This window comes from Klebsiella michiganensis (assembly GCA_000963575.1).
GTDB lineage: Bacteria > Pseudomonadota > Gammaproteobacteria > Enterobacterales > Enterobacteriaceae > Cedecea > Cedecea michiganensis_A.
Genome location: CP011077.1, coordinates 3,804,512 through 3,919,854, shown reverse-complemented (window position 1 = coordinate 3,919,854; position 115,343 = coordinate 3,804,512). Strand labels below are relative to the sequence as shown.

The window sequence follows — 115,343 nt, the reverse complement described above, 5'->3', positions numbered from 1 at the left end:
CGCGTACGGTAGGCCAAATCACGCGCTCCATGGTGCGCTGATGGACTTCGTCGGTCACAACCGGGGCGGGAGAGTAAGCGCCCATGCCGCCGGTGTTCGGGCCTGTATCGCCGTCGCCAACGCGCTTATGATCCTGGCTGGTGGCCATCGGTAGTACATGTTCGCCATCAACCATCACAATAAAGCTGGCTTCTTCGCCGTCGAGGAACTCTTCAATAACAATGCGGTGACCCGCATCGCCAAACGCGTTCCCGGCCAGCATGTCATTGACGGCAGCTTCAGCCTCTTCCAGCGTCATCGCAACAATGACGCCTTTGCCTGCGGCCAAGCCATCGGCCTTAATTACGATGGGCGCCCCTTTCTCGCGCAGGTAAGCCAGCGCAGGCTCAACGTCGGTGAAGTTCTGGTATTCCGCAGTTGGGATATTGTGGCGAGCCAGGAAGTCTTTGGTAAAAGCCTTCGAGCCTTCCAGCTGTGCGGCGCCTTCGGTTGGCCCGAAGATCTTCAGGCCAGCGGCGCGAAAAGCATCCACCACGCCAATCACCAGCGGTGCTTCCGGGCCAACGATGGTTAAGTCGATTTTTTCGTTCTGCGCAAAACTTAGCAAGGCTTGAATATCAGTCGCGCTGATAGCCACATTCTGCAGCGCAGGCTCCAGTGCGGTACCCGCATTGCCTGGTGCAACAAATACTGTCTGCACTAAAGGTGATTGGGCCGCTTTCCAGGCCAGCGCGTGCTCGCGCCCGCCGTTACCAATAACTAAAACTTTCATCTATAAACGCTCCGGTAATTAATGGCGGAAGTGGCGCATATCGGTGAAGATCATCGCGATCCCATGCTCGTCGGCGGCGGCAATGACTTCATCATCACGGATAGAACCGCCCGGCTGGATAACGCAGCTCACGCCAGCTTCGGCTGCGGCATCAATGCCATCACGGAACGGGAAGAAGGCATCAGAAGCCATGGCAGAGCCTTTCACTTCCAGTCCTTCGTCGCTGGCCTTGATCCCGGCAATTTTGGCGGAGTAGACGCGGCTCATCTGGCCAGCACCTATCCCGATGGTCATATTGTCGCGGGCATAAACGATGGCGTTGGATTTAACGAACTTCGCCACTTTCCAGCAGAATAGTGCGTCATGCAGTTCTTGCTCTGTCGGCTGGCGTTTAGTCACCACGCGCAGGTCGCCCGCGGTAACCATACCTAAATCGCGATCCTGAACCAGCAGGCCGCCGTTCACTCGTTTGAAATCAAGGCCCGGGGCACGTTTCTGCCACTGGCCGCAAACCAGGACGCGAACGTTCTGTTTGGCCGCGGTTACCTTCAGTGCTTCTTCGCTAGCGGAAGGGGCGATAATTACCTCGACGAACTGCCGGGAAATAATGGCCTGTGCAGTTTCTGCATCCAGCTCACGGTTGAACGCGATAATGCCGCCGAAGGCAGAGGTTGGATCGGTTTTATAAGCCAGGTTATAGGCTTCGAGCACGGTACCACTGACGGCCACGCCGCAAGGGTTGGCGTGCTTAACGATAACGCAGGCCGGTTCGTCGAACTCTTTCACGCACTCCAGTGCCGCATCGGTATCCGCAATATTGTTATAGGAGAGCGCTTTGCCCTGAACCTGGGTCGCGGTTGCCACGGACGCTTCTTTAATTTCTTCTTCTATATAGAAGGCTGCCTGCTGGTGGCTGTTTTCGCCATAGCGCATATCCTGCTTCTTAATGAAGTTCAGATTCAGCGTGCGTGGGAAGCGGCCGGCAGGATCCTTGCTTTCGCCATGGTAAGCCGGGACCAGACTACCGAAGTAGTTAGCGATCATGCTGTCGTATGCGGCGGTATGCTCGAACGCCTTGATCGCCAGATCGAAGCGGGTTTCCAGCGTCAGGGATCCTTCGTTAGCGTCCAGCTCGGCAACGATCGCCTGGTAGTCACTGCTTTTTACTACGATCGCGACATCTTTATGGTTCTTGGCTGCGGAGCGAACCATGGTTGGACCGCCGATATCGATGTTCTCAACCGCATCTTCTAAAGAGCAGCCTTCGCGGGCAACGGTCTGGGCAAACGGATAAAGGTTAACGACGACCATATCAATAGGAGAGATGGCGTGCTCCGCCATAATGGCATCGTCCTGACCGCGACGGCCCAGAATGCCGCCGTGAACTTTCGGGTGCAGCGTTTTGACGCGTCCGTCCATCATCTCTGGAAAACCGGTGTAGTCGGAGACTTCGGTTACCGGCAGGTTTGCTTCAGCCAGCAGGCGAGCGGTTCCGCCGGTGGACAGCAGCTCCACTCCACGCTGGGAGAGGGCCTGAGCGAATTCGACGATACCGGCTTTGTCAGAAACACTGAGCAGTGCGCGGCGTACAGGACGACGTTGTGACATGGTTTTATCCCTTGGCTTTGGTTCGCATATAGAAGAGCGTTAGCTGAATTTTAGTCTTCACCTTAGTTCTGGCGGGGCAGAAAAGGGAAATTAAGGAAAAGAAGAGACAAAAACTCAGCTAACGCCCCCATCGGGGGTGTCCATTTTATCGCGGTGCATTGTAGCGAAAACGTTTGCGTCACGCTCGCGAATTTTAAGTTCAAATCCGGATTGTGGATAAGTCTGTGTGCAAAAGGGTATAAGGCGGGGTTTTGCTGTGGAATGCAGCAGTCAGTCATTTTTCTGTCATTTTAGTGTTGCAGCGCCGGGAGAACTCCCTATAATGCGCCTCCATCGACACGGAACATGTGAACAACATCACAGAGTAACGGTGAAGATGAGAGTGAAAAATCCTGAAATTAAGGATTGACTCTGAAAGAGGAAAGCGTATTATACGCCACCTCGAGTTAGCAAGCGAAAGCGACTGACTCACTGCTCTTTAACAATTTATCAGACAATCTGTGTGGGCACTCGCAGGATTGATATCTCAGCATCTTAGGATGCAAACAAATATCAAGTCTTGAAGAGTGACTACTGATTTTATAAACAGTTTTAATTCTTTGAGCATCAAACACTTTTAAATTGAAGAGTTTGATCATGGCTCAGATTGAACGCTGGCGGCAGGCCTAACACATGCAAGTCGAGCGGTAGCACGGGGAGCTTGCTCCTGGGTGACGAGCGGCGGACGGGTGAGTAATGTCTGGGGATCTGCCTGATGGAGGGGGATAACTACTGGAAACGGTAGCTAATACCGCATAACGTCGCAAGACCAAAGAGGGGGACCTTCGGGCCTCTTGCCATCAGATGAACCCAGATGGGATTAGCTAGTAGGTGGGGTAATGGCTCACCTAGGCGACGATCCCTAGCTGGTCTGAGAGGATGACCAGCCACACTGGAACTGAGACACGGTCCAGACTCCTACGGGAGGCAGCAGTGGGGAATATTGCACAATGGGCGCAAGCCTGATGCAGCCATGCCGCGTGTATGAAGAAGGCCTTCGGGTTGTAAAGTACTTTCAGCGAGGAGGAAGGCATTAAGGTTAATAACCTTAGTGATTGACGTTACTCGCAGAAGAAGCACCGGCTAACTCCGTGCCAGCAGCCGCGGTAATACGGAGGGTGCAAGCGTTAATCGGAATTACTGGGCGTAAAGCGCACGCAGGCGGTTTGTTAAGTCGGATGTGAAATCCCCGGGCTCAACCTGGGAACTGCATTCGAAACTGGCAAGCTTGAGTCTTGTAGAGGGGGGTAGAATTCCAGGTGTAGCGGTGAAATGCGTAGAGATCTGGAGGAATACCGGTGGCGAAGGCGGCCCCCTGGACAAAGACTGACGCTCAGGTGCGAAAGCGTGGGGAGCAAACAGGATTAGATACCCTGGTAGTCCACGCCGTAAACGATGTCGACTTGGAGGTTGTGCCCTTGAGGCGTGGCTTCCGGAGCTAACGCGTTAAGTCGACCGCCTGGGGAGTACGGCCGCAAGGTTAAAACTCAAATGAATTGACGGGGGCCCGCACAAGCGGTGGAGCATGTGGTTTAATTCGATGCAACGCGAAGAACCTTACCTACTCTTGACATCCAGAGAACTTTCCAGAGATGGATTGGTGCCTTCGGGAACTCTGAGACAGGTGCTGCATGGCTGTCGTCAGCTCGTGTTGTGAAATGTTGGGTTAAGTCCCGCAACGAGCGCAACCCTTATCCTTTGTTGCCAGCGGTTCGGCCGGGAACTCAAAGGAGACTGCCAGTGATAAACTGGAGGAAGGTGGGGATGACGTCAAGTCATCATGGCCCTTACGAGTAGGGCTACACACGTGCTACAATGGCGCATACAAAGAGAAGCGACCTCGCGAGAGCAAGCGGACCTCATAAAGTGCGTCGTAGTCCGGATTGGAGTCTGCAACTCGACTCCATGAAGTCGGAATCGCTAGTAATCGTAGATCAGAATGCTACGGTGAATACGTTCCCGGGCCTTGTACACACCGCCCGTCACACCATGGGAGTGGGTTGCAAAAGAAGTAGGTAGCTTAACCTTCGGGAGGGCGCTTACCACTTTGTGATTCATGACTGGGGTGAAGTCGTAACAAGGTAACCGTAGGGGAACCTGCGGTTGGATCACCTCCTTACCTAATAGATACAACCCGCGTAGTGCTCACACAGATTGTCTGATAGATGTAGAGAAGCAAGGCGTCTTGCGATTGAGACTTCAGTGTCCCCTTCGTCTAGAGGCCCAGGACACCGCCCTTTCACGGCGGTAACAGGGGTTCGAATCCCCTAGGGGACGCCACTTGCTGGTATGTAAGTGAAAGTTGCGTGCCGTTATATCTCAAAACTGACTTGAAAGAGTCACGTTTGAGATATTTGCTCTTTAACAATCCGGAACAAGCTGAAAATTGAAACGACATGTCGTCTCGTTCTTCCGTAATAAAGAATGAGGTTAAGACATGTTCGAGTCTCTCAAATTTTCATAATCTGAAGCGAAACATCTTCGGGTTGTGAGGTTAAGCGACTAAGCGTACACGGTGGATGCCCTGGCAGTCAGAGGCGATGAAGGACGTGCTAATCTGCGATAAGCGTCGGTAAGGTGATATGAACCGTTATAGCCGGCGATTTCCGAATGGGGAAACCCAGTGTGATTCGTCACACTATCATTGCGTGAATACATAGCGTAATGAAGCGAACCGGGGGAACTGAAACATCTAAGTACCCCGAGGAAAAGAAATCAACCGAGATTCCCCCAGTAGCGGCGAGCGAACGGGGAGCAGCCCAGAACCTGAATCAGTTTGTGTGTTAGTGGAAGCGTCTGGAAAGTCGCAGGGTACAGGGTGATACTCCCGTACACTAAAATGCACATACTGTGAGTTCGAAGAGTAGGGCGGGACACGTGGTATCCTGTCTGAATATGGGGGGACCATCCTCCAAGGCTAAATACTCCTGACTGACCGATAGTGAACCAGTACCGTGAGGGAAAGGCGAAAAGAACCCCGGCGAGGGGAGTGAAAAAGAACCTGAAACCGTGTACGTACAAGCAGTGGGAGCCTCTTTATGGGGTGACTGCGTACCTTTTGTATAATGGGTCAGCGACTTATATTCTGTAGCAAGGTTAACCGTATAGGGGAGCCGCAGGGAAACCGAGTCTTAACTGGGCGTTAAGTTGCAGGGTATAGACCCGAAACCCGGTGATCTAGCCATGGGCAGGTTGAAGGTTGGGTAACACTAACTGGAGGACCGAACCGACTAATGTTGAAAAATTAGCGGATGACTTGTGGCTGGGGGTGAAAGGCCAATCAAACCGGGAGATAGCTGGTTCTCCCCGAAAGCTATTTAGGTAGCGCCTCGTGAACTCATCTTCGGGGGTAGAGCACTGTTTCGGCTAGGGGGCCATCCCGGCTTACCAACCCGATGCAAACTACGAATACCGAAGAATGTTATCACGGGAGACACACGGCGGGTGCTAACGTCCGTCGTGAAGAGGGAAACAACCCAGACCGCCAGCTAAGGTCCCAAAGTCATGGTTAAGTGGGAAACGATGTGGGAAGGCACAGACAGCCAGGATGTTGGCTTAGAAGCAGCCATCATTTAAAGAAAGCGTAATAGCTCACTGGTCGAGTCGGCCTGCGCGGAAGATGTAACGGGGCTAAACCATGCACCGAAGCTGCGGCAGCGACACTATGTGTTGTTGGGTAGGGGAGCGTTCTGTAAGCCGTTGAAGGTGAACTGTGAGGTTTGCTGGAGGTATCAGAAGTGCGAATGCTGACATAAGTAACGATAAAGCGGGTGAAAAGCCCGCTCGCCGGAAGACCAAGGGTTCCTGTCCAACGTTAATCGGGGCAGGGTGAGTCGACCCCTAAGGCGAGGCCGAAAGGCGTAGTCGATGGGAAACAGGTTAATATTCCTGTACTTGGTGTTACTGCGAAGGGGGGACGGAGAAGGCTATGTTAGCCGGGCGACGGTTGTCCCGGTTTAAGCATGTAGGCGGGAAGTTTAGGTAAATCCGGACTTCTGTTAACGCTGAGGTGTGACGACGAGGCACTACGGTGCTGAAGTAACAAATGCCCTGCTTCCAGGAAAAGCCTCTAAGCATCAGGTAACATTAAATCGTACCCCAAACCGACACAGGTGGTCAGGTAGAGAATACCAAGGCGCTTGAGAGAACTCGGGTGAAGGAACTAGGCAAAATGGTGCCGTAACTTCGGGAGAAGGCACGCTGTCGGTAAGTGAAACCCCTCGCGGGTGGAGCTGAAGGCAGTCGAAGATACCAGCTGGCTGCAACTGTTTATTAAAAACACAGCACTGTGCAAACACGAAAGTGGACGTATACGGTGTGACGCCTGCCCGGTGCCGGAAGGTTAATTGATGGGGTTATCCGCAAGGAGAAGCTCTTGATCGAAGCCCCGGTAAACGGCGGCCGTAACTATAACGGTCCTAAGGTAGCGAAATTCCTTGTCGGGTAAGTTCCGACCTGCACGAATGGCGTAATGATGGCCAGGCTGTCTCCACCCGAGACTCAGTGAAATTGAAATCGCTGTGAAGATGCAGTGTACCCGCGGCAAGACGGAAAGACCCCGTGAACCTTTACTATAGCTTGACACTGAACATTGAGCCTTGATGTGTAGGATAGGTGGGAGGCTTTGAAGCGTGGACGCCAGTCTGCGTGGAGCCAACCTTGAAATACCACCCTTTAATGTTTGATGTTCTAACGTAGACCCGTAATCCGGGTTGCGGACAGTGTCTGGTGGGTAGTTTGACTGGGGCGGTCTCCTCCTAAAGCGTAACGGAGGAGCACGAAGGTTAGCTAATCACGGTCGGACATCGTGAGGTTAGTGCAAAGGCATAAGCTAGCTTGACTGCGAGAGTGACGGCTCGAGCAGGTGCGAAAGCAGGTCTTAGTGATCCGGTGGTTCTGAATGGAAGGGCCATCGCTCAACGGATAAAAGGTACTCCGGGGATAACAGGCTGATACCGCCCAAGAGTTCATATCGACGGCGGTGTTTGGCACCTCGATGTCGGCTCATCACATCCTGGGGCTGAAGTAGGTCCCAAGGGTATGGCTGTTCGCCATTTAAAGTGGTACGCGAGCTGGGTTTAGAACGTCGTGAGACAGTTCGGTCCCTATCTGCCGTGGGCGCTGGAGAATTGAGGGGGGCTGCTCCTAGTACGAGAGGACCGGAGTGGACGCATCACTGGTGTTCGGGTTGTCATGCCAATGGCATTGCCCGGTAGCTAAATGCGGAAAAGATAAGCGCTGAAAGCATCTAAGCGCGAAACTTGCCCCGAGATGAGTTCTCCCTGACTCCTTGAGAGTCCTGAAGGAACGTTGAAGACTACGACGTTGATAGGCTGGGTGTGTAAGCGTAGCGATACGTTGAGCTAACCAGTACTAATGATCCGTGAGGCTTAACCTTACAACACCGAAGGTGTTTTTAGAGAGAGATTTTCAGCTTAGTTCAGGATTATATTGATGGTCACGAAGTGACGGTCAATAACAGAATTTGCCTGGCGGCCGTAGCGCGGTGGTCCCACCTGACCCCATGCCGAACTCAGAAGTGAAACGCCGTAGCGCCGATGGTAGTGTGGGGTCTCCCCATGCGAGAGTAGGGAACTGCCAGGCATCAAATTAGCAGTAATGGTCAGTAATACGAGGCAGTTCACTACTCTCAGAGAGTAGGACTGACGAACCGAAAGGTGAGTCTGAACGCTGCGAAGCAGCGGCCCGTAGGGTGAACGGAAGTTCATCAACTGCCAGGCATCAAATTAAGCAGTAAACCGGGGCAACAAACCGGTAGTTGTAGAAAAATTCGGTGGAGCGGTAGTTCAGTCGGTTAGAATACCTGCCTGTCACGCAGGGGGTCGCGGGTTCGAGTCCCGTCCGTTCCGCCACTTATTAAAATTAAGCCTGCTATCTAAGCAGGCTTAATAGTAACAAAATTTAGGGGCGTAGCTCAGTTGGTAGAGCACCGGTCTCCAAAACCGGGTGTCGCGAGTTCGAGTCTCTCCGCCCCTGCCATATATAATCCTTTGCTTAGGCAAAGGATTTTTTTTATCCAAAATTCCTCTCCTTTAAGTTCTTTGCTACCAAAAGCGCATTACTGCGCTGTTAATGGTGTTTTCAATAATTCTTTAATAATGCTGTGTTTGTCCGTGTTTTGTAGCCAAACGGCATACAACGGTCTGGACAGGGTTGTGCTTTCAGGGACAGGCCAGATCCCTGGCTGCTCTTTTGCCCATTCAATCGGCAGGAAGGTACAACCGTTCAGTTCAGGTATAAGCTTGCAGGCTACTTTTGCTGAACTGGTGGTCAACACCGGAATATCATCACTTCCAATAAGCTCGGCTTCATGTTGGTGAAAATCTGCGCCCCACTCGATGCGTAAATAGTTGAGTGAAGCTTTACGACTTTCTGCGGTAGGGCCATAAAGCCCCATGCTGAAGTAACCGAGCAACTGGCTGGAGAACTCATCCATTTTGGGCGCTTCAGTTGTGAGTAGTAAGTCCAACTGACGCTCATGAAGCTGTTTCACGAGTGACTGGCGTTGTGCAATTCGTGCTTCGAATTGCAGGCCGTTATGCTGTTGATAAAGCGCAATTAGCCATTCAGAAAGCATGCATTCCCAAAGTGAAGCGCTGGCGCCAAGCGTTAACTGATTGTGCTGGGAAGTGTGCGATACCTCTTTTTTCGCCGCTAACCACGTATTCATCAGGTTTTCTGCGTAGGGCAACAGGCGCTCTCCGGCAGTTGTCAGCCGTATGTTATTGCGGTGGCGGGTAAAAAGGTTTACGCCAAGCTGATTTTCGAGCTGTCGGATGCGGAAGCTGACCGCAGACTGCGTCAAATAAAGTGCTTCTGCAGCACGACCAAAATGCCGTGTTCTGCTAACTTCCAGGAAGGTTTTAAGTAATTCGGTGTCCACGCCTTACTCCAAAAAATAATTTGTCGTTATGATTTAAATGTTTTGTTTTACACTCTGTCAAGCGTAACTAATACTCCGCGCCATAAATAGCTCGGCCAAGAAAATCAGGAGCGTGTAGGATGGCGGAAAGCTTTACGACGACTAATCGGTTTTTCGACAATAAACATTATCCACGTGGGTTTGCTCGCCATGGTGATTTCACCATCAAAGAGGCACAGCTGTTAGAACGGCATGGTTTTGCGTTCAATGAGCTGGATCTCGGCAAGCGCGAACCAGGCACTGAAGAAGAAGTGCAGTTTGTTGCCGTATGCCGTGGTGTGCGCGAGCCTGCTACTGAAGCGGAACGCGTCTGGAGCAAGTACATGGCGCGTATCAAGCGTCCAAAACGTTTTCATACCCTGTCCGGTGGCAAACCGCAGATGGATACGGTTGAAGACTACAGCGATAGTGATGATTAAAAAATGGGGCGAAAGCCCCATTTTTTATTCTGCAAGCCGGTGTAAATGCAGGAGCAGCCGATCAATCGTTCGATAGCTGAGGGCTTCCTGGAGATGTGCCCGGGTAATACACTCGCAATGCTCGATATCCGCGATGGTACGGGAGACTTTCAGAAGGCGCTGCCATGCTCTGACAGACAGGCCCAGCTTGAGTAATGTTTCCTCCAGCCAAATTGCATCATTCGGCACAAGCGCACAGTGTTCACGGATCTCATGGTTACTGAGTCGGGCATTGAGCCTGCTTTGCCGGAAAAATTGCCGGTCACGTGTCTCAATTACCCTCGCTCTTATTACCTCGCTCTTTTCTTCGTGATGGCTGGTTTGGCTTAGCATTCCTGCAGGGAGAAGCGGGATATCCACGGAGAGATCGAAGCGGTCGAGAAAAGGGCCAGAGAGCCGGTTCATATAGCGTAAGGTCTGCTGGGGCGTGGCGCGATTGTGCTTGCCTTCATAGTGCCCTGTGGGGCTGGGGTTCATCGCCGCTATAAGCTGAAAATCTGCGGGGTAGGTAATTTTTGCCCGGGTGCGAGAGATATGAATCTCACCCGATTCAATGGGTTCCCTGAGAGAGTCCAGCACGCGGCGTTCAAACTCAGGTAATTCATCCAGAAATAACACGCCGTTGTGCGCCAGCGAAATTTCCCCTGGCTGTGGGATAGCTCCTCCACCCACGACGGACATTAGAGAAGCGCTATGATGGGGAGCCCTGAATGGACGCTGACGCCAGTGGCGATGAAGATGCGAGGATTGTACCAGGCTCAGAATGGCTGCGCTCTGTAGCGCTTCAGCATCGTTCAAAGGAGGAAGAAGCGTATTGAGCCGGCTCGCCAGCATGGTTTTTCCCGTTCCCGGAGGACCTATCAGCAAGAGGTTATGCCCGCCAGCTGCCGCAATTTCCAGCGCTCGTTTCCCCTGACTTTGCCCAATAATCTCGTTCATGTCTTCCACGTTATCGGCTTGCCACAGGGCAGGGCTAACCGGAGGGCGGAGATCGTGCTTTCCTTCCAGCCAGGCACATACCTCGGTCAGATGTGCGGCCACAAAGCATCCCGGTTTAGCTATCAGGCCAACCTCTTCCTCATTTTCTGCTGCAACCACGACTTCTCGCCCTGCTTTCAGAGCTTCCATCGCGGATGATATGGCCCCGGAAACCCCACGTAACTCCCCCGTCAGGGCAAGCTCCCCGATGAACTCGAGCTGGGCCAGCTTAGAGGGATTGAGCTGCTCAGAGGCAACCAGCAGCGCCAGAGCAATAGGTAAATCGTATCTTCCACCTTCTTTAGGCAGGTCTGCCGGGGCAAGGTTAATGGTGATTTTACGGGCCGGAAACGTGTAGCCGCTATTGATTAACGCACTTCTGACCCGATCCCGGGCTTCTCTCACGGTGGTTTCAGGCAAGCCGACAAGCGTCAGCCCAGGTAAACCTGCACTGATATGCACTTCAACCGTAACTTGAGGGGCGTGAACGCCGAGTGCTGCTCTGGTGTAGACAACCGACAGTGACATTTTTCCTCCGTGAAAAACTTCATTCTGCCGCGCCAATAAAAGATTAAATATTGTTCATTTGATGCGCTGGGAGGCCACTTCCTGATTTTTTCTCCCACTCTCTTTTTTACAGTTCTGGCTGCGAAGCCGATCGCAGAATAATAACTTTTTACTGGTATTACGTTGAAAATGGTCTCAGCAGACCAGTTTTATGAATTATTTTCACGTTCTTCTTATCCACTGAAATTAAATAGTTTTTATGCTAATTAATTTCCGCCTCGATCTTTTCGTCATAAAAAAATATTGTGCTTCACGTCAACTCTGTGATAACTCTGTAGGCATTACTTCGAACTAGACGTTAGAACATACAGAAAATGACAGCCCTTCTACGAGTGATTAGCCTGGTCGTGATTAGCGTGGTGGTGATTATTATCCCACCGTGCGGGGCTGCACTTGGAGAAAGAAAGGCTTAAAAATCAAGCCTGAATCGAAAAGAACCCCCGCACCGAAAGGTCCGGGGGTTTTTTGTTGACTGAAGAATGTGAAGCGAGGAACAGAGTATGTGTTGCAGAATAAAATGCTGTTTCTCCGGTAATGAGGCGGGGAACTAACTATGAATGGTGCACAGTGGGTAGTACATGCGTTGCGAGCGCAGGGTGTTGAAACAGTTTTCGGTTATCCAGGCGGCGCGATTATGCCGGTGTACGATGCGTTGTACGACGGTGGTGTGGAACATCTACTGTGTCGCCATGAACAAGGCGCGGCAATGGCGGCCATTGGTTATGCCCGTTCAACCGGTAAAACCGGTGTGTGTATCGCCACTTCTGGCCCCGGCGCGACAAACCTGTTAACAGGCCTTGCCGACGCACTTTTAGATTCTGTTCCCGTTGTTGCCATCACCGGCCAAGTGGCGGCGCCTTTGATAGGTACTGACGCTTTCCAGGAAGTTGATGTCCTCGGTCTGTCGTTGGCTTGTACCAAACACAGCTTCCTCGTTGAATCCCTTGATGAATTGCCGCGCGTACTTGCCGAGGCATTTGAGATTGCTAACGCTGGCCGCCCGGGCCCTGTTCTGGTCGATATTCCAAAAGATATCCAGTTGGCTATCGGTGAGCCTGAGGCCTGGTTATCCGCCGTTGAAGATGATGCAGACCTGCCGTTTGCTGAATTGCATCAAGCCCGGGAGATGCTCGCTCAGGCTAAAAAACCCATGCTTTACGTTGGCGGCGGAGTTGGGATGGCGCAGGCGGTTCCGGCGCTCCGTGAGTTTATTTCTGTCACGGGTATGCCTTCTACAGTGACTCTGAAAGGACTGGGTGCAGTCCCGGCCGACCATCCGTTTTACACCGGTATGCTGGGAATGCACGGCACCAAAGCGGCAAACCTCGCTGTTCAGGAATGCGATCTGCTGTTAGCCGTTGGCGCCCGGTTCGATGACCGCGTCACCGGGAAGCTGAATACCTTTGCACCGCACGCCAAAGTTATTCATATGGATATCGATCCTGCGGAGCTGAGTAAGCTTCGTCAGGCACACGTCGCATTGCAGGGGCCGCTGAACCAGTTATTACCTGCCTTGCAACAGCCGTTGCACATTGCTTCATGGCAGCAGCATATCGCGGCCCTGAACGAAGCACACCAGTGGCGCTACGATCATCCGGGCCAGGCTATCTATGCCCCGCTGCTGCTGAAGCAGCTTTCCGAGCGCAAATCAGCAGAAGCCGTTGTGACCACCGACGTAGGCCAGCATCAGATGTGGACCGCGCAGCACATGACCTTCACGCGTCCGGAGAACTTTATCACCTCCAGCGGGCTTGGCACGATGGGCTTTGGTTTACCAGCTGCCGTTGGCGCCCAGGTTGCCAGACCCGAAGATACGGTGATCTGCGTATCCGGCGATGGCTCTTTCATGATGAACGTTCAGGAGTTGGGTACCATCAAACGCAAGCAGTTGCCGGTTAAGATCCTGCTGCTCGATAACCAACGCCTGGGCATGGTGAGACAGTGGCAGCAGCTGTTTTTTGAAGAGCGTTACAGTGAAACCACTCTGACCGACAACCCTGATTTCCTCACGCTGGCCAGCGCCTTCGGCATTCCTGGGCAGCACATCACCCGTAAAGACCAGGTAGAAGCTGCGTTAGACGCCCTGCTGAACAGCGACGGCCCGTACATGCTTCACGTCTCTATCGATGAATTCGAAAACGTCTGGCCGTTGGTACCGCCCGGTGCCAGTAATTCGCAAATGCTGGAGAAATTATCATGATGCAACATCAGCTCGCAGTGCAGGCTCGCTTCCGTCCGGAAACGTTAGAACGTGTTTTACGCGTCGTGCGCCATCGTGGCTTCCAGATCTGCGCGATGAATATGGCCGCAGCGGGGAATACCGACAATATTAATATTGAATTGACCGTTGCGAGCCTGCGGCCAGTCGAATTACTGTTTACCCAATTAAGCAAGCTGGTTGACGTTGCCTGCGTTGAAATCCAGCAACCAACATCACAACAAATCCGCGCCTGAGCGCAAAAGGAAGAGAACAATGACGACCAAGAAAGCTGATTACATCTGGTTCAATGGCGAGATGACCCCGTGGGGAGAAGCGAAAGTTCACGTAATGTCCCACGCGCTGCACTATGGTACTTCGGTCTTCGAAGGCATCCGTTGCTACGACTCGCACAAAGGGCCAGTGGTGTTCCGTCATCGTGAACACATGCAGCGCTTGCGTGATTCAGCAAAAATCTATCGCTTCCCGGTATCGCAAAGCGTGGATGAACTGATGGAAGCTTGCCGTGCGGTTATCCGTAAAAATAACCTCACCAGCGCCTACATTCGTCCTCTGGTCTTTGTTGGCGACGTAGGTATGGGCGTTAACCCGCCGGAAGGGTACACCACTGACGTGATCATTGCGGCCTTCCCGTGGGGTGCTTACCTGGGCGCAGAAGCGCTGGATCAGGGGATTGATGCAATGGTCTCTTCCTGGAACCGCGCGGCACCAAACACCATTCCAACCGCAGCGAAAGCGGGTGGTAACTACCTTTCGTCTCTGTTGGTCGGTAGCGAAGCTCGCCGCCACGGTTATCAGGAAGGGATTGCCCTCGATGTGAACGGTTTCCTGTCCGAGGGCGCGGGTGAAAACCTGTTCGAAGTGAAAGATGGCGTAATCTACACCCCGCCGTTCACCTCTTCCGCACTGCCGGGCATCACCCGTGACGCGATTATCAAACTGGCAAAAGACCTCGGCATTGAAGTGCGTGAGCAGGTGTTGTCGCGAGAGTCTCTGTACCTGGCCGATGAAGTCTTCATGTCCGGCACCGCCGCAGAAATTACCCCGGTACGTAGCGTAGACCGCATTCAGGTGGGTGAAGGCCGTTGCGGCCCGATCACCAAACGTATTCAACAGGCATTCTTTGGCTTGTTCACCGGTGAGACTGAAGACAAATGGGGCTGGTTGGATCAGGTCAACCCATAAGTCTTAAACAAAAATATAATCAGGCAGGCGGCAACTGACCGCCTGCTACCCGACAGACTGGAGTAAATAAAGCATGCCTAAGTATCGTTCCGCCACTACAACCCACGGCCGCAATATGGCGGGTGCCCGCGCGCTGTGGCGCGCAACGGGGATGACCGACGCCGATTTCGGCAAACCGATTATTGCGGTTGTAAACTCCTTTACCCAATTCGTACCGGGCCACGTTCACCTGCGCGATCTGGGTAAACTGGTTGCCGAGCAAATCGAAGCCTCCGGCGGCGTAGCGAAAGAGTTCAACACCATTGCGGTGGATGACGGTATCGCCATGGGGCACGGCGGCATGCTCTATTCCCTGCCGTCCCGCGAGCTGATTGCAGACTCGGTTGAGTACATGGTGAACGCCCACTGCGCCGATGCCATGGTTTGTATCTCCAACTGCGACAAAATCACCCCAGGGATGTTGATGGCGTCTCTTCGCCTGAATATTCCAGTGATCTTCGTTTCCGGCGGCCCGATGGAAGCCGGGAAAACCAAACTTTCCGATCAGATCATCAAGCTCGATCTGGTGGATGCGATGATTCAGGGTGCGGATCCGAAAGTTTCTGATGAGCAAAGCGAGCAGGTTGAACGTTCTGCCTGCCCGACCTGCGGCTCCTGCTCAGGGATGTTCACGGCCAACTCCATGAATTGCCTGACAGAGGCGCTGGGCCTGTCTCAGCCGGGTAACGGGTCGCTGCTGGCAACGCACGCCGACCGTAAAGAGCTGTTCCTGAATGCCGGGAAACGGATTGTTGAACTGACCAAGCGCTATTACGAGCAGGATGACGCCACCGCGCTGCCGCGCAGCATTGCCAGCAAAGCGGCATTCGAAAATGCCATGACGCTGGATATCGCCATGGGCGGTTCCACCAACACCGTTCTGCACCTACTGGCCGCCGCTCAGGAAGCTGAAATCGATTTCACCATGACCGACATTGACCAGCTGTCCCGTAAGGTTCCTCAGCTGTGTAAAGTGGCACCAAGCACCCAGAAATACCATATGGAAGACGTGCACCGCGCGGGTGGTGTGCTCGGTATTCTCGGGGAGCTGGATCGCGCCGGGCTGCTGAACCGCGAAGTGAAAAACGTGCTTGGCCTTTCCCTGCCGCAGACGCTGGAACAATACGATGTGATGTTGACCAAAGACGAAGCGGTGAAAACCATGTTCCGCGCGGGTCCGGCGGGCATTCGTACTACCCAGGCCTTCTCACAGAACTGCCGTTGGGACACCCTGGATGACGATCGTGCCGCAGGTTGTATTCGCTCACTGGAAAATGCCTACAGCAAAGATGGTGGTCTGGCCGTTCTGTACGGCAACTTCGCGGAAAACGGCTGCATTGTTAAAACCGCCGGTGTGGATGAAGGCAGCCTGGTATTCCGCGGTCCAGCCAAGGTCTATGAAAGCCAGGACGATGCGGTAGAAGCTATCCTTGGTGGAAAAGTCGTTGCCGGTGACGTGGTTGTTATTCGCTACGAAGGGCCGAAAGGTGGACCCGGTATGCAAGAGATGCTCTACCCAACAACCTTCCTGAAATCTATGGGACTGGGCAAAGCCTGCGCGCTGGTCACCGATGGCCGTTTCTCCGGTGGGACTTCAGGTCTGTCGATTGGCCACGTTTCTCCGGAAGCAGCGAGCGGCGGCAATATTGCCCTGATTGAAGACGGCGACATGATTGCCATCGATATCCCTAACCGTAGTATTCAGCTGCAGCTTACCGATCAGGAAATGGCGGCACGTCGTGAAGCTCAGGAAGCTCGCGGCGACGCCGCCTGGACGCCACGCAATCGTGAACGCCAGGTTTCCTTCGCTCTACGCGCTTACGCCAGCCTCGCCACCAGTGCGGATAAAGGCGCTGTACGTGATAAAAGCAAGCTTGGAGGCTAAATATGGCTGAGTCACAACCGTTACCCGATGCCCCCGGCGGAGCAGAGTACCTGCGCGCGGTATTGCGCGCGCCGGTTTACGAAGTCGTCCAGGTAACGCCGCTGCAGAAAATGGAAAAGCTTTCTTCGCGCCTTGATAACGTCATTTTGGTTAAGCGTGAAGATCGTCAGCCCGTTCACAGCTTCAAGCTGCGCGGTGCTTATTCGATGATTGCGGGTTTGAACAGCGAGCAAAAAGCCAGTGGTGTGATTACCGCTTCTGCGGGAAATCACGCTCAGGGCGTGGCGCTTTCGTCCACCCGGCTTGGCATTAAATCGCTGATCGTTATGCCTGTGACAACCGCGGATATCAAAGTCGACGCTGTGCGGGCCTTTGGCGGTGAAGTTTTGCTCCACGGCGCGAATTTCGATGAGGCAAAAGCCAAAGCCATCGAACTTTCTCAGCAGCAGGGTTTCACCTATGTGCCTCCGTTTGACCACCCGGCAGTTATCGCCGGGCAGGGTACGGTAGCGCTGGAGCTACTGCAGCAGGATGCGCATATCGATCGCGTCTTTGTGCCGGTTGGCGGTGGTGGCCTGGCGGCAGGCGTAGCGGTTCTGATCAAGCAGCTTATGCCGCAAATCAAGGTGATTGCGGTTGAAGCAGAGGATTCTGCCTGTCTGAAAGCGGCGCTGGAAGCCGGGAAGCCGGTTGAGCTGCCGCGCGTGGGGCTGTTTGCCGAAGGCGTGGCGGTCAAGCGTATCGGCGACGAAACGTTCCGCGTGTGCCAGGAATATCTGGATGACATCATCACCGTGGACAGCGATGCTATCTGCGCGGCGATGAAGGATTTGTTCGAAGACGTGCGCGCCGTTGCGGAGCCATCCGGCGCCCTGGCGCTGGCGGGGATGAAAAAGTACGTTCAGCAGCACAACATCCGCGGCGAACGCCTGGCGCATGTGTTGTCTGGCGCAAACGTGAATTTCCACGGGCTACGTTATGTCTCTGAGCGCTGTGAACTGGGCGAGCAGCGGGAAGCGTTGCTGGCGGTCACTATTCCGGAGCAAAAAGGCAGCTTCCTGAAGTTTTGCCAGCTGCTGGGCGGTCGCTCGGTCACCGAGTTCAACTACCGCTACGCCAGTTCTGACGATGCCTGCATTTTTGTTGGGGTGCGCCTGACGCGCGGCCTGGAAGAGCGTAAAGAGATCATCGCTCAGCTCAGCGAGGGCGGCTACGGCGTGGTCGATCTCTCTGACGACGAAATGGCGAAACTGCACGTTCGCTACATGGTGGGCGGGCGGCCTTCGAAGCCGCTGCGCGAAAGGTTGTACAGCTTTGAGTTCCCGGAATCACCGGGTGCGCTGCTGAAGTTCTTGAGCACTCTGGGGACGCACTGGAATATTTCTCTGTTCCACTACCGTAGCCACGGTACCGACTACGGGCGCGTTCTGGCGGCGTTTGAGCTGGGTGAAAATGAGCCGGATTTCGAAACCCGGCTCAACGAACTGGGTTACGAATGCCACGACGAAACCCAAAACCCGGCGTTCCGTTTCTTCCTGGCGGGTTAGTGGCTGCCGGGTAGAAGCTTCCAGAACGCGCTGATAAGCGGCTCATTGAGCCGCTTTTTTTGTACGCAAACGCCCAGTTCAAACGGCGCTTTCTCATCGTTTCGCTCCAGAACCAGCACGCGGTTGCGTACCGGTTCAGGGCTATTTTCCAGCACGATTTCAGGGATCAGTGCAACGCCACATCCCAGCGCCACCATCGACACCATGGCTTCATGGCCGGCAACGGTAGCGTAAATCACCGGGTTACTGATTTTCTGACGGCGGAACCAGAGTTCTATCCGGCGGCGAACTGGCCCTTGCTCAGGAAGAATAAACGGAATTTTGGCCCAGTCAGGTTCCGGCTGGCTGACCTGCGCCCGAACCGGGCAAGGCAAAGCGGGGGCAATCAAAGCCACGGATAAATTTTCCAGCATCGAGAAAGCCACGCCAGGCGGAAGGGATTCTGGTTTCCCGGCAATGGCGAGATCGGCTTCGTTGGAATCTACTTTTTCTACCGCATCCGCAGCGTCACCTGTGGTCAGTTTAATTTCAACGGAAGGATGTTCAGCGCGGAAGCGGTCCAGAATGGGCGGCAGATGGCTGTATGCGGCGGTCACCGAGCAAAACAGATGGAGTTCTCCGCTTAGGGAAGGCCCTTGCTGGCCGAGCGTATGGCGCATCTGCTGATATTGCAGCAGCGTGTGCTGGGCAAACTGCCGTAATTGCTCGCCGGCTTCGGTCAGCGTCACGGTGCGGTTATCACGTAAAAACAGAGGCTGCCCAAGGTCGTCCTCCAGCCGCTGAATTTGGCGTGAAAGCGTAGAGGGGCTGACGTGCATAGCGCGCGCGCTACGCCCAAAATGGCGGCTTTCGGCCAGGTGCAGAAAGGTTTTCAGATCGCGTAAATCCATGGTCATCAAGCCTCGTTTTTGCATTGCAATAATCGCAACGCGACGTTGTTAATATATCAATTTAAGCAACGCATTTCCTGTCATATAGTGGGTTCATTCTAGGCAGCACGACACGGCTGCAGAGCCCTTACAATAAGCACAACACGACACATACGGAGTTCTACGATGGCTAATTATTTCAACACTTTGAACCTGCGTCAGCAGTTAGCGCAGTTGGGTAAATGTCGCTTCATGGGGCGCGATGAATTCGCCGATGAAGCAAGCTACCTCAAAGGTAAAAAAGTCGTCATCGTCGGCTGCGGTGCTCAGGGTCTTAACCAGGGCCTGAACATGCGCGACTCCGGTCTGGATGTTTCCTATGCCCTGCGTGCTGAAGCTATCGCCGAGAAGCGTGCATCCTGGCGTAAAGCGACCGAAAACGGCTTCAAAGTTGGCACTTACGAAGAGCTGATCCCGCAGGCGGATCTGGTTGTTAACCTGACGCCAGACAAACAGCACTCCTCCGTAGTTCAGGCCGTACAGCCGATGATGAAAGACGGCGCGGCGCTGGGCTACTCCCACGGTTTCAACGTGGTAGAAGTTGGCGAAACTATCCGTAAAGACATCACCGTGGTGATGGTAGCACCGAAGTGCCCGGGCACCGAAGTGCGTGAAGAATACAAACGTGGCTTTGGTGTGCCGACTCTTATCGCGGTTCACCCTGAAAACGATCCGAAAGGCGAAGGTATGGCAATTGCCAAAGCCTGGGCGGCTGCAACCGGTGGCCACCGCGCGGGCGTGCTGGAATCTTCCTTCGTTGCTGAAGTGAAATCTGACCTGATGGGCGAGCAGACTATCCTGTGCGGCATGCTGCAGGCCGGTTCTCTGTTGTGCTTCGACAAGCTGGTGGCGGAAGGAACTGATGCTGCATATGCAGAGAAACAGATTCAGTTCGGCTGGGAAACCATCACTGAAGCGCTGAAGCAGGGCGGGATCACGCTGATGATGGACCGTCTGTCCAACCCGGCAAAAATCCGTGCCAACGCGCTGTCCGAGCAGCTGAAAACCATCATGGCTCCGCTGTTCCAGAAACACATGGATGACATCATCTCCGGTGAGTTCTCTTCCGGCATGATGGCAGACTGGGCTAACGACGATAAGAAACTGCATACCTGGCGTGAAGAGACCGGCCAGACAGCTTTCGAAACTGCGCCGCAGTTTGAAGGCAAGATTTCCGAGCAGGAATACTTCGATAAAGGTGTGCTGATGATCGCCATGGTGAAAGCTGGCGTTGAGCTGGCCTTCGAAACTATGGTTGACGCTGGCATCATCGAAGAGTCTGCATACTATGAGTCCCTGCACGAGCTGCCGCTGATTGCTAACACCATTGCTCGTAAGCGCCTGTACGAAATGAACGTGGTTATTTCTGATACCGCTGAGTACGGTAACTATCTGTTCTCCTACGCGGCGGTTCCGCTGCTGAAAGAGTTCATGACCACGCTGCAGCCGGGCGATCTGGGTAAAGAGATCCCAGCCGCTGCGGTAGACAACGCTCAGCTTCGTGACGTAAATGAGGCCATTCGCAACCACGAAATCGAAAAAGTGGGCAAAAAACTGCGTGGCTACATGACCGATATGAAACGCATCGCTGTTGCTGGCTAATATGTTTTGAATTGAAAAAGGCGCTTCGGCGCCTTTTTTTGTGCCCGCGATCTTGCCGCCTTACTTTTTATGTAATATTGTAAGTTACATGAAAATAAATAACTCCTTCTCCGCAACATTGCACATCCTGCTTCATCTGGAGCAGATGGACAAGCCGCTTACATCGGAACAAATGGCCGCCTTTATCGACGGCAATCCGGCGTTTATTCGTAAAGTGCTCGCCGGTCTGCGCGAGAACAATATCGTCTGTTCGACTAAAGGCCATCACGGCGGCTGGAGGTTGTGTCGCCGGGCCAGCGAAGTGACGCTGCTGGATATTTATCTGGCACTGGGGTCTCCGGGGCTATTTGCGCTAGGCAATCGCAGTGAAAACCCGCAATGCCTGGTGGAGCAGGGAGTCAATCGCGTGATGTCCGAGACTTTTAGTGCGGCTGAAGAGCTGGTGCTGGCACGGTTTAAAAGCCTGACATTGCAAGACATCGGCAGCGAATTTATAAGCTATTTCAATGAAAAGGGGCACGAGGAATGATTTCAACCTTAACCACAGATCTGCCAGTCTGCCTGATGATTGCCCTGGCCGCCGCCAGTATTTCGATGACCATTACGCAAACTGAACTTTTTGCAGGGTTGCGCAGCTGGACGGCAAAAAAGCATGCGATGCTGGGCCATCTCTTTCAATGCTTCTACTGCCTTAGCCATTGGGTGGTGTTTGCCGGGATGCTGATTTATCGCCCCTATTTGCTGCACAGCGGGATGCCGGTGATTGACTGGATTATGACGGCGTTTATTACCCTTACGCTGACCACCTTCGTAAACGGCATTATTTTTAAGGTGTTCCAGATGGCGGTCGGCACGCATTTGCTGAAGCATGAAGCCCAACAGACGTTACAGTCGACTAAATAAAGAAAAGGCCGGTTATCCCGGCCTTTTGCTTAGTTACGGTACAGCACCTTGATGATGTGGTAGCCGAACTGAGTGTGCAGCGGGCCGTAAGGCTCCAGCAGTGGGCAAGAAAACACCACTTTATCGAACGCAGGAACCATCTGGCCCTGACGGAACTCACCTAAATGGCCGCCTTTTTTGCCGGACGGGCAGGTAGAGTGCTTCTTCGCCAGTTTCTCGAAGTCGCCGCCATTTTTAAGCTGCTCCAGAAGGTCCAGAGCCAGTTTTTCTTCCTTTACAAGGATATGCAGTGCTGCTGCGGTTTTTGCCATGATAGTGCCTTGAGTCATGTTGATTACGCTCGCTATACTACCACGCTGTTTTTGTCCCCTCCTGACTTTCATTGAGTGACCGTATGCGTTTAAACCCTGGCCAACAACAAGCCGTCGAATTTGTCACTGGACCTTGCCTGGTTTTGGCCGGGGCGGGCTCGGGTAAAACGCGCGTTATCACCAACAAAATTGCGCATCTGATCCGTGAGAGTGGCTATCAGGCGCGCCAGATAGCGGCGGTGACCTTTACTAATAAGGCCGCCCGTGAAATGAAAGAGCGCGTTTCACAAACGCTGGGGCGCAAAGAGGCTCGCGGGTTGATGATCTCTACTTTCCACACGCTGGGGCTGGAGATTATCAAGCGTGAATATGCGGCGTTAGGGATGAAGTCTAACTTCTCACTGTTTGACGATACCGATCAGACCGCGCTGCTAAAAGAGTTAACCGAAGGTCTGTTGGAAAACGACAAAGTGCTTCTCCAGCAGCTGATTTCAACCATCTCCAACTGGAAGAACGGGTTGTTGTCCCCGGCACAGGCTGCCGCGCAGGCGAAGGGCGAGCGGGATCGCATTTTTGCCCATTGCTACGGCCTCTACGATACTCACCTGAAGTCCTGCAACGTGCTGGATTTTGACGATCTCATCTTGCTGCCAACGTTGCTGCTGCAGCGCAATGCAGAAGTTCGCGAGCGCTGGCAAAACCGTATTCGCTATCTGCTGGTGGATGAATACCAGGATACCAACACCAGCCAGTATGAACTGGTGAAACTGCTGGTTGGCACGCGGGCGCGCTTTACCGTTGTCGGTGACGATGACCAGTCTATCTATTCCTGGCGCGGGGCGAACCCGCAAAACTTGGTTCTGTTGAGCAAAGATTTTCCGGCGCTGCAGGTGATCAAGCTTGAGCAGAACTATCGCTCATCCCGCCGTATTTTGAACGCGGCCAATATTCTGATCGCCAATAATCCGCACGTTTTTGAGAAGCGCCTTTTCTCCGAGCTTGAGCACGGTGCAGAATTGAAAGTCGTGACGGCGAATCATGAAGAGCATGAGGCCGAGCGCGTCACCGGTGAGTTGATTGCTCATCACTTTATCAATAAAACCAACTACAAAGATTACGCTATTCTGTATCGCGGCAATCACCAGTCGCGGGTATTCGAAAAGATGCTGATGCAAAACCGAATCCCGTATCGTATCTCCGGTGGTACTTCATTCTTCTCTCGCCCGGAAATTAAAGATCTGCTCGCCTATTTACGCGTGTTGACGAACCCGGATGATGACAGCGCGTTTCTGCGTATTGTGAATACACCCAAGCGTGAAATTGGCCCGGCAACGCTGCAAAAACTTGGTGAGTGGGCGATGCAGCGCAATAAAGGCCTGTTTACCGCCAGCTTTGATATGGGGCTAAGCCAGACGCTAAGCGGGCGCGGTCTTGATGCTCTGCAGCGTTTTACCCACTGGCTTCGGGACGTGGCTACGCTTGCCGAGCGCGAACCGGTGGCAGCGGTACGGGATCTGATTCACGGGATCGACTACGAAAGCTGGTTGTATGAAACCTCGCCCAGCCCGAAAGCCGCCGAAATGCGTATGAAAAACGTTAACCAGCTCTTTAGCTGGATGACGGAAATGCTTGAAGGTAGCGACCTGGACGAGCCGATGACGTTAACCCAGGTGGTGACGCGTTTTACCCTCCGCGACATGATGGAGCGTGGTGAAAACGAGGAAGAAGCCGATCAGGTCCAGTTGATGACCCTGCATGCTTCGAAGGGGCTGGAATTCCCCTATGTCTATCTTGTGGGCATGGAAGAAGGAATTCTGCCGCACCAAAGCAGCATCGACGAAGATAACGTGGATGAAGAGCGACGCCTGGCTTATGTGGGGATTACCCGGGCGCAAAAAGAACTGACCTTTACGCTTTGCCGGGAGCGTCGGCAGTATGGCGAGCTGGTACGGCCTGAACCAAGCCGGTTCCTGATGGAGTTGCCGCAGGACGATTTGAGTTGGGAAACTGAACGCAAAGTGGTTTCTGCGCAAGAACGGATGCAAAAAGGGCAGAGTAATGTGGCCAATATTCGTGAGATGTTGGCCAAAGCGCGTAAAAGCTAGGTTAATTGACGCTGAGCGGCCAGTGGACGTAGCTCTGCCAGAGTTTTTCCTGTTCCAGCAGTTCGGCACCGAGAGGGTGACAGGCAAGCCAGGTATCGGGCAATGCCAAATGCAAGGTTTCGCCGTCTGCCTGCAGCTTAATCTCGGGAAGAATATCGTCCCGGCGGCGATTTGCAAAAATAATCGCCAGGCGCAACAGGCGGCAAAGCCTTTCCGCCACGCGTGGCGGAACCGCATTTTGCTGGTGGAGCGAAGAGAGATCCACAGGGTTGGTCTGGTTGAGCAGCAGCGTTGCCAACAATTTTTTCTGCGCCGGCGTGTATCCCGGTAAATCCAGGTTTCTCACCAGATACGCCGCATGCTGAGGAGCATGTTTAAAATCGATACTTAAGCCAATTTCATGCAGCAGGGCGCTACTCGCCAGCATCTGTTGACTGAGTGGATCCAGCCCCCACGGCTCTGCTATTTGCGAAGCAAAATTCTGCGCAAGCTGTTCCACACGAGCCGCCTGGCTAGTGTCCACCATAAAGCGGCGCTGAACGTTGCGCAGCGTTCGCTGGCGAATTTCCTGGTCAACCGCAAGATGCAGCATCCCATAAACCAAACCTTCGCGCAGCGCGCCCCCGGCAAGCGTCATGCATTCAATGCCGAGCTGTTCGAAGATAGCGATGAGAATGGCCAGACCGCTGGGGAAAACCAGCGCCCGCTCCAGGGTGAGGCCTTCAATTTCCAGCTCTTCCAGCCGACCGCACTGAATAGCCCGCTGTTTTAGCTGCTGAAGTTTTGCCAGGGTAATGCGTTCATCCATCCCCTGCGCCATCATGATTTCCTGCAGCGCCTGCACGGTACCTGAAGCGCCGACACAAATCTTCCAGCCGTGGTTTTTAAGCTCGGCAATGACCGGGCTGAGCACTTCCGCCGCCGCCTCTTCCGCCGCCGCGAAGTTTTCCTGAGCAAGATTTCTGTCGCTAAAGAAACGCTCCAGCCACGTGACACAACCCATTGAGAGGCTGAATAACGAGGTCGTCTGCGCGCCGGTGCCCGTCACCAGTTCAGTACTGGCCCCACCGATATCGACCACCAGACGGCGATCGTCTCCGCCGGTGGTGTGGGCAACGCCCTGATAAATCAGACGGGCTTCTTCTTCACCGCGAATAACCTGTACCGGGCAGCCAAGGATTTGCTGTGCTTTTTGCAAAAAAACATCGGCATTAACGGCGAGACGCAGCGTGGCTGTTGCCACAACACGAATCTGATTCTGAGGGATATCCTGAAGACGTTCAGCAAATAAGCGCAGGCATTGCCAGCCGCGTTCCATGGCTTCCGGGGAGAGAACGCACTCGCTGTTGAGGCCAGCAGCGAGGCGAACTTTTCGCTTAATGCGGGTCAGGGTTTGTATACTTCCTGCCACCTCACGCACAACCAACATATGAAAACTGTTAGAACCCAGATCAATTGCTGCATAGAGTGAGGCGGTACTAAGCATAGATTTTTTTAACCTGCGCGACGACGATTACCACGAGGAGCACCACCGCGGCGTGGACCGTTGCCTGGGCGGCTGCGGGTCAGACGTTTTGGCGGTGGGAACTCATTTAACAGTGCTTCAGCGTTATATTTGCTCACCGGAATGGCGTGGCCAATATAGGTTTCGATCGCCGATAAGTTCAGGGCGTAGTCTTCACAAGCGAGGCTGATCGAATGACCGCTTGCCCCGGCACGACCGGTACGGCCAATACGGTGAACGTAATCTTCACAGTCATCAGGCAGATCGTAGTTAAAGACGTGCGTAACAGCTGGAATATGCAGGCCGCGAGCCGCCACGTCTGTTGCGACCAGAATGTCCAGATCGCCGCGAGTAAACTCTTCCAGAATGCGCAGGCGTTTTTTCTGTGCGACATCGCCGGTTAGCAGCCCAACGCGGTGACCGTCGGCGGCCAGATGGCCCCAAATATCTTCACAGCGATGTTTAGTGTTAGCAAAGATAATGGCACGATCCGGCCATTCTTCTTCGAGCAGCGTTTGCAGCAGACGCATTTTCTCTTCGTTAGAAGGATAGAAAAGCTCTTCTTTAATGCGGTGGCCGGTTCTCTGCTCTGGCTCAACTTCCACATATTCCGCATTGTTCATCTGCTCGAAAGCCAGCTCACGTACGCGGTAGGAGAGCGTGGCTGAGAACAGCATATTCAGGCGCTGGGTGACCGGCGGCATGCGGCGGAACAGCCAGCGAATGTCTTTGATAAAGCCAAGATCGTACATACGATCGGCTTCATCCAGGACCACAACCTGAATCGAGCCCAGGTTAATGTGATTTTGTTTGGCGTAATCAATCAGTCTGCCAGTCGTGCCGATCAAAATATCGACGCCGCTTTCCAGCACTTTCAGCTGTTTGTCATAGCCGTCGCCGCCATAGGCAAGGCCAAGCTTCAGGCCAGTCGCCTGCGCCAGCGGTTCCGCATCAGAGTGAATCTGTACCGCTAACTCGCGGGTTGGCGCCATAATCAAGGCGCGCGGCTGATTCACTTGACGGTTCTCTGGAACCGGGTGAGAAAGTAAATAGTGGAACGTGGACGTCAGAAACGCCATCGTTTTGCCTGTACCGGTTTGCGCCTGCCCTGCAACGTCACGATTCGCCAGAGTCAGCGGAAGTGCGAGTGCCTGGATTGGGGTGCAGTTATGAAACCCTTTATTTTCAAGGGCTTCTATCACCTTAGGGTGCAGGGCGAAGTCGGAAAACTTCTTTTCGGTCAAATGTGTTTTGCTCATAGTGTGGTAGAATATCAGTTTACTATTGCTTTACGAAAGCACATCCGTTGAAATAAACCGGGTGAAATAAAGTCACCCCAAGTTGGTTAATGCTACACCAACAAGGTAGACATAATCCTGTGGAGTTGAACATGAGCGATAAAATTATTCACCTGACTGACGGCAGTTTCGACACGGACGTGCTTCAAGCTGAAGGGTTGATTCTGGTTGATTTCTGGGCAGAGTGGTGTGGTCCATGTAAAATGATCGCCCCGATTCTCGACGAGATCGCTGATGAATATCAGGGCAAAATCACCGTAGCTAAGCTGAACATCGATCAGAACCCGGGTACGGCGCCGAAGTACGGCATCCGTGGTATCCCAACCCTGTTGCTGTTCAAAAATGGCGAAGTTGCTGCGACCAAAGTGGGTGCGCTGTCTAAAGGCCAGTTAAAAGAGTTCCTCGACGCTAATCTGGCATAATGGAATCTCAGCCGGTGCGTGCCGCGTTTGCATTTTTTTGCGAGCTGCTGGACGCCCGGCGTCACACATGCTAAGTTACCTATGACTTCGCTTTAAACTTGCCCTTAAGTTTGAATCTTTGTATTACCTTAATGCTTCCCGTTCGCTGTCAAATCAACTCTCTTTTACAGCAATCACAACGGACGCATAACCGAATTCGGGCTTATCACCCATTCCGTCTTGTCGTTTCAGTTCTGCGTATTTCCTATGACCAGGCAGCGATCAGACATGTGTGGTAGCCATTAAACAGGCACGGATGACCCTGCCATACCATTCACGAAACTAAGTTCGAGATTTACCCCGAGTTTAAGAACCCACCATTATGAATCTTACCGAATTAAAGAATACGCCGGTTTCTGAGCTGATTACTCTCGGCGAAAATATGGGGCTGGAAAACCAAGCCCGCATGCGCAAGCAGGACATCATTTTCTCCATCCTGAAGCAACACGCTAAGAGTGGCGAAGATATCTTTGGTGACGGTGTACTGGAGATACTGCAGGATGGATTTGGTTTCCTCCGCTCCGCAGACAGCTCCTACCTCGCCGGTCCCGACGACATCTACGTTTCTCCCAGCCAAATCCGCCGTTTCAACCTCCGCACAGGGGATACTATCTCCGGTAAGATTCGTCCGCCAAAAGAAGGCGAACGCTACTTTGCGCTGCTGAAGGTTAACGAAGTTAACTACGATAAGCCGGAAAACGCCCGTAGCAAGATCCTGTTCGAAAACTTAACGCCTCTGCATGCAAACTCTCGTCTGCGTATGGAGCGTGGCAACGGTTCTACCGAAGACTTAACCGCTCGCGTGCTGGATCTGGCATCGCCAATCGGTCGCGGCCAGCGTGGCCTGATCGTGGCACCGCCGAAAGCCGGTAAAACCATGCTGCTGCAGAACATTGCGCAGAGCATTGCTTATAACCATCCAGACTGTGTCCTGATGGTACTGCTGATCGACGAACGTCCGGAAGAAGTGACCGAGATGCAGCGTCTGGTTAAAGGTGAAGTTGTTGCTTCTACCTTTGATGAACCAGCCTCTCGTCACGTTCAGGTTGCCGAAATGGTTATCGAGAAGGCGAAGCGTCTGGTTGAACACAAGAAAGACGTTATCATTCTGTTGGACTCCATCACTCGTCTGGCGCGTGCCTACAACACCGTGGTTCCGGCATCGGGCAAAGTCCTGACCGGTGGTGTGGATGCAAACGCCCTGCATCGTCCAAAACGCTTCTTCGGTGCGGCACGTAACGTGGAAGAGGGCGGTAGCCTGACCATCATCGCCACCGCGCTTATCGATACCGGCTCTAAAATGGATGAAGTTATCTACGAAGAGTTTAAAGGCACCGGCAACATGGAACTGCATTTGTCCCGTAAGATTGCTGAGAAACGCGTCTTCCCGGCTATCGACTACAACCGTTCCGGTACGCGTAAAGAAGAGCTGCTCACCACGCAGGAAGAGCTGCAGAAAATGTGGATTCTGCGCAAAATCATTCATCCAATGGGTGAAATTGATGCCATGGAATTCCTCATCAATAAGCTGGCAATGACCAAAACCAACGATGACTTCTTCGACATGATGAAGCGCTCGTAAGCAACAAAAACTCGGGGAACGCCACGCTTAGTCGTGGCGTTTTTCTTTTCTGCTCTATACGATATGCATAGCAGCTAATTCCTATGGCTTGGCCTTATCTAACAATAGATAGTGTGTTTTTTATCGGATCAAGCATCAACCTGAACGTATAACGTGCAGTCATTTCAAGGAGAAACCGTGGCAAATACCGGTCTTGCAGAGAGCAACTATGATGCTAATGAATCTGATCCTTTATTTCGTCGAGAGTTTTCACTGTGAATCTATTCACCGCTGGAACTGATTTAATCCTGGTTTTTTTATTTACTACCACATTTCTTTTTTGTGCGCGTAAAGTTGCTCGCAAAGTAGGGCTGGTTGATAAGCCCAATTTCCGTAAGCGACATCAGGGATCAATCCCGCTTGTAGGCGGTATTTCAGTATATGCGGGTATATGTTTTACCTTCTTAATTAGTAATGATTATATTCCGCACCTTTGGCTTTACCTCTCCTGTGCCGGCGTGTTGGTTTTGGTTGGTGCGCTGGACGATCGCTTCGATATCAGCGTGAAGATAAGGGCTTTTGTGCAAGCTCTTATTGCCATTATCATGATGTCCTACGGCAAGCTTTGCCTTAGTAGCCTGGGTTTCATTTTCGGTTCATGGGAACTGGTGCTTGGACCTTTTGGCTATTTCCTGACGCTGTTTGCTGTTTGGGCGGCGATCAACGCGTTCAACATGGTAGATGGCATTGATGGCCTGCTGGGGGGACTCTCTTCGGTTTCTTTTGCAGCTATGGGCATAATCCTGCTTCTGGATGGTCAGCATAGTTTGGGGATGTGGTGCTTCGCCATGATCGTCGCCATTCTGCCCTATATCCTTTTGAATCTTGGCCTGTTAGGACGTCGCTATAAAGTTTTTATGGGAGACGCCGGCAGCACGCTCATCGGCTTTACCGTTATCTGGATCTTGCTGGAAACCACCCAGGGTAAAACACACCCGATCAGCCCGGTTACCGCGCTATGGATTATCGCGATCCCGCTGATGGACATGATTGCTATTATGTATCGTCGGTTGCGTAAAGGGATGAGCCCGTTCTCCGCAGACCGGCAGCATATTCATCATTTGATCATGCGCGCTGGGTTTACTTCAAGGCAGGCGTTTGTGCTGATCACCCTTGCTGCAGCGCTGCTTGCAGCCATTGGCGTTACTGCTGAATATTTACACTTTGTCCCAGAGTGGCTGATGTTGGCATTGTTCTTGCTAGCATTTGTACTATACGATTTTTGTATTAAACGAGCCTGGAAAGTGGCTCGTTTTATCAGGCGCCATAAACGTCGCATTCGCAGAAACAACAACGTAAACATTTAGTCTGACTTGAATTGGGGAAGCGATGAAAGAGCATGTGCCAGGTAATTACCCGGTAGTGGAGAATGAGCTGGATATTCGCGGCTTGTTTCGCACGCTGTGGCAGGGCAAATTCTGGATTATCGGAATTGCCTTAGTGTTTGCCCTTATTGCGCTGATTTACACCTTTTTAGCGAAACAAGAGTGGAGCGCAACGGCTATCACCGACCGCCCAACGGTCAATATGTTGGGGGGCTACTATTCTCAGCAGCAGTTCCTGCGCAACCTCGATGTGAAAGCCAATATGGCGACGGCAGATCAGCCTTCGGTAATGGATGAAGCGTACAAAGAGTTCATCGTACAGCTTTCAGCCTATGATACCCGCAGGGATTTCTGGTTACAGACGGATTATTACAAGCAGCGTCAGGTGGGGAACAGCAAAGCCGATGCCGCACTGCTGGATGAGATCGTCGATAATATTCAGTACTCGCCGGGCGACAGCGCCCGTAATATCAGCGATAGCGTAAAGCTGGTGGCTGAAACTGCCGCTGATGCCAATAACCTCTTGCGGCAATACGTTGCTTTTGCCAGCCAGCGTGCGGCCAGCCATCTGAATGAAGAGCTTACCGGTGCCTGGGCTGCGCGTACCATTCAGATGAAAGCGCAGGTAAAACGGCAGGAGGCTGTGGCGAAGTCTATCTACGATCGCAAAATGAAAAGCACTGAGCAGGCGCTGAAAATTGCTCAACAGCAAAATATTACCCGAAGCGAGACGAATGTCCCCGCAGAAGAACTTCCGGATTCAGAAATGTTCATGCTGGGTCGCCCTATGCTCCAGGCTCGCCTGGAAAGCCTCCAGGCCGTAGGGCCTGATTTTGATATCGATTACGATCAAAACCGGGCGATGTTAAACACGCTGAATGTTGGGCCGACCGTCGATGCTCGTTTCCAGACCTACCGCTATTTACGCACGCCAGAAGAGCCGGTTAAGCGTGACAGTCCTCGTCGTGCGTTCTTGCTGATTATGTGGGGTGCGGTTGGGGCGCTTATCGGTGCAGGTGTAGCGTTAGCTCGCCGCCCAAAGACAGCGTAAGCCCTTTACCCGGTGGAGGAGCGATGGAATGCCTCCACCTTATTCAACATAAGAGAATCACCGTGAAAGTATTAACCGTTTTTGGCACGCGCCCGGAGGCTATAAAAATGGCCCCGCTGGTGGATGCGTTGGCAAAAGACGCGTTTTTTGACGCGAAAGTATGTGTAACGGCACAGCATCGTGAGATGCTGGATCAGGTATTACACCTTTTTTCCATTACGCCAGACTATGACTTAAATATCATGAAACCGGGGCAGGGCTTGACGGAAATTACCTGCCGTATTCTGGAAGGGCTAAAGCCTATTTTGGAATCCTTTAAGCCGGATGTTGTTTTAGTTCATGGCGATACCACCACTACCGTTGCGGCGAGCCTTGCGGCTTTCTATCAGCGGATTCCTGTCGGTCACGTTGAGGCGGGGTTGCGCACGGGCGATCTTTACTCCCCATGGCCGGAGGAAGCAAACCGTACTTTAACCGGCCATCTTGCTTCCTGGCATTTTGCACCGACGGAAAACTCACGTCAGAACCTGCTAAAAGAAAACATCAGCGAAGAAAAAATCTTTGTGACCGGCAACAGCGTGATTGACGCATTGCTTTCCGTTCGCGATCGAGTCCTGGCTCAAGACACTGTGCGTCAGGACATTGAGGCGAAACACCCCTTCCTCGATGCCAGCAAAAAAATGATTCTGGTTACCGGCCACCGTCGGGAAAGTTTTGGTGATGGTTTTGAACGTATTTGCCGCGCGCTGGCAAGAATTGCCGCACAAAACAGCGATGTGCAGATAGTGTATCCGGTTCACCTGAATCCCAACGTCAGTGAGCCTGTAAGGCGTATTTTGGGGCATATCGAAAATGTGATTTTGATTGAGCCTCAAGAGTATCTGCCCTTTGTTTATCTCATGAACCACGCTTGGCTTATTTTGACCGATTCCGGTGGAATTCAGGAAGAGGCGCCTTCTCTTGGGAAACCCGTTTTGGTGATGCGCGAAACCACCGAGCGTCCTGAGGCGGTTGCCGCAGGTACTGTACGCTTAGTGGGGACCGATGAAGAGAGAATTGTTGCCGAAGTCACCCGACTGCTCCGCGATGAGCAGGAATATAATGCGATGAGCCGTGCCCATAACCCTTACGGCGATGGCGAGGCCTGTGGCCGCATTTTAAATGCCTTAAAACAAAATCAGGTGAAATTATGAGTTTTTCCACCATCTCCGTTATTGGTCTGGGCTACATTGGCTTACCGACCGCTGCCGCGTTTGCTTCCCGTCAACGTAAAGTCATCGGCGTGGATATAAATCAGCGAGCGGTGGACACCATTAATCGTGGTGAAATTCACATTGTTGAGCCTGATTTAGACAAGGTAGTGAAAGCTGCCGTCGACGCTGGATACCTGAGCGCCACCGTGCAGCCCGTTGAGGCTGATGCCTATCTTATTGCTGTGCCGACCCCTTTTAAGGGCGATCATGAGCCGGACATGGTTTATGTGAAATCGGCGGCAGAGTCCATTGCGCCCGTACTGAAGAAAGGGGCACTGGTCGTGCTGGAGTCGACTTCCCCTGTCGGCGCCACTGAGCAAATGGCTGAATGGCTGGCCGCCCTGCGTCCGGATTTGAGCTTCCCTCAACAAGCGGGAGAGCAGGCAGATATAAATATCGCTTATTGCCCGGAGCGCGTTTTGCCGGGGCAGGTGATGGTTGAACTGATCAAAAACGACCGCGTTGTTGGCGGCATGACGCCGGTATGTTCCGCCCGTGCAAGCGAGCTGTATAACATTTTCCTCGAAGGCGAATGTGTTATTACCAACTCCCGCACAGCCGAAATGTGCAAGCTGACGGAAAACAGCTTCCGCGATGTCAATATCGCCTTTGCCAACGAGCTCTCGCTAATCTGTGCGGATCAGGGGATCAACGTCTGGGAATTGATTCGTCTGGCCAATCGCCATCCTCGCGTGAATGTACTGCAGCCTGGGCCCGGCGTCGGCGGGCACTGTATTGCGGTAGATCCATGGTTTATCGTTTCGCAGAATCCTGAACAGGCCCGTCTGATCCGTACTGCTCGTGAAGTGAATGACGGCAAGCCTGTATGGGTGATTAATCAAGTCAAAGCCGCGATAGCCGACTGCCTGGCTGAAACAGGCCGTCGGGCCAGCGAACTGACAATTGCCTGCTTTGGTCTTGCCTTTAAGCCTAACATTGACGACTTGCGCGAAAGTCCGGCAATGGAAATTGCCGAGCTGCTGGCCGAATGGCACAGCGGTAAAACGTTAGTCGTCGAACCTAATATCCACACACTACCGGCGAAGCTTGCCGGCCACTGTGAATTAACCTCACTGGAAGTCGCTCTTGACCAGGCTGATGTGCTGGTGATGCTGGTTGACCATAAAGAATTTAAAGCCGTTCCAGCTGACAAAGTGCGCCAGCCGTGGATTATCGATACTAAAGGCGTTTGGCGGTAATCCGGTATGAATCCGATTCATGCAACCCTGGCGGGGCTGGAGTGGGAAAACCGCTTCTTTGACGTAAATAGCAGCGTGGTTCACTTCTCTGAGCAAGCCCCTGTCCTGCAGGAAGAGCAGCTAAGTGCATGGTCGCGCGTTCAGGCAAAGATCCCCGCGCATCGTACCGACTGGCTGGATGGTCTGCAGCAGCTTGGCTTTCAGCTTGTTGAAGGTGAGGTTGATTTAGCCCTTTGTATTGGCACGCAAAATGCAAATATTCCTGTCGGTATCGCACAGCCGGAGGATATTCCTGCACTTCGCCTGGCGGCTTCCCAGGTGTTCACGCAAAGCCGATTTCGTACACCCTGGTATCGGGCCGGCGACAGCGGCCGTTTCTATGCGCAATGGATCGAAAACGCCGTGCTTGGCACCTTTGATCATCAGTGCCTGTTGCTGCAAAAAAGTGAGAAGTACCAAGGTTTTGTGACATTACGGCAACTGAATGCCGAAGAGGCCAGAATTGGACTGCTTGCCGGACAGGGCTTAGGTGAAGAGCTGATGGCTGCTGCACAAGACTGGTGTCGTCAGCGCGGGTTGCAAACTCTGCGGGTGGCAACTCAGGTGAGCAATACCGCCGCGCTGCGTCGCTATATTAAAAGCGGTGCCACGATAGAAAGCACCGCCTTCTGGTTATACAGGTGAAAAAATGATCCCATTTAACGCTCCGCCGGTCGTAGGAACAGAACTCGAATACATGCAGGCTGCTATGGGCAGCGGCAAACTGTGCGGAGACGGGGGTTTTACCCGCCGCTGCCAGCAGTGGATGGAACAGCGTTTTGGCAGCAAGAAAGTTCTGCTCACGCCGTCATGTACTGCGTCGCTGGAAATGGCCGCTATCCTGCTGGATATCAAGCCTGGCGACGAAGTGATTATGCCGAGCTACACCTTCGTTTCAACGGCTAATGCCTTTGTTCTACGGGGCGCAACGATCGTGTTTGTAGACGTGCGGCCTGACACTATGAACATCGACGAAACCAAAATTGAAGCGGCGATTACCGAAAAAACTCGCGTTATTGTGCCGGTTCATTACGCCGGCGTGGCCTGTGAAATGGACACCATCATGGCCATCGCGAAAAAACATAACCTGTTTGTGGTGGAAGATGCCGCGCAAGGCGTGATGTCCACTTATAAAGGTCGTGCGCTGGGCGCGATTGGTCACATCGGGTGTTTCAGTTTCCATGAGACCAAAAATTATACTGCGGGCGGTGAAGGTGGCGCGACGCTGATTAACGACCCAGCCTTAATCGAACGGGCAGAGATTGTTCGCGAGAAAGGCACCAACCGCAGCCAGTTCTTCCGTGGACAGGTGGATAAATACACCTGGCGTGATATTGGCTCAAGCTATCTGATGGCAGATTTGCAGGCCGCGTATCTTTGGGCGCAGCTTGAGGCGGCAGAGAAGATTAATCAGCAGCGCCTAAAGCTGTGGCAAATCTATCACGATGCGCTTGCACCGCTGGCTAAAGCCGGACGCATAGAACTGCCTGTTGTCCCTGCAAACTGCGTGCAGAACGCCCATATGTTCTACATCAAGCTGCGCGATATTGAAGACCGCAGCGCGCTGATTTCCTACCTGAAAGAAGCGGAAATCATGGCGGTGTTCCACTACATTCCGCTGCATGCCTGCCCGGCCGGGGAAAAGTTTGGTCGATTCCATGGGAAAGACCGCTTCACCACTCGCGAAAGCGAGCGTTTGCTCCGTCTGCCGCTGTTCTACAACTTATCGCCGGTGAACCAACGCACCGTCATCAATACGCTGCAAAGTTACTTCGCCTGAGATGTCGTTAGCCAAAGCTTCAGTGTGGACCGCCGGGTCCACGCTGGTAAAAATTGGTGCCGGTTTGCTGGTGGTCAAAATGCTGGCCGTGGCCTTTGGCCCGTCCGGCGTGGGGCTTGCCGGAAACTTCCGCCAAATGGTTACCGTGCTGGGCGTGCTTGCCGGGGCGGGTATTTTTAACGGCGTCACCAAATACGTTGCCGAACATCATGACAACCCGGAGCAGCTAAAGCGGGTACTCGGCACCTCCTCGGCAATGGTGCTCGGGTTCTCTTCCCTGCTGGCGGTGATATTCGTTCTTGCCGCGCGGCCAATCAGCATCGGATTGTTTGGCCATGCAGATTACCAAAACTTGGTACGACTGGTGGCGTTGGTCCAGATGGGTATTGCCTGGGCAAACCTGTCGCTGGCCATTATGAAGGGATTTCGTGACGCCGCAGGTAACGCCCTGGCACTGATTGCGGGCAGCGTTATCGGCGTGCTGGCTTATTATGCTTGCTATCGTTTAGGCGGCTACCAGGGGGCGCTGTTAGGCCTGGCTTTGGTGCCGGCCCTGATCGTTATCCCTGCCGTCGTCTTGCTTGCGAGGCGTGAACATGTTCCGCTGAGCTACCTGAAGCCGAGCTGGGATAAACTGCTGGCCAGCCATCTCGGCAAGTTTACTATTATGGCGCTGATCACCTCAGTCACGCTCCCCGTGGCCTATGTGATGATGCGAAATTTGCTGGCGGCGCATTACGGCTGGGACGAAGTCGGTATCTGGCAAGGGGTAAGCAGTATTTCAGATGCCTATCTGCAGTTTATTACGGCATCTTTTAGCGTTTATCTGCTGCCTACGCTTGCGCGTCTGAAAGAAAAAAGCGCCATTACGCGTGAGATACTGCGCTCGCTAAAGTTTGTTCTGCCCGCCGTGGCGGCGGCAAGCCTGACAGTCTGGCTGCTGCGTGATTTCGCCATCTGGCTACTGTTTTCACCAAAATTCATCGCCATGCGTGATTTGTTTGCCTGGCAACTGGTGGGGGACGTGCTGAAGGTGGGGGCCTATGTGTTTGGCTATTTGGTTATCGCTAAGGCGTCACTGCGTTTTTATATTTTGACTGAAATCAGTCAGTTTGTTCTGTTAACCGGCTTTTCTCGCTGGTTGATACCCGTCCACGGTGCGCTGGGGGCGGCTCAGGCCTATATGGCTACCTATATTGTTTATTTTGCGCTCTGCTGTGGCGTTTTCCTTATTTATCGTAGACGAGCATGACAACACTGATTCACGTATTGGGATCTGATATCCCTCATCACAATCAGACGGTATTGCGTTTCTTTAACGACGTTTTAGCCGCCACGACTCCCCACGCCCGAGAATTTATCGTGGTATCCGGAGATCAATCCCTGTTGTCCGCTTTTCCGGCGCTGTCGATCACGCTTTGCTCTTCGAAGCAGGCTATTGCCGCAGAGGTTCTGGCTAAAGCTCGAGCGAACCGGCAGCAGCGTTTCTTTTTCCACGGGCAGTTTAACGGCAGCCTTTGGGTGGCTTTGTTAACCGGGGGCCTGAAGCCAGAGCAGATGAACTGGCATATCTGGGGGGCCGACCTGTATGAAGTTTCCCGCAGCATCAAATTCCGCCTGTTCTATCGGCTGCGCCGGTTTGCACAGGGGCGCGTAGGGCGCGTTTTCGCTACGCGTGGGGATTTAAGCTATTTCCATCAGCGTCATCCTCGGGTATCAGGTGAACTGTTGTATTTCCCAACCCGTATGGATCCGAGCCTTAATACGATGGCGGCCGAACGGCAAGATAGTGGGAAACTGACGCTGCTGGTGGGAAATTCCGGCGATCGTAGTAATCAGCATGTTGATGCGCTGACGGCCATTCACCAGCAGTTTGGCGACACGGTGCGTGTTGTCGTGCCAATGGGCTATCCGGCGAATAACGAAGCTTATATTGCAGAGGTGCAACGGGTCGGTAGTACCTTGTTTAGCCCGGAAAACCTCCAGGTATTGACGGAAAAAATTGAATTCAATGAATACCTGGCGCTGCTGCGCCGGTGCGATCTCGGCTATTTTATTTTTGAACGCCAACAAGGTATCGGCACGCTGTGCCTGCTGATTCAGGCGGGGATCCCCTGCGTGCTGAATCGTAAGAATCCGTTCTGGCAGGACATGGTCGAGCAGCATATTCCGGTGCTCTTTACCGGGGATGCGCTTGATGAAGCGACCGTGAGGGAAGCGCAGCGCCAGTTACGTTTACTGGATAAACAAAGCATCGCTTTCTTTAACCCTAACTATATTGATGGGTGGCATCATGCGCTGAGCATCGCGGCAGGAGAGCAAAAATGAGTCTGGCACAATTTGGCGGGTTATTTGTTGTCTGGTTCCTGTCGGTCGGGTTTATCGGATTGCTGACGTATCAGGAGTTTCGCCGCGTGCGGTTTAACTTCAATGTCTTCTTTTCTCTGCTTTATTTACTGACCTTCTTTTTCGGTTTTCCGTTCACTTGTACCCTGGTGTTCCGATTTGGGGTAACGGTAGTGCCCGCGGATGTGCTGTTGCAGGCGCAGCTCGCGGCGGCCTGTTTCTATGGCATTTATTATGTGACCTATAAAACCCGGCTCAGGGCGAAGGCCGGGCACACCGAGCGTCGCCCGCTGTTTACCATGAACCGCGTTGAGACGCATCTTACGTGGCTGATGCTGGTGCTGGTGGCTTTGGTCAGCGTCGGCATCTTCTTTGCCCATAACGGCTTCCTGCTGTTTAAACTGCACTCTTACAGCCAAATTTTCTCCAGTGAAGTGTCAGGCGTAGCGCTCAAGCGCTTCTTCTATTTCTTTATTCCCGCCATGCTGGTGGTGTACTTCCTGCGGCAGGACAGCCGGGCCTGGATCTTCTTCCTGGTCAGCACCGTCGCCTTCGGACTGCTGACTTACATGATTGTCGGCGGGACGCGCGCTAACATCATCATCGCCTTTGCCATCTTCTTGTTCATCGGCATTATTCGCGGCTGGATTTCGCTCTGGATGCTGGCGGCGGCGGGCGTACTGGGTATTGTCGGGATGTTCTGGCTGGCGCTTAAGCGCTACGGATTAAACGTCAGCGGGGACGAGGCGTTTTACACCTTCCTTTATCTGACTCGCGATACGTTCTCGCCGTGGGAAAACCTTGGTTTGCTGCTGCAAAACTACGACAAGATCGAATTCCAGGGGCTGGCTCCCATCATTCGTGATTTCTACGTATTCATACCCAGCTGGGTCTGGCCAGATCGCCCCGGCACGGTGCTGAACACCGCGAACTATTTCACCTGGCAGGTGCTGAATAACCATTCTGGTCTGGCAATTTCTCCGACGTTGATTGGTTCGCTGGTGGTGATGGGTGGGGTGTGGTTTATCCCTCTCGGCGCGGTTGTCGTCGGGCTGATCATCAAATGGTTTGACTGGCTGTATGAGCTGGCGAACAGGGAAAGCAACCGCTATAAAGCCGCAATCGTCTACGCGTTCTGCTTTGGTGCTATTTTCAATATGATCGTTCTGGCTCGTGAAGGGCTGGACTCTTTTGTCTCACGCGTGGTGTTCTTCCTCGTCATTTTTGGCGCCTGCCTGGTTGTGGCAAAATTACTTTACTGGCTATTTGAAAGCGCAGGGCTTATTCATCAGCGCCTGCGACGCGTGCCTGCTCCTGCCGCCGACACGCAGAATGCATGATAAGGATGTACATGAACAACTCTACTGAAGCCCCTTCCTATAACATCCGTGGTCTGAATCTACTGGGGTGGCGAGATATGCAGCATGCGCTGGATTATCTCTATGCGGGGGGCAATTTACGTCAGGGGACATTTGTGGCAATCAATGCCGAAAAAATCCTGACGGCAGAAGATGATGAGCAAATTCGTGGCCTTATCACCGCCGCAGAATACAAATATGCCGACGGGATAAGCGTTGTTCGCTCCATCCGTAAAAAATTTCCGGGAGCCGTAGTGAACCGCGTAGCCGGTGCCGATCTGTGGGAAGCTTTGATGCAGCGTGCAGGTCAGGAGGATATCCCGGTATTTTTGGTGGGGGGAAAGCCTGAAGTCCTGGCACAAACCGAGGCTAAGCTAAGGCAGCTGTGGCAGGTCAATATCGTTGGCAGCCAGGACGGTTATTTTACCGATGAGCAACGCCCGGCATTGTTTGAGCGCATTCGCGAAAGTGGCGCGGCGATTGTCACGGTGGCTATGGGATCTCCGCGCCAGGAAATCCTGATGCAGGCATGCCGGGAAGTGTATCCTCAGGCACTTTATATGGGCGTCGGTGGCACATATGACGTGTTTACCGGGCATGTAAAGCGGGCGCCAAAGGTCTGGCAAAATTTCGGTCTGGAATGGCTATATAGATTGCTGTCTCAGCCGACCCGAATCAAACGGCAACTCCGCCTGCTGCGTTATCTACGCTGGCATTGGACCAATAAGCTTTAAACCTTCCAACGCGCTCATCCGGGCGCGTTTTGCTTTCTCTGCGCGATTTTTAACCAGACTTATTCCAGTTTGTTACTCAGTTATTTGTAATTTTGTAAAAAATACGGAACCATTGCGCCCACTCGATGCAGTGCCGTAGTGATGTTGCGCCAGCAAATCTCTTGCCGACGCTGCATGGCCTGTTATTGAGTCTGGCAATAACCAAACACAATAACCGGTAAAAACCGGAGTAAAGCAAACACAATACAGAGGATTTATGGCAGAGAAAAAAGCAGAGCTGCAGCGCGGGCTGGAAGCTCGACACATCGAACTTATCGCCCTGGGAGGAACCATTGGTGTTGGCCTGTTTATGGGCGCCGCCAGTACCCTCAAATGGGCCGGGCCGTCGGTACTGCTGGCGTACATTGTTGCGGGCCTGTTCGTGTTCTTCATCATGCGTTCGATGGGAGAAATGCTGTTCCTTGAACCCGTTGCCGGTTCCTTCGCCGTCTATGCTCATCGCTATATGAGTCCCTTTTTTGGGTATCTGACGGCCTGGTCCTATTGGTTTATGTGGATGGCGGTCGGTATTTCCGAAATCACGGCGATTGGGGTCTACGTCCAATATTGGTTCCCGGATCTTCCTCAGTGGCTGCCCGCTATTTTTGCTGTCGGCCTTGTGGCGCTGGCAAACCTTGCGGCAGTTCGCCTGTACGGTGAAATAGAATTTTGGTTTGCGATGATTAAAGTCACGACCATCATCGTGATGATCGTCGTAGGCCTGGGCGTTATCTTTTTTGGTTTTGGCAATCATGGTCAGGCGATAGGCTTCAGCAACCTGACAGAGCACGGCGGCTTTTTTGCTGGCGGTTGGAAAGGCTTTTTGACCGCGTTGTGTATTGTTGTTGCGTCCTATCAGGGGGTGGAGCTCATCGGCATCACGGCCGGCGAGGCGAAGAATCCGCAGGTTACGCTGCGTAGCGCCGTGGGGAAAGTGCTGTGGCGTATTCTGATTTTTTATGTGGGCGCGATTTTCGTTATCGTCACTATTTTCCCGTGGAACCAAATCGGTACCACAGGTAGCCCGTTTGTACTGACATTTGCGAAAATCGGTATCACGGCGGCGGCAGGGATTATTAACTTTGTTGTTTTGACGGCGGCATTGTCTGGCTGTAACAGCGGTATGTACAGCTGCGGACGTATGCTATATGCCTTGGCGAAAAACCGTCAGCTCCCGGCTAAAATGGCGACGGTTTCACGTAGCGGTGTGCCTGTCGTAGGGGTGGCGATCTCAATCGGCATTCTGCTGCTCGGCTCTTGCCTGAATTATATCATTCCGAACCCGCAACGCGTTTTCGTCTATGTCTATAGCGCCAGTGTATTACCGGGTATGGTGCCGTGGTTTGTGATCCTGATTAGCCAGATTCGCTTCCGTAAGGCGCACCGTGAGGCCATTGCCAGCCATCCGTTCCGCTCTATTTTATTCCCATGGGCAAACTACCTGACTATGGCGTTCCTGGTGTGCGTCCTGGTGGGAATGGGGCTGAATGAAGATACGCGAATGTCGCTGACGGTTGGCGTTGTTTTCCTGGCCGCGGTGACGCTGGTTTATAAGGTGTTTGGCCTGAATAAGCATGCCGTTAGTGAAAAACTGAACGGATAAGCATCAGGATGCACAAAGCATAACCAAACGCGCAGTTTTGCGAGTATTTTATTGAAATAAGCACTAGACAGCTGAGCACGAAGCCCGTATTATCCGACCCCGCAACGGCGCTACGCGCCCGTAGCTCAGCTGGATAGAGCGCTGCCCTCCGGAGGCAGAGGTCTCAGGTTCGAATCCTGTCGGGCGCGCCATTTAAGCGGGCGCTTGAGCTGCGGTGGTATCATATACCGCGTCAAAGTTTTACAGTGGTGGCTATAGCTCAGTTGGTAGAGCCCTGGATTGTGATTCCAGTTGTCGTGGGTTCGAGTCCCATTAGCCACCCCATTAATTTAGATGTATGCGAAGGTGGCGGAATTGGTAGACGCGCTAGCTTCAGGTGTTAGTGTTCTTACGGACGTGAGGGTTCAAGTCCCTCTCTTCGCACCACACCTAAATTAATCAGCAGTAAAAGCAGTATTTCGGCGAGTAGCGCAGCTTGGTAGCGCAACTGGTTTGGGACCAGTGGGTCGGAGGTTCGAATCCTCTCTCGCCGACCAAATTTTAAAAGCCCTTCTGAAGAAGGGTTTTTGCTTTCAGCCCGGAGCCTTAATAAGCTTTTGATGTGTTGAAAGCGGCAGTAAAAGCAGTAATTCGGCGAGTAGCGCAGCTTGGTAGCGCAACTGGTTTGGGACCAGTGGGTCGGAGGTTCGAATCCTCTCTCGCCGACCACATTAGAAAAGGCCAGCTTTCGAGCTGGCCTTTTTGCATCTGAAGCACAAAGAGGATGAGAGCCTCCGAAGGAGGTTTGAGCCGAGCGCAGCGAGACAACGTTGCTTTGGCAACGGCCCGCAGGGGAATAATCCTCTCTCGTTAATGGCCGCGTCTCATACCCTGTCCCATTCCTCTTGATATCCCCGCCCGCCAGGGTTGTCGCTCAGATGAGACAATTGGGTGATTTTATGTCTCTAAATGGAGACATATAATTCATTGTTTTTATTTGGTTTAATTTTTTTTAGCATAAGTCGTCTCCTCCAGGAGACATTTTGTCTCTCCTGATGACCGCGTGAGGAGAAGCCAAAAGACAAACGCTCTTCTGCGCTAATACTATGAAATGACTAATGTTGGTAGCTAGATGCGTTTCTAAATGCAAACCTGGCATGTATTGTGCAATAATGGATTCGTAGATGCTCATTCCACTTCTTATGTTTGCTTCGGCTTCATAAACCCAGGAATGACGCAGAGCTGATTACGGTGCTTATCGTCCACCGACAGATGTCGCCCCGATGGGGTCTCATCCAACACCATGGACATAACGTTGAGTGAAGCACCACTTAGTTGTCAAACAGACCTGTTTAACACCTGCCTTTTGGCAGGTGTTTTTTTTGCGTGGGGGAAAGGGCGGCAGAACACCGCCCTGAAAATCAGGCGTTGGAAGGGGGCTGAAGGGTAAGCAACAAACCATCCCGGCGCATGAGGGCGGCTTCTTCAGGCTTATGCAGTTTGTCGAGAGAGTCTGCCAGCCAGGCATAATCGTAGGCATCCGGGCGCTGTTTGATGGCCTCACGGAATGCATCACATGCCTGCTGCCATTCGCCATGTTTCATCAGCAGCTGGCCAAGCGTACTCTGCAGTAAAGGGCGATCGCCCTGTGTTTTGATCTGCTGACGTAAGGCTTTTTCCAACTGTTCCGGGTTACCCGACTTCAGGCGTGGCATCAGCAGTACCAGACGATCGTCATACTGGCGCTTAAGCCCGTCGAGGATGGTCTCTTGGGCGGCATCGTGATCGTCACATTCAATGAGATGCTCCGCCATGGCCACCTGCAGCGTGGTTTGGTGACGTGTTTTACGGCTTTGGTTACGCCACCAGGCTTTCAGACCTTCGTTGCCCTGATCGGCCATGGCCTGATCCATGAGCCCGATCCACGCCTGCTGTTGCAGCGTATCGCGATGGGCCTCATCACCTATCTGCACTTTCTCCATGGCTGGCAGAATATCCAGCATTGAACTCCATGCGCCGGTTCGCTGATAAGCTTGCTCAGCCAGGCGAAGCACTTCCGGATGGCGCGGCGCAATTTCCAGAAGCTTATCAATGCCGTGACGTGCGGCATGGTTTTCATTACGAGCAAGCTGCAAGCGAACGCGAGTGATTTCTACCGGGAGCTGATCGTTATCTGCCAGCTCGGCTGCGCGTTCTAAATGTTGATTAGCGCGAATCTCATCCCCGCGTTGCTGGGCCGCTTCGGCAGCCAGCAGATAGTTGACCACCGGCTGCTCGGCGTGATCGGCATTCTTGCTCATCAGCTTCTCAACCTGCTGATAATCGCCTTCAGCCAGTTTCAACAACGCAGCTTTGGTTTGTTTGCGGGCACGGCTGCGCTTGCGGCCAAGGAACCATCCACGGGTGCGGGCACCGGTACGGAAAATACGGCGTAATACCCATTCGATGGCGAACAACACCACCATTGTCAGGATCAGAATAATGACTAATCCGGTCACGCTGGTTTCAATATTGTAGTTATCGGTCTGGATTAATACGTAGCCCTGATGGCCTGCCAGCATTGGCCCCAGCACGATACCTGCAATCAACAGCAGGAAGAGCAATAAGACTTTAATCATACTTATTCCCCCTGACTTACAGCGGGTGCTGGCTGTGCCGGCGCCGCTTCCGGCTGGGCATTATTGGCAGCAGGATTTGCAGGTTGGGCAAGTAAATTACGAACCCGGGTTTGCATCAGTTTTTCAAGCAGCGCCTGGCTTTGCAGGGTTTGCGGAATATCCATATGAATGCTTTGCTGGCTCAGCCCATCAAGCTCTTCAAGAAATGCTTTAGTGGCTGAATCATTGGTGTCGTAATAGGCGCGAACCCAGGTCGAAACGTTATCCAGGGCCTGCTTGTAGGTATCTTCCTGATGGCGCGGCACCGCCTGTGCGGCTACCAGCAAGCGGGAGCGAATGTTTTCGCGCAGATAGATGTCCTGATTCGGCGCCAGCAGCGGAACGGCGGTTTCATCCCGGCGGCGGATAGTAATAAAGCTATCCATAAAACTATGCCAGCTTTTCACCAGATTCTGGCGCCATTCAGTGATAGTGCCCGACAGCTCGCTGCTGTCAGAATCCATCGGGGAATCATCGCTGTCGTTGTCGGCCAGGCGCAAATTATCCAGACCGTTCGAAAGCTGATTTAGCTTGAGGATAATCCCGTCGTAGTCGACCTGCGTTACCGTAGACAGCGTAGAAATATCATCGGTCAGTGCGCGGCGCGCGGTGATCAGGCTCGGATCGTTCATATCTGCCAGGCTGGCGTCAGCGCTTTTTAATAACGCGGCTGCCGTCGTAACGTCCTGATCGCTCCACAGCTTGCGGCCAGCCAGCTTCACCAGGAAATCGGCCTGTGCCAGCAGCCAGGTTTTAGAATCGCTGCCGGAAATCGTCGCAACTTTCTGCTGCACTTCGTCCAGTTGATGTGCCAGAGCTGTCTGCTGTTTATTCGCGTCGCTAAGCGCAGTGGCCTGCTGTTTAAGCGTCGCTTCAAATGCGCTTTTTTGTTCTTCTTGCTGCTTTTGCAGTGAAATTAGCTGGTTTGCCAGCGCATCGCTGGTCGCCGTCTGGGTGGATACCTGGTGTTTACCATAGCTATAAAGTCCGCCACCTAATGCCAGGGCAATGGCAATGGCTATCGCTCCCAGCGCAATACCTGCAATGCCGGAACGATTTTTCTTCGTCACGGGCTCGGCTTGTAATGGCGTCTCAGCCGCGGGTGTGGTTTCCTCAACTATGGCGGAGGAAGTATTTTGTTCCGTCATTGTGGCGTCCTGTTATTGTTAGGTGTGTTGCAACGCACTCAGTAGCGCGTCATTGTCCGCATTCGCGGCGACCCGAATATTCTGCCAACCCAATTCCCTGGCGAGGCATGCCAGACGTTCACTGACAACCAGCAATTGACAGCGGAGTAACCAGTTCTCACGATACCAGTCAGGCGTTAGCGTATATAACTGCTGTAGCATTTCACCGCTGGTCACCACCAGCGTTGAGATCCCCCGGGTGTGCCAGCGGTGGGCCTCTTCTGTTCCATCGTAAATAATAGCGCTTCGCTGGTAGCACTCACAGAAACTGACCTCGGCACCTCGTGCCTCAAGCGTCTCTCCCAACAGTTCACGCCCGCCGTTACCGCGTAAAATTAACGCGCGCTTACCAGCAACATTCTGTAATTCCGGTAATTGTAGCAAGATTTCGCTGGTTTCCCGATCCTGTGGGTAACGAATAGGAATATGGCTGGCGGTATGAAAAGCCAGGGCGGTAGTTCTGCCGATGGCGAACCAGTGCAGACTGCCTGGCCAGGGGATACCGCTGCGGCGCATAAGTGGGGCGGCATAGTCAATGACGTGCTGTGAAAGCACAAAGACCAGATCGCCGGGCGAAAGCGCCGCAAGCTGAGCCGGAAGCTGCGAAAGCTGCCGACCGGGCGAGAACTCGATAAGCGGGAAGCTGTAAGCCACCTGCCCGAGTGTGCGCAGTCGGCTCACTAACTCTTCCCCGGCTGGGGAGGGGCGGGTGACAAGGATCGTCATGCGGGAGCGTCTCCATCATAAACGGCGGCGAGGATCTCACGCGCACCGTTATCCAGTAGTTCTTCAGCAAGAGAAACGCCCATGGTAACGGCATCTTCCGGCTTACCTCGACGTTCACCGCGTACCATGACGGAACCATCCGGAGCGCCGACTAATGCGCGTAGCCAAAGCTCGTTATCTTTCAGCTCCGCATAGCTGCCGATTGGCACCTGGCAGCCGCCTTCAAGGCGCATATTCATCGCACGTTCGGCGCTAACGCGAACGGCGGTTTCATGGTGATTCAGCGGTGCCAGCAGCGCTCTGGTACGTTCATCGTCCAGGCGGCATTCGATGCCGACGGCACCCTGTCCGACCGCGGGTAACGACACTTCCGGCGGTAAGGCGTAACGGATGCGGTCCTGCATCTCAAGGCGATTTAGCCCGGCGACGGCAAGAATAATGGCATCGTATTCGCCTTTATCGAGTTTACCGAGGCGGGTCCCAAGATTGCCGCGCAGGGAGCGAATCACCAGGTCTGGACGCAGTTCGGCTATCTGGCACTGACGGCGCAGGCTTGAGGTGCCTACAATACTGCCCGCTGGTAGCTCATCCAGCGTTTGATAATGGTTGGAAACAAAGGCGTCGCGGGGATCGTCGCGCTCGCAGATGGTGACCAGCCCGAGACCCTCAGGGAATGCCACCGGCACATCTTTCAGGGAATGGACGGCGATGTCCGCTCGCCCGTCCAGCATGGCCAGCTCCAGTTCTTTAACGAACAGCCCTTTCCCGCCTACTTTGGCAAGCGGCGTATCCAGCAAGACGTCGCCGCGCGTGACCATTGGCACCAGCTCAACGGTGAGCTGCGGGTGAAAAGTTTCAAGACGTTGCTTAACATAATGTGCTTGCCAGAGTGCAAGGGGACTTTGGCGAGTGGCAATTCTGAGTATATTGTCTAACATGCTTGTTACCGTAATTATCGTCCACCGACCATCCTACCACTGTTAGCGGAAGGCTGTCAGGTTCGGCGGTTTTTGCGGCAACAGAGGGACGTGATTCGTATTATGGAAGAAACAGCCTGTGCCACCAGGGCGTCTACCACTTTGGTAGCGCATCTTTCTTTACGGTCAACAGGCAAGGTGTTAAATTGATCACGTTTCCAGCAATTGCTGTCCCAATCGTTTATAATAATGGGGACAACAACCAGGAAACGGGTTTTTTCGTAATACTGAAACCATCAGGCGATATGTCTTGTACCTCTATATTGAGACACTTAAACAGAGACTGGATGCCATCAACCAACTGCGCGTAGATCGTGCGCTTGCTGCTATGGGGCCTGCCTTCCAACAGGTCTACAGTCTACTGCCAACGTTATTACATTATCATCACCCGCTGATGCCGGGTTACCTTGACGGTAACGTTCCCCGTGGCATTTGCCTCTACACGCCTGATGAAACCCAACGCCACTACCTGGATGAACTCGAACTGCAGCGCGGAATGCCGCCTCAGGAGACGCCAGCGGGCGAACTGCCGATCACCGGCCTCTATTCTATGGGCAGCACCTCCTCCGTGGGGCAGAGCTGCTCTTCTGACCTTGATATCTGGGTTTGCCACCAGTCCTGGCTCGATAACGACGAGCGCCAATTGCTGCAGCGCAAATGCAGCCTGCTGGAAAGCTGGGCGGCCTCTCTTGGCGTTGAGGTGAGTTTCTTCCTGATTGATGAAAACCGTTTCCGCCACAACGAAAGCGGTAGCCTGGGCGGCGAAGACTGCGGTTCTACTCAGCACATCCTGCTGCTGGACGAATTTTACCGCACGGCGGTACGTCTGGCCGGGAAACGCATCCTGTGGAACATGGTGCCGGGCGATGAAGAAGAGCATTACGACGATTACGTGATGACTCTTTACGCTCAGGGCGTGCTGACCCCAAACGAGTGGCTCGATCTTGGCGGTCTAAGCTCGCTGTCTGCTGAAGAGTACTTTGGTGCCAGTCTGTGGCAGCTGTATAAAAGCATCGACTCGCCGTATAAAGCCGTGCTGAAAACGCTGCTGCTGGAGGCGTATTCCTGGGAATACCCGAACACGCGCCTGCTGGCAAAAGACATTAAACAGCGCCTGCACGACGGTGAAATTGTCTCCTTTGGCCTCGATCCTTACTGCATGATGCTGGAACGCGTCACCGAGTACCTGACGCAGATCGAAGACCATGCACGTCTGGACCTGGTTCGTCGCTGTTTCTATCTGAAAGTGTGTGAAAAACTTTCGCGGGAGCGTGCCTGTGTTGGCTGGCGTCGTGAAGTCTTAAGCCAACTGGTGAAAAGCTGGGGCTGGGACGAAGCGCGTCTGGCGATGCTGGACAACCGCGCGAACTGGAAAATCGACCAGGTACGCGAAGCGCACAACGAGCTGCTCGACGCGATGATGCAAAGCTACCGCAACCTGATCCGCTTTGCGCGCCGCAACAACCTTAGCGTTTCCGCCAGTCCGCAGGATATCGGCGTATTAACGCGTAAATTGTACGCTGCGTTTGAGGCGCTGCCGGGTAAAGTTACGCTGGTAAACCCGCAAATTTCCCCGGATCTCTCCGAGCCGAACCTGACCTTCATCCATGTGCCGCTTGGCCGGGCTAACCGCTCTGGCTGGTATCTCTACAACCGCGCGCCGAACATGGACTCCATCGTCAGCCATCAACCGCTGGAATATAACCGTTATCTTAATAAGCTGGTGGCATGGGCCTACTTTAACGGCCTGCTCACCTCGCGTACCCGCCTGTTTATTAAGGGCAACGGTATTTGTGATTTACCTAAGTTGCAGGAGATGGTGGCGGATGTATCCCATCACTTCCCGCTGCGCCTCCCGGCTCCGACGCCGAAAGCGCTGTATAGCCCATGCGAGATTCGCCATCTGGCGATTATCGTCAATCTTGAATATGACCCGACGGCCGCCTTCCGCAATCAGGTTGTGCATTTTGATTTCCGCAAACTGGATGTGTTCAGCTTCGGCGAGCAGCAGCAGTGCCTGATTGGCAGCGTTGATCTACTGTACCGCAACTCCTGGAACGAAGTGCGTACCCTGCACTTTAACGGCGAGCAGGCGATGATTGAGGCATTAAAAACCATTCTCGGGAAAATGCACCAGGATGCCGCCCCGCCGGATAGCGTTGAAGTGTTCTGCTACAGCCAGCATCTGCGCGGTCTGATCCGTACTCGCGTGCAGCAGCTTGTGTCTGAATGCATCGAATTCCGTCTTTCGAGCACGCGCCAGGAACCGGGCCGCTTTAAAGCGCTGCGCGTCTCCGGGCAGACCTGGGGCCTGTTCTTCGAGCGTCTGAATGTCTCGGTACAAAAACTGGAAAACGCCGTTGAGTTTTATGGCGCTATCTCACACAACAAGCTGCATGGCTTGTCGGTACAGGTTGGCACTAACCAGGTTCAGTTGCCTGCGGTGGTGGATGGCTTTGCCAGTGAGGGGATTATTCAGTTCTTCTTTGAAGAGGCCAGTGAGGATCAGGGTTTCAACATCTATATCCTGGACGAAAGCAACCGAGCGGAAGTTTATCATCACTGTGAAGGCAGCAAAGAGGAGCTGGTGCGCGACGTCAGCCGCTTCTACTCCTCGTCACACGATCGCTTTACCTACGGCTCAAGCTTCATTAACTTCAACCTGCCGCAGTTCTATCAGATTGTGAAAACGGATGGGCGGATGCAGGTTATTCCGTTCCGCACTCAGTCAATCACAACAGCCGCGCCGGTTAATCAGGACGATAACTCAGCGCCGCTGCTGCAGCAGTACCAGCCGTAATCAGCGGAAGCTAACCGCTTCACCCGCCTGCTGTGTGCTGGCTTCTTCCAGTAACTGCCAAAATTCTGCGCCGCTACGGTCACAAATCCATTCTTCACCTTTCAGGTTGAAATGGTAACCGCCGCTTTTGGTAGCGAGCCACACCTGATGTAAAGGCTCCTGGCGATTGATGATGATTTTACTGCCATTTTCAAAGCTGATGGTCAGTACGCCACCGTTTATCTCACAATCAATATCGCTATCGCCGTCCCAGTCATCCAGGCGCTCTTCAATCGTGCGCCACAGGTTATCGGCTAAAAGGTGAAATTCGCTGTCGTTCATGTCTGCTTCCTGTTGAGATTTCAGGGCAGTATAAGAGCATCGCCGTGAATTAGGAACTACGCTTCAGGCATCATCAAGGTAGTGTACCAGCAGAGGAACAGCATCCGAGGCGTTTTCAATGGCGATGCCGAAAGCGACTTTTCCGTCCCGCACCCAGCGGGCGATTTGTTCCTCTTTGGCCGGCCAGCCTGGGCGTGCGACCGTGCAGCATTTTTCCGGGCCCAGCACGGCTACCGCAACGGCGAGCGCGGTGCCGATACCCGACTGAAATGCGCCAATCGTGTAATGAAGCTCGCCGCGCTTCACGTAGTTAGCTGCATCGATGTCGCTCACCAACTGCGTAGAAAATCTGCCGGGAGCGGCCCTCTCAATTAAATTCTGCATTGCTTCACGTTCAAGACCCGTAATGCCAATCCGTTTCATCTGCGTCACCTTATAAAAGACAACCCGCGTCAGAGAGGAATACTTATGGGGCGGAACCCGGAAATTTCTGAATGAATGCCCCCTAAATAGCGTAAACCAGGGATTATTTTCTTGCCCGGTTTGCGGTAAGGCGATTTTCAACGGCCTGGGTGACGAAGAGTATTGCTTTTCAGGGTTCACCTGCGATGATAGACGGCAGAATAGTGAATCACAGGCTACCCGATAATGAAGAAGATTTTCTGCCCTCTCGCTTTGGCACTGACGCTTGTTAGCCTCACCGGCTGCGGCCTGAAGGGGCCTCTTTATTTCCCACCGGCCGATAAAAAGGCGACGCCAACAACGCATAGCGCAACCCCTGAACAACCCGTCCAGACGGCGCCTGCCCGTAACAGTCGTGGCATTGATGATGCGCCGACTCAGGTTGTTTACTAGCTAAATCGTGCTTTGTAACCGCGCAAATGGAGCAGAAGATGCAGTTCTCTAAAATGCATGGCCTTGGTAATGACTTTATGGTCGTCGACGCGGTGACGCAGAATGTTTATTTCTCTCCGGAGCTGATCCGTCGGCTCGCGGATCGTCATCTCGGCGTAGGCTTCGATCAGCTGTTGATCGTCGAGCCGCCGTACGATCCCGATCTCGACTTCCATTACCGGATCTTTAACGCCGACGGCAGCGAAGTTTCCCAGTGTGGTAACGGCGCACGCTGTTTTGCCCGCTTTGTACGCCTGAAAGGGCTGACCAACAAGCGTGAGATCCGCGTCAGCACTGCCAATGGCAGAATGGTACTGAGCGTCACGGAAGATGAGATGGTGCGCGTCAATATGGGCGAACCCAACTTTGAACCTTCCCAGGTGCCGTTCCGGGCAAACAAAGCAGAAAAGACCTATATTATGCGTGCCGCCGAACAAACCATTATGTGCGGCGTGGTTTCCATGGGTAACCCGCATTGTGTCATCCAGGTTGATGACATCGAAACCGCGGCAGTGGAAACCCTTGGGCCGGTGATGGAAAGCCATGAACGCTTCCCTGAACGTGCCAATATCGGCTTTATGCAGGTTGTCAGCCGCGAACACATCCGGCTGCGTGTGTACGAACGCGGCGCGGGGGAAACCCAGGCCTGCGGCAGTGGCGCCTGTGGCGCAGTAGCGGTTGGTATTCAGCAAGGATTACTGGCGGAGCAGGTACGTGTTGAACTGCCTGGCGGCCGTCTTGATATCGCCTGGAAAGGGCCGGGATCACCGCTTTACATGACCGGCCCGGCGGCCCACGTCTATGATGGATTTATACATCTATGAAGAATGCCGAGGAACAGCAAGAAGCCCTTCTTGAGCTTAACGATGTCGCGGTTGCCGAGTATTTACAGCGCAATCCCGATTTCTTTATTCGCAATGCCCACCAGGTGGAGAGCATGCAGGTTCCTCATCCAGTGCGTGGCAGCGTTTCGCTGGTGGAGTGGCATATGGCCCGCAGCCGTAACCACATTAACCACCTTGAAGAGAACATGACGCTGCTGATGGAGCAGGCGAGCGCTAACGAAGGCCTGTTCTATCGGTTGTTGAAGCTTCAGGGGCGCCTGGCTTCGGCTTCCAGCCTGCAGGAAATGTTGAACCGGCTGCATCGCTGGGCGAGGGACATTGGCCTCGCCGGGGCGAATGTCCGGCTGTTTGCTGACCGCTGGCGCATTGGCGCGCCCTCGGACTTTACTCATCTTGCGCTGAACCGCCAGGCCTTCGAGCCGCTGCGTATTCAGCGTCTTGGCGAAAGCCAGCACTATCTTGGCCCGCTTAATGGCCCGGAGCTTTTATTGGTCTTGCCGCAGGCAAAAGCCATTGGTTCCGTTGCCCTGTCGCTGATGGGCAGCGATGGCGATCTCGGAGTCCTGCTGTTCAGCAGCCGCGACCCGCAACATTACCAACAGGGGCAGGGGACTCAGTTGTTGCACGAGCTGGCGCTGATGCTGCCTGACTTGCTGGAGCGCTGGGTTGAACGGGCATGACCACTTCCGCATTAACATCTTACGTTGATGGCTTTCTGCGATACCTGAAGGTTGAGCGCCAGCTCAGCCCGCTTACTCTCCTGAACTACCAGCGCCAGCTCACGGCGATTATCCACATTGCCGAAGAGATGAAGCTCAGCGGCTGGCAGCAATGCGATGCCGCGGCCGTGCGTTCATTGGCCGTGCGCAGCCGCAGGGCTGGCCTGCAGGCTTCCAGCCTGGCGCTAAGACTTTCGGCCTTGCGCAGCTTTTTCGACTGGATGGTCAGTCAGGGAGAGCTAAAAGCGAACCCGGCCAAAGGTATTACTACGCCAAAAGCGGGCCGCCACCTGCCCAAAAATATCGAAGTTGATGATGTAAACCACCTGCTGGATATCGATCTGAACGATCCGCTGGCGGTGCGCGATCGCGCGATGCTCGAAGTCATGTACGGCGCTGGCCTGCGTCTTTCCGAGCTGGTGAACATGAACTGTGGCCACATCGATCTTTCGACCGGAGAGGTCTGGGTGATGGGAAAAGGCAGCAAAGAGCGCCGCGTACCGGTTGGCCGGAGTGCGGTAACCTGGGTTGAGCACTGGCTGGATTTGCGCGAGCTTTTTGGCCCGGACGACGATGCGTTGTTCCTGGCGAAGACGGGAAAGCGAATCTCTGCCCGCAATGTGCAAAAGCGGTTTGGAGAATGGGGGATCAAACAAGGGCTAAGCAGCCATGTACATCCTCATAAACTGCGCCACTCTTTTGCCACGCACATGCTGGAGTCCAGCGGCGATTTACGCGCGGTTCAGGAATTGCTGGGGCACGCCAACCTCTCTACTACGCAAATCTATACCCACCTCGACTTTCAACATTTAGCCTCGGTGTATGATGCCGCGCATCCACGCGCCAAACGGGGGAAATCGTAATGCATTTTTACCGCCCGCTCGGGCAAATTGCTGCTCTGACGTTCGATCTCGACGATACGCTTTATGACAACCATCCGGTTATTCTGCGCACCACTCAGGAGTCTCTGGCTTTTGTGCAGAACTATCATCCGAAGCTCAACGCGTTTACCGCTCTGGATTTTCACCGCAGCCGTGAGGCGCTGCGGGTGAAAGAACCGGACATCTATCATGACGTCACCGAATGGCGTCGTCGCGCCGTGGAGCAGATAATGATGGATGCGGGCCTGAGCCCGGAAGAGGCCTTTACCGGTGCCAGTGCGGCCATGGAAAACTTCGCAAAATGGCGCAGCCGTATCGATATCCCGCAGGAAACGCACGACACGCTGGCAAAGCTTGCTGAAAAATGGCCGCTGGTGGCGATCACCAACGGTAACGCAGAGCCGCACCTGTTCGGGCTGGATAACTACTTCGAATTCATTCTGCGAGCCGGGCCGGACGGGCGCGCTAAACCCTTCAGCGATATGTATCATACCGCTGCGCAACGTTTAGGTGTGCCGCTGGAGCAAATCCTGCATGTAGGCGATGACCTGACCACTGACGTGGCCGGTGCAGTGCGCTGCGGGATGCAGGCCTGTTGGATTAACCTGCGTGAAGGCGACCTGATGCGGATAGATGACAGCCGTTTATTGCCGCATCTGGAGATTTCGCGGTTGGCATCCCTACTCGCGCTGATATAATCAACAGTAACTCTGTACAAATCACCAGTAGTTGGCCGGGCCAACTCTTTCTCTTTTTCGGCGGTGCCAATGGACGTTTCTTACCTGCTCGACAGCCTCAACGACAAACAGCGCGAAGCGGTTGCCGCCACGCGCAGCAATATGCTGGTGCTGGCCGGGGCGGGCAGTGGTAAGACTCGCGTGCTTGTGCATCGCATTGCGTGGTTGATGACGGTCGAAAACTGCTCTCCATACTCCATCATGGCGGTGACCTTTACCAATAAAGCGGCGGCGGAAATGCGCCACCGTATTGGTCAACTGATGGGCACCAGCCAGGGCGGCATGTGGGTTGGCACCTTCCACGGCCTGGCTCACCGCCTGTTGCGTGCGCACCATATGGACGCCAACCTGCCGCAGGACTTTCAAATTCTCGACAGCGAAGATCAGCTTCGCCTGCTGAAACGCCTGATTAAAGCGATGAACCTGGACGAGAAGCAGTGGCCGCCTCGCCAGGCGATGTGGTACATCAACGGCAAAAAAGACGAAGGCCTGCGCCCGCATCACGTTGAAAGCTACGGTAACCCGGTGGAGCAAACCTGGCAGAAGGTATACCAGGCCTATCAGGAGGCGTGCGATCGCGCCGGGCTGGTTGACTTCGCCGAGCTTCTGCTGCGCGCCCACGAACTGTGGCTGAACAAGCCGCATATCCTGAACCATTACCGCGAACGCTTCACCAACATCCTGGTGGACGAATTCCAGGACACCAACAGCATTCAGTATGCGTGGATCCGCCTGCTGGCCGGTGATACCGGCAAAGTGATGATCGTGGGCGATGATGACCAGTCGATCTACGGCTGGCGCGGGGCTCAGGTGGAAAATATTCAGCGCTTCCTGAACGACTTCCCGGGGGCGCAAACTATACGCCTGGAGCAAAACTACCGCTCGACGAACAACATTCTGAATGCGGCCAACGCCCTGATCGCCAATAACTCTGGCCGCCTCGGCAAAGAGCTGTGGACCGACGGCAGCGACGGCGAACCAATCTCGATTTACTGCGCCTTCAACGAGCTGGACGAAGCCCGTTTCGTGGTCAATCGTATTAAAACCTGGCAGGAAAACGGCGGCGCGCTGGAACAATGCGCCATTCTGTATCGCAGCAACGCCCAGTCGCGCGTGCTCGAAGAGGCGCTGCTGCAGGGCAGTATGCCGTACCGTATTTACGGCGGTATGCGCTTCTTCGAACGCCAGGAAATCAAAGATGCACTCTCCTATTTGCGCCTGATAGCCAACCGCAATGATGATGCGGCCTTTGAACGCGTGGTGAATACGCCAACCCGCGGGATAGGCGATCGCACGCTCGACGTTGTACGCCAGACCGCGCGCGACCAGCAGCTAACGCTGTGGCAATCTTGCCGCCTGCTGCTGCAGGAAAAAGCGCTGGCCGGTCGTGCGGCGTCGGCCCTTCAGCGCTTTATGGAGTTGATTGACGCCCTCGCCCATGAAACGGCGGATATGCCGCTGCACGTCCAGACCGATCGGGTGATTAAAGATTCCGGGCTGTTCATGATGTATGAGCAGGAAAAAGGCGAGAAAGGCCAGACCCGCATTGAAAACTTAGAAGAACTGGTGACGGCCACGCGGCAGTTCAGCTACAACGACGAAGACGAAGATTTGATGCCGCTGCAGGCGTTTCTCTCGCATGCGGCGCTGGAAGCAGGTGAAGGGCAGGCAGATACCTGGCAGGATGCGGTGCAGCTGATGACGCTGCACTCGGCAAAAGGCCTGGAGTTCCCGCAGGTGTTTATCGTGGGGATGGAAGAAGGCATGTTCCCAAGCCAGATGTCTCTCGACGAAGGCGGGCGCCTGGAAGAAGAGCGCCGTCTGGCATACGTGGGGGTGACCCGGGCGATGCAAAAGTTGACGCTGACCTATGCGGAAACGCGCCGCCTGTATGGCAAAGAAGCCTATCATCGCCCGTCACGCTTTATCGGTGAGCTGCCAGAAAACTGCGTGGAAGAGGTTCGCCTGCGCGCAAGTATTAGCCGGCCGGTCAGCCATCAGCGTATGGGCACACCTATCGCACAGAACGATTCTGGCTTCAGCCTGGGGCAGCGCGTACGTCATCCTAAGTTCGGCGAAGGAACCATCGTGAATCTGGAAGGCAGCGGGGAGCACAGCCGCCTGCAGGTGGCGTTTCAGGGGCAGGGAATAAAGTGGTTAGTCGCCGCTTATGCGCGTCTGGAAACAGTGTAAGTCACAGAAATTAATTACAATTTTTCACGGGTGGGCTACCCTTAATATGTCACTGGCATGAACTTGTTCAGCCGTGTCCCGTTGCGTGTTGACGCCATATTAGTGGTGGCGTAACATGCGCGCACGAATACGCTAAGAGGACACTCGCCTTGGACACACCCAGTAGATGCTGGCTCAATAACCTGTCATCCAGGTACAACTTCTAAGGCTATCCTCTGATGCTGATAGCCTTCGTGGTTGTCAGCGACCTCGTGTATTTTCATTCCGTCGCCCCTTGAGTCAGACTGTTTAATGGTCTGAAACCTCAGTTGTTTCTGTTTGTGTGCCAACCGAATTGTCCCTGATCTTTTTTTGCATTGGGAGTCCCGGTCATGCTGAGCGCATTTCAACTGGAAAATAATCGCCTTGCCCGCATTGAGCTGGACGAGACGGATACCCTTGCCAATTCGGTATGGGTCGATCTCGTTGAGCCCGAAGAGAGCGAGCGAGAGCGTGTGCAAACGGAACTTGGGCAAAGCCTGGCAACCCGACCAGAGCTGGAAGACATCGAAGCGTCCGCGCGTTTTTTTGAGGACGAAGACGGGCTTCACATCCACTCCTTTTTCTTCTTTGAAGATGCAGATGACCACGCCGGTAACAGCACGGTTGCATTTACCATTCGTGAAGGCCGTTTGTACACGCTGCGTGAACGTGAGCTGCCTGCGTTTCGTCTTTACCGCATGCGCGCCCGTAATCAGTCGATGGCGGACGGCAACGCATGGGAGCTGCTGCTGGACCTGTTTGAAACCAAAATCGAACAGCTGGCGGATGAAATCGAAAATATTTATAGCGACCTGGAGCAGCTAAGCCGCGTTATTATGGAAGGGCATCAGGGCGATGAATACGATGCTGCGCTTTCAACGTTGGCGGAGCTGGAGGATATCGGCTGGAAGGTTCGCCTGTGCCTGATGGATACCCAGCGAGCGCTGAACTTCCTGGTGCGTAAAGCCCGTTTACCTGGCAGCCAGCTGGAACAGGCCCGCGAAATCCTGCGAGACATCGAATCCCTGCTGCCGCACAACGAATCTTTGTTCCAGAAGGTGAACTTCCTGATGCAGGCGGCGATGGGCTTTATCAACATCGAACAGAACCGTATCATCAAGATCTTCTCGGTGGTCTCGGTTGTCTTCCTGCCGCCGACGCTGGTGGCATCCAGCTACGGGATGAACTTCGAGTTTATGCCTGAGCTGAAGTGGAGTTTTGGCTACCCCGGCGCGATTATCTTTATGATGCTCGCCGGCCTGGCGCCCTATCTCTACTTTAAGCGTAAAAACTGGTTGTAAGAAAAAGGAGCCTAAGGGCTCCTTTTTCACGTCTATTTCAGCGATGTTACTCGCGCGCGCCGCTGAGTATAAATCGCATCGGCGATAAACAGCCCCAGCGCCGCCCAGATAAAGCCAAAAGTAATCAACTTATCTTGGGTGACCACTTCGTCGTAAAACGTCACTGCCAGCAGGAACATCAGCGTTGGCCCCAGATACTGGAAGAAGCCCAGCGTTGAAAGGCGCAAGCGGGTAGCGGCCGCTGTGAAGCAAAGCAATGGCACCGTGGTGATCACCCCGGCGGCAATAAGCATCAGGTTCAGCGTCCAGGGGTTCATCCCCATATGGCTGGTGGCGCTGTCGGCGATGCCAAACAGATAAATACCCGCGATCGGCAGTAGCCACAGCGTTTCGAACAGCATCCCGGTTTGTGCATCTACGGCAATCTTTTTACGGATCAGGCCATAGAAAGCAAAGCTGAAGGCCAGGCCCAGGCCGATGATCGGCAGCGAGCCGAAAGTCCAGAGCTGAACCAGCACGCCACAGAAGGCCAGCAGCACAGCGAACCACTGCATCCGCCGGAAGCGTTCCCCCAAAAAGAGCATCCCCAGCAGCACGTTCACTAACGGGTTAATGAAGTAGCCCAGGCTGGCTTCCAGCATGTGATGATTATTCACCGCCCAGATATAAAGCAGCCAGTTACCGCCAATGAGCACGGCGCTTAACGCCAGCGCGAGGATCTTTTTACGGTTCTGGCAGGAGCGTTTCACCTGCGGCCATTGGCGGCAGACGGTGATCAGCGCCAGCATAAAGAAGAATGACCAGATAACGCGGTGGGTCAGGATCTCTGTCGCCGGTACGTAGTGAATCAGTTTGAAATATACCGGCGCGATACCCCAGATAAAGTAGGCCGTCAGGGCAAGTAAGATCCCCTGACGTGTCTGTTTCGGATCCATGAAGAAAACTCAGCAAAAAAATAGTGAGCAAATAATAACAGGGTTTACATCCTTACCCTACCATGTAGGTAGCCGTTGCGCTGGCAATGTGCAGCTGGTCCTGGTTATGAAGTTCTACGCGTGCCACCGCCACTTTATTACCGGCGCGTAGCAGGCTGCTGCTGGCCGTGAAGCGCTCTCCGCGGCCCGGACGCAGATAATCTACGCGCAAATCGATGGTGCCCATTTTTGACAGGCGCTGGCGAAGCTCGTCTTCGGTGATGGTGTCATGGCGCGTCAGCGTGCTGCCTACGCAGACCAGGCCTGCCGCCACGTCAAGCGCGGAGGCGATAACGCCGCCGTGCAAAATACTTTGCGCCCAGTTGCCCACCATCATCGGTTGATTATTAAAGCTCAGTTGGGCGAACGCTTTTTCGTAGCGCTCCAGCTCCAGGCCAAGCGCACGGTTGAAAGGCATGTGATACACGAAGATTTCGCCCACCAGCTTGAGGGCGGCTTCTGTGGTGAGTACAGGGGAAGACATCGTTCATTCCTCGAACAAAAAGTGAATAAGTTAACAAGGTGTTTAGTTTATGCTTCTCAATTGTTGCTTTCCACTTTCGGAACCGCAGGGGCGTGCTTTGGGGCATCCTGCTGTAAAATGTTTGGCGATAAATATTTAGACACTTTTTGTTATGGAGAACGGGACTAATGCTGAAACCTCTGGGGTGGGGAGTAGCCGCGATGCTACCTTTGACTGCCTTCGCACAAGAAACCACCATTGATAAAATCCACGACAAGCCCGCGGTGCGCGGCAGTATCATTGCTAATCTGCTGCAGGAACACGACAATCCCTTCACGCTGTACCCGTACGACACGAATTACCTGCTATACACCTGGACCAGCGATATGAATAAAGAGGCGATAAGCTCCTACGACTGGGCCAGCAACGCGCGTAAAGACGAGGTGAAGTTCCAGCTAAGCCTGGCCTTCCCGCTGTGGCGCGGTATTCTGGGCGATAACTCCGTGCTGGCGGCCTCCTATACCCAGAAATCCTGGTGGCAGCTTTCTAACCGCAATGAATCTTCACCGTTTCGTGAAACCAACTACGAGCCTCAGTTATTCCTCGGTTTTGCAACGGATGCAACCTTTGCGGGCTGGACATTGCGAGACGTAGAGTTTGGCTATAACCACGACTCAAACGGTCGTTCTGACCCGACCTCTCGCGGCCGGAACCGCCTTTACACCCGGCTGATGGCACAAAACGGTGACTGGCAGGTTGAAGTGAAACCCTGGTATGTGGTGGGCAGCGTTGAGGACAACCCGGACATCACCAAATACATGGGCTACTACCAGCTTAAGGTTGGCTATGCGCTGGGTGAGGCGATTTTCAGCGTGAAGGGACAATACAACTGGAACAGCGGCTACGGCGGGGCAGAATTTGGCGTGAGCTACCCGATCTCGAAAAACGTGCGTTTCTATACCCAGGTCTACAGCGGCTACGGCGAATCGCTCATCGATTACAACTTTAACCAGACACGGGTTGGCGTAGGCGTTATGCTAAACGATCTTTTCTAAAGCATTGCAGTTTCTCTTCCAGGCGCTGAAAATGGCGCCTGAATTTTAGGTAGTGGGGATAGCGTGGCACAGGCGGAAGTAATCAATCAGGCGTCGCTGGCGAGACAGGTTCTGCAGGATACCTTCGGGTATCAACAGTTTCGTCCGGGCCAGGAAACCATCATCGATACGGTGCTGGAGGGGCGTGACTGCCTGGTGGTGATGCCGACCGGGGGCGGTAAATCCCTGTGCTATCAAATCCCCGCGCTGGTGTTTGGCGGCCTGACCGTGGTGGTTTCCCCGCTGATTTCCCTGATGAAAGACCAGGTTGATCAGCTGCTGGCGAACGGCGTGGCGGCGGCCTGTCTTAACTCCACCCAAACTCGCGAACAACAGCTGGAAGTGATGACCGGCTGTCGCACCGGGCAAATTCGCCTGCTGTATATCGCGCCTGAGCGCCTGATGATGGACAACTTCATCGACCATCTCAGTAACTGGCAGCTTTCGATGGTGGCGGTGGACGAAGCACACTGTATTTCGCAGTGGGGGCACGATTTCCGCCCGGAATATGCCGCGCTCGGGCAGCTTCGCGAGCGGCTGCCTGCGGTGCCGTTTGTTGCGCTGACGGCCACGGCTGACGACACTACCAGGCTTGATATTGTGCGCCTGCTGGGGCTCCACGAGCCGTTCATCCAGATCAGCAGTTTTGACCGACCGAATATCCGCTACATGCTGATGGAGAAGTTTAAACCGCTCGATCAGCTCACTCGCTATATTCAGGAGCAGCGCGGCAAGTCCGGGATTATTTACTGCAATAGCCGGGCAAAAGTGGAAGACATCGCCGCCCGACTGCAAAGCAAAGGCATCAGCGCCGGCGCCTATCACGCGGGACTGGAGCATCAGGTACGCGGCGAAGTGCAGGAAAAATTCCAGCGTGACGATCTGCAAATCGTGGTCGCGACCGTCGCTTTCGGCATGGGCATCAACAAGCCGAACGTACGTTTTGTCGCCCACTTCGATATCCCCCGTAATATCGAATCTTACTATCAGGAAACCGGCCGTGCCGGGCGTGATGGCCTGCCTGCGGAAGCGATGCTGTTTTACGATCCGGCGGATATGGCCTGGCTGCGTAAATGTCTTGAAGAAAAAGCCCCGGGACAGCTGCAGGACATTGAGCGCCACAAGCTCAACGCCATGGGCGCCTTTGCCGAAGCGCAAACCTGTCGCCGCCTCGTGCTGCTGAACTACTTCGGCGAAGGTCGCCAGCAGTCTTGCGGCAACTGCGATATCTGCCTCGATCCGCCTCGTCGCTATGACGGTCTGATGGACGCGCAAAAAGCGCTGTCCTGCATTTACCGCGTCGGCCAGCGCTTTGGGATGGGCTACGTAGTCGAAGTCCTGCGCGGCGCCAACAACCAGCGAATTCGCGATCTTGGCCACGACAAACTGAAGATTTACGGTGAAGGCCGCGAACACACGACGGAACACTGGGTCAGCGTGATTCGCCAGCTCATCCACCTCGGCGTGGTGACGCAAAATATCGCCGCTCACTCCGCGCTGCAGCTGACGGAAGCAGCACGTCCTTACCTGCGTGGTGAGGAGCCGCTGATGCTGGCGGTGCCGCGAGTCGTGGCTATTAAGCCGCGCGCCAGCCAGAAAGTCTTTGGCGGTAATTACGATCGCAAGCTGTTCGCCAAACTCAGAAAGCTGCGCAAATCCATTGCGGATGAAGAAAACATCCCGCCGTATGTGGTGTTTAACGATGCAACGCTGATTGAAATGGCTGAGCAGATGCCGCTGTCGCCAGGCGAGATGCTGGGTATTAACGGGGTGGGGACGCGTAAACTTGAGCGCTTTGGCCGCCCGTTTATGACGCTGATTCGCGACCACGTTGACGGCGTGGATGAAGAGTAGCCTGCCGCGAGGAAAAGTGGCAGGATAATGACTCTTCGAATTATCTGCACGCGAGCTATTCCCTATGTTAATGCTATTTCTGACCGTGGCGCTGGTGCACATCGTTGCCCTGATGAGCCCGGGTCCTGACTTTTTCTTTGTTTCCCAGACAGCCGTAAGCCGCTCTCGCAAAGAGGCGATGATGGGCGTGCTGGGCATTACCGCTGGCGTTATGGTTTGGGCGGGCGTGGCGCTACTTGGCCTGCACCTGATCCTCGAAAAAATGGCCTGGCTGCATAACATCATCATGGTCGGCGGCGGGCTGTATCTTTGCTGGATGGGCTATCAGATGCTGCGCGGCGCATTCAAGAAAGAAACTACAGGCGAAGAAGCCCCGAAAGTCGAGCTGGCGAGCGGCGGGAAGAGCTTTGTGAAAGGGCTGCTGACGAACCTGGCTAACCCGAAAGCGATTATCTACTTCGGCAGCGTGTTCTCGCTGTTTGTTGGCGACAACGTTGGCAGCGCTGAGCGCTGGGGCCTGTTTGTGCTGATCGCGATTGAAACCTTCGCCTGGTTCACTATTGTGGCGAGCCTGTTCGCATTACCAAAAATGCGCCGCGGCTATCAGCGCCTCGCCAAATGGATCGACGGTATGGCGGGCGCTCTGTTCACCGGATTTGGTATTCACCTGATCATCTCCCGATAATCAGGCCTGGCGCGCGCCGGCAAGCAGCGCGCCAACCAGCATAAACAGCGAGCCAAAGACCCGGTTCAAGGCTTTCATCTGGTGCGGCCCCTTAATCCAGGCGGCAATCCGTTTGGCCAGGGTCGCGTAGCCAATCATCACGATGATATCGACGACTACCGTTGTCACACCGAGCACGACGTACTGCATCGCCTGGGGCTGATGTGGGGCGATAAACTGTGGGAAGAGGGCGGCCAGAAACACGATGCTTTTCGGGTTTGTCAGGTTAACAAACACTGCTCGTTTAAACAGTTTGCTGCGCGGCTGCGCCGTGGCAAGGGTGTTTAAATCCAGTGCGCCTGCGGCTCTCCATTGCTGGATCCCCAGCCAAATAAGATAGGCAACCCCCGCCCACTTCAGCACTTCAAAGGCCAGCAGCGAGCGTGAAAACAAGGCCCCAAGCCCAACGCCGACTAGCACAATATGCAGCGCCAGCCCGGTTTGCAGCCCGGTAATTGACGCTGCCGCACCGCGATAGCCGTGGCTAATGGCGGTGGTCATGGTATTGATGGCACCGGAGCCGGGGGAAAGGCTAAGAATTATTGTGGTTAGCAGATAGGTAAACCACCACTCGAAGGTCATGCGAAACTCCCTGAACGCGCGCTTTTATGCCACAATACGCTATTGTTGATAAGCGTGCCACGGGCCATAAAAAAACCATAGATACCTGATGCCGACCCCTATGTCTCAGCATAAAAATGGATGGTTAGAACGGGAAGGCGCATTTGCTGCTTTTGCCACGGGTCCACTGACGGACTTTTGGCGCAAGCGGGAAGAGCGCGAATTTACCGGCGTGGATGACGTGTCGGTTCGCTACGTTCGCTTTTGTTCGGCGCAGCACGATCGCGTGATTGTTGTCTGCCCTGGCAGAATTGAAAGCTACGTGAAATACGCTGAGCTAGCCTATGACCTGTTCCACTGCGGCTTTGATGTTTTGATCATCGACCACCGGGGGCAGGGGCGTTCAGGGCGCATGCTGTCAGACACCCACCGTGGCCACGTCGTCAACTTTAGTGATTATGTCGAAGATTTTGACCGTTTTTACCAACAGGAAGTGGCGTCAGGGCACTGGCGTAAACGCTATCTGTTGGCCCACTCAATGGGCGGCGCCATTGCCGCGTTATGGTTACAGCAAGCCCCGGACGCCTTTGATGCAGTCGCGCTCTGCGCTCCGATGTTTGGTATTACGCTGCGCTGGCCGGAATGGATGGTGCGCCATATTCTTGACTGGGCCGAAGGGCATCCACGTATTCGGGAAGGATACGCCATCGGGACGGGCCGCTGGCGCGCGCTGCCGTTTAGCGTTAACGTCCTGACCCACAGCGAAGAGCGGTACCGCCGCAGCCTGCGTTTTTATGCTGATGAGCCAGCATTACGGGTAGGCGGGCCAACCTTCCATTGGGTTCGAGAAGGGATCCTCGCCGGAGAAAAGGTGTTAGCAGGAGCCACTGCCATCACCACGCCGATCTTTTTACTCCAGGCAGAAGAGGAGCGAGTGGTAGATAACCGCGCGCACCAGCAATTCTGCGAAATTATGGCCGCGGCGGGCCACCCTTGTGAGGGGGAAACACCTTACGTCATTGAAGGCGCGTATCACGAGATCCTGTTTGAGAAGGACGCTATGCGAGCCAGAGCCTTGTCTGCCGTGCTTGAGTTTTTCGACCGGCATAACTAATTGAATATATCTCTTCAGAGGATCTCTATGTACCACGTCGTTGCTTCAGATTTAGATGGCACTTTGCTGTCTCCCGATCATTTCCTCTCCGCTTACGCGAAAGAAACGTTAAAACTGCTCACCGCTGAAGGCGTTAACTTTATTTTTGCCACCGGCCGACACCATATCGATGTGGCGCAAATTCGCGACAATCTTGAGATCAAGGCGTACATGATCACCTCGAACGGCGCTCGCGTGCATGACACTGAGGGTAATCTGTTCTTCTCTCACGATCTCGACCACGACATCGCCCAGGATCTGTTTGGCGTGGTGCATAACAACCCGGACATCGTGACCAACGTCTACAAAGGTGACGAGTGGTTTATGAACCGTCACCGTCCGGAAGAGATGAAATATTTCCAGGAAGCCAAATTCAGCTACACCCTGTTTGAACCGGGCCTGCTGGAAGCCGACGGCGTCAGCAAAGTGTTCTTCACCTGCGACGATCACGATACGCTGCTGCCGCTGGAGCAGGCGATCAACGCCCGCTGGGGCGACCGCGTGAATGTCAGTTTCTCGACGCTCACCTGTCTGGAAGTGATGGCGGGCGGCGTTTCCAAAGGGCACGCGCTGGAAGCAGTCTCGAAAGCGATGGGTTACAGCCTGAAGGATTGCATTGCCTTCGGCGACGGCATGAATGACGCAGAAATGCTGAGCATGGCGGGCAAGGGCTGTATCATGGGCAACGCTCATCAGCGCCTGAAGGATCTGCTGCCGGAGCTGGAAGTGATTGGCACCAACGCCGACAACGCCGTGCCGCACTATTTGCGCAGGTTGTTCCTCAAGGCTGAATGATCGGCAACTGATGAGTGGTTTATTAGTGACCACTCGTCAACTAAATAGTTAAGCCGATGTAGCCTCCTCCCAGTACAATGGCGCAATCTTGTTCGTTGCGGATTGCTCATTGTGCCATTACTCATCATTACCACGATTCTGTGGGCCTTCTCTTTTAGCCTGATCGGCGAATATCTTGCCGGGCATGTGGACAGCTATTTCTCGGTGCTGATGCGCGTCGGCCTGGCAGCCCTGGTGTTTCTGCCATTTCTGCGTTTCAAGGGCTACCAGCTTAAAACTCTGCTGCTGTACATGCTGGTGGGGGCGCTACAGCTGGGCGTAATGTACCTCTTCAGCTTCCGCGCTTATCTTTATCTCACGGTATCTGAATTCCTGCTTTTCACGGTAATGACGCCGCTGTACGTCACGCTTATCTACGATTTGCTGAGTGGTAATAAACTGCGCTGGGGTTATGCGCTAAGTGCGGGGCTGGCGGTGATTGGCGCGGCGATTATTCGCTACGACAAAGTGAGCGATCATTTCTGGATCGGCCTGCTGCTGGTGCAGGGGGCGAATATCTGCTTTGCCATCGGCATGGTGGGCTACAAGCGCCTGATGGAAACACATCCGATGCCGCAGCACTGCGCGTTTTCGTGGTTCTATCTTGGCGCGTTTATTGTTGCCATTGTGGCCTGGTTTGCGCTCGGCAACCCGCAAAAACTCCCCACAACGACGTTACAGTGGGGGATTTTGGTCTGGCTTGGCGTGGTAGCTTCCGGGCTGGGTTATTTTATGTGGAACTACGGCGCAACTCAGGTGGACGCCGGCACGCTCGGGATCATGAACAACGTGCATGTCCCGGCCGGGCTGCTGGTGAATCTTGCCATCTGGCAAGAGCAGCCTCACTGGCCGAGTTTTATCATTGGGGGAACGGTGATAATGGCCTCGCTGTGGGTACATCGCCGGTGGGTCGCTCCGCGTTCTTCACAAACGGTAAATGGTCGCAGGCATGCTGGCGCGTCGAACGAATAAACGCTTCGGTCACCGGCTGGCGCTGTTCGCCGTCTCGAACGGCGGCGTACAGGCGGCTCCATAACCCTTCACCCAGGGTCCTGGTGACAATCAGGCCCTGGTGCTCAAAGCTTTCCACCACCCAGTGCGGCAGTGCGGCAATCCCCATCCTCGCCGACACCATCTGAATCAGCAGTAGTGTGTTATCGACGCTTTTCAACGCCGGGCTGATCCCGGCAGGCTGCAGGAAATTGCGCCAGATATCCATACGTTCACGCTGCACCGGATAGATAAGCAGCGTCTCAAGCGTTAAATCGTCAGGCTCAATACTGTCTTTCTTCGCCAGCGGGTGGTCGGTCGCCATCACCAGGCGCACTTCAAAATCAAACATCGGTGAATAATGCAGCCCGCTGCGCGGCAGAATGTCGGAAGTCAGTACGATATCCAGCTCACCCTGCTGCAGCGCAGGCTGAGGATCAAACGTTACGCCGGATTTAAAGTCCATTTCCACCTGCGGCCAGTGCTGGCGGAAGTTCTCCAGCGCAGGCGTTAGCCACTGAATGCAGCTGTGACATTCAATCGCAATGCGCAGCCGGGTCTGGTGCGGCTCATTACAGGCCTGCAGGGCGCGGCCAATCTGCGGCAACACTTGTTCCGCCAGCTGCAGCAAGATCTCCCCCTGCGGCGTGAAGCGAAGTGGCTGACTTTTACGGATAAACAGGCGGAAGCCGAGCCGCTGTTCCAGATCGCTGAACTGGTGAGAGAGGGCCGACTGAGTCTGATGCAGGGCGGCAGCAGCGGCGGCCAGCGAACCGCTGTGTCGTAACGCTTGCAGCGTCCGCAGGTGTTTAATCTCGATCATGAAAGTCCTTCACTTCGGCATGAACAAATTGCGCTTGAGGATTATACAGTACCTGCTGATTATAGAAGTGTAAACATCTGGACGTCTAAATCCAGCGTCTTTCGAATTTATGGCGCGTTGGTTTTACTCACTTACACCGGTCACTTACTTATGTTAGCTCCCGGTGATAAGCGAGCTTACCGCCTTCCCTAAATCCGAAATCCATCTGGATTAAGCTTATAAAATAAAGAGGCGATAATATGACAATCCATAATCACACCCTGGGGTTCCCTCGCGTCGGCCTTAAGCGCGAGTTGAAAAAAGCACAGGAAAGCTACTGGGCAGGGAATACCTCCCGCGAAGAATTACTGGCGGTTGGCCGCGAATTGCGTGCCCGCCACTGGGACCAACAAAAACAAGCTGGCGTTGAATTACTGCCGGTGGGCGACTTCGCCTGGTACGACCATGTTCTGACGACCAGCCTGCTGCTCGGTAACGTGCCGGCTCGTCATCAGAACAAAGACGGCAGCGTCGATATCGATACGCTGTTCCGCATCGGCCGTGGCCGGGCACCAACCGGTGAGCCCGCCGCGGCCGCGGAAATGACCAAATGGTTCAACACCAACTATCACTATATGGTGCCGGAGTTCACCAAGGGACAGCAGTTCAGCCTGACCTGGACGCAGCTTTTGCAAGAGGTCGATGAGGCGCTGGCGCTGGGCCATAAGGTGAAACCAGTGCTGCTCGGCCCGGTGACTTACCTGTGGCTGGGCAAAGTGAAAGGCGAGCAGTTTGACCGCCTGAGCCTGCTGAAAGATATTCTGCCGGTATACCAGCAGGTGCTCGCTGAGCTTGCGAAGCGCGGCATTGAGTGGGTACAAATCGACGAGCCTGCACTGGTGCTGGAGCTGCCAAAAGCCTGGCTGGAGGCCTTTAAACCTACCTACGATGCGCTGACCGGTCAGGTGAAGCTGCTGCTTACCACCTACTTCGAAGGTGTGGGGCCAAACCTGGACACCATCACCGAGCTGTCGGTGCAGGGTCTGCACGTTGATTTCGTGCACGGCAACGATGACGTGAACGACATCCATAAGAAGTTGCCTGCAAACTGGCTGCTGTCCGCGGGCGTCATCAACGGGCGTAACGTCTGGCGGGCCGATCTGACCGCAAAACATGCTCAGTTAAAAGATCTGGTGGGTAAACGTGCGCTGTGGGTGGCTTCATCCTGTTCTCTGTTGCACAGCCCCATTGACCTGAGCGTAGAAACTCGCCTCGATGCCGAAGTTAAAAGCTGGTTTGCTTTTGCCCTGCAGAAATGTGCCGAACTTTCACTGTTGACTGAGGCGTTAAACAGCGGGAATACCGCAAAAATTGCTGAATGGAGCACACCTATCCAGGCTCGTCGTCAGTCTAAGCGTGTGCACAATGCCGCTGTCAGCGAGCGTCTGGCTAAAATTACCGCTCAGGACAGCCTGCGCCAGAATGCGTATACCGCCCGTGCGGCGGCACAGCGTGAACGCTTCAACCTGCCAGCCTGGCCAACGACGACCATCGGTTCCTTCCCGCAAACGACAGAAATTCGTGGCCTGCGCCTGGACTTCAAAAAAGGCAAGCTGGACGCCAGCAACTATCGCACCGGTATTGCTGGGCATATCAAGCAGGCGATTGTTGAGCAGGAACGTCTGGGCCTGGACGTGCTGGTACACGGCGAAGCCGAGCGTAACGACATGGTGGAGTATTTCGGCGAACATCTGGACGGCTTCGTGTTTACTCAGAACGGCTGGGTACAGAGCTACGGTTCACGCTGCGTTAAGCCACCGATTGTTATCGGCGACATCAGCCGCCCAGAGCCGATCACCGTTGAGTGGGCCAAATATGCGCAATCCCTGACCGACAAACCGGTTAAAGGCATGCTGACCGGCCCGGTCACAATTCTTTGCTGGTCCTTCCCGCGGGAAGATGTTTCCCGCGAGACTATCGCGAAGCAGATAGCGCTGGCCCTGCGCGATGAAGTGGCTGACCTGGAAGCCGCAGGTATCGGTATTATCCAGATTGATGAACCCGCTCTGCGCGAAGGTTTGCCGCTGCGCCAGTCCGACTGGCAGGCTTATCTGAAATGGGGCGTCGAAGCCTTCCGCCTGAACGCCGCCGTGGTGCGAGATGACACCCAAATCCACACCCACATGTGCTACTGCGAGTTCAACGACATCATGGACTCAATCGCGGCGCTGGATGCGGACGTAATCACCATCGAAACTTCGCGGTCCGATATGGATCTGCTGGAGGCGTTTAAAGAGTTTGAGTACCCGAACGAAATCGGGCCAGGCGTATACGACATTCACTCTCCAAACGTTCCGGATGTGGAATGGATTGAGGCGCTATTGAAGAAGGCGGCGGAGTCCGTCCCGGCAGAGCGTCTATGGGTTAATCCAGACTGTGGGCTTAAAACCCGTGGCTGGCCAGAAACCCGTGCGGCGCTGGCTAACATGGTGCAAGCGGCGCAGAACCTGCGCAGCGCTTGACGCTAAACACAAGGGGGCTATATCAGCCCCCTTAGTTATTACTTCCTCATCCCGTAGCGTTTGAACCACGCCAGCATCCTTTCCCAGCCATCTTTGGCCGACTCTTCATGGTAGCCTGGGCGGTAATCCGCGTTGAAAGCATGGCCGGCTTCCGGGTAGACAATGATTTCCGCATTGGCATTGGCCGCTCTTAATGCCTGACGCATTGTCTCAACGCTTTCCTGAGAGATCCCCGTATCCTGGCCACCGTATAGTCCGAGCACCGGCGCATTAAGATTGACGGCGATATCTACCGGATGGTGGTGAGAGTTCAACGTTTTCTCACCTGTCAGCTTGCCGTACCAGGCGACAGCCGCTTTGAGCTGTGGATTGTGTGCCGCATAAAGCCAGGCAATTCGCCCGCCCCAGCAAAAACCAGTTACCATCAGGCGATGCGCGTCGCCGCCGTTGCGGGAAGCCCAACTGGCCACATGGTCAAGGTCCCCCAGTACCTGATTGTCCGGCACTTTTGAGACCAGGCCGCTTAACAACGTGGGGATATCGGCGAAGTCCCCCGGCTCACCCTGGCGAAAATAAAGCTCAGGGGCGATAGCCAGATAGCCTTCAAGTGCCAGCCGGCGGCAGAGATCGCGAATATGTTCGTGTACGCCAAAAATTTCCTGAATGACGATAACTACCGGCAGCGGGCCATCGGCATTTTTGGGCCGGGCATGGTAAGCCGGCATATTATCGCCCTGGCTTGGAATAGATGTTTCCCCAGAAAGAATCGCGTCGTCCGGCGTTAGCAAAGCAGTGGGGGCGATGGGTGAAGCCGCCGGTGCGAAGCCTTCGCCCGGTGTGTTATGTGTTGTTTGCTTTTGTTTCATGGTTTTCTCCGAACCAGCATTAGCGCAGTGTGATAACTATAGCCAGGATTAGTAGCAAATCTGGCGGGCAAAAAACGCCGTCAAAGTTCAAAAAATAGCCCGATCGACTCTTAATTGTGATGGTGATCACCTATGAAGATACAAATAATGTAATTTGTTTCATTCAAAGTGAGCGTCATCACGAAATTATGCTCAGGGGTTCTGTAAAGTGTCGCTTTGCTTCTCCTGAAACCTACTCAACAGAGGAGTCTGTTATGTCCAAGTCTGATGTTTTCCATCTCGGCCTCACTAAAAATGACCTGCAAGGGGCTACGCTTGCCATCGTCCCGGGCGATCCTGAGCGTGTGGAAAAAATCGCCGCGCTGATGGACAAGCCGGTTAAGCTGGCTTCCCACCGTGAATTCACTTCCTGGCGTGCTGAGCTCGACGGCAAGCCGGTCATCATCTGTTCTACCGGTATCGGCGGCCCATCCACCTCTATTGCCGTGGAAGAACTGGCGCAGCTTGGCATCCGTACTTTCCTTCGCGTCGGAACGACCGGGGCAATTCAGCCGAACATTAACGTGGGTGACGTTCTCGTGACCACCGCATCCGTTCGCCTGGATGGTGCCAGCCTGCACTTCGCGCCAATGGAATACCCGGCTGTGGCAGACTTTGCGTGTACGACCGCGCTGGTTGAGGCGGCAAAAGCCGTGGGCGCAACGACTCATATCGGCGTGACCGCATCCTCCGATACCTTCTACCCAGGGCAAGAGCGTTACGATACGCTGTCCGGCCGCGTAGTTAGCCGCTTCAAAGGCTCAATGAAAGAGTGGCAGGAAATGGGCGTGATGAACTATGAAATGGAATCCGCCACGCTGCTGACCATGTGCTCCAGCCAGGGTCTGCGCGCGGGTATGGTTGCCGGGGTTATCGTGAACCGTACGCAGCAAGAGATCCCTAACGCGGAAACCATGAAGAAAACGGAAAGTCACGCGGTGAAAATCGTGGTCGAGGCGGCGCGTCGCCTGCTGTAGTTTTGCTTTTCCGTTCATAAGGCCGGCGCTCGCCGGCTTTTTTTATGCTTTGCGCGGTACCTTCCGGAAAATCCCTTTTCATCTGGACATTTATACAGCAGAATTTTACCTTGCAGCTGTTTGTATTGTTTCTGGGGGGAGCATGGATATTTCACTGTTATTTGGGCTGGGCATTGGCCTCGTAGGCTTGCTGACCGGCTGGCTTATCGCCAGCCTGCGCGCGGCGCAGCGGCAGGCGGCTTTGCATGAAGAGCAGCGTGAAATCTACGGCGAGCTTGCTGCCGCGCGGCAGGAGCTTCAGCAAAATCAGCACTGGCGAGAAGAGTGCGATCAGCTTAACCGTGAAGTCCGTGCCCAAATGGAAATTAACAGCGGGCAGGAGGCGGATATTCGTGAACTGACCACGTTGCTGGAGCAAACCCGGCTCAATGCCGAAGATAAGCATCGCCAAATGCTTAACAGCGAGCAGCGCCTGAACGAGCAGTTTGAGAATCTGGCCCACCGTATTTTTGAACAAAGCGGCCGTAAGGTAGAAGAGCAGAACCGCCAAAGCCTGAACGTGTTGCTGTCCCCACTTCGTGAACAGCTCGACGGCTTCCGACGTCAGGTCCAGGAGAGTTTTGGTCAGGAGGCGCGCGAACGCCATACGCTGACGCACGAAATCCGCAGCCTGCAGCAGCTTAATGCACAAATGGCACAAGAGGCGTTAAACCTCACCAAGGCACTTAAAGGTGATAACAAAACCCAGGGTAACTGGGGGGAAGTGGTGTTAACCCGCGTACTGGAAGCTTCAGGCCTGCGTGAAGGCCATGAATACCAGACTCAGGTGAACATCCAGCTTGAAAACAACAGCCGTATGCAGCCGGACGTTATTGTTCGCCTGCCGCAGGGCAAAGACGTTGTTATTGACGCCAAAATGACGCTGGTGGCGTATGAGCGTTACTTCAATAGTGAAGATGAACTCACGCGTGAAAGTGCATTGAATGAGCACATCGCCGCTATCCGCAGCCATATTCGGCTGCTGGGACGCAAGGATTACCAACAGCTGCCGGGGCTACGTTCTCTGGACTACGTGTTGATGTTTATTCCCGTTGAGCCTGCCTTCCTGCTGGCTATCGACAGGCAGCCTGAACTGATTAGCGAAGCGCTGAAAAATAACATAATGCTGGTGAGCCCGACGACGCTGCTGGTGGCGCTGCGCACCATTGCCAATCTGTGGCGCTATGAACATCAAAGCCGTAATGCCCAGCAAATCGCCGAACGGGCGGGGCGCCTGTACGATAAAATGCGCCTGTTCGTGGATGATATGTCTGCAATTGGGCAAAGCCTCGATAAGGCCCAGGATAACTACCGGCAGGCGATGAAAAAACTTTCATCAGGGCGTGGAAATATCCTGGTTCAGGCGGACGCTTTTCGCGGGTTGGGTGTTGAAGTAAAGCGTGAGATGAATCCAGACCTGGTCGAGCGAGCTCGTCAGGAAGATGAGGATGATTCGGCGCGATTGGGCCATGAGTGTGAAGAGCCTGCGGCTGAGTTCGATACTTTGTCTGCAACGCGCACAGGTGAAGAGCGCTAAACTGAGGCTGAGTAGCACGGTTGAATCATAGGGCTTTCACGCCCATTCTGTTACACTTCCCGAACATTTTCTTTATTAAGCAGGCATTGAGATGGTTGATGAATCCCAGGAGTCCGGATCCCAGGAAACAACGCACTTTGGCTTCCGTACCGTAGCTAAAGAGCAGAAGGTCGATATGGTGGCGAACGTGTTCCACTCTGTTGCGGCGAAATACGACGTGATGAACGACCTGATGTCTTTCGGTATCCACAGATTGTGGAAACGCTACACGATTGACTGCAGCGGCGTGCGTCGCGGCCAGCGAGTGCTGGATCTTGCGGGCGGTACGGGCGATCTGACAGCGAAATTCTCCCGTCTGGTCGGTGAGGCTGGCGAAGTAGTATTGGCCGATATTAACGACTCAATGCTGAAAATGGGGCGCGAAAAGCTGCGCAATATCGGCATTGTGGGGAACGTCAGATACGTGCAGGCTAACGCCGAAGCGCTGCCATTCCCGGACAACACCTTCGACTGCATCACTATCTCCTTTGGCCTGCGTAACGTCACGGATAAAGACGCTGCGCTGCGCTCTATGTTCCGCGTTCTCAAACCGGGTGGCCGCCTGCTGGTGCTTGAGTTCTCCAAACCGGCTTTCGAGCCGCTGAACAAAGCCTACGACGCTTATTCCTTCCACATTCTGCCGCGTATTGGGGAGATGGTGGCGCAGGATGGCGAAAGCTATCGCTACCTGGCAGAATCCATTCGCATGCATCCGGACCAGGAAACGCTGAAAGGCATGATGGAAGAGGCTGGGTTCGAAAACACCACCTATTACAATATGACCGGTGGGATTGTCGCCCTGCACCGTGGCTATAAATTCTAATCAGGGAGCAGCGATGCCATTTATGTCGCTTATGACTGCTGGAATCGAAGGGGTACTGAACACCTTCCTCTGGCGCGATCGTAGCCTGAAATCTGCGCGTCAACGTCTGCAAGGCAAGACGCTGCGCGTTAGCCTGAAAGAATTCTCAGCGCCTGTGGTGCTGGTGTTCAGTGAACAACAGCTGGATGTACTGAGCCAGTGGGAAGGTGAGGCGGACTGTAGCGTCTCAACCCATATCGGCGTGCTGCCGAAACTGCGGGATCGCCAGCAACTTACCGCTCTGATTCGCAGCGGTGAACTTGACGTTACTGGTGACATTCAGGTTGTACAAAATCTGGCATCGCTGATGGATCTCGCGGAGTTTGACCCTGCGGAGCTGCTGGCCCCGTATATAGGCGATATTGCCTCTGAAGGCATCAGTAAGTTTGCACGCCATGGCGGCAAGCTGCTGAAAAAAGGATTTATACGCAATCAGCAGTACCTGGGGGAAGCGCTCACTGAAGAGTGGCGCGTTGCGCCTGGCTCGCTGGAAGTTGCCTGGTTCGCAGAGGAAACCGAAGCGCTGGCACGCTCGGTGGACGCACTCAGCAAACGGCTGGATAAGCTGGAGGGTAAATGACGCCAGGAGAAATTCGCCGCCTTTATTTCATTGTCCGTACCTTTCTGAGCTATGGCCTTGATGAGCTGATCCCCAAAATGCGCATTACGCTGCCGCTACGTTTGTGGCGGCGTTGCCTGTTCTGGATGCCTAATCGTCATCGCGATAAGCCTCTGGGCGAGCGTCTTCGTCTTGCGCTGCAGGAGCTTGGGCCCGTTTGGATCAAGTTTGGTCAGATGCTTTCCACCCGTCGCGATCTGTTCCCGCCGATCATTGCTGACCAACTGGCCATGCTGCAGGACAGAGTGGCCCCTTTTGACGGTGCGCTGGCGAAGAAACAAATTGAGTTGGCGATGGGAGGCATTCCCGTTGAAAGCTGGTTCGACGATTTTGACATCAAGCCTCTGGCTTCCGCGTCTATTGCCCAGGTGCATACCGCACGCTTGAAGGAGAGCGGCAAAGAGGTCGTGATTAAAGTGATCCGGCCCGACATTCTGCCGGTGATTAAGGCTGATATGAAGCTCATCTATCGCCTGGCGCGTTGGGTGCCTCGTTTGCTGCCGGATGGCCGACGTTTGCGCCCGCTGGAAGTGGTGCGTGAGTACGAAAAAACGCTGATCGATGAGCTAAACCTCCTGCGCGAAGCGGCGAATGCCATCCAGCTGCGCCGTAACTTCGAAAATAGCCCGATGCTGTATGTGCCTGAAGTCTATTCGGACTACTGCAGCGAGAACATGATGGTGATGGAGCGGATTTACGGCGTTCCCGTCTCAGATACTGTTGCGCTCGAAGCCCAGGGCACCAATATGAAGCTGCTTGCCGAGCGTGGCGTGCAGGTCTTCTTTACGCAGGTCTTTCGCGATAGCTTTTTCCATGCGGACATGCACCCGGGCAACATTTTCGTGAGCTACGAGCACCCGGACGATCCGCAATACATTGGTATCGACTGCGGCATCGTTGGCTCACTGAACAAAGACGATAAGCGCTATCTGGCAGAAAACTTTATCGCCTTCTTTAACCGTGACTACCGCAAAGTGGCCGAGCTGCATGTGGACTCCGGCTGGGTGCCGCCGGACACGAATGTAGAAGAGTTTGAGTTTGCGATTCGTACCGTTTGTGAACCTATTTTTGAGAAGCCACTGGCAGAGATCTCCTTCGGCCATGTGCTGCTGAATCTGTTCAATACCGCGCGTCGTTTCAACATGGAAGTTCAGCCTCAGTTGGTTTTACTGCAAAAGACTCTTTTATACGTCGAAGGCGTCGGTAGGCAGCTTTATCCGCAGCTGGATCTGTGGAAAACGGCGAAACCTTTCCTGGAAAGTTGGATCAAAGATCAGGTTGGTATTCCTGCTCTGGTACGAGCTTTTAAAGAGAAAGCGCCATTTTGGGTGGAAAAAATGCCGGAATTGCCGGAACTGGTGTACAACAGTTTGCGCCAGGGCAAGCAATTACAGCTTAGCGTTGATAAAATTCAGCGCGACCTGCAACTTCATCACGTGCGGCAGGGACAGTCGCGTTACCTGTTCGGCATTGGTGCCACGCTTATACTGAGCGGCACGCTGCTGCTGATCAACAAACCTGAGTGGGACTTTATGCCTGCCTGGTTGATGGCGGGGGGGATCGTTGTCTGGCTGATTGGCTGGCGACGCTCTGCCTGAACTTTAATCGGAATTAACGGGTGATTGCCGTATAATAGCGGTTCTCATTGCCTTAACATCTTTATTCAGGAGTAGGTATGGGCATCAGTTGGCCACAATTGCTAATCATTGTTGTTATCGTTGTTTTATTGTTTGGCACCAAGAAGCTAGGCTCTTTAGGGTCAGATCTCGGTGCGTCCATTAAGGGCTTCAAGAAAGCCATGAGTGACGACGACAGCAAAGAGAAAGAAAATGGTGAGAAGGATGCTGATTTCACGGCGAAATCCCTCTCTGAAAAACCGAGCGACGTGAAAAAAGACGAAGCGAAAAGCAACGACAAAGAGCAGGTATAAACCGTGTTCGACATTGGTTTTGGCGAACTGCTGCTGGTGTTTGTGATTGGCCTGATTGTTCTGGGCCCACAGCGCTTACCGGTGGCGGTAAAAACAGTTGTTGGCTGGGTGCGCGCGCTGCGTTCACTTGCTACCACGGTGCAGAACGAGCTTGCCCAGGAACTGAAACTGCAGGAACTGCAGGACAGCCTGAAAAAGGTCGAGAAAGCCAGTATGGATAATTTGACGCCCGAACTTAAGGCGTCAATGGACGAACTGCGCCAGGCCGCTGAGTCGATGAAGCGTTCCTATACCCAGAACGATGCTGAAAAGAACAGTGACGAAGCGCATACCATCCATAATCCGTTGGTAAAGGATGAACAGCAAAGCCATGAGGGCGTAACGCCAGCCAACGCGGCGCATCAGGCGACAGCGCCTGATGCCGTGCCCTCAGAGGCAGTGCCATCGACGCCGGCGGCGGTCGAGAACGCCGTCGAACCTGTTGTCGAGCCTCAGGTGAAGTCTTTGCCCGAAGCTGCACCGGTTATGGCCCCAACACAACCTCCAAGTGAAAAATCGTAACCATGGCTGTTGAAGATACCCAACCGCTCATTAGCCATCTGATCGAGCTGCGTAAGCGTCTGCTGAACAGCATGATCGCCGTGCTGGTGATTTTCCTGGCGCTGGTCTATTTCGCCAATGACATCTATCAGGTGGTTTCCGCGCCTCTGATCAAACACATGCCGTTGGGATCAACGATGATTGCGACCGATGTCGCTTCACCGTTCTTTACCCCGATAAAATTAACCATTTACGTCTCGGTGTTCCTGGCCGCGCCGGTCATTCTGTACCAGATCTGGGCTTTTGTTGCCCCGGCATTGTACAAACATGAACGTAAAATGGTGATGCCGCTGCTCTTCTCCAGCACGCTGCTGTTTTATATCGGTATCGCCTTTGCTTATTTTGTCGTCTTCCCGCTTGCCTTTGGCTTTCTGACGAAAACCGCGCCAATAGGGGTGGTTGTCTCGACGGATATTACGAAATATCTCGACTTCGTCATGTCGCTCTTCATGGCCTTTGGCGTGGCATTTGAAGTGCCCGTCGCCATTATCCTGTTGTGCTGGATGGGGGTGACGACGCCGGAGTCTCTGAAACAGAAACGCCCTTATATTCTGGTCGGAGCCTTTGTTGTCGGCATGCTGTTAACGCCGCCGGACGTTTTCTCGCAAACCCTTCTGGCGGTGCCAATGTACTGCCTGTTTGAGGTGGGCGTATTCTTCTCCCGCTTCTACGTCGGTAAAGGGCGTAATGGCGATGAAGATGATGAGCCTGAATCTGAAGAGACGCGCTCTGAAAAAGAGCAGTAATTAAATAACCGCCCTCAGGGGCGGTTGTCGTTTGGAGGGAGAGATGTTTGATATTGGCGTGAATCTAACCAGTTCTCAATTCGCAAAAGATCACGAGGATGTGGTCGCGCGCGCATGGCAGGCTGGCCTGAGCGGCATGATGTTGACCGGCACCAACCTCCATGAAAGTGAGCAAGCGTTACGCATGGCGCAGCAATATGAAAACTGCTGGTCCACCGCCGGAGTGCATCCCCATGATGCCAGCCAGTGGAATGATGAAACCGCGGACGCCATCCGCCGTTTAGCTGCGGCACCTCAGGTCGTCGCTATCGGCGAATGCGGTCTGGACTTTAACCGTAACTTTTCCACACCGGCGGAGCAGGAGCGCGCTTTCACCGCTCAGCTGGCGCTGGCCGCAGAGCTGATGATGCCGGTATTTTTGCACTGCCGGGATGCACATGAGCGTTTTCTAACGCTGCTTGATCCCTGGCTGGATCAACTGCCCGGCGTGGTGCTGCACTGTTTTACCGGGTCCGAGGCAGAAGCGCGGGATTGCCTGCTGCGAGGGTTATTTATCGGCATTACTGGCTGGGTTTGCGATGAGCGTCGTGGCCTGGCCCTCAGAGAGTTACTTCCGGTTATCCCCGCTCAGCAACTGCTGCTGGAAACCGATGCCCCCTATTTGTTGCCCCGGGATCTACAACCAAAACCTGCGTCCCGCCGCAACGAACCCTGTTATCTGCCCCATATCCTGAATAAGGTTGCCGAATGGCGCGGCGAAGATCCGGCCTGGCTTGCGCAGATAACAGATGACAATGCTCGTCGGTTATTCCGACTGGGTTTTAATCAGGAGAAAGTTAAATGAGCTATGCATTTCCCGGTACGTTTCCTGGTCGTCGTATGCGCCGCGTACGCCGTCATGACTTCAGCCGTCGTCTTGTGGCTGAGTACCAGCTGACGGTAAACGACCTTATTTACCCTGTGTTTGTCATGGAAGGCCACAACCAGCAGCAGGAAGTACCGTCAATGCCGGGTGTTTACCGGATGACTATCGATCAACTGCTGAAAGAAGCAGAGGTGGTGGCAAAACTGGGTGTACCGGTGCTCTCTCTGTTCCCGGTCATTGAAAGCGACGGGAAATCGCTGCATGCGGAAGAAGCCTATAACCCAAATGGGCTGGTACAGCGCGCGGTACGTGCGTTGAAAGATGCTGTGCCTGAGCTTGGATTGCTGACTGATGTTGCCCTGGACCCCTACACCACTCATGGTCAGGACGGTGTTATTGACGCTGATGGCTATGTGATCAACGACGTCACCCGCGAAATTCTGGTCCGCCAGGCACTATCCCATGCTGAAGCCGGGGCCGAAATTGTCGCGCCCAGCGATATGATGGATGGGCGTATTGGCGCTATCCGGGATCGGTTAGAGGCGGATGGCTTCGTGAATACCCAGATCATGTCCTATGCTGCAAAGTATGCTTCCTGCTACTACGGCCCGTTCCGGGATGCAATTGGCTCCTCCGGTAACCTGAAGGGCGGCAATAAGAAGACTTACCAGATGGATCCAGCTAACAGCGACGAAGCCCTGCAGGAAGTGGCTCAGGATCTGCAGGAAGGGGCTGATATGGTGATGGTTAAACCTGGGATGCCTTATCTCGATGTTGTGCGCCGCGTGAAAGACACCTTTGGCGTGCCGACCTTTGCCTATCAGGTATCCGGTGAATATGCGATGCATATGGCTGCTATTCAGAACGGCTGGCTGGCTGAAAAACCGGCCATTCTGGAATCTTTGATGTGCTTTAAGCGTGCTGGAGCGGACGGCGTACTGACCTACTTCTCAAAACGTGTTGCCCAATGGCTGCACGATGAGCAGATGCAGCGCTAGTTACGATTCAGGAACAAAAAGGCCAGCATTTGCTGGCCTTTTTGCATTAAAGCTTGCGGAAGTCGGTATTTCTGACGCTTTGCTGCACCTGCTTGTTCAGCAAGTTCAGCAATAACATCGAGCGGGCTTCGCCGTCTGGCTCAGCAAAGATCGCTTCTAATCCTGTGAAAGCCCCTTCGGTAATCACCACGCTATCGCCGGGATACGGCGTTTCTGGGTCGATGATATTCTCTATTTGATAGTGCATCAGTTCATCAATCACTTTTTCCGGAACCGTTGCCGGCTGTGCACCGAAGCGAACAAAGTGGCTGACGCCACGGGTGGAATGCACCGTGGTGGTATGAATGGATTCTGGATCGAACTCGACAAACAGATAATTAGGGAACAGAGGCTCACTGACCGCAGTTCTTTTGCCGCGCACCATTTTTTCCAGCGTGATCATTGGCGTGAGGCAATTGACCTCCTGACGCTCAAGGTGCTCTTTGGCGCGCAGTAATTGGCCACGTTTACAGTACAGAAGATACCAGGATTGCATAATTTCTCTTTTCGCCCGCTTAAGCGAGTCAGAATAACAAAACGTCCTTCGCAGAGATACACGGCTTCAGTATAACCTGTCCAGGTGCGGTCGAAGGCGGCCAGTTTCACGCTAATTTAACAAAAATACAGCATGGCGGCGGTGAAGTCCGTATAATGACGGCAAAATCCGACGTCACGATAAATTGCATGAAATACCACGACCTACGCGAATTTCTTGCGCTGCTTGAGCAGCAGGGCGAACTCAAACGTATCGCATTGCCTGTCGATCCGAATCTGGAAATGACCGAAATTGCCGATCGCACGCTGCGAGCCGGCGGCCCGGCTCTGCTGTTTGAAAACCCGAAAGGCTACACCATGCCGGTGCTGTGTAACCTCTTTGGAACGCCGAAACGCGTAGCGATGGGGATGGGGCAGGAAGATGTGACTGCCCTGCGTGAAGTCGGGAAACTGCTGGCTTTCCTCAAAGAGCCCGAGCCGCCAAAAGGTTTCCGCGACCTGTTCGACAAACTGCCGCAGTTCAAACAAGTTCTGAATATGCCGACTAAACGTCTGCGTAATGCGCCTTGTCAGGAACAGGTTTGGGAAGGGGATGACGTCGACCTGAATCGTATTCCTGTCATGCGCTGCTGGCCGGAAGACGTTGCCCCGCTGATTACCTGGGGCTTAACGGTCACCCGTGGTCCGCACAAAGAGCGCCAGAATCTGGGTATTTACCGCCAGCAGCTAATTGGCAAAAATAAGCTGATTATGCGCTGGTTATCTCACCGCGGCGGTGCCCTGGACTTCCAGGAGTGGTGTGAAGCTCACCCGGGTGAACGTTTCCCTGTCTCCGTTGCGCTCGGCGCTGACCCGGCCACCATTCTAGGCGCGGTGACGCCGGTACCGGATACGCTTTCCGAATATGCTTTTGCCGGACTGCTGCGCGGGACCAAAACCGAGGTCGTGAAGTGTATTTCTAACGATCTTGAAGTGCCTGCTGGTGCAGAAATTGTGCTGGAAGGCTACATTGAGCCTGGTGAAATGGCGCCGGAAGGCCCGTATGGCGACCATACGGGATACTACAACGAAGTGGATAGCTTCCCGGTCTTCACCGTGACCCATGTCACTCAGCGGCAGGATGCGATTTACCATTCAACGTATACCGGCCGGCCGCCGGATGAGCCTGCTGTGCTGGGCGTGGCGCTCAATGAAGTGCTGGTGCCAATCCTGCAAAAGCAATTTCCGGAAATTATTGATTTCTATCTACCGCCGGAAGGATGTTCATACCGCCTCGCGGTGGTGACGATCAAAAAACAGTATGCCGGACACGCCAAGCGAGTCATGATGGGGGTTTGGTCGTTCCTGCGTCAGTTCATGTACACCAAGTTTGTTATCGTCTGCGACGACGACGTGAATGCGCGTGACTGGAACGATGTTATCTGGGCGATCACTACTCGCATGGATCCGTCCCGTGATACGGTGCTGGTGGATAACACGCCAATAGATTATCTGGATTTTGCCTCCCCGGTTTCCGGGCTGGGCTCTAAAATGGGACTGGATGCCACCAATAAATGGCCGGGCGAAACCCAGCGTGAATGGGGGCGCCCAATCAAGAAAGATGTTGAGGTATGCGCGCGTATTGATGCAATCTGGGATGAACTGGCTATTTTTGATAACGACAAAGGCGCCTGAGCGGCGACCTTTACGGTTTAGCATTATTGACCCGACAGAGGGGACGCATGACAACCTTAAGCTGTAAAGTGACCTCGGTAGAAGCGATAACCGACACGGTATATCGCGTTCGATTGCTGCCGGAAGGCGATTTCTCATTCCAGGCCGGGCAGTATTTGATGGTGGTGATGGATGAGCGGGATAAGCGCCCGTTCTCTATGGCATCCACGCCGAGCGAGCATGAGTTCATTGAGCTGCACATTGGTGCTTCGGAGCTCAACCTCTACGCCATGGCGGTCATGGACCGTATTCTGAAAGAGCAGGAAATTGTGGTTGATATGCCGCATGGTGATGCGTGGCTGCGCGAAGATGAAGATCGCCCACTTATCCTGATTGCCGGCGGGACTGGTTTCTCTTACGTTCGCTCTATTTTGTTGACGGCGCTGGCGCGTAACCCGGAGCGTGAAATTGCCATCTACTGGGGCGGCCGCGAAGAGAAACATCTGTACGATCTGGCCGAGCTGGAAGGGTTGACCCTGCAGCATCCGAATCTGCGCGTTGAAGCCGTGGTGGAGCAGCCGGAAGAAGGCTGGCGTGGCCGTAGCGGGACTGTGCTTACCGCTGTTATGCAGGATCACGCTTCACTGAGCGGGCACGATATCTATATTGCGGGCCGTTTCGAAATGGCAAAAATTGCCCGTGACCTGTTCTGTAACGAGCGCGGGGCGCTGGTTGAGCACATGTTCGGCGACGCTTTCTCCTTTATTTAAGGCCGTTCGTCGTCAGAATAAGCCACCGCATCGTCGGTGGTTTTTTTTATCTTTCAGATATAAAAAACCCGCCCCTGACAGGCGGGAAACACGGCAACTAAACTCAGTTTCGTTTTTTATTAAACGCGTTCAAATACGGTCGCGATACCCTGACCCAGGCCAATACACATGGTGGCCAGGCCAAACTGCGCGTCGCGACGCTCCATCAGGTTGATAAGCGTGGTGCTGATACGCGAGCCGGAGCAGCCAAGCGGGTGGCCGAGCGCGATTGCCCCGCCGTTCAGGTTGATCTTCTCGTCGATCTTATCCATCAGCCCCAGATCTTTAATGCACGGCAGGATCTGGGCGGCAAACGCTTCGTTCATCTCAAACAGGTCGATATCCTGCGCGGTCAGGCCTGCTTTTTTCAGCGCCAGCCGGGAGGCCGGCACCGGGCCGTAGCCCATGATGGACGGATCGCAGCCGACGACGGCCATCGAGCGCACGCGAGCGCGGATTTTCAGGCCCAGCTCTTTGGCGCGGGTTTCGCTCATCAGCAGCATCGCGGATGCCCCATCGGACAGCGCCGAAGATGTGCCAGCGGTAACGGTACCGTTGACCGGATCAAACGCCGGTTTCAGCGCAGCCAGGCCTTCAACCGTGGTTTCCGGGCGAATCACTTCATCGTAGTCGTAACGCTTCAGAACGCCGTCGGCATCGTGGCCGCTGGTCGGCATAATTTCAGCTTTGAAGTGGCCGGCTTCCGTTGCAGCCCAGGCACGCTGATGTGAACGAGCGGCAAACTGATCCTGCATCTCACGGCTGATGCCGTGCAGGCGGGAGAGCATTTCAGCCGTCAGGCCCATCATACCCGCGGCTTTTGCCACGTTGCGGCTGAGGCCGGGGTGGAAATCTATCCCGTGGGTCATCGGTACGTGGCCCATATGCTCCACGCCGCCGATCAGGCAAGCATGCGCGTCCCCGGTTTGAATCATGCGTGCTGCATCGTGCAGCGCCTGCATAGACGAACCACAAAGGCGGTTCACCGTGGTGGCGGGCACCGAATGAGGGATCTCTGCCAGCAGCGATGCGTTGCGGGCAATATTGAAACCCTGCTCCAGCGTCTGCTGGACGCAGCCCCAATAAATGTCGTCCAGCGCTGCGGCTTCGAGCGCCGGGTTACGGGACAGAATACTGCGCATCAGGTGCGCCGACAGATCCTCAGCGCGAACGTTGCGGAACGCGCCGCCTTTAGAGCGGCCCATCGGCGTACGGATGGCATCAACGATAACAACCTTTTCCATATTCACTCCTCAGGCGCTTTTCAGATCGCTGGCCGGGCGAGCTGGCTCGACCGGGGGATAGTAGGGCTCGTTGCGTGATGCTTTGGCCTTAAGGCCTTCAGGCACGACGTACAGCGGGCCGAGATTTTGATACTGCTGCGCCATATCGAAATACTTCGCGCTGCCCAGGGTGTCCAGCCAGCGGAACGCACCGCCGTGGAACGGAGGGAAACCGAGGCCGTATACCAGTGCCATATCGGCTTCCGCCGGGCTGGCAATCACGCCTTCTTCGAGGCAGCGAACCACTTCGTTGACCATTGGGATCATCATGCGAGCGATAATTTCTTCCTCGCTGAAGCTGCGCTTAGGCTGGCTCACATCTGCCAGCAGGCCATCAACAGCTTCGTCCTGCTCTTTGCGCGGTTTGCCTTTGCTGTCTTCTTTAAAGCGGTAGAAGCCCTGCTGTGTTTTCTGGCCGTAGCGTCCGGCATCAAACAGAACGTCAATCGCATCGCGGTAATCTTTGCTCATACGCTGCGGGAAGCCTGAGGCCATTACCGCCTGTGCGTGATGGGCGGTATCAATCCCGACCACATCCAGCAGGTAAGCCGGGCCCATTGGCCAGCCGAACTGTTTTTCCATCACTTTATCGATCTGCCGGAAATCTGCGCCGTCGCGAAGCAGCTGGCTAAAGCCTGCAAAGTAAGGGAACAGCACGCGGTTTACGAAGAAGCCCGGGCAGTCATTTACCACAATAGGGGTTTTGCCCATCTTGCTTGCCCATGCCACAACTTTGGCGAGGGTAGCGTCTGAGGTTTTTTCTCCGCGAATGACTTCAACCAGCGGCATGCGGTGAACCGGGTTGAAGAAGTGCATCCCGCAGAAGTTTTCCGGACGTTTCAGCACGCTTGCCAGTTCGCTAATCGGGATGGTGGAGGTGTTGGAGGCCAGCACGGCATCAGGGCGAACTTTATCTTCGGTTTCTGCCAGTACCGCTTTTTTCACTTTCGGGTTTTCAACCACGGCTTCAACAACGACATCTACGCGTTCGAACCCGGCGTATTCCAAAGTTGGCTGAATGGTAGAGATAACCTGAGCCAGCTTCATACCGTCAATTTTGCCGCGCTCAAGCTGTTTGTTCAGCAGCTTGCTGGCTTCATTAATGCCCAGCGCCAGCGACTTCTCGTTAATGTCTTTCATTAACACCGGCACGCCTTTCCAGGCTGACTGATAGGCAATACCGCCGCCCATAATACCCGCGCCGAGTACGGCTGCGTGTTGAGGTGTTTCGATATCTTTGGTGAGTTTTTTCGCTTTGGCTTTGACGAACTGATCGTTCAGGAAGATGCCAACCAGCGCGCGGGCTTCATTGGAGCGAGCCAGCGGCACAAAACTTTGGGTTTCCAGCTTCAGGGCTTCATCGCGGCCAAGACCTGCGGCGGCTTCAATGGTTTTTACTGCGGTCATCGGGGCTGGATAATGCTTCCCGGCGATCTGCGCCACCATGCCTTTAGCAATAGTGAAACTCATACCCGCTTCGATTTTACTTAAGCGTAGCGGCTGCAGTTTCGGGGCGCGCTTAGCCTGCCAGTCCAGCTCGCCTTTGATTGCCTGACGAAGGACAGCCAGTGCGCCGTCACGCAGTTTTTCGGTTTTTACCACACCATCAACCAGGCCAAGTTTTTGCGCTTCTGCCGCGCCGACGTCTTTGCCCGCGGTGATAATTTCCAGCGCGCTATCCGCGCCCAATAAACGCGGCAGACGAACGGAGCCGCCGAAGCCTGGCATAATGCCTAGCTTAGTTTCCGGCAGGCCGATGCGGGCGTCTGGCGTCGCCAGGCGATAATCGGTTGCCAGCACGCATTCGCATCCGCCGCCCAGCGCATAGCCATTCACCGCGGCGATGGTTGGGACAGGCAAGTCTTCCAGGCGATTAAACACGCTGTTCGCAAATTGTAGCCAGTGGGTCAGCTGTTCGGCAGGGACCAGGAACAGCGACAGGAATTCGGTAATGTCGGCGCCAACGATGAAGGCGGACTTGCTGGAACTCAGCAGCAGGCCTTTGAGGTTTGGCTGTTTTTCAAGTACGGCCAGCGCTTCGCCGAGGCTGGCGACGGTCGCCGTATCCAGCTTGTTGACGGAGCCGGGGGCATCAAAAACCAGTTCGGCGATGCCGTCTTCCAGCCAGTCGAGATGTAGGGTTTCACCTTGGTAGAGCATGTCAGTCTCCTGAATCCAGCAATGGGATCTGGTCGTACCAGATGAAGCGGAGTGTGGAATTGATGTTAATGAAATGCAAATTTCTCTTTAAATATTTGCAAACCCGATCACAGGCGGCGGAAATAACTCAGTGGTTTGTCCGGTATGCTAAGATGCGATGCGAACAGAGACAAAAACAGAAGGATAAATTATGGAATCACTGGCCGCGCTGTATAAAGATCATGTGGCAACGCTCCAGGAGCGTACCCGCCACGTTCTGGCGCGTTTTAACCTTGATGCATTACTTATTCACTCCGGGGAGCTGTTCAACGTCTTCCTTGATGATCATGCTTATCCGTTTAAAGTGAACCCGCAGTTTAAGGCGTGGGTGCCGGTGACTCAGGTGCCAAATTGCTGGCTGCTGGTGGACGGTGTGAATAAGCCGAAACTGTGGTTCTATCTGCCGGTGGATTACTGGCACAACGTGGAGCCACTGCCGGAATCCTTCTGGACCGATGATATTGAAGTGATCGCGCTGCCAAAAGCCGACGGTATCGGCAGTCAGCTGCCTGCCGCTCGCGGCAACATTGGCTACATTGGCCCGGTGCCAGAGCGTGCCTTGCAACTGGATATCACCCCGGCCAATATCAACCCGAAAGGGGTTATCGACTATCTGCATTATTATCGCGCTTATAAAACGGACTACGAACTGTCCTGCATGCGCGAAGCACAGAAAACGGCAGTCGTCGGCCACCGCGCTGCGCACGAAGCCTTCTTGTCCGGCATGAGCGAGTTCGACATCAACATCGCTTACCTGACGGCGACTGGCCACCGCGATACCGATGTGCCGTATGGCAATATCGTGGCGCTCAATGAGCATGCTTCGGTGCTGCACTACACCAAGCTGGATCACCGTGTTCCTGCCGAAATTCGCAGCTTCCTGCTGGATGCTGGGGCAGAATATAACGGCTATGCCGCAGACCTGACGCGTACCTGGACGACCCAAAGCGACAGCGATTTTGCTCACCTGATTAAAGACGTGAATGAAGAGCAACTGGCGCTTATTGACACGATGAAGTCCGGCGTGCGCTACACCGACTACCACATCCAGTTCCATCAGCGGCTGGCCAAGCTGCTGCGCCGTCACAAGCTGGTGAACGACATCAGCGAAGAGGCGATGCTGGAAGCAGGGATCACTACGCCGTTCATGCCGCACGGCATTGGGCATCCGCTGGGTCTGCAGGTTCACGACGTAGCCGGGTTTATGCAGGATGATACCGGGACGCACCTCGCGGCGCCTTCACAGCATCCTTACCTGCGCTGTACCCGCGTACTGGAACCTCGCATGGTGTTGACCATCGAGCCTGGCTTGTACTTCATTGAATCACTGCTGGCGCCGTGGCGTGAAGGGCAGTACAGCAAGCACTTCGACTGGAAGCGCATTGAAGCCCTGAAGCCGTTTGGTGGCATTCGTATTGAAGATAACGTCGTTATCTATGAAAACAGTACCGAAAACATGACGCGTAACCTGAAGCTCGCGTAATGGAAAGCTGGCCAATCCCCGCTGAGCCTGTCACGGTCAGCGAGGAGATTAAGAAAAGCCGCTTTATTACCCTTGTCGCCCACACGGACGGGGTAATAGCGGCGAAAGCGTTTGTTGAGAAGGTCCGGGCCGAACACCCGGACGCTCGCCACCATTGCTGGGCGTGGGTTGCTGGTGCACCGGATGACTCGCAGCAGCTAGGTTTCTCAGATGACGGCGAACCTGCCGGCACCGCAGGGAAACCTATGCTGGCTCAGCTGATGGGGAAAGGCATTGGTGAAATTACGGCGGTTGTGGTGCGCTATTACGGTGGGGTGAAGCTGGGCACGGGTGGCCTGGTGAAAGCCTATGGCGGCGGCGTACAGTTGGCGCTAAACCAGCTTCTGACAGTGCTCAAAGTGCCGTTAACCGAATATACTTTGCAGTGCGACTATTCGCAGTTGGCCGGTGTGGAAGCGCTGCTCAAGCAAAGTGATGGCCTTATCGTGGAAAGCGATTTTCAGGTCACTGTTGCTATGCGCCTGGCATTACCACAAACCCAGGTGGCTGCCTTTAGTGCCAGGCTGAGTGACTTTAGCCGTGGTGCGTTGCATTTATTGCCGTTTGAACAATAATCCCACCTCGTTATTTATAGATATTTAAGGAAGCGGCTGAAATGCATTTTCGCGCCATTACCCGAATCGTTGGCCTGTTGGTTATCCTCTTTTCCGGAACCATGATACTCCCCGGCTTAGTGGCTCTAATCTATCGCGATGGTGCTGGCCGCGCCTTTACCCAAACGTTCTTTGTTGCTCTGGCAATAGGCTCTCTGCTGTGGTGGCCGAACCGTCGCGAGAAAAGAGATCTCAAACCGAAGGAAGGTTTCCTGATCGTGGTCCTGTTCTGGACCGTACTGGGCAGCGTCGGTGCGCTGCCGTTTGTCTTCGCCGAGCGACCAAATCTGACCGTAACAGATGCCTTTTTTGAATCCTTTTCTGGCCTGACAACGACCGGGGCGACAACGCTGGTGGGGCTGGACTCTTTACCTCACGCGATTCTCTTTTATCGGCAAATGCTGCAATGGTTCGGCGGGATGGGGATCATCGTTCTGGCGGTGGCTATCTTGCCTATTCTTGGCGTCGGTGGGCTGCAGCTGTACCGGGCAGAAATGCCGGGGCCGCTAAAAGATAACAAAATGCGCCCGCGTATTGCCGAAACGGCAAAAACGCTGTGGCTTATTTATGTCCTGCTGACGATTGCATGCGCGCTGGCGCTTTGGTTCGCGGGGATGCCGGCGTTTGACGCTATCGGGCATAGCTTCTCTACTATCGCGATTGGTGGCTTCTCGACACATGATGCGAGCGTGGGTTACTTCAATAGCCCAACCATCAATACCATCATCGCTATCTTCCTGCTGATCTCCGGCTGTAACTATAGCCTGCACTTCTCACTCCTTAGCGGGCGCAGCCTCAAGGTGTACTGGCGCGACCCGGAATTTCGGATGTTTATCGGCGTGCAGTTATCGCTGGTTCTGGTCTGCACGCTGGTGCTTTGGTTCCACAATACCTACCAGTCAGCCTGGCAGACGTTGAACCAGGCTTTCTTTCAGGTCGTATCGATGGCCACCACAGCAGGCTTTACCACGGATAGTATTGCTCGCTGGCCACTATTCTTGCCGGTATTGCTGCTCTGCTCTGCGTTTATTGGCGGCTGTGCCGGGTCTACCGGTGGTGGCCTGAAAGTGATTCGAATCCTGCTGCTGTTTAAGCAAGGCAACCGCGAGCTAAAGCGTTTGGTGCATCCGAATGCGGTTTACAGCATCAAACTGGGGAACCGGGCTCTGCCGGAACGAATTCTTGAAGCCGTATGGGGATTCTTCTCTGCCTATGCGCTGGTGTTTATCGTCAGTATGTTGGCCATCATCGCGACCGGTGTCGATGACTTCTCGGCCTTTGCTTCCGTTGCGGCAACGCTCAATAACCTCGGCCCGGGCCTTGGCGTCGTTGCCGACAACTTTGCCAGCATGAATCCCGTGGCCAAATGGATCCTGATCGTGAATATGCTGTTTGGCCGCCTGGAAGTGTTTACCCTGTTAGTACTGTTCACGCCTACTTTCTGGCGCGAGTAACCGGAGCCTGTGTGAAAACCTTAATTCTGTTTTCGACCCGAGATGGTCAAACTCGTGAAATTGCTTCTTATATTTCTTCTGAACTGAAAGAGCTGGGTGTTGAGAGTGATGTGGTCAATCTCCATCGCTGCGAGGAAATCGCCTGGGCTAATTACGACCGGGTGATCATTGGCGCCTCTATTCGTTACGGACATTTTCATGCCTCCGTTGAGGCGTTTGTGAAAAAGTATCAGCTGCAGTTGAAGGAGCGCGCGAGTGCATTTTTCGCGGTCAACCTTGTTGCCCGTAAACCTGAGAAGCGTTCGCCGCAGACAAACCCTTATACCCGCAAGTTTTTGCTTAACTCGGTTTGGCAGCCTGACCATTGCGCCGTGTTTGCTGGTGCATTACGTTACCCGCGTTATGGCTGGCTGGACCGCTTCATGATCCGCTTAATTATGAAAATGACCGACGGTGAAACTGACACAAGTAAAGAAGTGGTTTATACCGATTGGCCGCAGGTAGCCCGATTTGCCCACGAAATTGCACACTTAAACACCAAATAGCGTTGTAAATAAGCGGGTTGGCGAAAAAGAATGCGGTCGGAAAGTTTTTTTAAATAAACGCTTGTCACCGCCGAAGAACTCCCTATAATGCGCCTCCACTGACACGGAACAACGGCTTGCAAAGCGGCGTGTCAGGCGGAGTGAAGCGAAAAATAAATGCTTGACTACGCAGCGGGAAAGCGTAATATGCACAGCCCGCGCTACTGAGAAAGTAGCACTGCTCTTTAACAATTTATCAGACAATCTGTGTGGGCACTCGCAGGATTGATATCTCAGCATCTTCGGATGCAAACAAATATCAAGTCTTGAAGAGTGACTACTGATTTTATAAACAGTTTTAATTCTTTGAGCATCAAACACTTTTAAATTGAAGAGTTTGATCATGGCTCAGATTGAACGCTGGCGGCAGGCCTAACACATGCAAGTCGAGCGGTAGCACGGGGAGCTTGCTCCTGGGTGACGAGCGGCGGACGGGTGAGTAATGTCTGGGGATCTGCCTGATGGAGGGGGATAACTACTGGAAACGGTAGCTAATACCGCATAACGTCGCAAGACCAAAGAGGGGGACCTTCGGGCCTCTTGCCATCAGATGAACCCAGATGGGATTAGCTAGTAGGTGGGGTAATGGCTCACCTAGGCGACGATCCCTAGCTGGTCTGAGAGGATGACCAGCCACACTGGAACTGAGACACGGTCCAGACTCCTACGGGAGGCAGCAGTGGGGAATATTGCACAATGGGCGCAAGCCTGATGCAGCCATGCCGCGTGTATGAAGAAGGCCTTCGGGTTGTAAAGTACTTTCAGCGAGGAGGAAGGCATTAAGGTTAATAACCTTAGTGATTGACGTTACTCGCAGAAGAAGCACCGGCTAACTCCGTGCCAGCAGCCGCGGTAATACGGAGGGTGCAAGCGTTAATCGGAATTACTGGGCGTAAAGCGCACGCAGGCGGTTTGTTAAGTCGGATGTGAAATCCCCGGGCTCAACCTGGGAACTGCATTCGAAACTGGCAAGCTTGAGTCTTGTAGAGGGGGGTAGAATTCCAGGTGTAGCGGTGAAATGCGTAGAGATCTGGAGGAATACCGGTGGCGAAGGCGGCCCCCTGGACAAAGACTGACGCTCAGGTGCGAAAGCGTGGGGAGCAAACAGGATTAGATACCCTGGTAGTCCACGCCGTAAACGATGTCGACTTGGAGGTTGTGCCCTTGAGGCGTGGCTTCCGGAGCTAACGCGTTAAGTCGACCGCCTGGGGAGTACGGCCGCAAGGTTAAAACTCAAATGAATTGACGGGGGCCCGCACAAGCGGTGGAGCATGTGGTTTAATTCGATGCAACGCGAAGAACCTTACCTACTCTTGACATCCAGAGAACTTTCCAGAGATGGATTGGTGCCTTCGGGAACTCTGAGACAGGTGCTGCATGGCTGTCGTCAGCTCGTGTTGTGAAATGTTGGGTTAAGTCCCGCAACGAGCGCAACCCTTATCCTTTGTTGCCAGCGGTTCGGCCGGGAACTCAAAGGAGACTGCCAGTGATAAACTGGAGGAAGGTGGGGATGACGTCAAGTCATCATGGCCCTTACGAGTAGGGCTACACACGTGCTACAATGGCGCATACAAAGAGAAGCGACCTCGCGAGAGCAAGCGGACCTCATAAAGTGCGTCGTAGTCCGGATTGGAGTCTGCAACTCGACTCCATGAAGTCGGAATCGCTAGTAATCGTAGATCAGAATGCTACGGTGAATACGTTCCCGGGCCTTGTACACACCGCCCGTCACACCATGGGAGTGGGTTGCAAAAGAAGTAGGTAGCTTAACCTTCGGGAGGGCGCTTACCACTTTGTGATTCATGACTGGGGTGAAGTCGTAACAAGGTAACCGTAGGGGAACCTGCGGTTGGATCACCTCCTTACCTAATAGATACAACCCGCGTAGTGCTCACACAGATTGTCTGATAGAAAACGAGCAGTAAAACCTTATAGGCTTGTAGCTCAGGTGGTTAGAGCGCACCCCTGATAAGGGTGAGGTCGGTGGTTCAAGTCCACTCAGGCCTACCAAATTTTCCCCTGTTCTGCGTTGCACCTCAGATTCGCATACTTAAGTATGTGTCGCTAAGTTGCGCCTTGACCAGATGAAAATTAACGGTAATCAAAGGTTTTACGAAATCGATGGGGCTATAGCTCAGCTGGGAGAGCGCCTGCCTTGCACGCAGGAGGTCAGCGGTTCGATCCCGCTTAGCTCCACCATCATTTCGCGCACAAAACTTACTTCAGAGTGTACCGGTGACGGTGTACTGCGAAGTATTTGCTCTTTAACAATCCGGAACAAGCTGAAAATTGAAACGACATGTCGTCTCGTTCTTCCGTAATAAAGAATGAGGTTAAGACATGTTCGAGTCTCTCAAATTTTCATAATCTGAAGTGAAACATCTTCGGGTTGTGAGGTTAAGCGACTAAGCGTACACGGTGGATGCCCTGGCAGTCAGAGGCGATGAAGGACGTGCTAATCTGCGATAAGCGTCGGTAAGGTGATATGAACCGTTATAGCCGGCGATTTCCGAATGGGGAAACCCAGTGTGATTCGTCACACTATCATTGCGTGAATACATAGCGTAATGAAGCGAACCGGGGGAACTGAAACATCTAAGTACCCCGAGGAAAAGAAATCAACCGAGATTCCCCCAGTAGCGGCGAGCGAACGGGGAGCAGCCCAGAACCTGAATCAGTTTGTGTGTTAGTGGAAGCGTCTGGAAAGTCGCAGGGTACAGGGTGATACTCCCGTACACTAAAATGCACATACTGTGAGTTCGAAGAGTAGGGCGGGACACGTGGTATCCTGTCTGAATATGGGGGGACCATCCTCCAAGGCTAAATACTCCTGACTGACCGATAGTGAACCAGTACCGTGAGGGAAAGGCGAAAAGAACCCCGGCGAGGGGAGTGAAAAAGAACCTGAAACCGTGTACGTACAAGCAGTGGGAGCCTCTTTATGGGGTGACTGCGTACCTTTTGTATAATGGGTCAGCGACTTATATTCTGTAGCAAGGTTAACCGTATAGGGGAGCCGCAGGGAAACCGAGTCTTAACTGGGCGTTAAGTTGCAGGGTATAGACCCGAAACCCGGTGATCTAGCCATGGGCAGGTTGAAGGTTGGGTAACACTAACTGGAGGACCGAACCGACTAATGTTGAAAAATTAGCGGATGACTTGTGGCTGGGGGTGAAAGGCCAATCAAACCGGGAGATAGCTGGTTCTCCCCGAAAGCTATTTAGGTAGCGCCTCGTGAACTCATCTTCGGGGGTAGAGCACTGTTTCGGCTAGGGGGCCATCCCGGCTTACCAACCCGATGCAAACTACGAATACCGAAGAATGTTATCACGGGAGACACACGGCGGGTGCTAACGTCCGTCGTGAAGAGGGAAACAACCCAGACCGCCAGCTAAGGTCCCAAAGTCATGGTTAAGTGGGAAACGATGTGGGAAGGCACAGACAGCCAGGATGTTGGCTTAGAAGCAGCCATCATTTAAAGAAAGCGTAATAGCTCACTGGTCGAGTCGGCCTGCGCGGAAGATGTAACGGGGCTAAACCATGCACCGAAGCTGCGGCAGCGACACTATGTGTTGTTGGGTAGGGGAGCGTTCTGTAAGCCGTTGAAGGTGAACTGTGAGGTTTGCTGGAGGTATCAGAAGTGCGAATGCTGACATAAGTAACGATAAAGCGGGTGAAAAGCCCGCTCGCCGGAAGACCAAGGGTTCCTGTCCAACGTTAATCGGGGCAGGGTGAGTCGACCCCTAAGGCGAGGCCGAAAGGCGTAGTCGATGGGAAACAGGTTAATATTCCTGTACTTGGTGTTACTGCGAAGGGGGGACGGAGAAGGCTATGTTAGCCGGGCGACGGTTGTCCCGGTTTAAGCATGTAGGCGGGAAGTTTAGGTAAATCCGGACTTCTGTTAACGCTGAGGTGTGATGACGAGGCACTACGGTGCTGAAGTAACAAATGCCCTGCTTCCAGGAAAAGCCTCTAAGCATCAGGTAACATTAAATCGTACCCCAAACCGACACAGGTGGTCAGGTAGAGAATACCAAGGCGCTTGAGAGAACTCGGGTGAAGGAACTAGGCAAAATGGTGCCGTAACTTCGGGAGAAGGCACGCTGTCGGTAAGTGAAACCCCTCGCGGGTGGAGCTGAAGGCAGTCGAAGATACCAGCTGGCTGCAACTGTTTATTAAAAACACAGCACTGTGCAAACACGAAAGTGGACGTATACGGTGTGACGCCTGCCCGGTGCCGGAAGGTTAATTGATGGGGTTATCCGTAAGGAGAAGCTCTTGATCGAAGCCCCGGTAAACGGCGGCCGTAACTATAACGGTCCTAAGGTAGCGAAATTCCTTGTCGGGTAAGTTCCGACCTGCACGAATGGCGTAATGATGGCCAGGCTGTCTCCACCCGAGACTCAGTGAAATTGAAATCGCTGTGAAGATGCAGTGTACCCGCGGCAAGACGGAAAGACCCCGTGAACCTTTACTATAGCTTGACACTGAACATTGAGCCTTGATGTGTAGGATAGGTGGGAGGCTTTGAAGCGTGGACGTCAGTCTGCGTGGAGCCAACCTTGAAATACCACCCTTTAATGTTTGATGTTCTAACGTAGACCCGTGATCCGGGTTGCGGACAGTGTCTGGTGGGTAGTTTGACTGGGGCGGTCTCCTCCTAAAGCGTAACGGAGGAGCACGAAGGTTAGCTAATCACGGTCGGACATCGTGAGGTTAGTGCAAAGGCATAAGCTAGCTTGACTGCGAGAGTGACGGCTCGAGCAGGTGCGAAAGCAGGTCTTAGTGATCCGGTGGTTCTGAATGGAAGGGCCATCGCTCAACGGATAAAAGGTACTCCGGGGATAACAGGCTGATACCGCCCAAGAGTTCATATCGACGGCGGTGTTTGGCACCTCGATGTCGGCTCATCACATCCTGGGGCTGAAGTAGGTCCCAAGGGTATGGCTGTTCGCCATTTAAAGTGGTACGCGAGCTGGGTTTAGAACGTCGTGAGACAGTTCGGTCCCTATCTGCCGTGGGCGCTGGAGAATTGAGGGGGGCTGCTCCTAGTACGAGAGGACCGGAGTGGACGCATCACTGGTGTTCGGGTTGTCATGCCAATGGCATTGCCCGGTAGCTAAATGCGGAAAAGATAAGCGCTGAAAGCATCTAAGCGCGAAACTTGCCCCGAGATGAGTTCTCCCTGACTCCTTGAGAGTCCTGAAGGAACGTTGAAGACTACGACGTTGATAGGCTGGGTGTGTAAGCGTAGCGATACGTTGAGCTAACCAGTACTAATGATCCGTGAGGCTTAACCTTACAACACCGAAGGTGTTTTTAGAGAGAGATTTTCAGCTTAGTTCAGGATTATATTGATGGTCACGAAGTGACGGTCAATAACAGAATTTGCCTGGCGGCCGTAGCGCGGTGGTCCCACCTGACCCCATGCCGAACTCAGAAGTGAAACGCCGTAGCGCCGATGGTAGTGTGGGGTCTCCCCATGCGAGAGTAGGGAACTGCCAGGCATCAAATAAAACATCAAGGCCACCTTAACGGGTGGCCTTTTTGTTTTGTCTGCTGTTTGTCGGGGAACGCTCTCCTGAGCAGGACAAATCCGTCGGGAACGGATTTGCACAGCCGGAGGCTGCCCGGAGGGTGACGGGCAGGAAAGCCCGGCATACAACTGCCAGGCATCAAATTAAGCAATAACCCCGACCGAAAGGCCGGGGTTTTTTGCTTTTTAAACCATACTTTTCGCAAAAATCTCAGCCTGCTCACAAAAGCCAATGTAACAACTCCGCAACAAGATACTTCGCCTCACAAAATTTCTTTCTCCTGCTTTGCTGGATCCTGGGCTATTAGACCCATTCAGGAAGACAGGAGAAGAAAATAAAATGATTGAAACAACAAGCGAAGCAAACGCTGTTCCGTCGGCGGCTGATACCCGTCGTCGCGTCTGGGCCATTGTTGGCGCTTCATCGGGAAATCTGGTTGAGTGGTTTGATTTTTATGTGTACTCATTCTGCTCACTCTATTTTGCACATATCTTTTTCCCAACGGGAAACACCACGACTCAGCTGCTACAAACCGCCGGCGTGTTTGCCGCTGGTTTTCTGATGCGGCCGATTGGTGGCTGGTTATTCGGCTATATCGCAGACAAACATGGCCGCAAAAACTCGATGCTGATCTCCGTTTGCATGATGTGCTTTGGTTCATTGGTGATTGCCTGCTTGCCGGGATATGCCACCATTGGTACATGGGCCCCGGCGTTATTACTTTTAGCTCGTCTGTTCCAGGGCTTATCCGTGGGAGGAGAATACGGTACCAGTGCAACTTACATGAGTGAGGTGGCGGTCGAAGGTCGTAAAGGTTTCTATGCCTCATTCCAGTACGTTACGCTCATTGGCGGGCAGTTGGCCGCTTTACTTGTTGTGGTTGTTCTCCAGCAAGTGCTAAGTGATGAAGATTTACGTAGTTGGGGATGGAGAATTCCCTTTGCGATTGGGGCCGTACTGGCGATTGTTGCTCTTTATCTTCGCCGTTCTCTGGACGAAACATCGGACAAAGCGACCCGCGAGCACAAGGATGCCGGTACGCTCTCCGGGCTGTGGAAAAATAAAAAGGCCTTTATTATGGTGCTGGGCTTCACCGCCGGCGGCTCCCTGGCTTTCTATACCTTCACCACCTATATGCAGAAATACCTGGTGAATACCGCAGGGATGCATGCTAATACGGCCAGCGCGTTGATGACCTTTGCGCTGTTTATCTTCATGGTACTTCAGCCATTTTTCGGTGCGCTGTCGGATAAAATTGGTCGCCGTAGTTCTATGCTCTGCTTTGGTGGGCTGGCAGCGGTGCTGACTGTGCCTATTTTGACGGCATTGCAGAATGTTAGCTCACCGTATGCGGCCTTTGCTCTGGTGATGGCGGCGATGCTGATTGTCAGTTTTTACACTTCAATCAGCGGCATCCTGAAGGCGGAAATGTTCCCGCCGGAAGTCCGTGCCCTGGGCGTAGGTCTGTCTTACGCGGTGGCAAACGCCTTGTTTGGCGGCTCTGCGGAATATGTCGCCTTATCACTCAAATCTATGGGCAGCGAAACGACTTTCTTCTGGTATGTCTCTGGCATGGGGGCGCTGGCATTTGCTGTTTCTCTGCTACTGCACCGCAAAGGGAAAGGGATCAAGCTCTAGAAAGAAAAAGCCCTGCAGTGCAGGGCTTAAACGTTTAGAGAATACGGCTTATTAGTCGGTCGATGCGGATACGACGCAAGCGGCGAATCAGCTTGCGAACTTTCACCGGATATTCGGCGATGCTTTGCAGATCTCGATAGTGCTTAACAACCGTTGTATGGGTGCGGATAAGCTCCAGCTCTCTGGTGCGAATGCCCTCAAGCTCTCTTTTTGGATCGTGAATCAGCAGGGCATTTTCCAAATCCAGGCGCCACGCGCGGGGATTAAGGTTATTCCCGGTCAGCAGCATCCACTCGTTGTCCACCCACATGCCTTTCAGGTGGTAGCTGTTATCCCCATCTTTCCACAAACGCACAATCAGCTGCCCGGTATTCACATAATATTGCAGGCGGCTGAGGAAGCGGCGCAGATTAATTTCATAGAGGTAAGGCAGCGCACCGATAATCTTAAACGGTTGATCTTCCGGAATATAGAAATCATTAGCCGTCTTATCGCCAACGATAATCTCTACCTGTTTACCGTCCCGCAGCAGTTGAATGATATTGCGGACCAGCACTGCCGGCAGGTTGAAGTATGGCGTGCAGATAGTGAGCTTCTGCTCCGCACAAGGCATAAGATGGAAAATGGTTTTATTCAGCAGACTGGATTTCCCCAGCCCGACCAGCGGCGTAACCGACAGCTGAGTGTTATCCGCATCACCGTGGAAGATAAAGTTAGCGTCACGCAATTCCTGGCGGAAAAGGCGGATATCGTTTTTGATTTCTGGGCTTTTTACGCGTTCGGCGACATCCAGACGATGAACCGCCCGGCCATTCACCAGATTCTGGTTAACCCAGCCATACATGATGTCAGCCAGAGAGCGGTTACGGATGATTTGGTAGCGGTCATAGCGATATTTATCATGCTGATGCAGATAAACATCATTGAGGCTGGCACCACTATAGATGACGCTGTCATCAATAATAAAGCCTTTGAAATGCAACACGCCGAGGGCTTCGCGAGTATTGACGGGAACGCCGTAGACCGGAACCTTCACATCAGGGAACTGCTCGGCCATGCGGTGATACCAGTCCGCATTGGTGTTGGCTGCGGCAACACCAATACGTCCGCGCTGGGCACGGTGCCAGTCAACCAGAACGGAAACATCCAAATCCGGCCGCTGCTGTTTGGCTTGATAAAGCGCGGACAGAATTCCCTTGCCGCCGTCATCCTGTTCAAGATACAACGCAATAATGCAAATACGCTGCGTTGCGCTGGCGATTTTTTTCAACAGCGTTTCGCGGAAATCCGCTGGGGAGAACAGGGTTTCTACATCATCAACTGATTGAGAAAGCTTCGGTAACTGGGCAAGGTGTTGTTGATGTTTATTACGCTTAAATTTAGACAACATCACAGTGCTTATCTTCTCTCTTCATTGGATGGCCTTCTGCAAAATCCAGACGTCAGAACCTGCTGATAATACCACTACTGCTACGCAAAGTGAGTATGTTTTCCAGTACCTTACTCACGAATCTACGCTTTTGCCCAGCGGTAGCGTCAGACTTACAATGCCATCTTCCAGCTGAATATCGACGCTGAAACCCAGTTTGCGGGCCAGGGTAACCATGCCCTGGTTGTTCGGCATCGTGATGCCGTTTAGCCGCTGGAGGCCGTGTTGTCTTGTGTAATCGATGAGCTTAGTCAATAAGCGACGGCCCAGCCCGAGGCCTTTCAGGTCGGAGCGAACCAGCACGGCGAACTCGGCATCAACGTTATCGGGATCTGAAATGGCGCGCGTGACGCCAAGGATCTCATCGCTGCCTTTTATTTTTCTGACGGCAACAAACGCCATTTCTCGATCGTAGTCGATCTGCGTCATATTGGCTAAATCTTCGTGGGTAAATTCATTGATCTCGCTGAAATAGCGATAGTAGAGATCCTCTTTTGTTACCTGCGCAATAAACCGCTGCAACTGAGGTTCGTCTTCGGGCAGGATAGGCCGGAACAGGCAGTGGTCGCCGTTCTTAAGCTGCACCAGTTCCTCAAGCTGATGAGGATAAGGACGCACGGCCAGCCTGGCATCCGCATCACCAGTAAACTCGGCTAATTCCAGCGTGACATCCAGCAGGGTGAACTCACTGCCGGACGCCAGCAATGGATGAATATCGAGTCTTACTATCTCCGGGCAATCAACGACCAGGTTAGATACTTGCACCAGAACTTCGCTGATCCCGGCGATATCCAGCGGGCGTAATGCGCTCCGGCTCCGGATCTTGCCGCTTTTGATCGCCTGAATAACAAGGTATCGGGCCAGGTTCATGTTCAGCGGCGGAAGGGCAACCGCCGCCTGCCGCTCGGGCCGCCATTCTACGCCACCTTCGCCCAGCATGATCAATGGGCCAAACACAGGATCGTGCTCAACGACGACCCGTAACTCCTGCGCGCCCGCTCGGTTTGCCATGCTTTGCACCAGCAGGCCGTGAATGCGTGCCTGGGGCCAGGCCATTTTTACGCGGTCGATGATGGCTTCGGCGGCCTGCTGCACTTCACTGGCCGTTCGCAAATAGAGCATAACGCCCTGAACTTCCGACTTGTGGGGAATATCCGGAGAACGAAGCTTTAATGCGACGGGATAACCAATTTGCTCGGCGATGTGTACCGCTTCTGCACTGTCACCTGCAATCCACGTTGGTAAGGTTGTTAAGCCATAAGCTTCCAGCACTGGCCTTACTTCATGGGTATCCAGCGTCGTTGCTCCCTGATGCAGTGCCTGCTGAATAAGATGGTGAGCATCGCTGGTGTTTGCCGTCAGGTTAGCCGGCAAAGCTGGGGTTTCACGCAGTTGCTTCTGATTACGGCGATACTCGACCATGTGCATAAATGCCGTTACCGAGCCTTCTGGCGTTCTGTAAGTCGGTATACCGGCATCGCTAAACAGGCGTCTGGCCTCCTGGGAGGAGTACTCCCCGCACCAGTTGGTGACAATGGTGAGATATTTGCCACGAGGATGCCGCTGTAGCAAATCGATCAGGGCAAGGGCGCTTGCGGTTCCTGGGGCGGCGGCGCTGGGAGAATGAATAACCATTAAGGCATCAAAATCATGGCTATCCAGCAATTTTTCCACGGCCAGCAGGTAACGGCCGGGTGTGGCATCATCACGCAGATCTATCGGGTTTCCTGCCTCAACGCCAGGAGGCAGGACTCCCACAAGAGCCTGCATGGTTTCTTCACTTAACGTCGCCAGTTTGCCGTTACGTAGCCATAGCTCATCAAGCGCCAGCGCCGCGGGTGCCGCGCCGTTACTGACAATCATCAACCGTTCACCGCGTAAAGGTCGCATATGGCTGAGAGTTTCTACGGCGGAGAAAAGTTCATGCGTGTCCTGTACCCGGAGCAAACCCGCTCGTTGTATCGCCGCGTCCCAGGCTGCATCCAGTCCTGGATGGGTTTTCAGTAGCGTTTGCGCTTTGCTGCTGCGCCCGCTTTTGATGACCAGAATCGGCTTGTTACGCGAGGCGCTTCTTGCGGCGGAAACAAAGCGTCGGGCATCGCTTAGATGTTCGAGATACAGCAGGATAGCGCTGGTTTTCGTATCTCTGGTCAGGTAATCCAGCAGTTCATCCACGTCGATATCCAGGCTATCGCCGAGCGCGATAAACCAGGAGAACCCCATTTCACGCTGCTGGGCCCAGTCCAGAATGGTGTTGGACACCGCGGCTGACTGAGAAATAAACGCCAGCTTGCCTTTTTGGATAGGGACAGGGGAGAAACTGGCATTTAACCCCTGCCACGGAGCCAGGAGGCCAAGGCTGTTCGGCCCAAGCAGGCGAATGTGCCAGCGTGCGGCACAGGCCAGCAATTCAGGCAATTGCTCAGGCGGAGCAGATAAGATAATGCAGGCCTTGCAGCCTTTACTGCCCAGCGCTTCAAGCAGCGTAAGATTGCGTCGGGAATTCGTACAGATAATCGCGAGGTCGGGGGCCAAAGGCAGACTGGCAATATCCGGCCAGGCAAGTACCCCGCAAACGGCTTTATGCGTCGGCGTCACCGGCATTACCGGGCCGTTAAATCCGCCAGCAAGCAAGTTGCGCATCATTAAATAACCGGCGCGGTCGGTTTTTGCCGAAGCGCCGATGACGGCAATGGATTTTGGACGCAGCAGCGCTTCCAGGCCTCGTTGACTCACGACTCTCTCCCCTGAGTGATATTCAGGAGAGTCTAAACGTTTTCTTCCACTTCTGCTGTGACGCTGCCCTGATGATGGGGTTTCCCGGCCAGATAGCGCTCGCGGAAAAGGGTGAAGTGCCGGGTCAGTCCTGCGGAAGCGACCGTATCGCCCGCCAGTTCCAGTAAGGCCGCGGCGACTTCTGCGGTGCAATACTGACCGTCCGCATGGGCTTCGCGCAGGCGATAAGCTGAGGTAATACTTAAATCTACGGAAATCACCGGCAGCGCATCGAGATAAGGGCTTTTACGGAACATTTTGCGCGCTTCAGTCCAGGTGCCATCAAGCATGATAAACAGCGGTGGCTTGCCGGCCATCGGCGGCGTGGTCAGGACTTGCCGATCGCTATCTGCATAAGAGGCGGGGAATACCACCATCGGTTGGTAATCCGGGTTAGCAACGAGATCCAGTAGCGCCTGAGGTGGCTCCGTGCGTGACCATTGAAATGCTTCGGTTTCCGGTAAAATATCGGCAATGAGCCGCCCGGTATTACTCGGTTTCATGGGTTCGGTGTCAAACATCACCAGGCAAAAGCGGCTGCGGGCAGGTTGCGGCTGAAGTGTCTCGCACAGGCAATTTTTTAACGGCAGCAGGCAGCGTTGGCAGCGACGGACGCGATTACCACGGGCGAGAAAAGGGCGAGTCGCGCGAGCCAGACGGGCTGCACGAAGGCGAAGAACGGCGTTTTCGATCATTAATGAAGGGAGCCTGGCTAAAAACGCTATTCTATCGTAGATAGCGAGAGGGGGCTTAAAAAATGCCCCCTCAGAATCAGATATTTTCGTCCAGCCAGCTATCAAACGGGGCTTTGGGCATGGCGCCATTCAGCATGTCGACGACCTGGCCATTTTTGAAAATCATAATGGTTGGAATGCTTCTGATGCGAAAACGGGCGCTCAGCTCCTGCTCGGCTTCGGTGTTGACCTTCACGAAGCGAACTTTTCCGCTGCGCTCTTCGGCAACATCTTCAAAAATAGGGGCGAAGTTAACGCATGGCCCGCACCAGGGCGCCCAAAAATCAACCACAACCGGGAGCTCATCTTTCAGGAGTTTATCCAGCGTTGCCGCCGTGGCGTTGACGACGTCACCGTCAAACAGTTCATGACCGCAGCGACCGCACTTTGCACCGTCATCGATACGGTCGTCAGGAATGCGGTTAATGGCCTGGCAGTCGGCACAAACGGTATTCATAACTAACCTCAAAGAGAATGATTGAAATTGGTGCCAGGCACCGCGGATGTTTCAAATATGTTACATATTATCGGCGAAGATGGGGAGGCCAACAAAGTGATTTATTCGATGAGTACAATAGTTTTTAGCTTTTAAGCAAAGTTAATGGCTAACCCATGGCACATCAGGTAATCTGCGCGCTTCGCGCTCAGCCAGGTGGAGGAACAATGAACGACGAATTTAAAGGTAAAAGCGGCAAGGTCAAAGTGATGTATGTCCGCGGTGACGACGAAAGCGAACAGCGCAGCCAAAACCCGCGTACCGGGAAAGGTGGTGGGCGTCCTGCCGGTGCGTCACGTGGTGAAGGCGGCGGTCGCCGTCAGGCTCGTCACGATGATAAACCTCGCGGCGGGCGCGATCGTAATGAACGTAGCGACAGAGGGGATCGCGGTGAAGCGGCCTCTCCATGGCGTACGGTTTCCCGTGCCCCGGTAGACACTTCACTGTCGGCTTCTGACAATGAAGGTACAACTAAGCACATCGTTGATCCGGAAGTGATTCGCCGCCAGCGCGCCGAAGAAGCCCGTGTGTACGGTGAGAATGCTTGTCAGGCGCTGTTCCAGAGCCGCCCGGAAAGCATCGTGCGTGCCTGGTTTATCCAGAGCGTCACGCCTCGTTTTAAAGAAGCGCTTCGCTGGATGGCTGCAAATCGCAAGGCTTACCACGTAGTGGATGATGCCGAGCTGACAAAAGCCTCCGGCACGGAACACCACGGTGGCGTTTGCTTCATTATTAAAAAACGCAGCGGCATCAGCGTGCAGTCCTGGCTGAACAAAGCCGGGGAAGAAGACTGCGTCCTGGCGCTGGAAGACGTGGGTAACCCACACAACCTCGGCGGCATTATGCGCAGCTGCGCACACTTCGGCGTGAAAGGCTTGTTGATTCAGGATGCCTCTCTGCTGGAGTCCGGAGCGGCAATTCGTACCGCAGAAGGTGGGGCTGAGCACGTTGTGGCGATCAGCGGCGAGACGTTTGGCGATGGGCTGGAAGCTTTCCGTAAAGCTGGCTATACCATCGTGACAACTTCCAGCCATCAGGGCACTCCGCTGTACAAAGCTGAGCTGCCGAAGAAAATGGTGCTGGTGCTGGGCCAGGAACGTGATGGCGTTTCCGACACCACTTTTGAAAGCGCAGATATGAGCGTAGCCATTGAAGGCACCGGCAACGTTGAAAGTCTCAACGTATCCGTAGCGACCGGCGTACTGCTGGGTGAATGGTGGCGTCAGAACAAGGCGTAAAACGTTCTCTCGTTTTAAAAAAACCAGCGTAATCGCTGGTTTTTTTTCGTCCTGGTTTTAGCCATTTTCCTGTGGCAGCTGCGGCATCCAGTCGATGGGCGATTCTCCGCGCCCGGCCAGATACTCATTTGCCTTAACGAAATGTCCACAGCCAAGAAAACCGCGATGTGCAGAAAGCGGAGACGGGTGTGGGGCGGTCAGGACGTGGTGACGCTGGCGATCGATAATGCTGCCTTTGCGCTGGGCATGAGCGCCCCAGAGCAGGAACACCACGCCTTCCCGGTGTTCATTAATGAGTGCAATAACCTTGTCGGTAAAAGTCTCCCAGCCAAAATTAGCGTGGGAATGCGCTTTGCTCGCTTCGACGGTAAGTACCGTATTGAGCAGTAACACGCCCTGCCGGGCCCAGCTTTCAAGATAGCCGTGCGTGGGGCGAGTAAAGCCAGGCACAGAAGCCTCCAGCTCTTTATACATATTGACCAGCGAAGGCGGGGGCGCAATGCCTGGACGGACGGAGAAAGAGAGCCCGTGCGCCTGACCGGGCCCGTGATAGGGATCCTGCCCCAGAATCACTACTTTGACATCACCCAGTTCGGTAAAACGGAAAGCGTTGAAAACGTCCTTTTGCGGAGGATAAACGGTCACGCCCGCTGCGCGCTCTGCCGCGACGGCGCTGAGCGTATTGGTAAAGTAGGGCTGCTGTTTCTCTTCTGCCAGCACGTCGTGCCAGGTGAGGTGGGTGGTCATCTCGCTCTCCCGCGAATCTGTATTGCCCGATAGCTTAACTGCTTCTTCCTCATGAGCAAAATAGTGTGTGGCATCAATGCGCTACGGCCCTAAATAAAGTTGAAGATTTACAAAAGTTTTTGCGTTTCGCTGATGGGCTAAGTTGATGTAAAACAAATAAAACCGGCTAAAGCCATTTTTAGCGTGTGGATTTAATTGATTTAAGTCAAAGAATCACGCCTGGCGGACTGATATAAGAACAACAAAGCAACAAAGGTTTTACCAATGAGCCAGAGAGCTGGCCCAAAGAATCAGCACGTTACCCTGAGGGAGAAATAAAATGATTACTGGTATCCAAATTACAAAAGCGGCAAATGACGAACTTCTGAACTCTTTCTGGCTGCTCGACAGTGAAAAAGGCGAAGCTCGCTGCGTGTGCGCGAAAGCAGGTTTTGCGGAAGATGAAGTGGTCGCGGTCAGTAAACTGGGGCAGTTTGAATACCGTGAAATTCCAATGGAAGTAAAACCTGAAGTTCGCGTTGAAGGTGGGCAGCACCTGAACGTTAACGTCCTGCGTCGTGAAACGCTGGAAGATGCGGTTAAGCATCCGGAAAAGTATCCACAGCTGACCATTCGTGTTTCCGGTTACGCGGTGCGCTTTAACTCTCTGACTCCGGAACAGCAGCGCGACGTGATCACTCGTACCTTTACTGAAAGCCTGTAATTCAGCGTCTGCCGTAATCAATAAAGAGCGCCTTATGGCGCTCTTTCACGTTAAAAAACAATTCTCACCGCACAGTAAACCAGCATCAGTGCCAGGATAATGTTCAGCGAGCGTCCAAAGCGCTGAAATACCTTCTGGAATAAATGGCCAGCCAGCGCCCAGCAAAGATTCCCCAAACTTCCTATTGCCGCCAGTACCACGCTCATTCCCACGATGCCGCTCATCTCCGTCGTATACGGCAGGACAAAAGTCGACAGGGCGGTGATGCCGTAGAGGATTATTTTTACATTTAAGAACTGCAGGCCGAAACTAGCCCAGAAGCCTATTGGCTGAACGTGGGTCGCCGATCCAGGCGGCTGGCTGGTGGCTATCTTCAGCGCCAGCCACAGAATGTAAATCGCACCCACCCAGCTAAGAACGCGAGTAAAACCGGGATCGAGGCTGACGAGTGAGAAAGCAATCCCCGCGCAGATCAGCATGATTATCAGAAATCCAAGGCTCATGCCCGCCAGCACGCGGGTGCTTTGCTGCAGCCCGTGATGGGTAGCAATACTCAGCGCCAGAATATTGTTAGGGCCAGGCGTCAGGGCGGTAATCAGGGTGTATGTCCAAAAAGCGCTAAAGAAAATGGCGATCACTTGAGTTCTCCTGTGTTTTCGCTGAGAGTACGCAAAGCAGAAGATTTAAAAAAATGAATGTTTCTACACTCTGAATTCGATAGTTTCGATGTATTGGAGGCTGGATGGATTTACGTCGGTTTGTCACGTTAAAAACGGTGGTTGAGGAGGGGTCGTTCCTGCTGGCCTCTCAAAAACTGTGCTGCACGCAGTCGACGGTCACTTTTCACATTCAGCAGCTTGAGCAGGAACTTTCGCTTCAGCTGTTTGAAAAAATTGGCCGACGGATGCGTTTAACCGAAAGCGGTAAAAAGCTCATGCCCCACGTTTATGAGCTGACGCGCGTCATCGATACTATCAGACAGGCCGCCAGACAGGATGCGGAGCCAGAGGGTGAACTCAGGGTTGCCAGCGGTGAAACATTGCTGGCGTACAAAATGCCGAATGTACTGCAGCGTTTTAAAGAAAGGGCACCAAAGGTAAAGCTCTCTCTGCAGTCGCTGAACTGTTACACCATTCGTGATGCGCTGCTGGACGATCGCGTCGATCTGGGCGTGTATTATCGGGTTGGAAATGATGAGGCGTTACATATGCAGGCTATCGGCGAGCCATCGCTGGTGCTGGTGGCGTCTCCGGCGCTGAAAGATATCGATTTTCTGGCGCCGGACAGGCATATCCCGGTCAGTTTTGTGATCAATGAACCTCAGTGCGTATTTAGGCTGATCTTTGAAGAACAGCTGAGAAAGCGCAGGATCACGCTGGAAAATACTATCGAGCTCTGGAGTATAGAAAGCATTAAGCAGTGCGTCGCGGCAAACCTGGGGGTGAGTTTCCTGCCTCGTTTCACCGTTGAAAAGGAGCTGTTATCCGGTGAGCTGGTGGAGCTGGCGTTTAGCGAGCAGCGGTTAACGCTTAACGCGATTTGCGCGCACCACGCGGGGAAGGTGGTCAGTCCGGCGATGAAGATTTTTATGGCGTGTTTGCAGGAAAACGCCGGGCCGGGACAATAAAAAACGCCGGGATTTCCCGGCGTGAGTGTTATTCGTCGACTTTCGGCGACGCTGTCGTCGCTGCCGAACTTGGCTGGCGGCGCTTACCGACGTTTTTCTTGTCGCGATGGCGGACTTTAACGCGCGGTTTCTCTTTGTCTTTCTCTTTCTTTTTCTCTTCGCGCTTAGCCAGCACTTTCTTCGATGGCTTACCGGTCAGTTTCTCGCTTGGTGCGCGGGTGGTTGGGCGCAGTTCGTCGATAACGCGGGATTTCAGCGGCTCTTTCATGTAGCGGGTAATTTTACCCAGCAGCAGATGATCGTGTGCTTCAACCAGCGAGATCGCGGTTCCTTTCATGCCTGCGCGGCCAGTACGACCGATACGGTGCAGGTAGATGTCCGCCGTACGCGGCAGGTCAAAGTTGAACACATGGCTAACGTCAGGAATATCGATCCCACGGGCTGCAACGTCGGTGGCGACCAGAACGTTAACGCGACCATCGGTCAGGCGCTTGATGGCTTCGTTACGCTTGGCCTGTACCATTTCGCCTTCGAGATAGCAGGTGTTGATGCCCGCTTCGCGCAGCCAGGCAACCAGCTCATGCACACGCTCGCGCTTACGCACAAAGGCGATAGAGCGGGTGGTATCCGGCTGGTTCAGCAAATGAACGAGTAATTTTGTTTTGTGCTCAACGTCATCAGCGCGGTAGTACCACTGATGGATCTTCTTGCGTTCACGAGTGGACGGCGTGGCGGAAACTTCAACCGGATCTTCCAGCAGGCGCTCTGCAAAATCTTTAACCGCGTTGCCTTCCAGGGTCGCGGAAAACAGCATGGTCTGTTTACGCCAGCGGGTTTCCGCTGCAATGGTTTCAATGTCCTGAGCAAAACCCATGTCCAGCATGCGGTCTGCTTCATCAAGGATCAGCGTTTCAACCGCGCGGCAGTCGAAGTTCTCTTCCTTGATGTATTGCAGCAGTCGGCCGGTGGTCGCGACCACGATATCCTGATTCTCGCTGAAAACCTCAGCGTGGTTCATATAAGCTACGCCACCGGTAATCGTGGCGATATCCAGATGGGTATGTTTTGCCAGTTCACGCGCGTGGTCGGCGACCTGCATCGCGAGTTCGCGGGTCGGCGTTACGATCAGAATACGCGGCGGGCCAGATTTCTTACGAGGAAAGTCGACCAGATGCTGTAGCGCTGGCAGCAGGTAAGCTGCGGTTTTACCGGTACCCGTTGGTGCTGAACCCAGCACATCGCGCCCTTCAAGTGCAGGAGGAATGGCCGCAGCCTGGATGGCTGTCGGGCGAGTAAAGCCCTTCTCCTGGAGCGCGTCCAAAAGGCTTTCATCAAGTTCGAGTTCGGAAAAAGTGCTTACAGTCATGGTCTACCTCTATTTGGGACGCCGATTATAGACGTTATGCCTGCGATCTTCATCTGTTTGTGTCTTTCCGTGGTCGCTCGTTTCACTTATGCTACGGCGGTTTCTTTGCAAGGTAGATAAGATGTCGGATCAAAAAGCGGTATTACGTCGGGATGGTTTCACCTTCAAACAGTTCTTTGTGGCCCACGATCGCTGCGCAATGAAGGTGGGGACTGATGGGACGCTGCTCGGTGCATGGGTGCCGGTGGTGAACGTTAAAAGCGTTCTGGATATTGGCACCGGCAGCGGTTTGCTGGCGCTGATGCTCGCCCAGAGAACCGCTGATGACGTCACGATTGAAGCCGTGGAGCTGGATCCGGTTGCCGCAGAACAGGCGGCAGAAAACGCCAAAGGCTGTCGCTGGGCTTCGCGTATTAGCGTTCACTGTGCGGATATTCGTGAGTGGGCGCAGCAGGCAACTCAGCGCTACTCCCTGATTGTCAGTAACCCCCCTTTCTTTGAGCAAGGCAGTAACTGTGCATCGGCAGAGCGCGCTCAGGCTCGCTATACCACGACGCTCGATCATCAGGCCTTGCTCAGCAGTGCTGAGCAACTGATCACTGAAGACGGTTTCTTCTGTGTGATTATGCCGGAAACTGCCGGGACGGCATTCAGCGAACTGGCGAAATCTCAGGGCTGGCATGTTCGTTACCGTACCGATGTGGCCGACAATGAAACTCGTCTGCCGCATCGGGTTATGCTCGCGCTTTCCCCAACCAACGGGGAATACTACAGCGACCGCCTGGTTATCCGTGGGCCAGACCAAACCTACTCTGAAGGCTATTGTAGTCTGACCCAGGATTTCTACCTGTTTATGTAGAGAGGGGAAAGTACGCTCGGGCCGGATTCAGCGAGCTGATCCGGATAATCCAGCGTGTAGTGCAGGCCCCGGCTCTCTTTACGCTGCATGGCGCAGCGCACAATGAGTTCGGCAACCTGCACCAGGTTTCTCAGTTCAAGCAGATTGTTTGATACGCGGAAATTAGCATAGTACTCATCAATCTCTTGCTGCAGCATGGTAATTCTGCGCAGCGCCCGCTCCAGCCGGCGCGTGGTGCGAACGATGCCGACGTAGTCCCACATAAAGAGCCGCAGCTCATGCCAGTTGTGCTGGATAACAACCTGTTCGTCCGGATTATCCACACGGCTGTCATCCCAGTCGGGCAAATTTTTGCTTTCACGCGCATACGGCAGGCGCTTCAGAATATCTTCCGCCGCAGACCAGCCATAAACCAGGCATTCAAGCAGAGAATTCGACGCCATTCGGTTAGCGCCGTGCAGGCCGGTATAGGTCACTTCACCAATGGCATACAGCCCGTCAACGTCGGTGCGCCCATGCTCATCAACCATCACACCACCGCAGGTATAATGTGCGGCAGGCACCACGGGAACCGGATCTTGGGTTAAATCGATGCCTAGCCCAAGCAGTTTTTCATAAATAGTAGGGAAGTGCTGGCGGACAAACGCTTCTGGCTTATGGCTGATATCCAGATACATACAGTCTGCGCCCAGGCGCTTCATTTCGTGATCGATAGCTCTGGCGACAATATCGCGCGGGGCAAGTTCGGCGCGCTCATCAAACTCCGGCATAAAGCGCGAACCATCCGGGCGTTTCAGGTAGGCCCCTTCACCGCGTAATGCTTCAGTGAGCAAGAAGTTTCGGGCCTGAGGATGAAACAGCGCCGTCGGGTGAAACTGGTTGAACTCAAGGTTGGCAACCCGGCAGCCTGCACGCCATGCCATAGCGATACCGTCGCCGGAGGCGATGTCCGGGTTGGTCGTGTATTGATAGACTTTTGACGCACCACCGGTGGCTAAAACGACGGATTTAGCACGGCAGGTTTCGACCTTTTCAAGATTCCGGTTCCAGACCCAGGCACCGACGACGCGCCTCGTGCCCGGCAGACCAATCTTGTCTGAGATAATTAAATCAACGGCGTTGCTGCGTTCGATAACCCGAATGTTGGGGTCATTGAGGGCTTTACCCACTAGCGTGGTTTCCACTTCTTTCCCGGTGGCATCTGCCGAATGAAGAATTCGGCGATGGCTATGTCCGCCTTCACGCGTCAAATGGTAGCTCTCTTCTCCATTCGCCAACGTGTGGGTGTCGAACATGACGCCTTGATCAATCAGCCACTGGACGCAGGGCTTTGCATTACTGGCCACAAATTCTACCGCGTCACGATCGCAAATCCCTGCACCGGCAATCAGCGTATCGTCAATGTGGGACGCGACACTGTCGGTTTCGTCGAAAACGGCGGCAATCCCTCCCTGTGCATAAAAGGTTGACCCCTCGTTAACCGGGCCCTTGCTTAGCACAATAACCTTGCTGGTTTGAGCCAGACGCAGCGCGAGAGAAAGGCCGGCAGCGCCGCTACCGACAATTAATACGTCACAGATCAGATCGCTATTCGTGTTCATGATGTTTAATTTACTAAACAAGAGTGACCGCAGCATAGCACCAGGTGGGATACTGAACACGCTTTTTTTGTTCTGGCGTTGCGCAGACTAAACAGCCGCATCGGCAAAGTTATTGGGAGATATCGAGCAAACTGCGTAAATAAATCTCACTACAGAAGGATAAAGGGCAGATTAGATGATGAAATGCCCTGATTCATGCGATACTCTGCTCGCTAACTTTTTAAGCATTGATTCAGAAGAATCGGCGTTACCGTTTTGTGTAGCGGAACTTATAATGAAAAGATGCAATCCGCTAAACATGACAGAAAAACAAAGGCGTAACGGAACTTTGCTGGCCTCGGGCGCTCAAACTCAAAGCTTGCTCAAAAATGCAGGGTTCGAGTGGCATTTCGATTACGCGTGGAAATTGGGTTTGGGGAGACATTACCTCGGATGAGCGAGCAGTTAACGGATCAGGTCCTCGTCGAACGGGTCCAAAAGGGAGATCAGAAATCATTTAACCTACTGGTGGTGCGCTACCAGCACAAGGTTGCGAGCCTGGTTTCCCGCTATGTGCCTTCGGGAGATGTTCCCGATGTGGTGCAGGAATCTTTTATTAAAGCGTATCGCGCGCTGGATTCATTCCGTGGCGATAGTGCGTTTTATACGTGGCTGTATCGCATTGCGGTCAACACGGCTAAAAATTATCTGGTAGCTCAGGGACGCCGTCCTCCATCAAGTGATGTGGACGCCATTGACGCTGAAAACTACGAAAGTGGCAGCGCATTGAAAGAAATTTCGAACCCTGAGAACTTAATGTTGTCTGAGGAACTGAGACAAATAGTTTTCCGTACTATTGAGTCGCTCCCGGAAGATTTACGCATGGCAATTACGTTGCGGGAGCTGGATGGCCTGAGCTATGAAGAAATAGCTGCCATCATGGATTGCCCGGTAGGTACTGTGCGTTCTCGTATTTTCCGCGCAAGGGAAGCTATTGATAATAAAGTTCAACCGCTTATCAGGCGTTGACGATAGCGGATTACTGGAAGGGTATTTAGGCATGCAGAAAGAACAACTTTCCGCTTTAATGGATGGCGAATCTCTCGATAACGAGCTGCTCAATCGTCTGTCAAACGACAGCGAATTGCAGCAACGCTGGGAGAGTTACCATCTTATCCGCGACACGATGCGCGGAGATACCAGCGAAGTGCTCCATTTTGATATTTCTGCCAACGTGATGGCGGCTATCGCGAATGAGCCTGTGCGCAACGTCGCGCCGCTCATTACCGAATCACAGCCGCAGCCTCAGCAATGGCAGAAAATGCCGTTCTGGCACAAGGTGCGTCCGTGGGCAAGCCAACTGACCCAAATGGGCGTTGCTGCGTGCGTATCGCTTGCGGTTATCGTGGGCGTGCAGCACTATAATGGCCAGTCTGACAGCACCGCACAGCCAGAAGCGCCAGTGTTTAACACCCTGCCGATGATGGGCAAAGCCAGTCCGGTAAGCCTTGGCGTACCGTCTGACGCTACGGCTAGCAACGGCAACAGCAGTCAGCAGGTACAGGAACAGCGTCGTCGTATTAACGCTATGCTGCAGGATTATGAATTGCAGCGTCGTTTACACTCCGAGCAGCTCCAGTTTGAACAGGCGCAAACCCAGCAGGCCGCTGTGCAAGTGCCAGGAAACCAAACTTTAGGAACGCAATCGCAGTAATGAAGCAACTTTGGTGTGCCCTGTCTCTCGTGGCAGGCAGCCTGTTGTTCACCTCCAACGCCTCGGCGGACACTGTTTCGTCCGGGGCGTTGTTGCAGCAGATGAACCAGGCAAGTCAGTCACTCAACTACGAGCTGGCGTTTATCAATATCAGCAAACAAGGGATTGAGTCTCTTAGTTATCGTCATGCACGTCTTGATAATCGCCCGCTTGCGCAATTCCTGCAAATGGACGGCCCGCGCCGCGAAGTCGTTCAGCGCGGCAATGAAATCAGCTACTTTGAACCTGGACTTGAGCCCTTCACGCTCACCGGGGATTACATCGTCGATTCTCTGCCTTCCATCGTCTACACCGACTTTAAACGCCTGACGCCGTACTACGACTTTATTTCCGTCGGGCGGACGCGTATTGCCGACAGATTATGCGAAGTGATTCGCGTCGTCGCTCGGGATGGAACTCGCTACAACTACATTGTCTGGATCGACACCGAAACCAAGCTGCCACTGCGCGTTGATTTACTGGATCGCGATGGTGAAACGCTTGAACAGTTCCGGGTTGTTTCTTTTTCAGTCGACAATCAGGCGAGCGGTCTGATGCAGAATTTAGCAAAGGCGACATTACCTCCGCTGCTGTCCGTACCTGGTGCGGAAAAGGCTCAATTTACGTGGGCGCCTACATGGCTACCTCAAGGTTTTAACGAGGTCTCCAGCAGCCGCCGGCCTCTGCCAACCGTGGGCGTGCCCATCGAATCCCGCCTTTATTCTGACGGGCTATTTAGCTTCTCGGTGAATATCAGCCAGGCGCCGTCTCAGGGAAGTAATGGCGAGCAGCTGGTGCGTACCGGTCGTCGGACTATCAGCACAGAAATTCGCGATAAAACCGAAATTACCGTTGTGGGTGAGTTGCCGCCACAAACGGCGAAACGCATTGGTGATAGCGTGAAGTTCAACGGAGCGACACAATGATCAAAGAGTGGGCGACAGTCGTCTCCTGGCAAAACGGTGAAGCGCTGCTGCACTGTGATGTTAAAGCCTCTTGTAACAGCTGCGCTTCGCGGTCTGGATGTGGCACCCGTGTATTGAACAAACTGGGGCCGCAGACCAGCCATTTGCTGTCTGTTCCAAGCGAGCAGCCGCTGGAGGTTGGGCAGAAAGTGGAACTGGGCATTGCGGAAAGCAGTCTGTTAGGATCTGCACTGCTGGTGTACATGTCGCCGTTGGTGGGGCTCTTTGTGTGCTCAGGTCTGTTCCAGACGCTGTTTGGTACCAACCTGGCCGCCATGTGCGGTGCCTTGCTCGGTGGCGTGGGAGGCTTTCTGCTTGCTCGCGGATTTTCCCAGTATTTCAGCCGCCGAGAGAGCTGGCAGCCGGTGATCCTTAGCGTTGCGCTTAGCCCGGATGCACTGCGTGTCGATACGTCCACGCCGCCGGCTGAAAATCAATAAATTCCCTTCAAATGACATCTCTTTGCACATCCTGCTTATAGCTTACCTAAGCTTGCAGGATGAGCAGTTTCCTCACTTTCTGGTTGTAGTGTAGAATGCGGCGTTTCAGGCAGAAGACAGTCTCTGACATCCTGCTCCGTACAGCGCGAAGCGCCGAGCTCACAGGCCATTTGTAAGGCATAAAACCTCTAACTATGAAGAATATACGTAACTTTTCTATTATTGCCCACATCGACCACGGTAAATCGACGCTGTCTGACCGTATCATCCAGATTTGCGGCGGCCTGTCCGACCGTGAAATGGCCGCGCAGGTCCTCGACTCCATGGATCTGGAACGCGAACGTGGTATTACCATCAAAGCGCAGAGCGTTACCCTCGACTACAAAGCCAGCGACGGTGAAACTTATCAGCTGAACTTCATCGATACCCCTGGGCACGTTGACTTCTCTTATGAAGTGTCCCGCTCGCTCGCCGCTTGTGAAGGGGCGCTGCTGGTGGTGGATGCCGGGCAGGGCGTTGAGGCTCAAACTCTGGCAAACTGCTACACGGCGATGGAAATGGACCTGGAAGTGGTTCCGGTTCTGAACAAGATTGACCTGCCGGCGGCCGATCCTGAGCGCGTGGCGGAAGAGATTGAAGACATCGTGGGCATCGATGCCACCGATGCGGTACGTTGCTCGGCGAAAACCGGCGTGGGTGTACCGGATGTATTAGAGCGTCTGGTGCGCGATATCCCTGCGCCGGAAGGCGATCCTGATGCACCGCTGCAGGCGCTAAT

General features: G+C 53.9%; 95 protein-coding genes, 10 tRNA genes, 6 rRNA genes and 1 pseudogene (2 of these 112 running past the window's edge). 82 read left to right on the top strand and 30 right to left on the bottom strand.

Translation table 11 applies throughout. The features are described 5' to 3' along the window. Together VW41_18095 and purH are read right to left on the bottom strand one after the other, a co-directional pair. On the bottom strand, positions 1-772 hold the 5' portion of the coding sequence (locus VW41_18095; protein ID AJZ90792.1) for a phosphoribosylamine--glycine ligase. 521 nt of this gene lie to the left of the window's left edge; the window shows 772 of its 1,293 coding nt (coding positions 1-772); its start codon is at positions 770-772; its stop codon lies off the left edge, out of view. A gap of 18 nt (positions 773-790) precedes the next feature. Continuing rightward, positions 791-2,380 (bottom strand): phosphoribosylaminoimidazolecarboxamide formyltransferase, encoded by a 1,590-nt coding sequence (gene purH / locus VW41_18090; protein AJZ90791.1) that lies wholly within the window; start codon positions 2,378-2,380, stop codon positions 791-793. 616 nt (positions 2,381-2,996) lie between these two features. Here purH and VW41_18085 point away from each other — a divergent pair. The 6 genes from VW41_18085 (at position 2,997) to VW41_18060 (ending at position 8,419) form a co-directional block, all read left to right on the top strand. After that, positions 2,997-4,547, top strand: a 16S ribosomal RNA gene (locus VW41_18085). A gap of 76 nt (positions 4,548-4,623) precedes the next feature. Further along, positions 4,624-4,699 (top strand) — tRNA-Glu (locus tag VW41_18080). 203 nt (positions 4,700-4,902) lie between these two features. Continuing rightward, positions 4,903-7,835 (top strand): 23S ribosomal RNA (locus VW41_18075). A 72-nt stretch (positions 7,836-7,907) separates the two neighbouring features. Beyond that, positions 7,908-8,023: ribosomal RNA gene (locus VW41_18070) — 5S ribosomal RNA — on the top strand. The 16S, 23S and 5S rRNA genes sit together here with 3 tRNA genes alongside, the layout of an rRNA operon. Before the next feature lie 192 nt (positions 8,024-8,215). Beyond that, positions 8,216-8,292: transfer RNA gene (locus tag VW41_18065), tRNA-Asp, on the top strand. A gap of 51 nt (positions 8,293-8,343) precedes the next feature. Further along, a tRNA-Trp gene (locus tag VW41_18060) sits at positions 8,344-8,419 on the top strand. Between the two features lie 79 nt (positions 8,420-8,498). On the opposite strand, the gene VW41_18055 is transcribed toward VW41_18060, so the two are convergent. Next, entirely contained in the window at positions 8,499-9,323 is an 825-nt protein-coding gene (locus VW41_18055) for a transcriptional regulator HdfR (GenBank protein ID AJZ90790.1), read from the bottom strand. 119 nt (positions 9,324-9,442) lie between these two features. Here VW41_18055 and VW41_18050 point away from each other — a divergent pair, with 119 nt between their 5' ends. Beyond that, positions 9,443-9,781, top strand: a complete 339-nt coding sequence (locus VW41_18050) for a hypothetical protein (GenBank protein AJZ90789.1) — start codon at positions 9,443-9,445, stop codon at positions 9,779-9,781. A 24-nt stretch (positions 9,782-9,805) separates the two neighbouring features. Here the strand turns inward: VW41_18050 and VW41_18045 are convergent, their stop codons facing one another. Beyond that, complete coding sequence (locus VW41_18045; GenBank protein ID AJZ90788.1) at positions 9,806-11,326, bottom strand: ATP-dependent protease; 1,521 nt, start codon at positions 11,324-11,326, stop codon at positions 9,806-9,808. 592 nt (positions 11,327-11,918) lie between these two features. Here VW41_18045 and VW41_18040 point away from each other — a divergent pair. The 5 genes from VW41_18040 to VW41_18020 all read left to right on the top strand — a co-directional run bounded on the left by VW41_18040 (position 11,919) and on the right by VW41_18020 (position 18,239). Next, positions 11,919-13,565 (top strand): acetolactate synthase catalytic subunit, encoded by a 1,647-nt coding sequence (locus VW41_18040; GenBank protein AJZ90787.1) that lies wholly within the window; start codon positions 11,919-11,921, stop codon positions 13,563-13,565. Next, entirely contained in the window at positions 13,562-13,819 is a 258-nt protein-coding gene (gene ilvM / locus VW41_18035) for an acetolactate synthase 2 regulatory subunit (protein AJZ90786.1), read from the top strand. Before VW41_18040 ends, ilvM begins: the two co-directional genes overlap by 4 nt. A gap of 19 nt (positions 13,820-13,838) precedes the next feature. Next, positions 13,839-14,768, top strand: coding sequence for a branched-chain amino acid aminotransferase (locus VW41_18030; protein AJZ90785.1), 930 nt, complete (start codon positions 13,839-13,841; stop codon positions 14,766-14,768). Between the two features lie 73 nt (positions 14,769-14,841). Beyond that, positions 14,842-16,692, top strand: coding sequence for a dihydroxy-acid dehydratase (locus VW41_18025; protein ID AJZ90784.1), 1,851 nt, complete (start codon positions 14,842-14,844; stop codon positions 16,690-16,692). A 2-nt stretch (positions 16,693-16,694) separates the two neighbouring features. Further along, on the top strand, positions 16,695-18,239 hold the full coding sequence (locus VW41_18020) for a threonine dehydratase (GenBank protein AJZ90783.1): 1,545 nt from the start codon (positions 16,695-16,697) through the stop codon (positions 18,237-18,239). Here the strand turns inward: VW41_18020 and VW41_18015 are convergent. Beyond that, complete coding sequence (locus tag VW41_18015) at positions 18,236-19,129, bottom strand: transcriptional regulator (protein ID AJZ90782.1); 894 nt, start codon at positions 19,127-19,129, stop codon at positions 18,236-18,238. The genes VW41_18020 and VW41_18015 overlap by 4 nt on opposite strands. A gap of 165 nt (positions 19,130-19,294) precedes the next feature. On the opposite strand from VW41_18015, the gene VW41_18010 reads away from it, so the two are divergent. The 3 genes from VW41_18010 to VW41_18000 all read left to right on the top strand — a co-directional run bounded on the left by VW41_18010 (position 19,295) and on the right by VW41_18000 (position 21,673). After that, positions 19,295-20,770, top strand: coding sequence for a ketol-acid reductoisomerase (locus tag VW41_18010; GenBank protein ID AJZ90781.1), 1,476 nt, complete (start codon positions 19,295-19,297; stop codon positions 20,768-20,770). Positions 20,771-20,858: 88 nt separating this feature from the next. Then, positions 20,859-21,299: an Rrf2 family transcriptional regulator gene (locus VW41_18005; protein AJZ90780.1), complete on the top strand. Its 441-nt coding sequence runs from the start codon at positions 20,859-20,861 to the stop codon at positions 21,297-21,299. Beyond that, complete coding sequence (locus VW41_18000) at positions 21,296-21,673, top strand: hypothetical protein (GenBank protein ID AJZ90779.1); 378 nt, start codon at positions 21,296-21,298, stop codon at positions 21,671-21,673. Before VW41_18005 ends, VW41_18000 begins: the two co-directional genes overlap by 4 nt. Positions 21,674-21,702: 29 nt before the next feature. Here the strand turns inward: VW41_18000 and VW41_17995 are convergent, their stop codons facing one another. Beyond that, positions 21,703-21,984, bottom strand: a complete 282-nt coding sequence (locus VW41_17995) for a peptidylprolyl isomerase (protein ID AJZ90778.1) — start codon at positions 21,982-21,984, stop codon at positions 21,703-21,705. Between the two features lie 83 nt (positions 21,985-22,067). Between VW41_17995 and VW41_17990 the strand changes: the two genes are divergently transcribed. Continuing rightward, the gene (locus VW41_17990) at positions 22,068-24,089 is read left to right on the top strand and encodes an ATP-dependent DNA helicase Rep (protein AJZ90777.1); all 2,022 of its coding nucleotides are present in this window, start codon (positions 22,068-22,070) and stop codon (positions 24,087-24,089) included. Between the two features lies 1 nt (position 24,090). Here the strand turns inward: VW41_17990 and VW41_17985 are convergent, their stop codons facing one another. Both VW41_17985 and VW41_17980 read right to left on the bottom strand, forming a co-directional pair. Beyond that, a complete protein-coding gene (locus tag VW41_17985; protein ID AJZ90776.1) occupies positions 24,091-25,575 on the bottom strand; it encodes a guanosine polyphosphate pyrophosphohydrolase in 1,485 nt (494 codons plus the stop codon). An 8-nt stretch (positions 25,576-25,583) separates the two neighbouring features. Continuing rightward, positions 25,584-26,852, bottom strand: coding sequence for an ATP-dependent RNA helicase RhlB (locus VW41_17980; protein ID AJZ90775.1), 1,269 nt, complete (start codon positions 26,850-26,852; stop codon positions 25,584-25,586). Between the two features lie 131 nt (positions 26,853-26,983). Here VW41_17980 and trxA point away from each other — a divergent pair, with 131 nt between their 5' ends. From trxA to VW41_17890, 18 genes are all read left to right on the top strand, one after another. Further along, positions 26,984-27,313, top strand: a complete 330-nt coding sequence (gene trxA, locus VW41_17975; GenBank protein AJZ90774.1) for a thioredoxin — start codon at positions 26,984-26,986, stop codon at positions 27,311-27,313. A gap of 361 nt (positions 27,314-27,674) precedes the next feature. Further along, positions 27,675-28,934, top strand: a complete 1,260-nt coding sequence (gene rho / locus VW41_17970; protein AJZ90773.1) for a transcription termination factor Rho — start codon at positions 27,675-27,677, stop codon at positions 28,932-28,934. A 254-nt stretch (positions 28,935-29,188) separates the two neighbouring features. After that, on the top strand, positions 29,189-30,280 hold the full coding sequence (locus tag VW41_17965) for a UDP-phosphate N-acetylglucosaminyl 1-phosphate transferase (GenBank protein AJZ90772.1): 1,092 nt from the start codon (positions 29,189-29,191) through the stop codon (positions 30,278-30,280). 22 nt (positions 30,281-30,302) lie between these two features. Further along, a complete protein-coding gene (locus VW41_17960) occupies positions 30,303-31,349 on the top strand; it encodes a lipopolysaccharide biosynthesis protein WzzE (GenBank protein ID AJZ90771.1) in 1,047 nt (348 codons plus the stop codon). 62 nt (positions 31,350-31,411) lie between these two features. Next, complete coding sequence (locus VW41_17955; protein ID AJZ92015.1) at positions 31,412-32,542, top strand: UDP-N-acetylglucosamine 2-epimerase; 1,131 nt, start codon at positions 31,412-31,414, stop codon at positions 32,540-32,542. Further along, the gene (wecC, locus tag VW41_17950) at positions 32,539-33,801 is read left to right on the top strand and encodes a UDP-N-acetyl-D-mannosamine dehydrogenase (GenBank protein AJZ90770.1); all 1,263 of its coding nucleotides are present in this window, start codon (positions 32,539-32,541) and stop codon (positions 33,799-33,801) included. The genes VW41_17955 and wecC overlap by 4 nt, the downstream gene beginning before the upstream one ends. A 6-nt stretch (positions 33,802-33,807) precedes the next feature. Further along, the gene (locus VW41_17945; protein ID AJZ90769.1) at positions 33,808-34,485 is read left to right on the top strand and encodes a TDP-fucosamine acetyltransferase; all 678 of its coding nucleotides are present in this window, start codon (positions 33,808-33,810) and stop codon (positions 34,483-34,485) included. Positions 34,486-34,489: 4 nt separating this feature from the next. Then, positions 34,490-35,620 (top strand): TDP-4-oxo-6-deoxy-D-glucose aminotransferase, encoded by a 1,131-nt coding sequence (locus VW41_17940; GenBank protein AJZ90768.1) that lies wholly within the window; start codon positions 34,490-34,492, stop codon positions 35,618-35,620. A gap of 1 nt (position 35,621) precedes the next feature. Beyond that, complete coding sequence (locus VW41_17935; GenBank protein AJZ90767.1) at positions 35,622-36,872, top strand: O-antigen translocase; 1,251 nt, start codon at positions 35,622-35,624, stop codon at positions 36,870-36,872. Continuing rightward, positions 36,869-37,948 (top strand): 4-alpha-L-fucosyltransferase, encoded by a 1,080-nt coding sequence (locus VW41_17930; protein AJZ90766.1) that lies wholly within the window; start codon positions 36,869-36,871, stop codon positions 37,946-37,948. The genes VW41_17935 and VW41_17930 overlap by 4 nt, the downstream gene beginning before the upstream one ends. Next, positions 37,945-39,306, top strand: a complete 1,362-nt coding sequence (locus VW41_17925; GenBank protein AJZ90765.1) for a common antigen polymerase — start codon at positions 37,945-37,947, stop codon at positions 39,304-39,306. The genes VW41_17930 and VW41_17925 overlap by 4 nt, the downstream gene beginning before the upstream one ends. Positions 39,307-39,317: 11 nt before the next feature. Next, a complete protein-coding gene (locus VW41_17920; GenBank protein ID AJZ90764.1) occupies positions 39,318-40,058 on the top strand; it encodes a UDP-N-acetyl-D-mannosaminuronic acid transferase in 741 nt (246 codons plus the stop codon). 256 nt (positions 40,059-40,314) lie between these two features. Next, entirely contained in the window at positions 40,315-41,700 is a 1,386-nt protein-coding gene (locus tag VW41_17915; GenBank protein ID AJZ90763.1) for a D-alanine/D-serine/glycine permease, read from the top strand. A gap of 114 nt (positions 41,701-41,814) precedes the next feature. Further along, positions 41,815-41,891, top strand: a tRNA-Arg gene (locus VW41_17910). Positions 41,892-41,948: 57 nt separating this feature from the next. Next, positions 41,949-42,024: transfer RNA gene (locus VW41_17905), tRNA-His, on the top strand. Between the two features lie 15 nt (positions 42,025-42,039). After that, positions 42,040-42,126 (top strand) — tRNA-Leu (locus tag VW41_17900). 33 nt (positions 42,127-42,159) lie between these two features. Then, a tRNA-Pro gene (locus VW41_17895) sits at positions 42,160-42,236 on the top strand. A 95-nt stretch (positions 42,237-42,331) separates the two neighbouring features. Further along, a tRNA-Pro gene (locus VW41_17890) sits at positions 42,332-42,408 on the top strand. A 692-nt stretch (positions 42,409-43,100) separates the two neighbouring features. Here VW41_17890 and VW41_17885 read toward each other — a convergent pair. From VW41_17885 to hemC, 4 genes are read right to left on the bottom strand one after another with little or no spacing between them, the layout of a single operon-like run. Then, a complete protein-coding gene (locus VW41_17885; GenBank protein ID AJZ90762.1) occupies positions 43,101-44,297 on the bottom strand; it encodes a protoheme IX biogenesis protein in 1,197 nt (398 codons plus the stop codon). Between the two features lie 2 nt (positions 44,298-44,299). Next, positions 44,300-45,484: a uroporphyrin-III methyltransferase gene (locus VW41_17880; protein ID AJZ90761.1), complete on the bottom strand. Its 1,185-nt coding sequence runs from the start codon at positions 45,482-45,484 to the stop codon at positions 44,300-44,302. Positions 45,485-45,502: 18 nt separating this feature from the next. Further along, positions 45,503-46,249, bottom strand: a complete 747-nt coding sequence (gene hemD / locus VW41_17875) for a uroporphyrinogen-III synthase (protein AJZ90760.1) — start codon at positions 46,247-46,249, stop codon at positions 45,503-45,505. Continuing rightward, positions 46,246-47,187, bottom strand: a complete 942-nt coding sequence (gene hemC, locus VW41_17870; GenBank protein AJZ90759.1) for a porphobilinogen deaminase — start codon at positions 47,185-47,187, stop codon at positions 46,246-46,248. Before hemC ends, hemD begins: the two co-directional genes overlap by 4 nt. A gap of 289 nt (positions 47,188-47,476) precedes the next feature. Between hemC and cyaA the strand changes: the two genes are divergently transcribed. Then, positions 47,477-50,026 carry an adenylate cyclase gene (gene cyaA / locus VW41_17865; protein AJZ90758.1) on the top strand — a complete coding sequence of 850 codons (2,550 nt, stop codon included), beginning with the start codon at positions 47,477-47,479 and terminating at the stop codon, positions 50,024-50,026. Here cyaA and cyaY read toward each other — a convergent pair whose 3' ends face one another. Both cyaY and VW41_17855 read right to left on the bottom strand, forming a co-directional pair. Continuing rightward, positions 50,027-50,347 (bottom strand): frataxin-like protein, encoded by a 321-nt coding sequence (gene cyaY / locus VW41_17860; GenBank protein AJZ90757.1) that lies wholly within the window; start codon positions 50,345-50,347, stop codon positions 50,027-50,029. A gap of 63 nt (positions 50,348-50,410) precedes the next feature. Next, positions 50,411-50,770 (bottom strand): membrane protein, encoded by a 360-nt coding sequence (locus VW41_17855; GenBank protein AJZ90756.1) that lies wholly within the window; start codon positions 50,768-50,770, stop codon positions 50,411-50,413. 225 nt (positions 50,771-50,995) lie between these two features. Here VW41_17855 and VW41_17850 point away from each other — a divergent pair, with 225 nt between their 5' ends. The 7 genes from VW41_17850 (at position 50,996) to VW41_17820 (ending at position 57,938) form a co-directional block, all read left to right on the top strand. After that, the gene (locus VW41_17850; protein AJZ90755.1) at positions 50,996-51,202 is read left to right on the top strand and encodes a membrane protein; all 207 of its coding nucleotides are present in this window, start codon (positions 50,996-50,998) and stop codon (positions 51,200-51,202) included. 38 nt (positions 51,203-51,240) lie between these two features. Next, positions 51,241-52,065, top strand: a complete 825-nt coding sequence (dapF, locus tag VW41_17845; protein ID AJZ90754.1) for a diaminopimelate epimerase — start codon at positions 51,241-51,243, stop codon at positions 52,063-52,065. Then, entirely contained in the window at positions 52,062-52,766 is a 705-nt protein-coding gene (locus VW41_17840; protein ID AJZ90753.1) for a hypothetical protein, read from the top strand. The genes dapF and VW41_17840 overlap by 4 nt, the downstream gene beginning before the upstream one ends. Beyond that, positions 52,763-53,668 (top strand): site-specific tyrosine recombinase XerC, encoded by a 906-nt coding sequence (xerC, locus tag VW41_17835; protein ID AJZ90752.1) that lies wholly within the window; start codon positions 52,763-52,765, stop codon positions 53,666-53,668. Before VW41_17840 ends, xerC begins: the two co-directional genes overlap by 4 nt. Continuing rightward, positions 53,668-54,384: a flavin mononucleotide phosphatase gene (locus tag VW41_17830; GenBank protein ID AJZ90751.1), complete on the top strand. Its 717-nt coding sequence runs from the start codon at positions 53,668-53,670 to the stop codon at positions 54,382-54,384. The genes xerC and VW41_17830 overlap by 1 nt, the downstream gene beginning before the upstream one ends. Positions 54,385-54,453: 69 nt before the next feature. Next, the gene (gene uvrD, locus VW41_17825) at positions 54,454-56,616 is read left to right on the top strand and encodes a DNA-dependent helicase II (GenBank protein AJZ90750.1); all 2,163 of its coding nucleotides are present in this window, start codon (positions 54,454-54,456) and stop codon (positions 56,614-56,616) included. 371 nt (positions 56,617-56,987) lie between these two features. Next, the gene (locus tag VW41_17820) at positions 56,988-57,938 is read left to right on the top strand and encodes a magnesium transporter CorA (GenBank protein ID AJZ90749.1); all 951 of its coding nucleotides are present in this window, start codon (positions 56,988-56,990) and stop codon (positions 57,936-57,938) included. A gap of 32 nt (positions 57,939-57,970) precedes the next feature. Here the strand turns inward: VW41_17820 and VW41_17815 are convergent, their stop codons facing one another. Together VW41_17815 and VW41_17810 are read right to left on the bottom strand one after the other, a co-directional pair. Continuing rightward, on the bottom strand, positions 57,971-58,873 hold the full coding sequence (locus VW41_17815; protein AJZ90748.1) for a chloramphenical resistance permease RarD: 903 nt from the start codon (positions 58,871-58,873) through the stop codon (positions 57,971-57,973). 52 nt (positions 58,874-58,925) lie between these two features. Next, the gene (locus tag VW41_17810) at positions 58,926-59,396 is read right to left on the bottom strand and encodes a hypothetical protein (GenBank protein ID AJZ90747.1); all 471 of its coding nucleotides are present in this window, start codon (positions 59,394-59,396) and stop codon (positions 58,926-58,928) included. A 167-nt stretch (positions 59,397-59,563) separates the two neighbouring features. Between VW41_17810 and VW41_17805 the strand changes: the two genes are divergently transcribed. From VW41_17805 to VW41_17795, 3 genes are all read left to right on the top strand, one after another. Further along, a complete protein-coding gene (locus tag VW41_17805) occupies positions 59,564-60,430 on the top strand; it encodes a phospholipase A (protein AJZ90746.1) in 867 nt (288 codons plus the stop codon). 63 nt (positions 60,431-60,493) lie between these two features. Further along, the gene (locus VW41_17800) at positions 60,494-62,323 is read left to right on the top strand and encodes an ATP-dependent DNA helicase RecQ (GenBank protein AJZ90745.1); all 1,830 of its coding nucleotides are present in this window, start codon (positions 60,494-60,496) and stop codon (positions 62,321-62,323) included. Positions 62,324-62,387: 64 nt separating this feature from the next. Next, positions 62,388-63,008 carry a threonine transporter gene (locus VW41_17795; GenBank protein ID AJZ90744.1) on the top strand — a complete coding sequence of 207 codons (621 nt, stop codon included), beginning with the start codon at positions 62,388-62,390 and terminating at the stop codon, positions 63,006-63,008. Here the strand turns inward: VW41_17795 and rhtB are convergent, their stop codons facing one another. Continuing rightward, the gene (gene rhtB / locus VW41_17790; GenBank protein ID AJZ90743.1) at positions 63,009-63,629 is read right to left on the bottom strand and encodes a homoserine transporter; all 621 of its coding nucleotides are present in this window, start codon (positions 63,627-63,629) and stop codon (positions 63,009-63,011) included. 100 nt (positions 63,630-63,729) lie between these two features. On the opposite strand from rhtB, the gene VW41_17785 reads away from it, so the two are divergent. The 3 genes from VW41_17785 (at position 63,730) to VW41_17775 (ending at position 66,567) form a co-directional block, all read left to right on the top strand. Beyond that, positions 63,730-64,722, top strand: coding sequence for a lysophospholipase L2 (locus tag VW41_17785; protein AJZ90742.1), 993 nt, complete (start codon positions 63,730-63,732; stop codon positions 64,720-64,722). 27 nt (positions 64,723-64,749) lie between these two features. Further along, positions 64,750-65,556 (top strand): hydrolase, encoded by an 807-nt coding sequence (locus VW41_17780; GenBank protein AJZ90741.1) that lies wholly within the window; start codon positions 64,750-64,752, stop codon positions 65,554-65,556. A 111-nt stretch (positions 65,557-65,667) separates the two neighbouring features. Beyond that, positions 65,668-66,567 carry a membrane protein gene (locus VW41_17775; protein AJZ90740.1) on the top strand — a complete coding sequence of 300 codons (900 nt, stop codon included), beginning with the start codon at positions 65,668-65,670 and terminating at the stop codon, positions 66,565-66,567. Here the strand turns inward: VW41_17775 and VW41_17770 are convergent. Beyond that, entirely contained in the window at positions 66,455-67,051 is a 597-nt protein-coding gene (locus VW41_17770; GenBank protein AJZ90739.1) for a hypothetical protein, read from the bottom strand. The genes VW41_17775 and VW41_17770 overlap by 113 nt on opposite strands. A 63-nt stretch (positions 67,052-67,114) precedes the next feature. Here VW41_17770 and VW41_17765 point away from each other — a divergent pair. Beyond that, positions 67,115-67,432: pseudogene (locus VW41_17765) on the top strand (hypothetical protein). A 215-nt stretch (positions 67,433-67,647) separates the two neighbouring features. Further along, positions 67,648-69,909 (top strand): 5-methyltetrahydropteroyltriglutamate--homocysteine methyltransferase, encoded by a 2,262-nt coding sequence (locus VW41_17760; protein AJZ90738.1) that lies wholly within the window; start codon positions 67,648-67,650, stop codon positions 69,907-69,909. Between the two features lie 38 nt (positions 69,910-69,947). On the opposite strand, the gene VW41_17755 is transcribed toward VW41_17760, so the two are convergent. Further along, positions 69,948-70,775 (bottom strand): carboxymethylenebutenolidase, encoded by an 828-nt coding sequence (locus VW41_17755; GenBank protein ID AJZ90737.1) that lies wholly within the window; start codon positions 70,773-70,775, stop codon positions 69,948-69,950. Positions 70,776-71,029: 254 nt separating this feature from the next. On the opposite strand from VW41_17755, the gene VW41_17750 reads away from it, so the two are divergent. From VW41_17750 to VW41_17705, 10 genes are all read left to right on the top strand, one after another. Continuing rightward, the gene (locus VW41_17750; protein AJZ90736.1) at positions 71,030-71,791 is read left to right on the top strand and encodes a uridine phosphorylase; all 762 of its coding nucleotides are present in this window, start codon (positions 71,030-71,032) and stop codon (positions 71,789-71,791) included. Between the two features lie 142 nt (positions 71,792-71,933). Continuing rightward, positions 71,934-73,367: a DNA recombination protein RmuC gene (locus tag VW41_17745; protein AJZ90735.1), complete on the top strand. Its 1,434-nt coding sequence runs from the start codon at positions 71,934-71,936 to the stop codon at positions 73,365-73,367. 91 nt (positions 73,368-73,458) lie between these two features. Then, complete coding sequence (gene ubiE / locus VW41_17740; protein AJZ90734.1) at positions 73,459-74,229, top strand: ubiquinone biosynthesis methyltransferase UbiE; 771 nt, start codon at positions 73,459-73,461, stop codon at positions 74,227-74,229. A 13-nt stretch (positions 74,230-74,242) separates the two neighbouring features. Next, the gene (locus VW41_17735; protein AJZ90733.1) at positions 74,243-74,848 is read left to right on the top strand and encodes a membrane protein; all 606 of its coding nucleotides are present in this window, start codon (positions 74,243-74,245) and stop codon (positions 74,846-74,848) included. Continuing rightward, positions 74,845-76,485 (top strand): ubiquinone biosynthesis protein UbiB, encoded by a 1,641-nt coding sequence (gene ubiB / locus VW41_17730; protein ID AJZ90732.1) that lies wholly within the window; start codon positions 74,845-74,847, stop codon positions 76,483-76,485. Before VW41_17735 ends, ubiB begins: the two co-directional genes overlap by 4 nt. Before the next feature lie 77 nt (positions 76,486-76,562). Further along, on the top strand, positions 76,563-76,817 hold the full coding sequence (locus tag VW41_17725; protein AJZ90731.1) for a preprotein translocase subunit TatA: 255 nt from the start codon (positions 76,563-76,565) through the stop codon (positions 76,815-76,817). A gap of 3 nt (positions 76,818-76,820) precedes the next feature. Then, on the top strand, positions 76,821-77,378 hold the full coding sequence (locus VW41_17720; GenBank protein AJZ90730.1) for a preprotein translocase: 558 nt from the start codon (positions 76,821-76,823) through the stop codon (positions 77,376-77,378). A gap of 2 nt (positions 77,379-77,380) precedes the next feature. After that, a complete protein-coding gene (locus tag VW41_17715) occupies positions 77,381-78,163 on the top strand; it encodes a twin-arginine protein translocation system subunit TatC (GenBank protein ID AJZ90729.1) in 783 nt (260 codons plus the stop codon). A 43-nt stretch (positions 78,164-78,206) separates the two neighbouring features. After that, the gene (locus VW41_17710) at positions 78,207-79,007 is read left to right on the top strand and encodes a DNase TatD (GenBank protein AJZ90728.1); all 801 of its coding nucleotides are present in this window, start codon (positions 78,207-78,209) and stop codon (positions 79,005-79,007) included. Beyond that, positions 79,004-80,026, top strand: a complete 1,023-nt coding sequence (locus tag VW41_17705; GenBank protein AJZ90727.1) for a delta-aminolevulinic acid dehydratase — start codon at positions 79,004-79,006, stop codon at positions 80,024-80,026. The genes VW41_17710 and VW41_17705 overlap by 4 nt, the downstream gene beginning before the upstream one ends. Positions 80,027-80,072: 46 nt before the next feature. Here VW41_17705 and rfaH read toward each other — a convergent pair whose 3' ends face one another. After that, positions 80,073-80,561: a transcriptional regulator gene (rfaH, locus tag VW41_17700; protein ID AJZ90726.1), complete on the bottom strand. Its 489-nt coding sequence runs from the start codon at positions 80,559-80,561 to the stop codon at positions 80,073-80,075. 188 nt (positions 80,562-80,749) lie between these two features. Here rfaH and VW41_17695 point away from each other — a divergent pair, with 188 nt between their 5' ends. Further along, on the top strand, positions 80,750-82,234 hold the full coding sequence (locus VW41_17695) for a 3-octaprenyl-4-hydroxybenzoate carboxy-lyase (GenBank protein AJZ90725.1): 1,485 nt from the start codon (positions 80,750-80,752) through the stop codon (positions 82,232-82,234). Between the two features lie 47 nt (positions 82,235-82,281). Continuing rightward, a complete protein-coding gene (fre, locus tag VW41_17690) occupies positions 82,282-82,983 on the top strand; it encodes an FMN reductase (GenBank protein AJZ90724.1) in 702 nt (233 codons plus the stop codon). A 119-nt stretch (positions 82,984-83,102) separates the two neighbouring features. On the opposite strand, the gene fadA is transcribed toward fre, so the two are convergent. Then, a complete protein-coding gene (gene fadA / locus VW41_17685) occupies positions 83,103-84,266 on the bottom strand; it encodes a 3-ketoacyl-CoA thiolase (protein AJZ90723.1) in 1,164 nt (387 codons plus the stop codon). A 9-nt stretch (positions 84,267-84,275) separates the two neighbouring features. After that, the gene (gene fadB / locus VW41_17680) at positions 84,276-86,465 is read right to left on the bottom strand and encodes a multifunctional fatty acid oxidation complex subunit alpha (GenBank protein ID AJZ90722.1); all 2,190 of its coding nucleotides are present in this window, start codon (positions 86,463-86,465) and stop codon (positions 84,276-84,278) included. Positions 86,466-86,655: 190 nt separating this feature from the next. Between fadB and VW41_17675 the strand changes: the two genes are divergently transcribed. The 10 genes from VW41_17675 to VW41_17630 all read left to right on the top strand — a co-directional run bounded on the left by VW41_17675 (position 86,656) and on the right by VW41_17630 (position 97,853). After that, positions 86,656-87,987 carry a proline dipeptidase gene (locus tag VW41_17675; GenBank protein ID AJZ90721.1) on the top strand — a complete coding sequence of 444 codons (1,332 nt, stop codon included), beginning with the start codon at positions 86,656-86,658 and terminating at the stop codon, positions 87,985-87,987. Continuing rightward, complete coding sequence (locus VW41_17670) at positions 87,987-88,601, top strand: hypothetical protein (GenBank protein ID AJZ90720.1); 615 nt, start codon at positions 87,987-87,989, stop codon at positions 88,599-88,601. Before VW41_17675 ends, VW41_17670 begins: the two co-directional genes overlap by 1 nt. A gap of 41 nt (positions 88,602-88,642) precedes the next feature. After that, positions 88,643-90,094: a potassium transporter gene (locus VW41_17665; protein ID AJZ90719.1), complete on the top strand. Its 1,452-nt coding sequence runs from the start codon at positions 88,643-88,645 to the stop codon at positions 90,092-90,094. An 11-nt stretch (positions 90,095-90,105) separates the two neighbouring features. Next, a complete protein-coding gene (gene hemG, locus VW41_17660; protein ID AJZ90718.1) occupies positions 90,106-90,639 on the top strand; it encodes a protoporphyrinogen oxidase in 534 nt (177 codons plus the stop codon). A 362-nt stretch (positions 90,640-91,001) separates the two neighbouring features. Then, positions 91,002-92,552, top strand: a 16S ribosomal RNA gene (locus tag VW41_17655). A gap of 59 nt (positions 92,553-92,611) precedes the next feature. Beyond that, positions 92,612-92,688: transfer RNA gene (locus tag VW41_17650), tRNA-Ile, on the top strand. Positions 92,689-92,801: 113 nt separating this feature from the next. Further along, positions 92,802-92,877 (top strand) — tRNA-Ala (locus VW41_17645). 187 nt (positions 92,878-93,064) lie between these two features. Beyond that, positions 93,065-95,997 (top strand): 23S ribosomal RNA (locus tag VW41_17640). Positions 95,998-96,069: 72 nt separating this feature from the next. Next, a 5S ribosomal RNA gene (locus tag VW41_17635) occupies positions 96,070-96,185 on the top strand. Positions 96,186-96,554: 369 nt separating this feature from the next. Continuing rightward, complete coding sequence (locus VW41_17630; GenBank protein AJZ90717.1) at positions 96,555-97,853, top strand: alpha-ketoglutarate transporter; 1,299 nt, start codon at positions 96,555-96,557, stop codon at positions 97,851-97,853. A 34-nt stretch (positions 97,854-97,887) separates the two neighbouring features. On the opposite strand, the gene pssA is transcribed toward VW41_17630, so the two are convergent. The 4 genes from pssA to VW41_17610 form a co-directional block, all read right to left on the bottom strand. After that, a complete protein-coding gene (gene pssA, locus VW41_17625; protein ID AJZ90716.1) occupies positions 97,888-99,243 on the bottom strand; it encodes a phosphatidylserine synthase in 1,356 nt (451 codons plus the stop codon). 114 nt (positions 99,244-99,357) lie between these two features. Further along, positions 99,358-102,018, bottom strand: a complete 2,661-nt coding sequence (locus VW41_17620; protein AJZ90715.1) for a protein acetyltransferase — start codon at positions 102,016-102,018, stop codon at positions 99,358-99,360. 32 nt (positions 102,019-102,050) lie between these two features. Continuing rightward, positions 102,051-102,752, bottom strand: a complete 702-nt coding sequence (locus tag VW41_17615) for a DTW domain-containing protein YfiP (protein ID AJZ90714.1) — start codon at positions 102,750-102,752, stop codon at positions 102,051-102,053. 76 nt (positions 102,753-102,828) lie between these two features. Continuing rightward, positions 102,829-103,248 carry a thioredoxin 2 gene (locus tag VW41_17610; protein ID AJZ90713.1) on the bottom strand — a complete coding sequence of 140 codons (420 nt, stop codon included), beginning with the start codon at positions 103,246-103,248 and terminating at the stop codon, positions 102,829-102,831. Positions 103,249-103,454: 206 nt separating this feature from the next. Between VW41_17610 and VW41_17605 the strand changes: the two genes are divergently transcribed. Next, the gene (locus VW41_17605; protein AJZ90712.1) at positions 103,455-104,525 is read left to right on the top strand and encodes a methyltransferase; all 1,071 of its coding nucleotides are present in this window, start codon (positions 103,455-103,457) and stop codon (positions 104,523-104,525) included. A 57-nt stretch (positions 104,526-104,582) separates the two neighbouring features. Here VW41_17605 and VW41_17600 read toward each other — a convergent pair whose 3' ends face one another. Next, positions 104,583-105,272, bottom strand: a complete 690-nt coding sequence (locus VW41_17600) for a uracil-DNA glycosylase (GenBank protein ID AJZ90711.1) — start codon at positions 105,270-105,272, stop codon at positions 104,583-104,585. A 319-nt stretch (positions 105,273-105,591) separates the two neighbouring features. On the opposite strand from VW41_17600, the gene VW41_17595 reads away from it, so the two are divergent. Beyond that, positions 105,592-105,975, top strand: coding sequence for an autonomous glycyl radical cofactor GrcA (locus tag VW41_17595; protein ID AJZ90710.1), 384 nt, complete (start codon positions 105,592-105,594; stop codon positions 105,973-105,975). A 50-nt stretch (positions 105,976-106,025) separates the two neighbouring features. On the opposite strand, the gene VW41_17590 is transcribed toward VW41_17595, so the two are convergent. Continuing rightward, on the bottom strand, positions 106,026-106,613 hold the full coding sequence (locus VW41_17590) for an amino acid transporter (GenBank protein AJZ90709.1): 588 nt from the start codon (positions 106,611-106,613) through the stop codon (positions 106,026-106,028). A 104-nt stretch (positions 106,614-106,717) separates the two neighbouring features. On the opposite strand from VW41_17590, the gene VW41_17585 reads away from it, so the two are divergent. Next, positions 106,718-107,602, top strand: a complete 885-nt coding sequence (locus VW41_17585; GenBank protein ID AJZ90708.1) for a LysR family transcriptional regulator — start codon at positions 106,718-106,720, stop codon at positions 107,600-107,602. 28 nt (positions 107,603-107,630) lie between these two features. Here VW41_17585 and VW41_17580 read toward each other — a convergent pair whose 3' ends face one another. Beyond that, complete coding sequence (locus tag VW41_17580; GenBank protein AJZ90707.1) at positions 107,631-108,968, bottom strand: ATP-dependent RNA helicase SrmB; 1,338 nt, start codon at positions 108,966-108,968, stop codon at positions 107,631-107,633. A 121-nt stretch (positions 108,969-109,089) separates the two neighbouring features. Here VW41_17580 and VW41_17575 point away from each other — a divergent pair, with 121 nt between their 5' ends. Next, positions 109,090-109,827 carry a tRNA (adenine-N6)-methyltransferase gene (locus tag VW41_17575; protein ID AJZ90706.1) on the top strand — a complete coding sequence of 246 codons (738 nt, stop codon included), beginning with the start codon at positions 109,090-109,092 and terminating at the stop codon, positions 109,825-109,827. Here the strand turns inward: VW41_17575 and VW41_17570 are convergent. Beyond that, positions 109,812-111,428: an L-aspartate oxidase gene (locus VW41_17570; GenBank protein ID AJZ92014.1), complete on the bottom strand. Its 1,617-nt coding sequence runs from the start codon at positions 111,426-111,428 to the stop codon at positions 109,812-109,814. The two genes, VW41_17575 and VW41_17570, sit on opposite strands and share 16 nt — an antisense overlap. Before the next feature lie 175 nt (positions 111,429-111,603). Here VW41_17570 and VW41_17565 point away from each other — a divergent pair, with 175 nt between their 5' ends. The 6 genes from VW41_17565 to VW41_17540 all read left to right on the top strand — a co-directional run. Further along, a complete protein-coding gene (locus VW41_17565) occupies positions 111,604-111,864 on the top strand; it encodes a hypothetical protein (GenBank protein ID AJZ90705.1) in 261 nt (86 codons plus the stop codon). Then, on the top strand, positions 111,861-112,436 hold the full coding sequence (locus VW41_17560) for an RNA polymerase sigma factor RpoE (GenBank protein AJZ90704.1): 576 nt from the start codon (positions 111,861-111,863) through the stop codon (positions 112,434-112,436). Before VW41_17565 ends, VW41_17560 begins: the two co-directional genes overlap by 4 nt. A gap of 31 nt (positions 112,437-112,467) precedes the next feature. After that, entirely contained in the window at positions 112,468-113,121 is a 654-nt protein-coding gene (locus tag VW41_17555; GenBank protein ID AJZ90703.1) for an anti-RNA polymerase sigma factor SigE, read from the top strand. Further along, positions 113,121-114,086: an anti-sigma E factor gene (gene rseB / locus VW41_17550; protein ID AJZ90702.1), complete on the top strand. Its 966-nt coding sequence runs from the start codon at positions 113,121-113,123 to the stop codon at positions 114,084-114,086. The genes VW41_17555 and rseB overlap by 1 nt, the downstream gene beginning before the upstream one ends. Beyond that, complete coding sequence (locus VW41_17545) at positions 114,083-114,565, top strand: SoxR reducing system protein RseC (GenBank protein ID AJZ90701.1); 483 nt, start codon at positions 114,083-114,085, stop codon at positions 114,563-114,565. Before rseB ends, VW41_17545 begins: the two co-directional genes overlap by 4 nt. A gap of 194 nt (positions 114,566-114,759) precedes the next feature. Then, positions 114,760-115,343 carry the 5' portion of an elongation factor 4 gene (locus tag VW41_17540; protein AJZ90700.1) on the top strand. Its footprint extends 1,216 nt past the window's final position, so only the first 584 of its 1,800 coding nucleotides appear in the window; its start codon is at positions 114,760-114,762; its stop codon lies beyond the right edge, outside the window.

Bases quoted from the DNA above. Each gene is read 5' to 3' on its own strand.
- VW41_17830 (AJZ90751.1), top strand. From the start codon at position 53,668: ATGCATTTTTACCGCCCGCTCGGGCAAATTGCTGCTCTGACGTTCGAT.
- VW41_17695 (AJZ90725.1), top strand. From the start codon at position 80,750: ATGAAATACCACGACCTACGCGAATTTCTTGCGCTGCTTGAGCAGCAG.
- fadA (AJZ90723.1), bottom strand. From the start codon at position 84,266: ATGGAAAAGGTTGTTATCGTTGATGCCATCCGTACGCCGATGGGCCGC.
- VW41_17610 (AJZ90713.1), bottom strand. From the start codon at position 103,248: ATGAATACCGTTTGTGCCGACTGCCAGGCCATTAACCGCATTCCTGAC.
- VW41_17980 (AJZ90775.1), bottom strand. From the start codon at position 26,852: ATGAGCAAAACACATTTGACCGAAAAGAAGTTTTCCGACTTCGCCCTG.
- rho (AJZ90773.1), top strand. From the start codon at position 27,675: ATGAATCTTACCGAATTAAAGAATACGCCGGTTTCTGAGCTGATTACT.
- VW41_17755 (AJZ90737.1), bottom strand. From the start codon at position 70,775: ATGAAACAAAAGCAAACAACACATAACACACCGGGCGAAGGCTTCGCA.
- VW41_17915 (AJZ90763.1), top strand. From the start codon at position 40,315: ATGGCAGAGAAAAAAGCAGAGCTGCAGCGCGGGCTGGAAGCTCGACAC.
- VW41_17960 (AJZ90771.1), top strand. From the start codon at position 30,303: ATGAAAGAGCATGTGCCAGGTAATTACCCGGTAGTGGAGAATGAGCTG.
- hemD (AJZ90760.1), bottom strand. From the start codon at position 46,249: ATGACGATCCTTGTCACCCGCCCCTCCCCAGCCGGGGAAGAGTTAGTG.
- fadB (AJZ90722.1), bottom strand. From the start codon at position 86,465: ATGCTCTACCAAGGTGAAACCCTACATCTCGACTGGCTGGAAGACGGC.
- VW41_17595 (AJZ90710.1), top strand. From the start codon at position 105,592: ATGATTACTGGTATCCAAATTACAAAAGCGGCAAATGACGAACTTCTG.
- VW41_17705 (AJZ90727.1), top strand. From the start codon at position 79,004: ATGAGCTATGCATTTCCCGGTACGTTTCCTGGTCGTCGTATGCGCCGC.
- ilvM (AJZ90786.1), top strand. From the start codon at position 13,562: ATGATGCAACATCAGCTCGCAGTGCAGGCTCGCTTCCGTCCGGAAACG.
- VW41_17780 (AJZ90741.1), top strand. From the start codon at position 64,750: ATGTACCACGTCGTTGCTTCAGATTTAGATGGCACTTTGCTGTCTCCC.
- pssA (AJZ90716.1), bottom strand. From the start codon at position 99,243: ATGTTGTCTAAATTTAAGCGTAATAAACATCAACAACACCTTGCCCAG.
- VW41_17745 (AJZ90735.1), top strand. From the start codon at position 71,934: ATGGATATTTCACTGTTATTTGGGCTGGGCATTGGCCTCGTAGGCTTG.
- ubiE (AJZ90734.1), top strand. From the start codon at position 73,459: ATGGTTGATGAATCCCAGGAGTCCGGATCCCAGGAAACAACGCACTTT.
- cyaY (AJZ90757.1), bottom strand. From the start codon at position 50,347: ATGAACGACAGCGAATTTCACCTTTTAGCCGATAACCTGTGGCGCACG.
- VW41_17560 (AJZ90704.1), top strand. From the start codon at position 111,861: ATGAGCGAGCAGTTAACGGATCAGGTCCTCGTCGAACGGGTCCAAAAG.
- VW41_17995 (AJZ90778.1), bottom strand. From the start codon at position 21,984: ATGGCAAAAACCGCAGCAGCACTGCATATCCTTGTAAAGGAAGAAAAA.
- VW41_18020 (AJZ90783.1), top strand. From the start codon at position 16,695: ATGGCTGAGTCACAACCGTTACCCGATGCCCCCGGCGGAGCAGAGTAC.
- VW41_17580 (AJZ90707.1), bottom strand. From the start codon at position 108,968: ATGACTGTAAGCACTTTTTCCGAACTCGAACTTGATGAAAGCCTTTTG.
- wecC (AJZ90770.1), top strand. From the start codon at position 32,539: ATGAGTTTTTCCACCATCTCCGTTATTGGTCTGGGCTACATTGGCTTA.
- VW41_17600 (AJZ90711.1), bottom strand. From the start codon at position 105,272: ATGACCACCCACCTCACCTGGCACGACGTGCTGGCAGAAGAGAAACAG.
- VW41_17760 (AJZ90738.1), top strand. From the start codon at position 67,648: ATGACAATCCATAATCACACCCTGGGGTTCCCTCGCGTCGGCCTTAAG.
- VW41_18000 (AJZ90779.1), top strand. From the start codon at position 21,296: ATGATTTCAACCTTAACCACAGATCTGCCAGTCTGCCTGATGATTGCC.
- VW41_17555 (AJZ90703.1), top strand. From the start codon at position 112,468: ATGCAGAAAGAACAACTTTCCGCTTTAATGGATGGCGAATCTCTCGAT.
- VW41_17565 (AJZ90705.1), top strand. From the start codon at position 111,604: ATGATGAAATGCCCTGATTCATGCGATACTCTGCTCGCTAACTTTTTA.
- VW41_17670 (AJZ90720.1), top strand. From the start codon at position 87,987: ATGGAAAGCTGGCCAATCCCCGCTGAGCCTGTCACGGTCAGCGAGGAG.
- VW41_18040 (AJZ90787.1), top strand. From the start codon at position 11,919: ATGAATGGTGCACAGTGGGTAGTACATGCGTTGCGAGCGCAGGGTGTT.
- VW41_17575 (AJZ90706.1), top strand. From the start codon at position 109,090: ATGTCGGATCAAAAAGCGGTATTACGTCGGGATGGTTTCACCTTCAAA.
- VW41_17840 (AJZ90753.1), top strand. From the start codon at position 52,062: ATGAAGAATGCCGAGGAACAGCAAGAAGCCCTTCTTGAGCTTAACGAT.
- VW41_18010 (AJZ90781.1), top strand. From the start codon at position 19,295: ATGGCTAATTATTTCAACACTTTGAACCTGCGTCAGCAGTTAGCGCAG.
- VW41_17710 (AJZ90728.1), top strand. From the start codon at position 78,207: ATGTTTGATATTGGCGTGAATCTAACCAGTTCTCAATTCGCAAAAGAT.
- VW41_18045 (AJZ90788.1), bottom strand. From the start codon at position 11,326: ATGTCACTGTCGGTTGTCTACACCAGAGCAGCACTCGGCGTTCACGCC.
- VW41_17665 (AJZ90719.1), top strand. From the start codon at position 88,643: ATGCATTTTCGCGCCATTACCCGAATCGTTGGCCTGTTGGTTATCCTC.
- VW41_17990 (AJZ90777.1), top strand. From the start codon at position 22,068: ATGCGTTTAAACCCTGGCCAACAACAAGCCGTCGAATTTGTCACTGGA.
- VW41_17930 (AJZ90766.1), top strand. From the start codon at position 36,869: ATGACAACACTGATTCACGTATTGGGATCTGATATCCCTCATCACAAT.
- VW41_18005 (AJZ90780.1), top strand. From the start codon at position 20,859: ATGAAAATAAATAACTCCTTCTCCGCAACATTGCACATCCTGCTTCAT.
- VW41_18015 (AJZ90782.1), bottom strand. From the start codon at position 19,129: ATGGATTTACGCGATCTGAAAACCTTTCTGCACCTGGCCGAAAGCCGC.
- VW41_17570 (AJZ92014.1), bottom strand. From the start codon at position 111,428: ATGAACACGAATAGCGATCTGATCTGTGACGTATTAATTGTCGGTAGC.
- hemC (AJZ90759.1), bottom strand. From the start codon at position 47,187: ATGTTAGACAATATACTCAGAATTGCCACTCGCCAAAGTCCCCTTGCA.
- VW41_17855 (AJZ90756.1), bottom strand. From the start codon at position 50,770: ATGAAACGGATTGGCATTACGGGTCTTGAACGTGAAGCAATGCAGAAT.
- VW41_17545 (AJZ90701.1), top strand. From the start codon at position 114,083: ATGATCAAAGAGTGGGCGACAGTCGTCTCCTGGCAAAACGGTGAAGCG.
- VW41_17715 (AJZ90729.1), top strand. From the start codon at position 77,381: ATGGCTGTTGAAGATACCCAACCGCTCATTAGCCATCTGATCGAGCTG.
- VW41_17945 (AJZ90769.1), top strand. From the start codon at position 33,808: ATGAATCCGATTCATGCAACCCTGGCGGGGCTGGAGTGGGAAAACCGC.
- VW41_17985 (AJZ90776.1), bottom strand. From the start codon at position 25,575: ATGCTTAGTACCGCCTCACTCTATGCAGCAATTGATCTGGGTTCTAAC.
- VW41_17585 (AJZ90708.1), top strand. From the start codon at position 106,718: ATGGATTTACGTCGGTTTGTCACGTTAAAAACGGTGGTTGAGGAGGGG.
- VW41_17630 (AJZ90717.1), top strand. From the start codon at position 96,555: ATGATTGAAACAACAAGCGAAGCAAACGCTGTTCCGTCGGCGGCTGAT.
- VW41_17810 (AJZ90747.1), bottom strand. From the start codon at position 59,396: ATGTCTTCCCCTGTACTCACCACAGAAGCCGCCCTCAAGCTGGTGGGC.
- VW41_18050 (AJZ90789.1), top strand. From the start codon at position 9,443: ATGGCGGAAAGCTTTACGACGACTAATCGGTTTTTCGACAATAAACAT.
- rseB (AJZ90702.1), top strand. From the start codon at position 113,121: ATGAAGCAACTTTGGTGTGCCCTGTCTCTCGTGGCAGGCAGCCTGTTG.
- ubiB (AJZ90732.1), top strand. From the start codon at position 74,845: ATGACGCCAGGAGAAATTCGCCGCCTTTATTTCATTGTCCGTACCTTT.
- VW41_17920 (AJZ90764.1), top strand. From the start codon at position 39,318: ATGAACAACTCTACTGAAGCCCCTTCCTATAACATCCGTGGTCTGAAT.
- VW41_17880 (AJZ90761.1), bottom strand. From the start codon at position 45,484: ATGACGGAACAAAATACTTCCTCCGCCATAGTTGAGGAAACCACACCC.
- VW41_17725 (AJZ90731.1), top strand. From the start codon at position 76,563: ATGGGCATCAGTTGGCCACAATTGCTAATCATTGTTGTTATCGTTGTT.
- VW41_17850 (AJZ90755.1), top strand. From the start codon at position 50,996: ATGAAGAAGATTTTCTGCCCTCTCGCTTTGGCACTGACGCTTGTTAGC.
- fre (AJZ90724.1), top strand. From the start codon at position 82,282: ATGACAACCTTAAGCTGTAAAGTGACCTCGGTAGAAGCGATAACCGAC.
- VW41_17750 (AJZ90736.1), top strand. From the start codon at position 71,030: ATGTCCAAGTCTGATGTTTTCCATCTCGGCCTCACTAAAAATGACCTG.
- uvrD (AJZ90750.1), top strand. From the start codon at position 54,454: ATGGACGTTTCTTACCTGCTCGACAGCCTCAACGACAAACAGCGCGAA.
- dapF (AJZ90754.1), top strand. From the start codon at position 51,241: ATGCAGTTCTCTAAAATGCATGGCCTTGGTAATGACTTTATGGTCGTC.
- VW41_17770 (AJZ90739.1), bottom strand. From the start codon at position 67,051: ATGGACTTTAAATCCGGCGTAACGTTTGATCCTCAGCCTGCGCTGCAG.
- VW41_17795 (AJZ90744.1), top strand. From the start codon at position 62,388: ATGTTAATGCTATTTCTGACCGTGGCGCTGGTGCACATCGTTGCCCTG.
- trxA (AJZ90774.1), top strand. From the start codon at position 26,984: ATGAGCGATAAAATTATTCACCTGACTGACGGCAGTTTCGACACGGAC.
- xerC (AJZ90752.1), top strand. From the start codon at position 52,763: ATGACCACTTCCGCATTAACATCTTACGTTGATGGCTTTCTGCGATAC.
- VW41_17925 (AJZ90765.1), top strand. From the start codon at position 37,945: ATGAGTCTGGCACAATTTGGCGGGTTATTTGTTGTCTGGTTCCTGTCG.
- VW41_17815 (AJZ90748.1), bottom strand. From the start codon at position 58,873: ATGGATCCGAAACAGACACGTCAGGGGATCTTACTTGCCCTGACGGCC.
- VW41_17940 (AJZ90768.1), top strand. From the start codon at position 34,490: ATGATCCCATTTAACGCTCCGCCGGTCGTAGGAACAGAACTCGAATAC.
- VW41_17885 (AJZ90762.1), bottom strand. From the start codon at position 44,297: ATGATTAAAGTCTTATTGCTCTTCCTGCTGTTGATTGCAGGTATCGTG.
- VW41_17785 (AJZ90742.1), top strand. From the start codon at position 63,730: ATGTCTCAGCATAAAAATGGATGGTTAGAACGGGAAGGCGCATTTGCT.
- rfaH (AJZ90726.1), bottom strand. From the start codon at position 80,561: ATGCAATCCTGGTATCTTCTGTACTGTAAACGTGGCCAATTACTGCGC.
- rhtB (AJZ90743.1), bottom strand. From the start codon at position 63,629: ATGACCTTCGAGTGGTGGTTTACCTATCTGCTAACCACAATAATTCTT.
- VW41_17735 (AJZ90733.1), top strand. From the start codon at position 74,243: ATGCCATTTATGTCGCTTATGACTGCTGGAATCGAAGGGGTACTGAAC.
- VW41_18025 (AJZ90784.1), top strand. From the start codon at position 14,842: ATGCCTAAGTATCGTTCCGCCACTACAACCCACGGCCGCAATATGGCG.
- VW41_17605 (AJZ90712.1), top strand. From the start codon at position 103,455: ATGAACGACGAATTTAAAGGTAAAAGCGGCAAGGTCAAAGTGATGTAT.
- VW41_17820 (AJZ90749.1), top strand. From the start codon at position 56,988: ATGCTGAGCGCATTTCAACTGGAAAATAATCGCCTTGCCCGCATTGAG.
- VW41_17615 (AJZ90714.1), bottom strand. From the start codon at position 102,752: ATGATCGAAAACGCCGTTCTTCGCCTTCGTGCAGCCCGTCTGGCTCGC.
- VW41_17675 (AJZ90721.1), top strand. From the start codon at position 86,656: ATGGAATCACTGGCCGCGCTGTATAAAGATCATGTGGCAACGCTCCAG.
- VW41_17805 (AJZ90746.1), top strand. From the start codon at position 59,564: ATGCTGAAACCTCTGGGGTGGGGAGTAGCCGCGATGCTACCTTTGACT.
- purH (AJZ90791.1), bottom strand. From the start codon at position 2,380: ATGTCACAACGTCGTCCTGTACGCCGCGCACTGCTCAGTGTTTCTGAC.
- VW41_18030 (AJZ90785.1), top strand. From the start codon at position 13,839: ATGACGACCAAGAAAGCTGATTACATCTGGTTCAATGGCGAGATGACC.
- VW41_17935 (AJZ90767.1), top strand. From the start codon at position 35,622: ATGTCGTTAGCCAAAGCTTCAGTGTGGACCGCCGGGTCCACGCTGGTA.